This window comes from Nitrincola salilacus (assembly GCF_046271865.1).
GTDB lineage: Bacteria > Pseudomonadota > Gammaproteobacteria > Pseudomonadales > Balneatricaceae > Nitrincola > Nitrincola salilacus.
Genome location: NZ_CP176580.1, coordinates 4,601,735 through 4,717,077, shown reverse-complemented (window position 1 = coordinate 4,717,077; position 115,343 = coordinate 4,601,735). Strand labels below are relative to the sequence as shown.

102 protein-coding genes, 1 tRNA gene and 3 rRNA genes (2 of these 106 running past the window's edge) are annotated in these 115,343 nt (G+C 53.6%); 67 read left to right on the top strand and 39 right to left on the bottom strand.

The features are described from left to right. The 3 genes from pstA to ACK3CJ_RS21675 all read right to left on the bottom strand — a co-directional run. A protein-coding gene (gene pstA / locus ACK3CJ_RS21685) for a phosphate ABC transporter permease PstA (protein WP_409524277.1) crosses the window boundary here: on the bottom strand, positions 1-1,157 show its 5' portion. It extends 511 nt beyond the left edge of the window; only the first 1,157 of its 1,668 coding nucleotides appear in the window; it begins with the start codon at positions 1,155-1,157; its stop codon lies off the left edge, out of view. A 21-nt stretch (positions 1,158-1,178) separates the two neighbouring features. Continuing rightward, entirely contained in the window at positions 1,179-3,470 is a 2,292-nt protein-coding gene (locus tag ACK3CJ_RS21680; protein WP_409524276.1) for an ABC transporter permease subunit, read from the bottom strand. Positions 3,471-3,653: 183 nt separating this feature from the next. Continuing rightward, complete coding sequence (locus tag ACK3CJ_RS21675; protein WP_409524275.1) at positions 3,654-4,625, bottom strand: PstS family phosphate ABC transporter substrate-binding protein; 972 nt, start codon at positions 4,623-4,625, stop codon at positions 3,654-3,656. 237 nt (positions 4,626-4,862) lie between these two features. Between ACK3CJ_RS21675 and ACK3CJ_RS21670 the strand changes: the two genes are divergently transcribed. Together ACK3CJ_RS21670 and ACK3CJ_RS21665 are read left to right on the top strand one after the other, a co-directional pair. Continuing rightward, positions 4,863-5,255 carry an acyl-CoA thioesterase gene (locus ACK3CJ_RS21670; protein WP_409524274.1) on the top strand — a complete coding sequence of 131 codons (393 nt, stop codon included), beginning with the start codon at positions 4,863-4,865 and terminating at the stop codon, positions 5,253-5,255. Positions 5,256-5,602: 347 nt separating this feature from the next. Then, on the top strand, positions 5,603-7,396 hold the full coding sequence (locus ACK3CJ_RS21665; RefSeq protein WP_409524273.1) for a methyl-accepting chemotaxis protein: 1,794 nt from the start codon (positions 5,603-5,605) through the stop codon (positions 7,394-7,396). A gap of 127 nt (positions 7,397-7,523) precedes the next feature. On the opposite strand, the gene uvrD is transcribed toward ACK3CJ_RS21665, so the two are convergent. Genes uvrD through ACK3CJ_RS21650 form a run of 3 tightly spaced genes read right to left on the bottom strand, consistent with a single transcriptional unit; the run spans position 7,524 to position 11,049 of the window. Continuing rightward, entirely contained in the window at positions 7,524-9,734 is a 2,211-nt protein-coding gene (gene uvrD / locus ACK3CJ_RS21660; protein ID WP_409524271.1) for a DNA helicase II, read from the bottom strand. A 31-nt stretch (positions 9,735-9,765) separates the two neighbouring features. Then, entirely contained in the window at positions 9,766-10,740 is a 975-nt protein-coding gene (locus ACK3CJ_RS21655) for a homoserine kinase (protein ID WP_409524270.1), read from the bottom strand. 9 nt (positions 10,741-10,749) lie between these two features. After that, on the bottom strand, positions 10,750-11,049 hold the full coding sequence (locus tag ACK3CJ_RS21650) for a DUF2782 domain-containing protein (RefSeq protein WP_409524269.1): 300 nt from the start codon (positions 11,047-11,049) through the stop codon (positions 10,750-10,752). Between the two features lie 133 nt (positions 11,050-11,182). Between ACK3CJ_RS21650 and polA the strand changes: the two genes are divergently transcribed. Next, entirely contained in the window at positions 11,183-13,933 is a 2,751-nt protein-coding gene (polA, locus tag ACK3CJ_RS21645; protein WP_409524268.1) for a DNA polymerase I, read from the top strand. 228 nt (positions 13,934-14,161) lie between these two features. Here the strand turns inward: polA and yihA are convergent, their stop codons facing one another. Next, entirely contained in the window at positions 14,162-14,824 is a 663-nt protein-coding gene (gene yihA, locus ACK3CJ_RS21640) for a ribosome biogenesis GTP-binding protein YihA/YsxC (protein WP_409524267.1), read from the bottom strand. Positions 14,825-15,031: 207 nt separating this feature from the next. On the opposite strand from yihA, the gene ACK3CJ_RS21635 reads away from it, so the two are divergent. The 13 genes from ACK3CJ_RS21635 (at position 15,032) to ACK3CJ_RS21575 (ending at position 27,981) form a co-directional block, all read left to right on the top strand. Continuing rightward, complete coding sequence (locus tag ACK3CJ_RS21635; RefSeq protein ID WP_409524266.1) at positions 15,032-15,634, top strand: c-type cytochrome; 603 nt, start codon at positions 15,032-15,034, stop codon at positions 15,632-15,634. Between the two features lie 198 nt (positions 15,635-15,832). After that, positions 15,833-16,465, top strand: coding sequence for a thiol:disulfide interchange protein DsbA/DsbL (locus ACK3CJ_RS21630; RefSeq protein WP_409524265.1), 633 nt, complete (start codon positions 15,833-15,835; stop codon positions 16,463-16,465). Between the two features lie 137 nt (positions 16,466-16,602). Next, entirely contained in the window at positions 16,603-18,159 is a 1,557-nt protein-coding gene (locus ACK3CJ_RS21625; RefSeq protein ID WP_409524264.1) for a diguanylate cyclase, read from the top strand. 43 nt (positions 18,160-18,202) lie between these two features. Further along, positions 18,203-19,834, top strand: coding sequence for a ubiquinone biosynthesis regulatory protein kinase UbiB (ubiB, locus tag ACK3CJ_RS21620; protein ID WP_409524263.1), 1,632 nt, complete (start codon positions 18,203-18,205; stop codon positions 19,832-19,834). Positions 19,835-19,916: 82 nt separating this feature from the next. After that, positions 19,917-20,315, top strand: a complete 399-nt coding sequence (gene hisI, locus ACK3CJ_RS21615) for a phosphoribosyl-AMP cyclohydrolase (protein WP_409524262.1) — start codon at positions 19,917-19,919, stop codon at positions 20,313-20,315. 4 nt (positions 20,316-20,319) lie between these two features. Then, positions 20,320-20,655, top strand: a complete 336-nt coding sequence (locus ACK3CJ_RS21610) for a phosphoribosyl-ATP diphosphatase (RefSeq protein WP_409524261.1) — start codon at positions 20,320-20,322, stop codon at positions 20,653-20,655. Positions 20,656-20,728: 73 nt separating this feature from the next. Beyond that, the gene (tatA, locus tag ACK3CJ_RS21605) at positions 20,729-20,998 is read left to right on the top strand and encodes a Sec-independent protein translocase subunit TatA (protein ID WP_409524260.1); all 270 of its coding nucleotides are present in this window, start codon (positions 20,729-20,731) and stop codon (positions 20,996-20,998) included. A gap of 11 nt (positions 20,999-21,009) precedes the next feature. Then, positions 21,010-21,411, top strand: coding sequence for a Sec-independent protein translocase protein TatB (gene tatB, locus ACK3CJ_RS21600; RefSeq protein WP_409524259.1), 402 nt, complete (start codon positions 21,010-21,012; stop codon positions 21,409-21,411). Continuing rightward, complete coding sequence (gene tatC, locus ACK3CJ_RS21595) at positions 21,411-22,175, top strand: twin-arginine translocase subunit TatC (protein ID WP_409524258.1); 765 nt, start codon at positions 21,411-21,413, stop codon at positions 22,173-22,175. The genes tatB and tatC overlap by 1 nt, the downstream gene beginning before the upstream one ends. 305 nt (positions 22,176-22,480) lie before the next feature. Beyond that, positions 22,481-24,033 (top strand): 16S ribosomal RNA (locus tag ACK3CJ_RS21590). A 253-nt stretch (positions 24,034-24,286) separates the two neighbouring features. Beyond that, positions 24,287-27,180 (top strand): 23S ribosomal RNA (locus tag ACK3CJ_RS21585). A gap of 156 nt (positions 27,181-27,336) precedes the next feature. After that, positions 27,337-27,452, top strand: a 5S ribosomal RNA gene (gene rrf, locus ACK3CJ_RS21580). Together the 16S, 23S and 5S rRNA genes form the textbook arrangement of a ribosomal RNA operon. An 88-nt stretch (positions 27,453-27,540) precedes the next feature. Next, the gene (locus tag ACK3CJ_RS21575; RefSeq protein ID WP_409524257.1) at positions 27,541-27,981 is read left to right on the top strand and encodes a DTW domain-containing protein; all 441 of its coding nucleotides are present in this window, start codon (positions 27,541-27,543) and stop codon (positions 27,979-27,981) included. A gap of 291 nt (positions 27,982-28,272) precedes the next feature. Here the strand turns inward: ACK3CJ_RS21575 and secB are convergent, their stop codons facing one another. The 3 genes from secB to ACK3CJ_RS21560 are packed head-to-tail and all read right to left on the bottom strand — an operon-like array spanning position 28,273 to position 29,439. After that, the gene (gene secB, locus ACK3CJ_RS21570) at positions 28,273-28,737 is read right to left on the bottom strand and encodes a protein-export chaperone SecB (protein ID WP_409524256.1); all 465 of its coding nucleotides are present in this window, start codon (positions 28,735-28,737) and stop codon (positions 28,273-28,275) included. A gap of 22 nt (positions 28,738-28,759) precedes the next feature. Beyond that, a complete protein-coding gene (gene grxC / locus ACK3CJ_RS21565) occupies positions 28,760-29,020 on the bottom strand; it encodes a glutaredoxin 3 (RefSeq protein WP_409524255.1) in 261 nt (86 codons plus the stop codon). 2 nt (positions 29,021-29,022) lie between these two features. After that, positions 29,023-29,439 carry a rhodanese-like domain-containing protein gene (locus ACK3CJ_RS21560; protein WP_409524254.1) on the bottom strand — a complete coding sequence of 139 codons (417 nt, stop codon included), beginning with the start codon at positions 29,437-29,439 and terminating at the stop codon, positions 29,023-29,025. A 159-nt stretch (positions 29,440-29,598) separates the two neighbouring features. Here ACK3CJ_RS21560 and gpmI point away from each other — a divergent pair, with 159 nt between their 5' ends. Genes gpmI through ACK3CJ_RS21540 form a run of 4 tightly spaced genes read left to right on the top strand, consistent with a single transcriptional unit; the run spans position 29,599 to position 34,453 of the window. Then, on the top strand, positions 29,599-31,149 hold the full coding sequence (gene gpmI / locus ACK3CJ_RS21555) for a 2,3-bisphosphoglycerate-independent phosphoglycerate mutase (RefSeq protein ID WP_409524253.1): 1,551 nt from the start codon (positions 29,599-29,601) through the stop codon (positions 31,147-31,149). 15 nt (positions 31,150-31,164) lie between these two features. Continuing rightward, positions 31,165-32,301: a murein hydrolase activator EnvC family protein gene (locus ACK3CJ_RS21550; protein WP_409524252.1), complete on the top strand. Its 1,137-nt coding sequence runs from the start codon at positions 31,165-31,167 to the stop codon at positions 32,299-32,301. Between the two features lie 20 nt (positions 32,302-32,321). Then, a complete protein-coding gene (locus tag ACK3CJ_RS21545) occupies positions 32,322-33,620 on the top strand; it encodes a S41 family peptidase (RefSeq protein WP_409524251.1) in 1,299 nt (432 codons plus the stop codon). 2 nt (positions 33,621-33,622) lie between these two features. Continuing rightward, positions 33,623-34,453 carry a divergent polysaccharide deacetylase family protein gene (locus tag ACK3CJ_RS21540; RefSeq protein ID WP_409524250.1) on the top strand — a complete coding sequence of 277 codons (831 nt, stop codon included), beginning with the start codon at positions 33,623-33,625 and terminating at the stop codon, positions 34,451-34,453. Positions 34,454-34,472: 19 nt separating this feature from the next. On the opposite strand, the gene slmA is transcribed toward ACK3CJ_RS21540, so the two are convergent. From slmA to coaBC, 5 genes are read right to left on the bottom strand one after another with little or no spacing between them, the layout of a single operon-like run. Then, positions 34,473-35,084, bottom strand: coding sequence for a nucleoid occlusion factor SlmA (slmA, locus tag ACK3CJ_RS21535; RefSeq protein WP_409524249.1), 612 nt, complete (start codon positions 35,082-35,084; stop codon positions 34,473-34,475). A gap of 38 nt (positions 35,085-35,122) precedes the next feature. Beyond that, complete coding sequence (argB, locus tag ACK3CJ_RS21530) at positions 35,123-36,031, bottom strand: acetylglutamate kinase (RefSeq protein ID WP_409524248.1); 909 nt, start codon at positions 36,029-36,031, stop codon at positions 35,123-35,125. Between the two features lie 25 nt (positions 36,032-36,056). Next, on the bottom strand, positions 36,057-37,445 hold the full coding sequence (locus tag ACK3CJ_RS21525) for a phosphomannomutase/phosphoglucomutase (RefSeq protein ID WP_409524247.1): 1,389 nt from the start codon (positions 37,443-37,445) through the stop codon (positions 36,057-36,059). Between the two features lie 40 nt (positions 37,446-37,485). After that, entirely contained in the window at positions 37,486-37,944 is a 459-nt protein-coding gene (dut, locus tag ACK3CJ_RS21520) for a dUTP diphosphatase (protein WP_409524246.1), read from the bottom strand. Between the two features lie 2 nt (positions 37,945-37,946). Beyond that, a complete protein-coding gene (coaBC, locus tag ACK3CJ_RS21515; RefSeq protein WP_409524245.1) occupies positions 37,947-39,161 on the bottom strand; it encodes a bifunctional phosphopantothenoylcysteine decarboxylase/phosphopantothenate--cysteine ligase CoaBC in 1,215 nt (404 codons plus the stop codon). Between the two features lie 97 nt (positions 39,162-39,258). Between coaBC and radC the strand changes: the two genes are divergently transcribed. The 9 genes from radC (at position 39,259) to ppk1 (ending at position 48,342) form a co-directional block, all read left to right on the top strand. Continuing rightward, on the top strand, positions 39,259-39,933 hold the full coding sequence (gene radC, locus ACK3CJ_RS21510; RefSeq protein ID WP_409524244.1) for a RadC family protein: 675 nt from the start codon (positions 39,259-39,261) through the stop codon (positions 39,931-39,933). A gap of 191 nt (positions 39,934-40,124) precedes the next feature. Then, complete coding sequence (gene rpmB / locus ACK3CJ_RS21505; protein ID WP_409524243.1) at positions 40,125-40,361, top strand: 50S ribosomal protein L28; 237 nt, start codon at positions 40,125-40,127, stop codon at positions 40,359-40,361. Between the two features lie 11 nt (positions 40,362-40,372). Then, positions 40,373-40,543, top strand: coding sequence for a 50S ribosomal protein L33 (rpmG, locus tag ACK3CJ_RS21500; RefSeq protein WP_409524242.1), 171 nt, complete (start codon positions 40,373-40,375; stop codon positions 40,541-40,543). Positions 40,544-40,722: 179 nt separating this feature from the next. Beyond that, complete coding sequence (locus tag ACK3CJ_RS21495; protein ID WP_409524241.1) at positions 40,723-41,595, top strand: DMT family transporter; 873 nt, start codon at positions 40,723-40,725, stop codon at positions 41,593-41,595. Positions 41,596-41,616: 21 nt separating this feature from the next. Continuing rightward, positions 41,617-42,429 carry a bifunctional DNA-formamidopyrimidine glycosylase/DNA-(apurinic or apyrimidinic site) lyase gene (gene mutM / locus ACK3CJ_RS21490; RefSeq protein WP_409524240.1) on the top strand — a complete coding sequence of 271 codons (813 nt, stop codon included), beginning with the start codon at positions 41,617-41,619 and terminating at the stop codon, positions 42,427-42,429. A gap of 27 nt (positions 42,430-42,456) precedes the next feature. Beyond that, positions 42,457-43,377 (top strand): alpha/beta hydrolase, encoded by a 921-nt coding sequence (locus ACK3CJ_RS21485; RefSeq protein ID WP_409524239.1) that lies wholly within the window; start codon positions 42,457-42,459, stop codon positions 43,375-43,377. 105 nt (positions 43,378-43,482) lie between these two features. Beyond that, positions 43,483-44,493 carry an MJ1255/VC2487 family glycosyltransferase gene (locus tag ACK3CJ_RS21480; protein ID WP_409524238.1) on the top strand — a complete coding sequence of 337 codons (1,011 nt, stop codon included), beginning with the start codon at positions 43,483-43,485 and terminating at the stop codon, positions 44,491-44,493. 626 nt (positions 44,494-45,119) lie between these two features. Beyond that, positions 45,120-46,130, top strand: a complete 1,011-nt coding sequence (gene hemB, locus ACK3CJ_RS21475; RefSeq protein WP_409524237.1) for a porphobilinogen synthase — start codon at positions 45,120-45,122, stop codon at positions 46,128-46,130. Positions 46,131-46,158: 28 nt separating this feature from the next. Then, positions 46,159-48,342 (top strand): polyphosphate kinase 1, encoded by a 2,184-nt coding sequence (ppk1, locus tag ACK3CJ_RS21470; RefSeq protein ID WP_409524236.1) that lies wholly within the window; start codon positions 46,159-46,161, stop codon positions 48,340-48,342. 41 nt (positions 48,343-48,383) lie between these two features. Here the strand turns inward: ppk1 and ACK3CJ_RS21465 are convergent, their stop codons facing one another. Then, positions 48,384-49,223 (bottom strand): SDR family oxidoreductase, encoded by an 840-nt coding sequence (locus ACK3CJ_RS21465; protein WP_409524235.1) that lies wholly within the window; start codon positions 49,221-49,223, stop codon positions 48,384-48,386. A 47-nt stretch (positions 49,224-49,270) separates the two neighbouring features. Between ACK3CJ_RS21465 and ACK3CJ_RS21460 the strand changes: the two genes are divergently transcribed. The 3 genes from ACK3CJ_RS21460 to ACK3CJ_RS21450 are packed head-to-tail and all read left to right on the top strand — an operon-like array spanning position 49,271 to position 52,828. Then, positions 49,271-50,182 (top strand): hydrogen peroxide-inducible genes activator, encoded by a 912-nt coding sequence (locus ACK3CJ_RS21460; RefSeq protein ID WP_409524233.1) that lies wholly within the window; start codon positions 49,271-49,273, stop codon positions 50,180-50,182. Continuing rightward, entirely contained in the window at positions 50,182-52,260 is a 2,079-nt protein-coding gene (recG, locus tag ACK3CJ_RS21455) for an ATP-dependent DNA helicase RecG (protein WP_409524232.1), read from the top strand. Before ACK3CJ_RS21460 ends, recG begins: the two co-directional genes overlap by 1 nt. A 58-nt stretch (positions 52,261-52,318) precedes the next feature. Then, a complete protein-coding gene (locus ACK3CJ_RS21450) occupies positions 52,319-52,828 on the top strand; it encodes a DUF501 domain-containing protein (RefSeq protein ID WP_409524231.1) in 510 nt (169 codons plus the stop codon). Positions 52,829-52,919: 91 nt separating this feature from the next. Here ACK3CJ_RS21450 and ACK3CJ_RS21445 read toward each other — a convergent pair whose 3' ends face one another. Further along, positions 52,920-53,171 carry a YfhL family 4Fe-4S dicluster ferredoxin gene (locus ACK3CJ_RS21445; protein WP_409524230.1) on the bottom strand — a complete coding sequence of 84 codons (252 nt, stop codon included), beginning with the start codon at positions 53,169-53,171 and terminating at the stop codon, positions 52,920-52,922. Between the two features lie 27 nt (positions 53,172-53,198). Further along, the gene (gene coaD, locus ACK3CJ_RS21440) at positions 53,199-53,684 is read right to left on the bottom strand and encodes a pantetheine-phosphate adenylyltransferase (RefSeq protein WP_409524229.1); all 486 of its coding nucleotides are present in this window, start codon (positions 53,682-53,684) and stop codon (positions 53,199-53,201) included. A gap of 317 nt (positions 53,685-54,001) precedes the next feature. Here coaD and ACK3CJ_RS21435 point away from each other — a divergent pair, with 317 nt between their 5' ends. Beyond that, positions 54,002-54,628 (top strand): TetR family transcriptional regulator, encoded by a 627-nt coding sequence (locus ACK3CJ_RS21435; RefSeq protein ID WP_409524228.1) that lies wholly within the window; start codon positions 54,002-54,004, stop codon positions 54,626-54,628. 8 nt (positions 54,629-54,636) lie between these two features. Here the strand turns inward: ACK3CJ_RS21435 and rsmD are convergent, their stop codons facing one another. Both rsmD and ACK3CJ_RS21425 read right to left on the bottom strand, forming a co-directional pair. Continuing rightward, positions 54,637-55,278, bottom strand: a complete 642-nt coding sequence (gene rsmD, locus ACK3CJ_RS21430) for a 16S rRNA (guanine(966)-N(2))-methyltransferase RsmD (RefSeq protein WP_409524227.1) — start codon at positions 55,276-55,278, stop codon at positions 54,637-54,639. Positions 55,279-55,290: 12 nt separating this feature from the next. Beyond that, the gene (locus tag ACK3CJ_RS21425; RefSeq protein ID WP_409524226.1) at positions 55,291-56,508 is read right to left on the bottom strand and encodes a hypothetical protein; all 1,218 of its coding nucleotides are present in this window, start codon (positions 56,506-56,508) and stop codon (positions 55,291-55,293) included. A gap of 122 nt (positions 56,509-56,630) precedes the next feature. On the opposite strand from ACK3CJ_RS21425, the gene ftsY reads away from it, so the two are divergent. From ftsY to ftsX, 3 genes are read left to right on the top strand one after another with little or no spacing between them, the layout of a single operon-like run. After that, the gene (gene ftsY / locus ACK3CJ_RS21420) at positions 56,631-58,145 is read left to right on the top strand and encodes a signal recognition particle-docking protein FtsY (RefSeq protein ID WP_409524225.1); all 1,515 of its coding nucleotides are present in this window, start codon (positions 56,631-56,633) and stop codon (positions 58,143-58,145) included. Between the two features lie 27 nt (positions 58,146-58,172). Continuing rightward, entirely contained in the window at positions 58,173-58,838 is a 666-nt protein-coding gene (gene ftsE, locus ACK3CJ_RS21415; protein ID WP_409524224.1) for a cell division ATP-binding protein FtsE, read from the top strand. Then, entirely contained in the window at positions 58,831-59,820 is a 990-nt protein-coding gene (ftsX, locus tag ACK3CJ_RS21410) for a permease-like cell division protein FtsX (RefSeq protein WP_409524223.1), read from the top strand. Before ftsE ends, ftsX begins: the two co-directional genes overlap by 8 nt. A gap of 9 nt (positions 59,821-59,829) precedes the next feature. Here the strand turns inward: ftsX and ACK3CJ_RS21405 are convergent, their stop codons facing one another. Continuing rightward, positions 59,830-60,444 (bottom strand): methyltransferase family protein, encoded by a 615-nt coding sequence (locus ACK3CJ_RS21405; protein ID WP_409524222.1) that lies wholly within the window; start codon positions 60,442-60,444, stop codon positions 59,830-59,832. Between the two features lie 247 nt (positions 60,445-60,691). Between ACK3CJ_RS21405 and rpoH the strand changes: the two genes are divergently transcribed. From rpoH to trmB, 5 genes are all read left to right on the top strand, one after another. Next, complete coding sequence (gene rpoH / locus ACK3CJ_RS21400) at positions 60,692-61,552, top strand: RNA polymerase sigma factor RpoH (protein WP_409524221.1); 861 nt, start codon at positions 60,692-60,694, stop codon at positions 61,550-61,552. Positions 61,553-61,677: 125 nt separating this feature from the next. Next, positions 61,678-62,067 carry a DUF423 domain-containing protein gene (locus ACK3CJ_RS21395; protein WP_409524220.1) on the top strand — a complete coding sequence of 130 codons (390 nt, stop codon included), beginning with the start codon at positions 61,678-61,680 and terminating at the stop codon, positions 62,065-62,067. A 2-nt stretch (positions 62,068-62,069) separates the two neighbouring features. Beyond that, the gene (thiS, locus tag ACK3CJ_RS21390; protein ID WP_409524219.1) at positions 62,070-62,270 is read left to right on the top strand and encodes a sulfur carrier protein ThiS; all 201 of its coding nucleotides are present in this window, start codon (positions 62,070-62,072) and stop codon (positions 62,268-62,270) included. Positions 62,271-62,338: 68 nt separating this feature from the next. Further along, positions 62,339-63,142: a thiazole synthase gene (locus tag ACK3CJ_RS21385; protein WP_409524218.1), complete on the top strand. Its 804-nt coding sequence runs from the start codon at positions 62,339-62,341 to the stop codon at positions 63,140-63,142. Positions 63,143-63,159: 17 nt separating this feature from the next. Then, on the top strand, positions 63,160-63,858 hold the full coding sequence (trmB, locus tag ACK3CJ_RS21380; protein WP_409524217.1) for a tRNA (guanosine(46)-N7)-methyltransferase TrmB: 699 nt from the start codon (positions 63,160-63,162) through the stop codon (positions 63,856-63,858). An 86-nt stretch (positions 63,859-63,944) separates the two neighbouring features. Here trmB and ACK3CJ_RS21375 read toward each other — a convergent pair whose 3' ends face one another. After that, a complete protein-coding gene (locus ACK3CJ_RS21375; protein ID WP_409524216.1) occupies positions 63,945-64,310 on the bottom strand; it encodes a Spy/CpxP family protein refolding chaperone in 366 nt (121 codons plus the stop codon). Positions 64,311-64,452: 142 nt separating this feature from the next. Here ACK3CJ_RS21375 and ACK3CJ_RS21370 point away from each other — a divergent pair, with 142 nt between their 5' ends. Then, on the top strand, positions 64,453-65,157 hold the full coding sequence (locus ACK3CJ_RS21370) for a response regulator (protein ID WP_409524215.1): 705 nt from the start codon (positions 64,453-64,455) through the stop codon (positions 65,155-65,157). Further along, positions 65,154-66,443 carry a HAMP domain-containing sensor histidine kinase gene (locus tag ACK3CJ_RS21365; RefSeq protein WP_409524214.1) on the top strand — a complete coding sequence of 430 codons (1,290 nt, stop codon included), beginning with the start codon at positions 65,154-65,156 and terminating at the stop codon, positions 66,441-66,443. The genes ACK3CJ_RS21370 and ACK3CJ_RS21365 overlap by 4 nt, the downstream gene beginning before the upstream one ends. 103 nt (positions 66,444-66,546) lie before the next feature. Here ACK3CJ_RS21365 and glnK (ACK3CJ_RS21360) read toward each other — a convergent pair whose 3' ends face one another. The 3 genes from glnK (ACK3CJ_RS21360) to glnK (ACK3CJ_RS21350) form a co-directional block, all read right to left on the bottom strand. After that, positions 66,547-66,885 (bottom strand): P-II family nitrogen regulator, encoded by a 339-nt coding sequence (glnK, locus tag ACK3CJ_RS21360; RefSeq protein ID WP_151702217.1) that lies wholly within the window; start codon positions 66,883-66,885, stop codon positions 66,547-66,549. A gap of 193 nt (positions 66,886-67,078) precedes the next feature. Beyond that, positions 67,079-68,353: an ammonium transporter gene (locus ACK3CJ_RS21355; RefSeq protein WP_409524213.1), complete on the bottom strand. Its 1,275-nt coding sequence runs from the start codon at positions 68,351-68,353 to the stop codon at positions 67,079-67,081. A 41-nt stretch (positions 68,354-68,394) separates the two neighbouring features. Then, entirely contained in the window at positions 68,395-68,733 is a 339-nt protein-coding gene (gene glnK / locus ACK3CJ_RS21350) for a P-II family nitrogen regulator (RefSeq protein ID WP_409524212.1), read from the bottom strand. 676 nt (positions 68,734-69,409) lie between these two features. On the opposite strand from glnK (ACK3CJ_RS21350), the gene ACK3CJ_RS21345 reads away from it, so the two are divergent. The 3 genes from ACK3CJ_RS21345 to ACK3CJ_RS21335 all read left to right on the top strand — a co-directional run bounded on the left by ACK3CJ_RS21345 (position 69,410) and on the right by ACK3CJ_RS21335 (position 71,663). After that, positions 69,410-69,673, top strand: coding sequence for a hypothetical protein (locus ACK3CJ_RS21345; RefSeq protein WP_409524211.1), 264 nt, complete (start codon positions 69,410-69,412; stop codon positions 69,671-69,673). 108 nt (positions 69,674-69,781) lie between these two features. Further along, entirely contained in the window at positions 69,782-70,093 is a 312-nt protein-coding gene (locus tag ACK3CJ_RS21340; RefSeq protein WP_409524210.1) for an accessory factor UbiK family protein, read from the top strand. A gap of 61 nt (positions 70,094-70,154) precedes the next feature. Then, positions 70,155-71,663, top strand: a complete 1,509-nt coding sequence (locus tag ACK3CJ_RS21335; RefSeq protein WP_409524209.1) for a YifB family Mg chelatase-like AAA ATPase — start codon at positions 70,155-70,157, stop codon at positions 71,661-71,663. Positions 71,664-71,723: 60 nt separating this feature from the next. Here the strand turns inward: ACK3CJ_RS21335 and ACK3CJ_RS21330 are convergent, their stop codons facing one another. Then, the gene (locus ACK3CJ_RS21330) at positions 71,724-73,406 is read right to left on the bottom strand and encodes a putative bifunctional diguanylate cyclase/phosphodiesterase (RefSeq protein ID WP_409524208.1); all 1,683 of its coding nucleotides are present in this window, start codon (positions 73,404-73,406) and stop codon (positions 71,724-71,726) included. Between the two features lie 294 nt (positions 73,407-73,700). Here ACK3CJ_RS21330 and rep point away from each other — a divergent pair, with 294 nt between their 5' ends. Then, complete coding sequence (gene rep, locus ACK3CJ_RS21325; protein ID WP_409524207.1) at positions 73,701-75,716, top strand: DNA helicase Rep; 2,016 nt, start codon at positions 73,701-73,703, stop codon at positions 75,714-75,716. A gap of 96 nt (positions 75,717-75,812) precedes the next feature. Here the strand turns inward: rep and ACK3CJ_RS21320 are convergent, their stop codons facing one another. Further along, positions 75,813-76,271 carry a c-type cytochrome gene (locus tag ACK3CJ_RS21320; RefSeq protein WP_409524206.1) on the bottom strand — a complete coding sequence of 153 codons (459 nt, stop codon included), beginning with the start codon at positions 76,269-76,271 and terminating at the stop codon, positions 75,813-75,815. A gap of 202 nt (positions 76,272-76,473) precedes the next feature. Between ACK3CJ_RS21320 and ACK3CJ_RS21315 the strand changes: the two genes are divergently transcribed. The 4 genes from ACK3CJ_RS21315 to ACK3CJ_RS21300 all read left to right on the top strand — a co-directional run bounded on the left by ACK3CJ_RS21315 (position 76,474) and on the right by ACK3CJ_RS21300 (position 80,767). After that, positions 76,474-76,550 (top strand) — tRNA-Arg (locus tag ACK3CJ_RS21315). A 203-nt stretch (positions 76,551-76,753) separates the two neighbouring features. Continuing rightward, a complete protein-coding gene (locus tag ACK3CJ_RS21310; RefSeq protein ID WP_409524205.1) occupies positions 76,754-77,665 on the top strand; it encodes a nuclease-related domain-containing protein in 912 nt (303 codons plus the stop codon). Between the two features lie 595 nt (positions 77,666-78,260). Then, positions 78,261-78,581, top strand: a complete 321-nt coding sequence (locus tag ACK3CJ_RS21305; protein ID WP_409524204.1) for a nucleotide pyrophosphohydrolase — start codon at positions 78,261-78,263, stop codon at positions 78,579-78,581. An 11-nt stretch (positions 78,582-78,592) separates the two neighbouring features. After that, positions 78,593-80,767 (top strand): DNA/RNA helicase domain-containing protein, encoded by a 2,175-nt coding sequence (locus ACK3CJ_RS21300; RefSeq protein ID WP_409524203.1) that lies wholly within the window; start codon positions 78,593-78,595, stop codon positions 80,765-80,767. 119 nt (positions 80,768-80,886) lie between these two features. Here ACK3CJ_RS21300 and ACK3CJ_RS21295 read toward each other — a convergent pair whose 3' ends face one another. Continuing rightward, positions 80,887-81,858 (bottom strand): GlxA family transcriptional regulator, encoded by a 972-nt coding sequence (locus tag ACK3CJ_RS21295; RefSeq protein ID WP_409524202.1) that lies wholly within the window; start codon positions 81,856-81,858, stop codon positions 80,887-80,889. A gap of 102 nt (positions 81,859-81,960) precedes the next feature. Here ACK3CJ_RS21295 and ACK3CJ_RS21290 point away from each other — a divergent pair, with 102 nt between their 5' ends. Both ACK3CJ_RS21290 and ACK3CJ_RS21285 read left to right on the top strand, forming a co-directional pair. Beyond that, the gene (locus ACK3CJ_RS21290) at positions 81,961-82,572 is read left to right on the top strand and encodes a LysE family translocator (RefSeq protein ID WP_409524201.1); all 612 of its coding nucleotides are present in this window, start codon (positions 81,961-81,963) and stop codon (positions 82,570-82,572) included. 113 nt (positions 82,573-82,685) lie between these two features. After that, a complete protein-coding gene (locus tag ACK3CJ_RS21285) occupies positions 82,686-83,909 on the top strand; it encodes an MFS transporter (RefSeq protein ID WP_409524200.1) in 1,224 nt (407 codons plus the stop codon). 82 nt (positions 83,910-83,991) lie between these two features. Here ACK3CJ_RS21285 and ACK3CJ_RS21280 read toward each other — a convergent pair whose 3' ends face one another. Continuing rightward, on the bottom strand, positions 83,992-86,529 hold the full coding sequence (locus ACK3CJ_RS21280) for an EAL domain-containing protein (protein WP_409524199.1): 2,538 nt from the start codon (positions 86,527-86,529) through the stop codon (positions 83,992-83,994). 281 nt (positions 86,530-86,810) lie between these two features. On the opposite strand from ACK3CJ_RS21280, the gene ACK3CJ_RS21275 reads away from it, so the two are divergent. Beyond that, the gene (locus ACK3CJ_RS21275) at positions 86,811-88,436 is read left to right on the top strand and encodes a methyl-accepting chemotaxis protein (protein ID WP_409524198.1); all 1,626 of its coding nucleotides are present in this window, start codon (positions 86,811-86,813) and stop codon (positions 88,434-88,436) included. On the opposite strand, the gene ACK3CJ_RS21270 is transcribed toward ACK3CJ_RS21275, so the two are convergent. Next, positions 88,437-88,754, bottom strand: coding sequence for a hypothetical protein (locus ACK3CJ_RS21270; RefSeq protein WP_409524197.1), 318 nt, complete (start codon positions 88,752-88,754; stop codon positions 88,437-88,439). It lies immediately after the preceding gene. Positions 88,755-88,812: 58 nt separating this feature from the next. Continuing rightward, entirely contained in the window at positions 88,813-89,775 is a 963-nt protein-coding gene (locus ACK3CJ_RS21265) for an NADPH:quinone reductase (protein WP_409524196.1), read from the bottom strand. Between the two features lie 380 nt (positions 89,776-90,155). Here ACK3CJ_RS21265 and ACK3CJ_RS21260 point away from each other — a divergent pair, with 380 nt between their 5' ends. Continuing rightward, positions 90,156-90,659: a GGDEF domain-containing protein gene (locus ACK3CJ_RS21260; RefSeq protein ID WP_409524195.1), complete on the top strand. Its 504-nt coding sequence runs from the start codon at positions 90,156-90,158 to the stop codon at positions 90,657-90,659. A 224-nt stretch (positions 90,660-90,883) separates the two neighbouring features. On the opposite strand, the gene ACK3CJ_RS21255 is transcribed toward ACK3CJ_RS21260, so the two are convergent. Further along, positions 90,884-92,188 carry an IS1380 family transposase gene (locus tag ACK3CJ_RS21255; protein ID WP_409524194.1) on the bottom strand — a complete coding sequence of 435 codons (1,305 nt, stop codon included), beginning with the start codon at positions 92,186-92,188 and terminating at the stop codon, positions 90,884-90,886. A gap of 149 nt (positions 92,189-92,337) precedes the next feature. Between ACK3CJ_RS21255 and ACK3CJ_RS21250 the strand changes: the two genes are divergently transcribed. Further along, positions 92,338-92,670 (top strand): GGDEF domain-containing protein, encoded by a 333-nt coding sequence (locus tag ACK3CJ_RS21250; protein WP_409524193.1) that lies wholly within the window; start codon positions 92,338-92,340, stop codon positions 92,668-92,670. 57 nt (positions 92,671-92,727) lie between these two features. On the opposite strand, the gene ACK3CJ_RS21245 is transcribed toward ACK3CJ_RS21250, so the two are convergent. Continuing rightward, positions 92,728-93,213: an FKBP-type peptidyl-prolyl cis-trans isomerase gene (locus ACK3CJ_RS21245; protein WP_409524192.1), complete on the bottom strand. Its 486-nt coding sequence runs from the start codon at positions 93,211-93,213 to the stop codon at positions 92,728-92,730. Between the two features lie 69 nt (positions 93,214-93,282). After that, positions 93,283-94,740 carry a sigma-54 interaction domain-containing protein gene (locus ACK3CJ_RS21240; protein WP_409524191.1) on the bottom strand — a complete coding sequence of 486 codons (1,458 nt, stop codon included), beginning with the start codon at positions 94,738-94,740 and terminating at the stop codon, positions 93,283-93,285. Between the two features lie 295 nt (positions 94,741-95,035). On the opposite strand from ACK3CJ_RS21240, the gene ACK3CJ_RS21235 reads away from it, so the two are divergent. The 6 genes from ACK3CJ_RS21235 (at position 95,036) to ACK3CJ_RS21210 (ending at position 102,594) form a co-directional block, all read left to right on the top strand. Then, on the top strand, positions 95,036-95,815 hold the full coding sequence (locus ACK3CJ_RS21235; protein WP_409524190.1) for a 3-hydroxybutyrate dehydrogenase: 780 nt from the start codon (positions 95,036-95,038) through the stop codon (positions 95,813-95,815). A gap of 271 nt (positions 95,816-96,086) precedes the next feature. Beyond that, a complete protein-coding gene (locus ACK3CJ_RS21230) occupies positions 96,087-97,151 on the top strand; it encodes a TRAP transporter substrate-binding protein (RefSeq protein WP_409524189.1) in 1,065 nt (354 codons plus the stop codon). A gap of 40 nt (positions 97,152-97,191) precedes the next feature. Further along, complete coding sequence (locus ACK3CJ_RS21225; protein ID WP_409524188.1) at positions 97,192-97,785, top strand: TRAP transporter small permease subunit; 594 nt, start codon at positions 97,192-97,194, stop codon at positions 97,783-97,785. 33 nt (positions 97,786-97,818) lie between these two features. Then, on the top strand, positions 97,819-99,180 hold the full coding sequence (locus ACK3CJ_RS21220) for a TRAP transporter large permease (protein ID WP_409524187.1): 1,362 nt from the start codon (positions 97,819-97,821) through the stop codon (positions 99,178-99,180). Between the two features lie 162 nt (positions 99,181-99,342). Next, positions 99,343-101,232 (top strand): methyl-accepting chemotaxis protein, encoded by a 1,890-nt coding sequence (locus ACK3CJ_RS21215; protein WP_409524186.1) that lies wholly within the window; start codon positions 99,343-99,345, stop codon positions 101,230-101,232. Positions 101,233-101,337: 105 nt separating this feature from the next. After that, a complete protein-coding gene (locus ACK3CJ_RS21210) occupies positions 101,338-102,594 on the top strand; it encodes an EAL and HDOD domain-containing protein (protein WP_409524185.1) in 1,257 nt (418 codons plus the stop codon). Positions 102,595-102,680: 86 nt separating this feature from the next. On the opposite strand, the gene ilvD is transcribed toward ACK3CJ_RS21210, so the two are convergent. After that, positions 102,681-104,516, bottom strand: a complete 1,836-nt coding sequence (gene ilvD / locus ACK3CJ_RS21205) for a dihydroxy-acid dehydratase (RefSeq protein ID WP_409524184.1) — start codon at positions 104,514-104,516, stop codon at positions 102,681-102,683. A 163-nt stretch (positions 104,517-104,679) separates the two neighbouring features. Between ilvD and ald the strand changes: the two genes are divergently transcribed. The 4 genes from ald to ACK3CJ_RS21185 all read left to right on the top strand — a co-directional run bounded on the left by ald (position 104,680) and on the right by ACK3CJ_RS21185 (position 108,280). Beyond that, entirely contained in the window at positions 104,680-105,801 is a 1,122-nt protein-coding gene (gene ald, locus ACK3CJ_RS21200; RefSeq protein WP_409524183.1) for an alanine dehydrogenase, read from the top strand. Positions 105,802-105,915: 114 nt separating this feature from the next. Continuing rightward, positions 105,916-106,197, top strand: coding sequence for a PepSY domain-containing protein (locus tag ACK3CJ_RS21195; protein WP_409524182.1), 282 nt, complete (start codon positions 105,916-105,918; stop codon positions 106,195-106,197). 18 nt (positions 106,198-106,215) lie between these two features. Beyond that, positions 106,216-106,902: a response regulator transcription factor gene (locus ACK3CJ_RS21190; protein ID WP_409524181.1), complete on the top strand. Its 687-nt coding sequence runs from the start codon at positions 106,216-106,218 to the stop codon at positions 106,900-106,902. 1 nt (position 106,903) lies between these two features. Next, positions 106,904-108,280: an ATP-binding protein gene (locus ACK3CJ_RS21185; protein WP_409524180.1), complete on the top strand. Its 1,377-nt coding sequence runs from the start codon at positions 106,904-106,906 to the stop codon at positions 108,278-108,280. A gap of 80 nt (positions 108,281-108,360) precedes the next feature. Here ACK3CJ_RS21185 and argA read toward each other — a convergent pair whose 3' ends face one another. From argA to ACK3CJ_RS21165, 4 genes are all read right to left on the bottom strand, one after another. Beyond that, positions 108,361-109,698 (bottom strand): amino-acid N-acetyltransferase, encoded by a 1,338-nt coding sequence (gene argA, locus ACK3CJ_RS21180; RefSeq protein ID WP_409524179.1) that lies wholly within the window; start codon positions 109,696-109,698, stop codon positions 108,361-108,363. 19 nt (positions 109,699-109,717) lie between these two features. Then, positions 109,718-110,872, bottom strand: coding sequence for an acetylornithine deacetylase (gene argE, locus ACK3CJ_RS21175; protein WP_409524178.1), 1,155 nt, complete (start codon positions 110,870-110,872; stop codon positions 109,718-109,720). A 228-nt stretch (positions 110,873-111,100) separates the two neighbouring features. Next, complete coding sequence (locus tag ACK3CJ_RS21170; protein ID WP_409524177.1) at positions 111,101-112,366, bottom strand: inorganic phosphate transporter; 1,266 nt, start codon at positions 112,364-112,366, stop codon at positions 111,101-111,103. Positions 112,367-112,390: 24 nt separating this feature from the next. After that, positions 112,391-113,071, bottom strand: coding sequence for a TIGR00153 family protein (locus ACK3CJ_RS21165; protein ID WP_409524176.1), 681 nt, complete (start codon positions 113,069-113,071; stop codon positions 112,391-112,393). A gap of 185 nt (positions 113,072-113,256) precedes the next feature. Here ACK3CJ_RS21165 and glnE point away from each other — a divergent pair, with 185 nt between their 5' ends. Continuing rightward, positions 113,257-115,343, top strand: the 5' portion of a protein-coding gene (glnE, locus tag ACK3CJ_RS21160; protein ID WP_409524175.1) for a bifunctional [glutamate--ammonia ligase]-adenylyl-L-tyrosine phosphorylase/[glutamate--ammonia-ligase] adenylyltransferase. It continues 823 nt past the right edge of the window; the window shows 2,087 of its 2,910 coding nt (coding positions 1-2,087); it begins with the start codon at positions 113,257-113,259; its stop codon lies off the right edge, out of view.

The window sequence follows — 115,343 nt, the reverse complement described above, 5'->3', positions numbered from 1 at the left end:
GGCAGAGAGGCCTCATAGAAAAGACGATCGATGTTGCCGCCAAGGAAGTAGACGAAGAAGCCGAGGCCGAATACGCCGTATACGATCGATGGTACACCTGCCAGGTTGTAGACCGATATACGTATGATACGGGTCATCAGGTTCTGGCGCGCATATTCGCGCAGGTAGATCGCCGCCAGGATGCCGAAGGGGGTCACAATGATCGACATCACGAACACCATGGTCACGGTGCCGAAGATAGCCGGGAAGATACCACCTTCAGTATTCGCCTCACGCGGAGGTGTGCTCAGGAACTCCCACAGTCGCTCGACATATTGTCCCATCTTCTGTGGCACGGACATGGCGTTTGGCGCAGTGATGCGCACAATAGTTGCCAGGCTCAGATCCACTTCGCGGCCATCGCTCATGCGCATGCGCAGGACATCACGGCGGGTGCTCTCATACAGTGCATCCAACTCGACACGCAGAGTTGCATACTCCTGATCCAGCCGTGCTCTGTCAGCTGCAATGCGAGCTTCCTCTGCTGCGCGCTGCTCAGGGGTTGGATTGGATAGCTCCAGACGACGGCCATCCAGGCGCAGGCGCTCGATCTCATGGTTCATGCGACCAATTTCACCACGCTCTACCGCATGGATGTCGCGGTGGATCTGCAGGCTACGCTGAATTGATTCCTGAGTCAGGGCCCAGAAGTTCGCCTCACTGGCCATGGCAATCACTTCGCCATTGCGTGACAGGGAGACCGGCTGACCGTAGAAGTTACCCCACTCGCGGCGCTCAATCTGGTAGGCATCAGCCGGGTATTGGAACTCGCCCATGCCGGTTTCGAAATGCCAGGCGAAATCGTTACCGGTCTGATCACGGTTACCCTGCTTGAACAGGTAACGGGTGATCAGTTCGGCTCCCTCAGGTACCCGGTGACCACCATCTCGTGCAACGGCAGCGGTGATGGTCTGAGGGCGAACAATCTCGCCCATCACCACCTGGCGGTTGCCACCCTGATCGATAATCTCGACCTGGGCGATATCGGCTGGCCAGAAATGACCGAAACCACGCACTGCGATCAGGCCGATCAGGCCGACCACCATGATCATACAGAAGGCAACGGCACCCCCGTTTAACCAGATCCAGGGTGCACCACTTTTAAACCATGCTTTCATTTCAATTCCCCAATCCGGTCATTACAGGTTGCTGTAGCGCGTCCGAAGACGCTGGCGGATAATTTCGGCAATGGTGTTGACGACAAAGGTCAGCGCCAGCAGCACCAGTGCAGCCAGGAACAGAACCCTGAAGTGAGACGAGCCAACTGCTGTTTCAGGAAGCTCCACCGCGATATTGGCCGACAGTGTGCGCATCCCTTCGAAGATGTTGAAGTTGACCACCGGGCTGTTGCCGGTTGCCATCAGCACAATCATGGTTTCGCCAACAGCGCGGCCAAAGCCCATCATCACCGCCGAGAAAATGCCGGGGCTCGCGGTGGGTAGCACCACACCCATAACCGTCTGCCAGCGGGTTGCACCAAGGGCGAGTGAGCCCTGGGTCAGATGCCTTGGCACAGTGAATACCGCATCTTCGGCAATCGAGAAGATGGTCGGGATGACAGCAAAGCCCATCGCAATGCCGACGATCAGCGCATTACGCTGGTCATAGGTGATACCGATATCGGTGAACCACTGCCGCATGCTGCCGTTGAAGAACCAGATTTCGATCCAGGGACTGATGACAACGCAGAAATAACCAAACAGCAGGATCACTGGAGCGAGGAGCGCTGCTTCCCAGCCATCCGGAACCAGCTTGCGGATCGGTAGTCGGGTCCAGATGAAGGCAAACAGCAGCATCATCACCGGCATCAGAATGAAGAAGCCGAAGATCGCCGGTAGATTTTCCTCTGCAAAAGGTGCGAGCCAGAGCCCGGCAAGAAAGCCCAGTATAACTGTCGGCAATGCCTCCATGATTTCGATACTGGGCTTAACGATGCCGCGCAGCTTTGGTGTCATGAAGTAGGCGGTATAAATAGCACCTGCAATTGCCAGTGGCATCGCAAACAGCATCGCGTAGAAAGCGGCCTTCAACGTGCCGACCGTCAGTGGTACCAGGCTGAATTTGGACTCAAACTCATCCGAGGCTGAGGAGGACTGCCAGATATATTCCGGATCGTCTCGCCCCTCATACCAGACCTTGTTCCACATGGCAGCGAAAGAGAGCTGGGGGTGGCGGTTCCAGAGTCCGGAGACATGCACCTGATTCTGTGAGTCGAGCAGCATCAGGCGCTCATTGATCTGTGAAATCGCCAGGCTCTGAACTGCACTGTCGACTTTCTTTTCCAGAAAAAGGGTGCGTGCTGAAGTACCATAGTGGATGCCGAGCTGGCCGCTGGCATCGCCAGCCAGAAATCCCTTGCGAGTGTACTCCGGCGTAATTTTAGTGATTGCGGCGCCATGTTCTTTGAAGTCTCGGACACGCTCCAGCGAGTACTGGTTCTGCTCATCTCGCACCAGGAACCACTGACTCAGTTGCCCCGATTCAGTGCCGACGATAAGCGAGACGCTGCCGACAAGAAATTCGATAGCTGTGATTTCGCTGCCGTTACCAGCATCGTAGCGGTCGATCAAGCGCGCATTATTCAAGTCGGAGATATCATAGTAATAGATATATCCACTGCGATCGGCAATGAACAGGCTGCGCAGAGTCTTATCCAGCAACATCTTCACAGGTTCTTCCGGCACTGTCGCAAGGCTGGCATGGCTGGTAGTGACGCTGGTTTCCCCAGTCATCATGTTAGTGCGGGTAGACAGGCCTGTCAGCACAAGGCGATTGTCAGCGGTGATTGCCGCCATCATTGAGCCACCACTACCGCGGGTGACGGTTTCCAGCGCCAGCATTGTCAGTGGCATACCTTGCGGATCGACCGTGATTGGGCTTTCACCAAAAGGGTATTCGATCTTCGGAGTGATCACTCTTGTGTCTGTCGGGAAGCTCAGATCAAATGCATGACTGGCTATGATCGCCTCACCATTACTCAGGCCCTGCGCAATGACACCGCCGATCACTTCGGTATGGGCGAAGCTGGTAATGTCGACTCCATCCGCAATCGGCAGATCAAACTGACTGCGGATATTGCCATTATCGGCTTCGAAAAAAGTGACCTGACCATTATCCGTGTACTGAATACCCAGCTCCTGATAACGCTCAATAAGCAGGTGCTGCAGTCCGGCATCCTGCACTGGCAGAGGGTAGGTAGCCTGCTGTGTTACGGTGGCGCCTTTCAGAATCGGCATCACCTCATAAAACAGATAAACAAATATCATCGCCAGCGCAAATACCACGCCATAGCCCGCGATAGTAATCCCCCAACGGGAGGTAGAGTCACGACGGGCGCGTTTTCTGCGCAGTTTCTGGCGCGCCTCAGTATCGGGTAACAAGGACCGACTGCGGGTGGAGGTCGGAACCGCCGGGGTCACCGTATCATTCATGAGAAATCGCTCTTTTCGGATCGAATTTAATGATGCTGGCAAGAATAAGGGTGGAATATGACAATTATGTTACGGCGCAACGAGCTTTTTCTGCCGAACAGCTGCAAGTTCGTTAATCCCCTGTTCTGAAAGACGAAAAAAAAGAGGCCGCAAGGGCCTCTTCAGCAACTCAACTTGGTCTTGTTACAGGCCCAGCTCGTTAAGGATGCGGCCGGTCAGAGACTCAGGCAGTGGTACGTAACCATCGCGGTGCACGATTTCCTGACCCTGCTTGGAGTACAGCATCTTCACGAATTCGCGAGTCTGCGGGTCCAGGTCCTGGTTCGGGTTCTTGTTGATGTAGATATAGAGGTAACGTGCCAGTGGGTATTCACCTGAAGCTGCGTTCTCAGAGCTAGCTTCGACGAAAGCGCCACCCTCTTCCGCAGCCAGCGGTACAACGCGGACACCAGATGTACGGTAACCGATGCCGGAGTAACCGATACCATTGATAGACTCGCTCACACCCTGAACGACTGAGGATGAACCAGGCTGCTCATTGATGCTGGACTTGAAGTCACCACCGCACATTGCGTTGTCTTTGAAGTAACCGTAGGTACCGGAAACAGCGTTGCGGCTGTACAGGGCGAAATCACGGTTTTCCCAGGCACCCGTCAGGCCGACCTGACCCCAGCGAGTGATATCAGCGTCACCGCCACAGCGACGGGTAGCAGAGAAGATCGCATCAACCTGAGGGATGCTCAGACCTTCGATCGGGTTGTCTTTGTTGACATATACTGCCAGCATGTCAACCGCAACTGGCAGCTCATAAGGAGCATAGCCGTAACGCTCTTCGAACGCCTGAATTTCTGACTGACGCATGCCGCGGCTCATCGGAGCCAAGGTAGCTGTCCCTTCAGTCAGTGCTGGTGGAGCAGTGGAAGAGCCAGCGCCCTGAACCTGAATGTTGACGTTTGGATAGAAGCGGTTGAACTCTTCAGCCCAGAGTGACATCAGGTTGTTCAGTGTATCTGAACCGATACTGGACAGGTTGCCGGATACACCGGATACCGCATTGTATTCAGGCAGTTTCGGATCGACTTCGGCAACAACAACGTTGCTGACCATCACAGCACTGGCGAGAGCCGTGGCTGCAAAAATTTTGTTCAGGTTCATGACTTGCGTCTCCTCGTTAAAGACTCTGACGTTTGGTAACTCTCAGTGGGGTTCACTATAGGGTGGGATTATGACGGAGTTATGACAGTCATGAAGTCGACACAGATTTTTCATTTTTGGCATCCAGTCGCATGTCGTGATTATTTACTGTTTATTCTATATCCCGTGTATCATCGGTATAATGCACTGCAACAAAATGCCATGTCAGTGATAACTCACAACAGCGAGATCCGGATAATGACAATTAATGACGATCAGCTGCTGCCACCGGAAGGTGTGCTCAGTCTGCAACGCCCTGCTGGCCATGAAGCGATCAATATGTTTGGTGACGTCTATGGCGGCTGGGTTGCCTCGCAACTGGTTCTGGCCAGTGAAATCCGTGCCGGGCAGGAGGCAGACGGTCGTGTCGCAACTGTGTCTGTCGGTCGCATGTCATTCATGTCACCAGTCTTGCAGGGTACGATTCTGAGTTTCTACACTCAGGTACTTGAGCGTGGTACCAGCTCTCTGCGCATACAGGTTGAGGTCTGGGGACGCTGTCCGGACGGTCGGGAGTTGCGCAAAGTGACTCAGGCCGAGTGCGTGCAGGTCGCCATTGATGGCCATGGACATATCCGTACCTTACCCTGACGACTATGGCAGGTTTGCCAACCGGGCTGACCTGTCAGTACGACTGATCCTGCTATTCTTGGCTCCCTCCCCACTTTTGGCCTGATATTTTCAGCTGATTACCTTCAATTCGGGGTTCGGTTATTTTTGCTTACGCTCCTCGTCCATTGTTCATTGACCTGCCAGCGACAAAAAGCTACATTCCATTACAAAGCGATACATTTTTGTATCTGATTGTTTGATTTTTTGTGTTACTTTTGTCTGTTCGTTATGGCCATGCATCGGTGTAGTTGTGGCTCAGGCTGAACAGTAACGTCAATGTATGATCAGTAACCGTAAGATCTATAACCATAAAAATGAGCCCCACGATGAGTCTTTATACTTCGATTGAGAAGACCTTCTTCCATAGTTTGACCCGTAAAATTCTGGGTAACCTCCTTTTCATCACTCTGTTCATTCTGGGTATGGCGCTGGCCGTTGGGCACTATGTCAGCGACCTGAAACAGTTGGTGATATCAACCGAGATACCTGCAGAAGCGGTTCAGCAATTGACCCAACGCCTTGACTCGCTGCAACTGGTAACCGTTGTGATTCTGCTGGCAGGCTTGCTGGCAATGGTTTTCACGCTGTTCTTTATGCGCCATCTGATCGTGCGACCGATCACCGATATGATCAAAGTGCTGAGTGCAATCAAGGATAATCATGGTGACATATCCGCCACGCTGCCGCAGTACACCCACGATGAGATTTCGGAGATGGCGGCCAGCTATAACGAGTACTCCAGTAGTCTGAAGAAGATGATCTCCCAGGCCCGCCGCTGCAGTGTCGGTGTATCATTGAACGCGACCCGGTTGCAGAAAATTCTGACTCAGGCACATAGTGTGATGTCGCGACAGGAGGATGCCGCGCAACTGGTGTTCCAGTCCAGTAATGAGGCAACTGAAGCGATCAATAACGTGGCGAATAGTACACTGGCGATCAACGAACAGAACCAGAACAATCTGGGTGAGGTACGTAGTTCGCGGCAGGAGTTGCTCGGAGTACAGCAGCAGATTGCGGCCATTCGTGAGCAGGTCAGCCATTTTCAGGGGATCGTGCAGCGCCTGAGCGATAACTCGCAGAACATCACCCAGATCCTGTCGATGGTCAAGGGCTTTTCTGAACAGACCAACCTGCTGGCGCTGAATGCAGCGATCGAAGCGGCCCGCGCCGGGGAAGCGGGGCGTGGCTTTGCCGTGGTGGCGGATGAGGTGCGTACCCTGTCACAGAAAGTCAGCGGCGCCACGCTGGAGATAGATAAAAATATTGGTGAAATGGGAACGCTGGTGGGTGAAACCAGTGCCAGCGCACATACGATTCTGGAGTATGTGCAGAATACTGAGACTTTTATCGACTCAACCAATACGCAGTTCAGTAATCTGGTGCAGGATTTCGAACAGGTGAACAGCCAACTGACAGGCATCAGTGCGGCTATCGATGAGTTGGCCTATACAAACAAAGAGTCTCATAACAACGTGAATGAGATCACCAGTATCAGTGCCACAATCAAGCAGGAGATGGACGAGTCGCAGACGCATGCACTGGCACTGGAGAAGGCAACAGAGGATACGCAGGAGCTGTTGTCTCAGTTTATCATCGGCTATGGCGGCTTTGAGCATATACTGCAGACCGGCAAGCGCTGGGCGGCCGAGACACAGGCGCAACTTGAGACGTTGGCAGCGTCCGGGCACAATATCTTTGATGATCAATACAAACGCATCAATCCAGGACAACTGCCCGAGAAGCTGGATCTGACCTACACGGATGCCTACGACAAGACGCTGAGGCCTCTGTTCGACAGTTTCATTAACGAGCATCCAGAGTTCAGCTATGCGATCGGTATGGACCGCAACGGTTATGCACCGGCGCATCACACCAAGGTTTCAAAACCGATGACTGGTGATGTGGCTGTGGATAACTTTAACAGCCGTAACCGTCGTCGTATCTACGGCACACGTGCCGAACAGCGACGTGCCAGAAATACCTCCCCCTTCCTGCTGCAGACCTTTATCCGCGATACCGGCGAGGTACTGAATGATCTGTCGATTCCGATCTTCGTTAACGGCAAGCATTGGGGTGCGTTTATCATGGGCTTCAATCCTGAGCTATTGCTTAAGGATTAAGATCTGCGGATGATCCCGGAGACCTTGGGTGAGTGTATGCCGCAGGGATGCGGCATCCAAGCCTACAGGGAGTGTATTTACGGCGTCTCACCCAAGGTGTTCGGGAGCCCCCTGAAGTGCGAACCGATCAGCAGACTTCCAGACGGGCAAAGCCCACCACCAGCCACTTGCTGCCGACCTCATCGAAGTTGATCTGAATCCGTGCCTTGGGGCCTGAGCCTTCAAAGCTGATCACCATACCTTCACCGAATTTGGGGTGCATTACGCGCTGCCCCAGGTTGAAGCTGGGGGATTCGGGTTCGCTGTTGAACAGTCGGCTGCTGGTGGCTCCGCCGCCATAACTGCTGCGCTGGCTGCTCAGAGGGCGGCTGATGCTGTTGTTCAGACGCACCTCTTCGATCAGTGCTTCGGGTATCTCCCTGACGAAACGGGAGACGCGATTGGTGGTTTCCTGTCCGTGCAGGCGGCGTGATTCGGCGTAGGTCAGAAACAGTTTCTGCATCGCACGGGTGATACCGACATAGCACAGACGACGCTCCTCTTCGAGACGCCCCGGTTCCTCTGCCGACATCTTGTGAGGAAACAGCCCCTCCTCCATGCCTGCCAGAAACACCATCGGGAACTCCAGGCCTTTTGCGGAATGCAGCGTCATCAACTGCACGCTGTCGGTATGCGCGTCTGCCTGGGTATCGCCAGCATCCAGTGCCGCCTGATCCAGAAATGCAGAGAGCACCGATACCGCTTCATCTTCATCTGCTTGGCTCTGCCACTGGCCGGCAAACTGGCGCGTTGCCGTGACCAGCTCCTCAAGGTTCTCGATACGGGACTGGGCCTTTTCACCCTTCTCCTTCTCATGATGCTCGATCAGGCCCGAGTGCTGAATCACATGTTCGGTCTGCTCATGCAGCTCCAGCCCTTCAGTCTCGGTATTCATGCGGTTGACCAGATCCAGAAATCCCTGCAGAGCATTGGCCGCTCGTGCCGGTAGCTGCTGCAGTGAGATGATCTCGTTGGCTGCGCGCCACATGGAGATCCCTTCGTGGCGAGCCTGCTCGCGGATCAGTTCTATTGTGCGCGTGCCGATGCCGCGGGTCGGAACATTGATGACACGCTCGATCGCCGTGTCATCATCGCGATTGGCCAGCAGACGCAGGTAGGCCAGCGCATTTTTGATCTCAAGTCGGTCATAGAAGCGTTGGCCACCATAGATGCGGTACGGAACCCCGCTGCGGATCAGCGCTTCCTCCAGTACACGAGACTGAGCGTTGGAGCGATACAAAATGGCGGTTTCATCGCGGCGGTTGCCGTGGTCGATCCACTTCTCGATCTGATCAACGATAAAGCGTGCTTCATCCTGCTCATTGAAGGCGCTGTACAGGGAGATAGGTTCACCGTCGCCATCTTCGGTCCACAGCTCCTTGCCAAGACGCCCGAAATTGTTGGTGATCACCCCGTTAGCCGCTTTCAGGATGGTGTTGGTGGAGCGGTAATTCTGCTCCAGGCGGACCATCTCTGTACCAGGGAAATGCTCCGGCAGATTCTGGATGTTCTCGATGCGGGCACCGCGCCAGCCATAGATCGACTGATCGTCATCGCCGACCGCCATCAGCTTCTGCTCGCCCTCGCATAACAGACGCAACCAGGCGTACTGGATGGCGTTGGTATCCTGAAACTCATCCACCAGCACATAGCGGAAGCGTTCGCGGTAGTGCTTGAGCAGTGCCGGTGCCCGGTCACGCAGCAGTTCGAGTGCACGCAGCAGCAGCTCACCGAAGTCGATCATGCCGCCACGCTCACACGCCTGTTCATAGGCTTCATAAGCACGGATCATGGTCTGCTGGAAAGGATCGCCGCTGCGCTCCAGATGCTGGCTGCGCAGCCCTTCATCCTTTTGCGCATTGATGAACCACTGAATCTGACGGGGTGGCCAGCGGGTTTCATCCAGCTGCAGCTCGCGACACAGGCGCTTGATCAGGCGTAGCTGATCGTCGCTGTCCATGATCTGGAAGTTGTCCGGCAGTCCGGCATCGCGCCAGTGCGCGCGCAACAGTCGGTGAGCCAGGCCATGGAAGGTACCCACCCACATGCCCTGGGTATCGATACCCAGCAGCTGTTCGATACGTCCGCGCATCTCACGGGCTGCCTTGTTGGTGAAGGTGACCGCCATGATGGAGTAAGGTGAGAAGCCTTCTGCCTCGATCAGCCAGGCGATACGATGCACCAGCACCCGGGTCTTGCCGGAACCGGCTCCGGCCAGTACCAGCAGGTTGCTGACATCGGCCGAAACCGCCTGGCGCTGAGCATCATTCAGCGAGTCGATGATATGAGTAACGTCCATGGGCCTTGTTTTTCAGTTCTCTGTCGGTGGCTCAGCCGAGGCTGGCCGGGGAGTGGATCCGGTTCAACAATATCCGTTTGTATTGATCCGGGTCTTTCAGCTTCATGCTTTTGCCTTTGCGTGCCGCCTGTTCAACACCCAGCCAGGGGATCAGACGCGACAGCCAGAAGCGCATGGCGGCGGTGCGGGTCAGGATCGGCCAGACATGCTGTTCGTCAGTGGTAAACGGCCGTACAGCCGAATAGCCATCAAGCAGGGCACGCTCTCTGAGTGGGTCGATCGAGCCATCGGGATTGCAGCACCAGTCGTTGGCGACGATTGCCAGATCAAACAGATGAAAGGCAGTTGCTGCATTGTAGAGGTCGATGATCGCTTCCAGTTTGCCATCACGGAACAGTGCGTTGTCTGAAAACAGATCGCCGTGAATGATACCCGAAGGCAGATCGAGTTTTTGCTCACGCAGCTCATCAAACAGGCGAACTTCCTGTTTCAGCAGTTCGGCATCCTCGCTGCTCAGCAGGTGCGCCAGCGCCTGACTTTCACGCCGCCACCAGAACACGCCACGATGCGCCTGGCGCTTCATATAGAAGTCGGCTCCGGCAAGATGAAAGCGTGCCAGCGCATCGCCAATCTGGCGGCAATGCTCCTCACCTAGCTCGGATTGAGGGAGGTCCTGGCCATAGAAGCGGGGCTGGAAAAAGGCCGGTTTACCCTGCAGTTGCTTCAGCGCTATGCCGTTTCTGTCCTCTATGGCATAGGGTACCGGGGTGTCACGCTGCGACAGCCAGTGGCCCAGCTCAACAAAAAAGGCCATCTCCTCTTCCGGTAGCTCTTCAAAAATGGTCAGTACCAGGTCAAGCGTGGTGCCTGACTGGTCGAGGGTAACGAAATAGTTGGTGTTTTCGATGCCTGCTTCTATGCCCTGCCAGCTTTTCAGCTCGCCCAGGTCATAGTCAGACAGCAGCTTGACCAGCTCTGCACGGGTGATCTCTGTATATACTGCCACGTTTGATGCCTACCAGCGGAAAATAACCCATTGTGGAATCAACACCGAGGGTTCCCCGGCTCTGATCATCTCACCTGACTCACCTTTCGGGACCAGGTAGTAGGGCTCGCCGACGGCGGGCACGACCTTGATCTCCTTCAGAACACCATTGACGCGATACTCGTAATAGGTGCTGTCACCGTCATGAGTAATGGTGATCTGTGGCTCCTCGCCCAGCAACTCTTCCTCTGACTGGGCGAAGCTCGGTGGCACAAAGGCCAGCAGCATCGCCAGCATTACATATCTGAACATCATCTTGCTTCTCTTCATGAGTAGAATCCATCTGCAAATAAGCACCTGAGTCATGCTATCGCATGTCGGGGGGTTATGGGCAGCTTCCTTATTGTCTATGATTGTGAACCCTGACACGATCCCCGGCAACCACTGTTAATCGGAAATTGCGATGAGTAACCACAAAGCACCCGTTATTTTAGTCGACGGCTCCTCTTATTTATACCGTGCCTTCTTCGCCTCTCAGCAGGCGGACCTGCGCACCAGCGAAGGCGTTCCGACGGGGGCTATAAGAGTTGTGACCTCGATGTTGCGTAGTTTACTCAAACAATATCCCGAAAGCCCGGTTGCCGTGGTGTTTGATGCCAAGGGTAAAACCTTCCGTGATGAGCTGTTTGCCGAGTACAAGGCTCACAGACCCTCAATGCCGGATGACCTGCGCCTGCAGGTGGAGCCGATCCACGAGATCGTGCGCGCCATGGGCATGACGCTACTGATCGAAGACGGGGTTGAGGCAGATGATGTGATCGGAACGCTTGCGCATGAGGCGATGGCGCAGCAGTGTCCGGTGGTGATCTCCACCGGCGACAAGGACATGGCGCAACTGGTAAATGAGCAGGTCACACTGATCAATACCATGACCAATACGGTCATGGATGTGCAGGGGGTGGTCGATAAGTTCGGCATTCCGCCTGAGCTGGTGATCGACCTGTTGGCGCTGCAGGGGGACAAGGTCGACAACATTCCCGGTGTACCGGGTGTCGGTGAGAAGACTGCGCTGGCGATGCTGCAGGGAATAGGTGGTATCCAGGCACTGTACGAGAATCTGGATAAAATTGCCGACCTGGGCTTTCGTGGTTCGAAAACCATGGCGAAAAAGATGGAGGAGCATCGAGAATCTGCCGAACTCTCCTATCTGTTGGCCACGATCAAGACCGATGTGCCGCTGCATGTGTCACTGGCTGAAATAGCCCACCCATCGCCCGATAATCAGGCTTTGTGTGAGCTGTTCAAACGCTATGAGTTTCGCAGTTGGGTCAATGAGCTGGAATATGGCGTTGCGCCGACTCAGGTTGCCGATAGTGCTACCTCTTCGGTAGCTGCAGCACCGGCTGAAGTGGAATATGAGGTGATTCTGGAGTGGGAGGCCTTCGAGCAGTGGCTTGAGCGCCTGAAGGCAGCGGGTCAGTTCGCCTTTGATACCGAAACCACCAGTCTGAACTATATGGAAGCCGAGATTGTCGGCGTCTCCTTTGCCGTCGAAGCCGGCGTGGCTGCCTATGTGCCGGTGGCGCATGACTATATCGGTGCACCAGCTCAGTTGGAGCGCGACAGGGTACTGGCCGCCTTGAAACCGCTGTTGGAAGATGAGTCCATCGGAATCATCGGTCAGAACCTGAAATACGATATGAGCGTACTGGCTCGCTACGATATCGGCATCAAGGGGGTCGCCGCAGATACGATGATGGAATCCTATATTCTGAACTCCACTGCCGGCCGCCATGATATGGACAGTCTGGCCGAGCGATATCTGGGCGTGAAAACCGTGACGTTTGAAGAGATTGCCGGTAAGGGCAAGCAGCAACTGACCTTTAACCATATCGAGCTGGATAAGGCCGGACACTATGCCGCTGAGGATGCGGATATCACGCTGCGCCTGCATCAATGTCTGGCGCCGCGGATCGCCGCCGAAGGCAAGCTGCAGTCAGTACTGGATGAGATAGAAACACCGCTGATTCCGGTGCTGTCGCGGATCGAGCGGCAGGGTGCGCGCGTGGATGCGAAGATGCTCGGTGAGCAGAGTCAGGAGCTGGAGAAGCGTCTGCATGAGTTGGAGCAGCAGGCCTATGAGCTGGCGGGTGAACCGTTCAATCTGGGCTCTCCGAAGCAGTTGCAGGTGATTCTGTATGAGAAACAGGGTATCCCGGTCACCAAGAAGACTCCCAAGGGCGCGCCCTCAACCGCAGAGGAGGTGTTGCAGGAGCTGGCGCTGGACTATCCGCTGCCCAAGGTGATTATAGAGCACCGGGGCCTGAGCAAGCTCAAATCCACCTATACCGATAAACTGCCGCTGATGATCAATCCGCGCACTGGCCGTATTCACACCTCTTACCATCAGGCCGTGACAGCAACAGGGCGTCTCTCTTCGTCCGATCCCAATCTGCAGAATATTCCGGTACGTACCACCGAGGGGCGTCGTATTCGCCAGGCATTCGTGGCGCCGGAGGGCTACTCGATTGTGGCTGCCGACTATTCTCAGATAGAGCTGCGCATCATGGCCCATCTTTCGGGAGATGCGGGGTTGTTGAGTGCGTTCGGTAAGGGCGAGGACATTCACCGTGCAACTGCTGCGGAGGTGTTTGGTGTTGCGCTGGATCAGGTCAGTACCGAGCAGCGCCGTAGTGCCAAGGCGATCAACTTCGGTCTGATCTACGGTATGTCGGCGTTTGGGCTCGGGCGTCAGTTGGGTGTCGGCAGGAATGAGGCTCAGCGCTATATCGACCACTACTTTGCCACCTACCCCGGTGTGTTGCGCTACATGGATGAAACCCGCGCACAGGCACATGATCTGGGATATGTCGAAACCATCTTCGGCCGCAGACTCTATCTTCCCGAGATCAATGCCAGCAATGGCATGCGCCGGCAGGCGGCTGAGCGTACCGCCATCAACGCCCCGATGCAGGGAACGGCGGCTGATATTATCAAACGTGCGATGATTACCGTTGATCGCTGGCTGAGCGAAACGGACCTTGATGCCTGCATGATCATGCAGGTTCACGATGAGCTGGTATTCGAGGTCAGGACTGATCAGGTGGAGGCATTTATCAAACAGGTGAAGGGGTTGATGGAGTCGGCTGGCAGTTTGTCAGTGCCCTTGCTGGTGGAAGCCGATAGCGGGGTGAGTTGGGAAGTGGCGCATTGATCGTTTTTTGATCGGTTGTTGAACTTTTCATTAACCGGAAGCTCATACTTTTGAGAGCTGTATTTTATGTATTGTCTTGTGCCAGATGATACGGCGGCTCTCGGGAGTCTGAGTGTTTGAACAAGCTGCGTTAACTAGGTGCGCAGAATCAGGCTTCCTTACACATGGATGCGTTCGCTCCCGAGGCTTAAGTTCCCCTTCCCCGTCTCGGGAGCGTCTTTTTTTCAGTTATTCAGTGCTGTGCTCATCAGTAGCGTAACCATCAGAGCCATACCAGGGAATCATCAGTTCACTTATCAACTGCTGCAGTTCCTGTACTCCGGTATGCTTGAGGGCTGAGAAAGCCTGCACGCTGACACTGTCTCCGAGACGCTCTTTCAAGGCTTTTCTGACCTGTAGCAGCGTACTTTGAACGGGGCCACGTTTGAGTTTGTCTGCTTTTGTGAGCAGAACATGCAGACGCATGCCTGTGTTCTGGCACCACTGCACCATCATTTCGTCAAATTCTTTCATCGGGTGGCGAATATCCATCACCAGAACGACACAGCGCAGCACTTCACGTTTCTGCAGGTACTCATCCAGATGTTTCTGCCAGTGTTCTTTCATCGCAACCGGTACCTTGGCATAACCGTAACCGGGCAGATCCACAATGCGCAGACCCTGGAGATTCAGGTCAAAGAAGTTCAACAGTTGCGTTCGGCCAGGTGTCTTGGATGTACGCGCCAACTTGGTTTGCTGAGTCAATACATTGATTGCGCTTGATTTACCGGCATTCGAACGACCGGCAAAGGCGATCTCTGCAGTGCTGTCAGATGGGCACTGAGACAGCTTGGCTGCGCTGATACAGAAGCGCGTCTGGTTGAAATGGATAGCCGGTGGATTTGTGGTCATTGTCATCTCACTAAGGTAGGATCGCCACAAAGAACAAATGCGTTCCAGTTTGTGAGGATATTAGTTTATAATATCCAGCAATTTTACCTGTGAACTGAGCAATGCTCCAGTCAAGGTAAGCAAAGAATTGAGTTGTCTGCGTCGCTGTTTTCACTGGTCGGCGAAGGCTTATCGACAGTTTTTCAAGCAAAAGTCTGGGTCTAGTCAATGAACAAATTACTGATCAGCTTACTCGTAAGTGTAGGTATCACGGGCGTTGCACATGCATCTGGTGATGCAGCGGCCGGGCAGTCCAAAGTCGCTGTCTGTGCAGCCTGCCATGGTGCAAACGGCAATAGTGCTGTTGGCAACTTTCCTAATCTTGCCGGACAGAATGAACAATATCTGCTCAAACAGATGGAGGATCACGTCAGTGGTCGTCGCACCATCGTTGAAATGACCGGTATGCTGGATGGGTACAGTGAACAGGATCTTAAGGATATTGCTGCCTATTTTTCCAGCCAGCCAGTTGTTATCGGCCAGGCAGATGCAGAGCAGGTAGAGCAGGGCGAGGCGATTTATCGCGCGGGTCTGGCTGATAAAGGTGTTGCTGCCTGCAGTGCCTGCCACATGCCAAGTGGTCAGGGTAATGATCCTGCCAAATTCCCTGCCTTGAGTGGCCAGCATCCGGAATACACGCTGTCTCAGCTGCAGAAATTTGCTGAAGGCTCGCGTGATAATGATCCGAATGGCATGATGCGGGATGTGGCTGGGAAGATGAGCGAAGCTGAAATGCGCGCTGTTGCTCAGTACATCCGTGGGTTAAACTGAACCGAAATTAAGTTCAGATTCAGCAGGGGCAGCTTAGGCTGCCCTTTGTGTTTGGTGGCCCAATGTAGCTCAATGTAGTGTTTGCAGCAGAACTATTTCTGCTCACCTGAGTCTACAGGTTTCAACTTAATGATTTGTAATGACCGTGCCTGACACAAGCAGGTGGTGTTGTCATTGCAGCGATGAAGAGAGGTTAGGATGCTTAGGAAAATATTGCTGGGCGTGGCTATGATGGTGCTGGCTGCTGGCGTGGTAGCCGAAGAAAAGCCGGTATTCGAGGCGGGCGTGCACTATGCGGAGATCAGTAAGGCTGTACCGACACGCAGTGCCGATAAGGTTGAAGTGGTTGCAGTATTTGGCTATCTCTGCCCGCACTGTAATAACTTCGAGCCCATGCTGCAGTCCTGGGAAAAAAATCTGACTGACGATATCGATTACCACCATATCCCCGTCGTGTTCAGTAAGGCTTGGGCGCCTCTGGCTCGTGGTTACTATGTTGCAGATATGAAAGGCGTGGTGAAGGAAACTCATCAGGCGATGTTTGATGCCGTACACATGCAGAACCGCCGTTTCAACAACGAAAAGGATCTGGCTGAGTTCTATGCAGGCTATGGTATCGATCCTGAAGAGTTCGATAAGCTGTACAACTCCTTTGCTGTGGACACTAAACTGAATCAGGGCATGGCCAAGGTTCAGAGTTATGAGGTAACTGGTGTGCCCTCAATGGTTGTAAACGGCAAGTACCGTGTGACAGCCTCCATGGCGGGCGGTTCTGCTGAGATGCTGAAGGTTGTGAATTATCTGATAGAGAAAGAACTCAATAGCAACTGATTCTTCTGTTCTGTTGATCAAAACCGCATCCGGAGTGATTTATTGACTGTAATCACTCCTCAGATGCGGTTTTTGTGTTTATAGTAGAAGAAAAAGCGGTGCGTGAACTCCGGCAGTTGCGCAATTGAGGCTAAGAAGTGGCAACAGAAACCGAAGACTGGAAGCGCAAATACAAAGACCTTTCTCATGAGTTCGAGCAGTCCGAGCGCTATGCTGAGCGGATGATCGAACAGTTGCGCCAGCTCATCAATTCCATGATTACAGGGCTGCAGGGCCAGGATAAACTGCTTGATGAGAATCTGCAGATACTGGCCAAATACCTGGGTGATGGCGAAGTGCGGGAGCTGCGTTCAGTCGGGCGCGAAGTGGAAAAACGCGTCCGTGAACTGGATCAGAAAAAAAACGCAGTCTCTCGAGAGGTGGCAGATGCTCTGTCACTCTGGTTGAGTCAGATTCAGCGTCAGAGCGGTGATAAAATTTCTGAAGAAAAACTGGGCGATGCTCGCGAGCAGATACCCGAAGCGTCTGAAAAATTTTATGCCCTCTCCAAACTCATTCGTCAGATGCTGGCGCTGCAGAGCGGCCTGCATGACAACCCGCCTTCAGCAGATGCTGACACGCACGATTTGGATAATGAGAAGGATGAACGGCAGGCGCTGCTGATTCCGGTGATCTCCGATAAGATCCTGGAGTTGATCGAATGCCTCAGAATCCCGCGCGAAAGGATGGAGAGTGCCCAGGAGCTGATCAGGCGACTTGAAAATCGCCCTGATATGTCTGAATTACCGGATCTGTTGAATGAGGTGGTTGGCCTCATCCGGATTGCCGGACTGAATGTCCATGACGATTTTGAAGACTATCTGCTCAGTCTGAATAAGCAACTTTCTCATGTTCAGGCCTTTCTGGCGCAAAGCAGGGAGGAGGAGAGTAAGGCGGGCGCACTGCATCTTGAGCTGGATAGAACAGTTCGGCATAACATTTCTAAAATCCGTTCCACGGTCAAGGAGTCTACCGACCTGACTGATCTCAAGCAGGCCGTGACGCGTCAGCTCGCAACTGTTGTCAAAAACATGAACAGCTACCGAGTGCATGAGGAGCACCGTGATCAGCGTCTTCAAAAGCGGTATGACGAGCTGCTGGAAAAAGTCGAGGCGATGGAGCGTGAAGCGGAGGACGTCAAGGCGCGAATAGAGGAGGAGCAGCTCAAGGCTCGCACTGATCCACTGACCGGGTTGCCTAATCGAGTATCCTATAACGATCATATTGCCAGCGAGCTGGAACGCTGGCGGCGCTATAACACGACCTTTTCCATGTGTGTTGCAGATCTCGATCATTTCAAGAATATCAACGACCAATATGGGCATCTTGCAGGTGACAAAGTGCTCAGACTGGTCGCCAAAATGATGCGTCACAATCTGCGCGGAAGTGATTTCATCTCACGTTTCGGTGGAGAGGAGTTTGTCGTCATCTTCCCATCGACTGGCCTGCAGGAAGCGCGTCAGGCAACGGAAAAACTCAGGCAGGCGATTGAAAAAAGTCCGTTTAATTTCCAAGGCAAACCGGTTCATGTCACAATGTCGTTCGGCCTCACCGAAGTCGCACAAGGCGATGACCAGGATAATGTTTTTGGTCGTGCTGATGCCATGCTGTATAAAGCCAAAGGCGGTGGGCGTAACGCCATCTGCTTTGAGTGACCTCTATAGCCATCCATCCAACAGCTGAACAGGACTATCAAGAGTGCAACCTGTTGTCCGCTCTTTAAAGATTCTCTGGGTTATCGCACGCTATCGTCTCGACACCTTCTTTCACCATGCGGCGATGCCCTGGTATGTGCGTGTCTGTTTCCGGCTGCTTCCCTGGCGCTATCTGATTCCGGCCAAAGCGCCTCGAGGTTTAAGGCTTCGTCTGGCACTTGAAGCACTGGGGCCGGTCTTCATCAAGTTTGGGCAGATGCTGTCCACGCGCCGTGATCTGCTGCCGGACGATGTCGCCATCGAGCTGGCCAGGCTGCAGGACCAGGTACCACCTTTCCCGGCAACCAAAGCGCGAGCCATCATTGAATCAGAGCTGGGCAAATCGGTAGATGAGCTTTTTAAGTCCTTTGATCTTGCTCCCATGGCTTCAGCGTCGGTTGCTCAGGTACACAGTGCTGTGCTGCATGATGGGCGAGCTGTGGTGATCAAGGTGATTCGGCCCGGCATTGAACGAGTGATTCGTCAGGATGTAGACCTTCTCTATACACTGGCCTGGCTATTATGTCAGCTCTGGGTGGATGGGCGTAGATTGCGCCCTGTTGAAGTGGTATCCGAGTATGAGCAGACCATTTTTGATGAGCTGGACCTGCGTAAGGAAGCGGCCAACGGCTCTCAGCTGAGACGTAATTTCGAGGGCTCATCGATTCTCTATGTCCCGGAGATTTATTGGGATTACACCCGCCGAAATGTATTGGCGATGGAACGGATCTATGGTGTGCCGGTGGCTGATATGGAGCAGCTGCGTGCGCAGAACACCAACCTGAAGATGCTGGCAGAGCAGGGTGTGGAAATCTTCTTCACACAGGTGTTCCGTGACAGCTTCTTCCATGCGGATATGCACCCAGGCAATATCTTCGTATCACGAGACAACCCTGAGCAGCCTCAATATATTGCCGTTGACTTCGGTATTGTCGGTTCGTTGAGTGCAGAAGATCAAAGCTATCTGGCGCGCAACCTGCTGGCCTTTTTCCGGCGTGACTACAGACAGGTGGCGCAGTTACATCTCGATTCAGGCTGGGTACCCGAGTCAACCAACGTTCATGCTTTTGAAACTGCAATCCGAAGCGTCTGTGAACCGATCTTTGAAAAACCGCTGAAGGAGATCTCCTTCGGCCTGGTACTGCTGGGCCTGTTTCAGACTGCGAGACGCTTCAACATGGAAGTGCAGCCGCAACTGGTACTGTTGCAGAAAACGCTGCTGAATATTGAGGGACTTGGCCGGCAGTTGTACCCGGATCTCGATCTGTGGAAAACAGCCAAACCCTATCTTGAAAACTGGATGAAAGATCGCATCGGACCCAAAGCCACCTATCGCGCGCTGAAGCTACAGGCGCCAGAACTGCTCGAGAAGCTACCCCAGCTCCCGCAACTTATTTTTGATACGTTGCAGCATACGCGCAAAGGCTCTGATGACAGTGCAGGATTACTGCGAGAAATCGAGCATGAAAGAAAGCGCAGCCGCAAGCGCTGGCAAAGGCGGCTATTGATTGGAGCCTCCTTTCTGGTAGCGGCAGTCGTCGTGGCAGAGCCTGAAGTGAAGGCAGCGCTGGATGCCTGGCCTTGGCAGGCATGGTTGCTTGCAGCTCTCGGATGGATCATGATCTGGCGTGCCTGACGGGTGCCTGTATCAGTGTCTGGCTGTTACGAAGATGATCGGTTATGCTTGGACGCCTGAATAATTTACGATGGATAGGGTGATGTCGATAAGCTGGCTGGATGAAGTCAAATGGGATGAAGACGGGCTGGTGCCTGCCATTGCTCAGGACGTTAATAGCGGGCGTATCATGATGGTTGCCTGGATGAATCGTGAGGCACTTGAGCTGACAGCAACGGAAGGTCGAGCCGTATACTGGACCCGTTCACGTCAGAAGCTCTGGCGTAAGGGGGAGGAGTCCGGCCATGTGCAGAAACTGCATGAGTTACGACTGGATTGCGATGGTGATGTCGTGCTGCTGACAATTGAACAGCTGGGTGGTATCGCCTGCCACACAGGGCGTGAAAGCTGCTTTTTTCGCCGCCTGACACCTGCGGGTGAATGGGAAGTGGTGGATGAGGTGCTGAAGGACCCTGCAGCCATCTATACAGACAAGGCGTAATGATATGACTGACGTACTGGCGCAGCTGGATCACATACTGCAGCAGCGGAAAACAGCCGATGCTGACAGCTCCTATGTGGCATCTCTGTATGCCAAGGGGCTGAATAAAATACTGGAAAAGGTCGGTGAAGAGGCAGTCGAAACCGTGATTGCAGCAAAAGACGCTGCGGCCAGTGGCGACAATGCCGACCTGATATACGAAACAGCAGATCTGTGGTTTCATACCCTTGTCATGTTGTCTCAATTGGGGGAGAGCTCTCAAGCGGTTATTGATGAGCTGGCAAGACGTTTTGATATATCCGGACTTGAAGAAAAGGCATCACGCCAGCAAGATAAGTAAATCGTTGTTTTTTCCCTGTTGCACACCGTGTCGCGGCAGGGCATAACCTTCTTGATCTTAGCGGAGAATAATAATGGGCTTTGGTGGAATCAGTATCTGGCAACTGTTGATCGTTCTGGGGATTATTATCCTGATTTTCGGAACCAAGAAATTGCGCAGCCTTGGCGGTGACCTGGGTGGTGCGGTCAAGGGCTTCAAAAAGGCCATGAGCGAAGAGGAAGCCGAGAAGGAAAAGGAATCGGCTGATATCGCGGCCAAGAAGCAGCTGAATGCAGATGATGCTGAGTTCAAGGAAGGACAGAGCGCTGCTCAGAAGAAAGAAGAAAGCAACGTTGATAAATAAGACATTCGCAGATGTTTGATATCGGGTTTGCTGAAATTCTCATTGTCAGTGTTGTTGCGCTGCTGGTACTTGGTCCGGAAAAACTGCCTGTGGCGGTGCGGACCTGTGGTCTATGGTTCGGCAAGATAAAGCGCTCAGTCAACAGCATTCAGCGTGAGATCAATGAAGAGCTGCGCATCGATGAGTTGCGCAGAACGGCCGCAATCACCAAAGACGAGCTCGATAAAGAGCTGCGCTCAATGACCAAGCCCTTCAAGGAAGCTGGTGATCAGGTGCGTGATGTGGTTGATGAGTCCAGCCATGAACAGCCCGTGGCTGACCCTTCATCAGATACATCACCAGGCACAGCGCCCGCTACTCCAGCAAGCACACCACAACAAAACACCTCAACTGACAGTGAAAGCAAACCCTGATGAGTGAAACACCCCAGGAACAGGAGCAGCCCCTGATCTCTCACCTTGTGGAGTTGCGTCAGCGCCTGATGTACAGTGTGCTGGCAGTGCTGGTGATATTTCTGTGTCTGTTTTACTTTGCCAATGATCTTTATACTTGGCTGTCGGCTCCGCTGACAGCGCTGTTGCCGGAAGGCACCAGCATGATTGCGACAGACGTCACCTCTCCCTTCTTTGCCCCTTTCAAGTTGACGCTGGTGGCAGCTATCTGCTTGTCGATGCCCTATATACTTCATCAGATCTGGGCATTTATTGCCCCGGGACTGTATCTGAACGAAAAGCGCTTGGCTATCCCGTTGCTGTTATCCAGTATTGTGCTTTTTTATACTGGTATTGCCTTCGCCTATTTTGTTGTCTTTCCGTTGTTGTTTGGCTTCTTTACCAGTGTTGGCCCGGAAAACGTGGCGATCATGACAGATATCAGCAGCTATCTGAATTTCGTGCTCAAGCTGTTCTTCGCTTTCGGGATAGTGTTCGAGATTCCGATTGCCACAATGTTGCTGATCCGTTCAGGTGCCGTTTCGGCGGAAAGTCTTGCCAGTAAGCGGGCTTATGTCGTTGTGGTCTGCTTTATCGTCGGAATGTTGCTGACACCACCGGACATCATTTCGCAGAGTCTTCTTGCGTTACCCATGTGGCTGTTGTTCGAACTGGGCCTTTTTTTGTCTAAAGTCGCTTTCCGTAAACCTGTTGCCAAAGAAAGTGAGCAGGAATCTGAAAGCTGATCTATAATTGAATTCCGCGCATTCGTGGCTGTTCTATCCCGCAACAAACATATTGTAGTTTTATTACAAAAGTCTGTTGACAGGTGATCTGAGTCATGTAGAATACGCACCTCGCTTGAGACAATAAACACCGCTACGGCGGGTGCTCAAGCCGCTCTTTAACAAGTTGATCAGGTAATACAAGTGGGCGCTTGTCGAGGTTAAGCACACAAGCTTAATCAGACAAGTAACCTAAATTCATTTAGTGTTGTTTTTGTCTGAGCATGCATTAAGTATCGGCAGCTTGCTGTTGATACGCTGATTTAAAACTGAAGAGTTTGATCATGGCTCAGATTGAACGCTGGCGGCAGGCCTAACACATGCAAGTCGAGCGGTAGAGAGTAGCTTGCTATTCTTGAGAGCGGCGGACGGGTGAGTAACGCGTAGGAATCTACCTGGTAGAGGGGGATAGCCCGGGGAAACTCGGATTAATACCGCATACGCCCTTAGGGGGAAAGGAGGGGATCTTTCGAGACCTTTCGCTATCAGATGAGCCTGCGTAGGATTAGCTAGTTGGTGTGGTAAAGGCGCACCAAGGCGACGATCCTTAGCTGGTCTGAGAGGATGATCAGCCACACTGGGACTGAGACACGGCCCAGACTCCTACGGGAGGCAGCAGTGGGGAATATTGGACAATGGGGGCAACCCTGATCCAGCCATGCCGCGTGTGTGAAGAAGGCCTTCGGGTTGTAAAGCACTTTCAGTGGTGAGGAAGGCTGTACGGTTAATACCCGTACAGATTGACGTTAGCCACAGAAGAAGCACCGGCTAACTCCGTGCCAGCAGCCGCGGTAATACGGAGGGTGCAAGCGTTAATCGGAATTACTGGGCGTAAAGCGCGCGTAGGTGGTTCAGTCAGTCAGATGTGAAAGCCCCGGGCTCAACCTGGGAATTGCACCTGATACTGCTGAGCTAGAGTACGGTAGAGGGTAGTGGAATTTCCTGTGTAGCGGTGAAATGCGTAGATATAGGAAGGAACACCAGTGGCGAAGGCGACTACCTGGACTGATACTGACACTGAGGTGCGAAAGCGTGGGGAGCAAACAGGATTAGATACCCTGGTAGTCCACGCTGTAAACGATGTCAACTAGCCGTTGGGACACTTGATGTCTTAGTGGCGCAGCTAACGCGATAAGTTGACCGCCTGGGGAGTACGGTCGCAAGATTAAAACTCAAATGAATTGACGGGGGCCCGCACAAGCGGTGGAGCATGTGGTTTAATTCGACGCAACGCGAAGAACCTTACCTACTCTTGACATCCAGAGAACTCGCTAGAGATAGCTTGGTGCCTTCGGGAGCTCTGAGACAGGTGCTGCATGGCTGTCGTCAGCTCGTGTTGTGAAATGTTGGGTTAAGTCCCGTAACGAGCGCAACCCTTGTCCTTATTTGCCAGCACGTAAAGGTGGGAACTCTAAGGAGACTGCCGGTGACAAACCGGAGGAAGGTGGGGACGACGTCAAGTCATCATGGCCCTTACGAGTAGGGCTACACACGTGCTACAATGGCCGGTACAGAGGGCTGCAACCCTGCGAAGGTGAGCGAATCTCAGAAAACCGGTCGTAGTCCGGATCGCAGTCTGCAACTCGACTGCGTGAAGTCGGAATCGCTAGTAATCGCGAATCAGCATGTCGCGGTGAATACGTTCCCGGGCCTTGTACACACCGCCCGTCACACCATGGGAGTGGGTTGCACCAGAAGTAGCTAGTCTAACCCTGACTTTTCGGAGAAAGGGGGGACGGTTACCACGGTGTGATTCATGACTGGGGTGAAGTCGTAACAAGGTAGCCCTAGGGGAACCTGGGGCTGGATCACCTCCTTAAACGATAGCGAGACCTTGGCAAGCGTTCACTTGTATTACCTGATCGGAAAGTAGAGTTCTAAACCGTGTATTCACACGCGCAGTTTGATGCGTGCTGAGTCCAGGGTTTAAAGCTCATGCTTTAAACGCTCTTTAACAATCTGGATCTGAAGAAAGTAACAAACTTGATTGCGTTTTGTCGACGCAATACAAGCGCCAATTGGCGAATCAATCGTAATAAGCATTCAATTGAACAGACGCCTTCGGGTTATATGGTCAAGTGAATAAGCGTGCACGGTGGATGCCTTGGCAGTCAGAGGCGATGAAGGACGTGGTAGCCTGCGAAAAGCTTCGGGGAGCTGGCAAACAAGCTTTGATCCGAAGATGTCCGAATGGGGAAACCCACCTGATTTATCAGGTATCTCTTAACTGAATACATAGGTTTTGAGAGGCGAACCCGGGGAACTGAAACATCTAAGTACCCGGAGGAAAAGAAATCAACCGAGATTCCCTAAGTAGTGGCGAGCGAACGGGGAACAGCCCTTAAGCTGAATTCGGGTTAGTGGAAGACACTGGAAAGTGTCGCCGTAGAGGGTGATAGCCCCGTACACGAAAACCTGTTTATAGTGAAAACGAGTAGGGCGGGACACGTGATATCCTGTCTGAACATGGGGGGACCATCCTCCAAGGCTAAATACTCCTGACTGACCGATAGTGAACCAGTACCGTGAGGGAAAGGCGAAAAGAACCCCTGTGAGGGGAGTGAAATAGACCCTGAAACCGTGTACGTACAAGCAGTGGGAGCGGACTTAGTTCCGTGACTGCGTACCTTTTGTATAATGGGTCAGCGACTTACTTTCAGTGGCAAGCTTAACCGAGTAGGGGAGGCGTAGGGAAACCGAGTCTTAATAGGGCGAATGAGTCGCTGGGAGTAGACCCGAAACCGGGCGATCTATCCATGGGCAGGTTGAAGGTTGAGTAACATCAACTGGAGGACCGAACCGACTACCGTTGAAAAGTTAGCGGATGACCTGTGGATCGGAGTGAAAGGCTAATCAAGCTCGGAGATAGCTGGTTCTCCTCGAAAGCTATTTAGGTAGCGCCTCATGTCTCACCTTGGGGGGTAGAGCACTGTTTCGGCTAGGGGGTCATCCCGACTTACCAACCCGATGCAAACTCCGAATACCCAAGAGTGCAATCATGGGAGACACACGGCGGGTGCTAACGTCCGTCGTGAAAAGGGAAACAACCCAGACCGCCAGCTAAGGTCCCAAAATTCTGGTTAAGTGGGAAACGATGTGGGAAGGCTCAGACAGCTAGGATGTTGGCTTAGAAGCAGCCATCATTTAAAGAAAGCGTAATAGCTCACTAGTCGAGTCGGCCTGCGCGGAAGATTTAACGGGGCTCAAACCAGATACCGAAGCTGCGGATGCTTAGATTTATCTAGGCATGGTAGAGGAGCGTTGTGTAAGCCGTTGAAGCGGAAGCCGGGAGGCACCGTGGAGGTATCACAAGTGCGAATGCTGACATAAGTAACGACAAGGGGCGTGAAAAACGCCCCCGCCGGAAGACCAAGGTTTCCTATCCAATGTTAATCAGGGTAGGGTGAGTCGGCTCCTAAGACGAGGCTGAAGAGCGTAGTCGATGGGAAACAGGTTAATATTCCTGTACCGGCTATTACTGCGATGGGGGGACGGAGAAGGCTAGGCCAGCGCGGCGATGGTAGTCCGCGTTTAAGGGTGTAGGCTGAGAGAGCAGGCAAATCCGCTCTCTTAAGGCTGAGACCTGATGACGAGACTCTTTAGAGTCGAAGTGGTTGATGCCCAGCTTCCAGGAAAAGCCTCTAAGCTTCAGGTAATAGACGACCGTACCCCAAACCGACACAGGTGGTCAGGTTGAGAATACCCAGGCGCTTGAGAGAACTCGGGTGAAGGAACTAGGCAAAATGGTACCGTAACTTCGGGAGAAGGTACGCCGCTTTTGGTGAAGGACTTGCTCCGTAAGCTGAAGGCGGTCGAAGATACCAGGTGGCTGCGACTGTTTATTAAAAACACAGCACTCTGCAAACTCGAAAGAGGACGTATAGGGTGTGACGCCTGCCCGGTGCTTGAAGGTTAATTGATGGGGTTAGCGCAAGCGAAGCTCTTGATCGAAGCCCAAGTAAACGGCGGCCGTAACTATAACGGTCCTAAGGTAGCGAAATTCCTTGTCGGGTAAGTTCCGACCTGCACGAATGGCGTAACGATGGCCACACTGTCTCCACCCGAGACTCAGTGAAATTGAACTCGCTGTGAAGATGCAGCGTACCCGCGGCTAGACGGAAAGACCCCGTGAACCTTTACTATAGCTTCACAGTGGACTTTGACATTACTTGTGTAGGATAGCTGGGAGGCTTAGAAGCGTGGACGCCAGTTCATGTGGAGCCAATCTTGAAATACCAGCCTGGTACTGTTGAGGTTCTAACTCAGGTCCTTTATCGGGATCGAGGACATTGTGTGGTGGGTAGTTTGACTGGGGCGGTCTCCTCCCAAAGAGTAACGGAGGAGCACGAAGGTACCCTCAGGCTGGTCGGAAATCAGCCAATGAGCGCAAGAGTAGAAGGGTGCTTGACTGCGAGACAGACACGTCGAGCAGGTGCGAAAGCAGGTTCTAGTGATCCGGTGGTTCTGTATGGAAGGGCCATCGCTCAACGGATAAAAGGTACTCCGGGGATAACAGGCTGATACCGCCCAAGAGTTCACATCGACGGCGGTGTTTGGCACCTCGATGTCGGCTCATCACATCCTGGGGCTGAAGCCGGTCCCAAGGGTATGGCTGTTCGCCATTTAAAGTGGTACGCGAGCTGGGTTTAGAACGTCGTGAGACAGTTCGGTCCCTATCTGCCGTGGGCGTTTGAGATTTGAGAAGAGTTGCTCCTAGTACGAGAGGACCGGAGTGAACGAACCTCTGGTGTTCCGGTTGTCACGCCAGTGGCATTGCCGGGTAGCTACGTTCGGACAGGATAACCGCTGAAAGCATCTAAGCGGGAAGCCCCCTTCAAGATGAGATCTCACTGGACCTTTAAGGTCCCTGAAGAGCCGTCCGAGACCAGGACGTTGATAGGCAGGGTGTGTAAGCGTTGTAAGGCGTTGAGCTAACCTGTACTAATGGCTCGTGAGGCTTGACCATATAACGCCGAAGGCGTTTGGTTGAATGCTGAAAGATTGATTGTAAAGACAGCTGATTGAGCTTGTGTTGTAGACATGTCGTAAGTAACAGTTGCGACAGGTAATAACCAAAAGACGCATCAAGTACAGACTTCAGATCCCGGTTGTTCCAGTTTTGTCTGGCGACCATAGAGACGTGGCACCACCTGATCCCATACCGAACTCAGAAGTGAAACGCGTCATCGCCGATGGTAGTGTGGGGTCTCCCCATGCGAGAGTAGGTCATCGCCAGGCACTTAATACCGCAGCCCCCGGTCTCTTCGAGATCGGGGGTTTTTGCGTTTTATAATCAGCTTTTGAGCTTGCTGCAGGTCTAGCCGCTATGTATTTAATCGATTCACCGCGTAAACCTTTTATTGCCAGAGGCTCTAAAACCCAACGCTGTGAGCGTTGTCGACTGCGTGTGGATCTGTGTATCTGTGCCGAATGCCAGCCGATCGCATCACGTGCTACTTTCTGGTTGCTGACACATCATAATGAGTTCTATAAGCCCAGTAATACAGGACGCCTGATACTTAGTTCGGTTGCTGGTTCAGCATCATCAGAGTGGTCACGGCAGGTGCCTGGATCAGCTTTTCAGGCGCTTCTGGATGATTCGAGTCTGGCCCCCTGTATTGTGTTCCCTGGCGGCGCAGACTATCAACATCGTATGATAAGTAATCCTCTACCCAGTGATGGGCGCAGGCCAGTATTTATTATTCTGGATGGCACCTGGCGTCAGGCAAGGCGGATGTTCAGACACAGTCGATCTACCTGTTATTGAACCTGAAGCAAGCTTCGAGAGCAGCTATAAGCTCAGGCAGGCGATTGAACCAGGCCAGCTATGTACGGCAGAGGTTGCAGTGGCTTTGTTGCAGCAGATTGGCGATCAGAAGGTTGCAAAGCATCTGGCAGGAGTGTTTGAGCTGTTTAATATCCGGGGGCATATTTCCCGACGCAGTAAAATGCCGGAAGGGATGGCGCTATAGAGGAGAAGGATGAATCAAGCCGCACAGCGTCTGCATTCATCAGATGCTGTACGGTCTTGTATCGCTGAAGAAGAGCTACTGAGTGATCAGTGTGCTGCTTCTGTAGGCTGTGCTTCTGCCTGCTGACGCTGCTTCTGCTGTGCATACAGGGCATCGAAGTTGACCGGTGCCAGCATGAGAGGAGGGAAGCTTGCGCGGGTAATGAAGTTATCAACAGCTTCGCGAGCATATGGGAACAGAATGTTCGGGCAAAACGCACCCAGAGTGTGTTCCAGATCATCCTGGCTCAGACCACTGATCATGAAGATACCTGCCTGGTGAATTTCGACCAGCAGTGATGGAACCTCTTCATTGTTAACAGTGGCAGTGACTGTCAGAACCACTTCATAGTGAGTTTCGTCCAGTGCCAGTGTCTTGGTGTTCAGGTCCAGCTTTACTTCAGGCTTCCAGGCTTTGGTGAATACCTGCGGGCCAGCGGGAGTTTCCAGAGAGGCATCTTTCAGGTAAACACGCTGCATGGCGAACTGTGGTTTGTTTTCATTCTCGGACATGAGTAATTCCTTTGCTTGATTGTCAGTCGTGCTCGGCGAGCAGCGGGTCGAGCTTGCCTTGATATTCAAGTGCAAACAGGTCATCACAGCCACCAACATGGTGACTGTTGATAAAAATCTGAGGGACGCTTCTGCGTCCACTGCGCTCCATCATCTCCTTGCGAAGCTCAGGAGAGCTGTTGATGTCCAGCTCGGTATAAGAGGCTTTTTTCTGATCCAGCAGGCTTTTTGCACGGACACAGAAGGGACACCAGCGTGTTGTGTAGAGTGTAATTTCAGCCATAATTACTTTTTAACCACAGGCATGTTCTGAGCTTTCCACTCCGTAATACCACCGGACAGGCGCATCACATTGGTGAATCCAGCCGTCTTCAGCTTCTTGCCGGCACTGCCTGCTGTCTGGCCGAGATTACAGACGATGATGATGGGCTTCTCTTTGAGCTTATCCAACTCAGACAGGCGTCTGTCCATATCCGCAAAGGGGATATGTTTGGCACCGGTTATATGCCCGGTATCCCACTCTTTTTTGGTGCGGATATCGACGACCACAGCTGATTCTTTATTGATCATCCGGGTTGCCTCAGCGGGAGTGACAGACTTGCCGGCTTTCCTCTGCTCTGTCCACAGAAGGACAGCCAGGGTGGCAAACCAGGCGAGTACGAGATAGTAGTGTGTTATCGCAAATTCGATCAGTCTTTCCATTATGAGTTCCGCTTGGCAATCTGACTTTTCAACAGGCGCATAAGTATACAATGTACGGGCCTGCGGTATAAGTGCCAGGTGGTAACCGTTAGCTATAATCCGGTGATGTCAGTAAAATAAACAACATAATTAAATTATAAACAGCAATATGGCAGATAAATGAAAACAGCAAGAGCAACCAAGGCACTGTTGATCCTGGATGGCTATGGCATCGAGTCCACAGCCTCTTCCGCGATTGAAGCAGCCCAGACGCCAGTCTGGGATAGTTTATTGGCAAATAACCCCAACTCACGGATTGCCACCTCCGGTTTGGCTGTCGGCCTGCCTGAGGGTCAGATGGGTAATTCAGAGGTCGGACACATGAACATCGGTGCCGGCAGAGTGGTTTATCAGAACTTCACACGCATATCGAAATCGATCAATGACGGCGACTTTTTCGAAAATCCAGCTCTGACAGGAGCCATGGACAAGGCACAGGAGAGCAAGGGCGCCGTGCACATCTTCGGGCTGCTATCTCCCGGCGGTGTCCACAGCCATGAAGAGCACCTCTTTGCGCTGGTTGAGATGGCGGTTAAGCGCGGTCACACAAAGGTGTTCCTGCACGCGATTCTGGATGGTCGGGATATGCCTCCACGCTCCGCAGAGCCGTCAATCGCAGCAGCAGAAGCCGTGTTTAAACGCCTTGGCACAGGCGCTGTCGCTACGATTGTCGGGCGCTATTTTGCTATGGACCGGGATAATCGCTGGGATCGTGTTACCAAGGCCTATGATGCGATGACGCTGGGTGAAGCGCCTTTCCGTGCACAGTCACCGCAGCAGGCGCTTGCCGAGGCCTATGCACGTGATGAGAATGATGAGTTTGTTCAGGCAACCGTGATTACCGATATGGCTGGTCACCCGAAGGGTGTGATACAGGATGGTGATGCCATTATCTGCGCCAATTTCCGTCCTGATCGTTCGCGCGAAATAACACGTGCGTTTGTAGAGGGTGGTGAGTTTGATGGCTTCGAACGTCGTGCCAGACCCGCACTGGCAGACTTCGTGATGCTGACCGAGTATGCCGCCAGTATCAAGGCATCCTGTGCCTTCCCGCCCACACCACTGAAGAATGATCTGGGTGAGTTTCTGTCTGCTCAGGGCAGGACACAGCTGCGCATCTCTGAAACCGAGAAATACGCGCACGTCACCTTCTTTTTCAATGGCGGACAGGAGGCGGTCTATCCAGGTGAACAGCGCATTCTGGTGCCCTCACCCCAGGTGGCCACCTACGATCTGCAGCCTGAAATGAGCGCACCAGAGGTAACAGACAAGCTGGTCGAGGCGATTTTGAGTCGTGACTATGATCTGATTGTGTGTAACTTTGCCAATGGTGACATGGTTGGGCATACCGGCAAGTTTGATGCTGCCGTGAAAGCCGTGGAGTGTATTGATAAGTGTCTTGAGCGTGTGCTGGCAGCGATGGCCGAAGTGGACGGAGAAACACTCATCACTGCCGATCACGGTAATGTCGAGTTGATGCTGGATCCGGTTACCGGACAGCCGCATACGGCACACACCAACTGGCCGGTTGCGTTGATCTATGATGGGCCGAAAAAGAGCAGTATCACGCTCAGGGATGGTTCCCTCTGTGATCTCGCACCGACACTGCTCGATCTGATGGACCTGACGCCTCCAGCCGAGATGACGGGGCATTCGTTAGTTGAACATTGAGCGAGTCTGTCACGCGTGAAGTTATTTGCAGCGATATCTCTGCTTGTCTTACTGGTGATGCAGCCCGTTCTGGCTGCTGATCCTGAGGCTACTGCCGCTCAGATTCAGCAACTGAAAAAGGACATAACCCGCCTGCAGGCATCAATTGGTCAGCAAACGGGTCAGCAGCGTAAAGAGGAAGAGGCTCTGCGTGATGCTGAACGCGAAGTGGGGCGGGTCACGGCAGAGGTCCGAGCAATGGATACAGAGCTTGCGACCCTGGAGCAACGTCTGAGCGGTTTGCAGCAGCAAAGAGGCGAGCTGGAGTCCCTGCTCGATCAACGGCGTGAGTTGATCGCTGATCTTTTACGGGATCAGTATCGTCAGGGACGGCAGCCACGTCTACAACTCCTGTTGATGCAGCAGGACCCGGAGCAGCTGGATAGAGTCCTGCGCTATTATGATCATGTGAACAGTGCGCTGGTACAGCAGCTTCAGGACTATCAGGAGCAACTGCGCATGTTGGAGAAAACTCGCCAGGAGATCACTGCAGCTGAACAGGACCGGATCAATCGGCGAGAGTCACTGCAAGCGCGAGAGGTTGCGTTAAATCAGGCCAGAGTTCAGCGCAGCACCGCACTGAAGGAGCTGCAGGCCGCATTGGCTCAGAATCAGCAGCAGCTTGTCACGCTGCAGAGTGATCAGGAGCGTCTGGAACAGGTGCTGGCTGAGATTCAGCGCAACCTTGAGCGTTCGCGCCTGATGAACACAGACAACCAGACATTTACCGAGCGCAAGGGAAAACTTTCCTGGCCGCTGCAGGGCAGAGTGCTCCGCAGTTATGGTAGTGTACGTAATGAGTTGAGTTACGAAGGGGTGCTGATTTCAGCCGCCGATAATACTGAAGTCAGATCGGTGCATCATGGTCGAGTCGTGTTTGCCGACTGGCTCAGAGGGTACGGGTTGTTACTGATCCTTGATCACGGCGGCGGCTACATGAGTCTCTATGGACATAATCAGAGCCTGTTTCGTGAGCCTGGCGATTGGGTAGGCGGTGGAGAAGCCGTTGCTGTGGCCGGAAATAGTGGTGGCCATGAGGAACCTGCGCTGTATTTTGCGATCCGTAATAATGGAAAGTCTGTTAATCCGGGCCAGTGGCTGGAGAGCCGCTAGCATAACCAAGGACCATTGATATGAAACTGCAGCCTGTTTTGAACACCTGGCGACAGGTCATGACCGTGTTGTTGCTTGTCATGCTTGTACCAGTTCCAGCGGTGTCTGAGGAACGGACACTCCCGCTGGATGAGTTGCGCCTGTTTGCCGAGGTGTTTGAGCGGATCAAATCAGCATATGTCGAGCCGGTTGAAGACCGCAAGCTGTTGGAGGATGCAATCAAGGGGATGGTGTCGGGCCTTGACCCTCATTCAGCGTATCTTGACCCCAAGGCATATGAGAGTCTGCAGGTTAATACCAGTGGTCAGTTCGGTGGGCTGGGTCTTGAGGTGGGCACAGATGAGGGCTTCATCCGCGTCATCGCGCCTATTGATGATACGCCGGCACAGCGCGCCGGTATCAAAGCCGGGGATCGCATCATTAAAATAGACGATACCTCTGTTCAGGGGCTCGGCTTGAGCCTGGCGGTTGAGTTGATGCGTGGCGAGGTAGGTACTGATGTTGTGCTGACGCTTATGCGACAAGGCATCGAAATGCCCTTTGACGTGACGTTGACACGTGACATTATCAGGGTAGTGAGTGTTCGCTCTCGTATTATCGAAGAAGGTTATGGCCTGATTCGTATCAGTCAGTTTCAGAATAATACTGCAGCACAGCTTCGTCGGGCTTTGACAGAGTTGAATCGCGAGAGACCGTTACAGGGGTTGATTCTGGATCTGCGCAACAACCCGGGCGGTGTGCTGCAATCGGCGGTTGAAGTGACTGACGCTTTTATCAGTGAAGGGCTGATTGTTTATACCGAAGGGCGCATTCCTAATTCAGAGCTGCGTTTCAATGCCCGACCTGAAACGGCAGGCGGAGAAGTCCCGTTGGTCGTGTTGATTAATGGTGGTTCGGCCTCAGCTTCTGAGATAGTGGCGGGAGCCTTGCAGGATCACCGTCGTGCAGTGATCATGGGCACTGACAGCTTCGGTAAGGGCTCCGTTCAGACCATATTGCCGATCAGTAATGATCGTGCTGTGAAGCTCACGACTGCCCGCTATTTCACCCCTCTGGGCCGCTCTATACAGGCGGAAGGGGTGCAGCCAGACCTGGTTGTGGAAGAGGGGCAGTTGACCGCTTCGGATACCGGCACGCAGACCAAGGAGCGTGATCTCAGTGGCCACCTTGAGCGCAGCGGTGATGAGGAGAGGAGCAACAAGCAGCGTGATGACGTATCTTTATTGGCACAGACGGACTTCCAGATGTATGAAGCGCTGAATCTGTTGAAGGCGCTGAATATAGTGGCAGGGCCCAAACCTGTGATCAGTACAGAATAACGATGTCAGGACGCTTCGCAGCTCTATGCCTTTTGCTCCTTCTACCGGGCGCTGTCGCTTGGTCGGAGGAGCTCTCTCCCCGCTTTGTGCTGATAATAGACGATATCGGCGATAATCTTGAGCTGGGCATGGCTGCAGTCAACCTTCCTGGTCCGCTTACCTATGCGGTGTTACCTCATTCTCCTTTTGGTAAGCGTCTGGCTGAACTGGCCAATGAGCAGGGAAAAGCGGTCATGCTGCATGCACCGATGGCCAATACTCAGGATTTTCCTCTTGGCCCCGGGGGCCTTTATCTGACGCAGTCACGGGATGAGCTGAAGGATACGCTTAGATCCGGCCTGGATAGTGTTCCCCATGCGCGCGGTATGAATAATCATATGGGGAGCTTGATGACACAAAATCGACGGCCCATGACCTGGGTGATGGAAGTTGTTCAGGAGCGGGATCTGTTCTTTGTCGATAGCAAGACAACCGCTTTGTCTGTTGCCGGGCGAGTCGCAGATGAACATCAGGTACCTTTTCTGATAAGGGATGTCTTTCTGGATCACGAAGTAACTGAAGCCTTTATCCACCAGCAGTTTGAGCTGGCCATTCAGGTTGCACAAGAGCAAGGCAGTGTCGTGGTGATCGGCCACCCCTATCGGGAAACCGTCGATTATCTGAGATCCAACCTGTCGCGACTGGATGAGCTGGGTATTCAGCAACTCACGGTAGCGGCGATGTTGCATCAGGAAAAGGTGTTTGAACAGTTAAGTGTTCTGGAAGAGCTGGCAGCCTTGCCTTGCCGGTCAGCACCCGAAACAGGATGCGCGAACCGGCAGGCGAAGCCTTAGAGGAGCTGACAGAAGCTTGTCAGGCCGCCTGTTGGCGCCTGAACAGGCCTTCGGCGAGGCGTGGCCACTGCTCCGGCCAGTTCTCAGTTGGACGACGCTTGAACTCGCTACGCACAAACTGATGAATTCGCCCCTCTGCTGTTGCCAGCAGCAGGTTGGCGCAGGAGCTTACCGGGATCTGTGTGCGCAGCCCTTCGCGCAACTCCGCTTCACGCATGATCTGCTTCAGTTGCGTTTCCAGACGCTCAAACAACTGGTTCACTCTGATACGCAGCCGCTCTGTTTCACCGGCCAGCGCATCTCCGGTCAGAATGCGGGCCATGCCCGGGTTCTTTTCCACAAATGCGAGCAGTAGCGTCAGTATCTGCTCGCACTGACGAACCCCGCTGGCATCCGAACCGATGATCAGGTTGATGCGAGAGAACAGAGTATCCTCGATAAAGCCGATCAACCCTTCAAACATGCGCGCCTTGCTCGGGAAATGTCGGTAAAGTGCTGCTTCCGATACACCGACTTCACGCGCCAGCCCGGCGGTTGTAATGCGCTGGCCCGGATTGCATTCCAGCATCTGAGCCAGCGCCTGGAGTATCTGCTCGCGTCGAGAGATTTTTTCCTGCTGTTTTTCAGTCATTGTTCTTCTCTTTTTTATAATCGTCCCGCGTGATGCGTTTACAGCTGGTTCTGATCGTTAGTGATCAGTGTGCCGACACCCTCATCGGTGAAGATCTCCAGCATGCAGGCGTGAGCAACACGGCCATCTATGATGTGCACTGTGTTCACACCGGCATTGACAGCGCTCAGTGCACAGCCGATCTTCGGCAGCATGCCGCCATGGATAGTGCCATCTTCGATCAATGCATCAACCTGTGCCGTGCTCAGTCCGGTCAGAACCTTGCCATCTTTGTCCATCAGACCAGCGATATTGGTCAGCAGGATCAGCTTCTCTGCCTTCAGTACCTCGGCCATCTTGCCAGCCACAAGGTCGGCATTGATGTTATAGGCATGACCGTCCTTACCCACACCGATCGGTGCGATCACCGGGATGAAGTCAGAGTTGGTCAGCATGTTCAGGACATCGACATTGACTGATTCCACCTCACCGACATGGCCGATATCGATGATCTCTGGGGCCTCCATTTCGGGAGTCTTGTGTTTGACCTTTAGCTTGCGGGCACGCAGCAGTTCGCCATCCTTGCCGGTCAGGCCGATCGCCTTGCCACCTGCACTGTTGATCAGGCCCACGATCTCCTTGTTGACCATGCCGCCGAGCACCATCTCAACCACATCCATGGTCTTGGTGTCTGTGACCCGCATGCCGTTGACGAAGTGGGATTCGATATTGAGCTGCTCCAGCAGCTTACCGATCTGTGGGCCACCGCCATGCACGACGATAGGGTTGATGCCGATCAATTTCATCATCACGATATCGCGGGCGAAGCTGGCCTTGAGCTTCTCATCCGTCATCGCATTGCCGCCGTATTTGATGACGATGGTTTTTCCGACGAAGCGCTGAATATAAGGAATAGCCTCACTCAGCACCATGGTGGTGGTAATGGCCTGTTGACGTGTCAGTGGCATGATTGCTCCTCGGGTTGAATCTCTGCTAATCCAATGGAATATCGAGCGTGGCATCTATCTGATGCAGGCAGCTCTGGAACTGTCGGCGAATGCGGTTCAGGGCTTCGCTGCTTTCCGCTTCAAAGCGCAATACCAGTACTGGCGTGGTGTTGGATGCTCTGACCAATCCCCAGCCATCCGGATAATCGACTCTGACGCCATCGATATGGCTGACATTGCCGTCAGGGAAGGCGACCTGCTGCAGCTCGTTTATCAGCATGAACTTGTTGTCATCCCGCACCGTGATATTGAGCTCCGGTGTGCTGATATCTTCTGGATAGCGGCGGAACAGCGTATCGGCACACTCGCTTTCGCGGGCCAGAATCTCCAGCAGACGTGCAGCACTGTAGAGGCCATCGTCGAAGCCGTACCAGCGCTCCTTGAAGAATATATGCCCACTCATCTCGCCAGCCAGCAGCGCACCGCTCTCTTTCATCTTGCGTTTGATCAATGAGTGTCCGGTTTTCCACATAGTGGCCTTGCCGCCCGCCTGGACGATCACTTGTGGCAGCAGGCGTGAGCATTTGACATCAAAGAGGATCTCGGCACCCGGATTGCGGGACAGCACATCTTCGGCAAACATCATCATCACCCGATCAGGATAGACGACATGTCCCTTGTTGGTAACCACGCCGACACGGTCGCCATCGCCATCGAAGGCCAGGCCGATATCGGCACCATGCTCGGCAACAGCGGCGATCACGTCCTGCAGATTCTTCAGCTTACCCGGGTCCGGGTGGTGGTTGGGGAAGGTGCCATCAACATCACAGAACAGTGGAATGATTTCGCAGCCCAGCCGAGTCAGCAGTTCCGGTGCCAGTTCACCGGGAATACCGTTGCCGCAGTCCACAACGACCTTCAGGGGGCGTGTCAGGGTGATGTCTGAGCAGATCCGCTGCAGGTAGTCCTCTGAAACAGATTGCTCTGAGGTGGTACCGTTGCCTTCTGTGTAGTTCTGTTGCTCAATCCTGTGGCGCAGTGCCTGAATCTCATCGCCTGAAAGGGTCTGGCCACCCAGCATCATCTTGAAGCCATTGTAATCAGCTGGGTTATGGCTGCCGGTGATCATGATGCCTGTCATATCAGCATGCTGATGTGCAGCGTAATAGAGCACCGGTGTCGGTACATAGCCGATATCGATCACATCACAGCCACCTGCCTGCAAACCGGTGGTCAGTATGCGCTTCAGGCCCGGGCCAGAGAGGCGACCATCTGCGGCAACCAATACGGTGTTGATGTTCTGCGCCTGTGCCTCAGCAGCAAAAGCGCGCCCGAGATGCCATACCAGAGCGTCGCTCAGATCCACTCCGACAATGCCACGAATATCGTAGGCGCGAAAGACATCACGGTTGAAGTCGTGCAGTGTACTGGTCAAATCCATGTTCCTTTGTCACTGTAATTAGAGTGGAGTGATATCAATGACGGCCCGAAGAGCCAAAGCCGCCGGCACCACGGTCGCTGTCGCTGAACTCATCAACGATCTCAAAATCTGCCTGCACCACCGGGACCAGCACTAACTGCGCGATACGCTCTCCCGGCTCCATCGTGAAGTTGGTATGGCCGCGGTTCCAGCAGGATACAAACAGTTGTCCCTGATAATCGGAGTCGATCAGCCCAACCAGGTTGCCGAGTACGATGCCATGCTTATGGCCAAGGCCTGAGCGAGGCAGAATCATCGCACACAGAGCGGGGTCTTCTATATGGATAGCCATACCGGTCGGTATCAGCTCGGTCTGACCCGGTTCCAGAATCAGTGTCTTGTCCAGGCAGGCGCGCAGGTCCAGACCTGCCGAGCCGGGTGTGGCGTAGCTGGGCAGCGGGAACTGGTCGCCAATGCGTGAGTCGAGAATTTTTACCTGGAGCTGCTGTTTCATATTCAAACCTTATCCTGAGCGGTGTTCATGGTGGATGCGATCTTCTCGATCAGTTGCCGAGCCAGTTGCTGCTTGCTACTCTGCGGCAGTGTTTCCTGGGTATCGGTCGTGACAAGAGTGACGAGATTTTCATCGCTGTTAAAGCCGATCCCTGGCTGTGATACATCGTTGGCGATGATCATATTGAGTTGCTTGCGGGTCAGTTTACTACGTGCGTAGTTGAGCAGATCACGCGTTTCTGCGGCAAAGCCGACCGTAAAGGGTGGTGCGGGCTGTGCTGCAATGGTGGCAATAATGTCCGGATTCTTGACCAGCCGCAGCTCCATGATCTCTTCATTGCCCTTCTTGATCTTATGTTCGGCGACGGCGACGGGTTTGTAGTCTGCGACGGCGGCTGCGCCGATAAACAGATCGCACGTCTCTATGTCAGCCAGTGAGGCGGCCAGCATCTGCTCGGCGGTTTCCACCTTGACCAGCTCTACCCGCGGCGGGACGCTGATATTCACAGGACCGCTGATCAGTTTGACGCGCGCACCGGCATCTACGGCAGCCTGGGCCAAGGCAAAGCCCATCTTGCCGGAGCTGTGGTTAGAGATGAAGCGCACCGGATCGATCGGTTCACGGGTGGGGCCTGCTGTGATGAAAACGGTTTTGCCGCTGAGACTGTGGCTTTCAAACTGCTCGGCAACTAACTGCGCCAATTGCTCAGGCTCCAGCATCCGACCCGGTCCGGTATCGCCACAGGCCTGTTCGCCTTCTGCTGGACCAAACAGCTTGATACCACGCTGTACAACGGTTGCGAGATTTGTCTGGGTGGCAATATCTCTCCACATCGCCTGATTCATGGCTGGTGCCAGACAGATGGGGGCATCAGTGGCCAGGCACAGCGTTGTCAGCAGGTCGTTGCCCATGCCAGCAGTCATGCGAGCGATAAAATCAGCGCTGGCCGGTGCAATCAGCACCAGGTCGGCCCACTTTGCCAGCTCTATATGGCCCATGCCAGCTTCTGCTGCGGGATCAAGCAGTTCCAGATGCACCGGATGACCCGACAGGGCCTGCAGTGTCAGTGGGGTGATGAACTCGGCGGCTGCCGGTGTCATGACCACGCGCACGTCAGCACTGGCCTTTTTCAGCAGGCGCGTCAGTTCGGCACTTTTATAGGCGGCAATGCCACCGGTAATGCCCAGCAGTATCTGGCGGTTGGTAAGTCTATGCATACCCTGAGAGTCCAGTTATTCCTTGTTTTTGCAGAAGGCGCTAAGATACCACCTGAGCAATGTTTTGCCCAGATTGAGCAATCACAAGGAGGTGATTATGGCCATCACAGACTGGCCGGCTGCAGAGCGGCCAAGAGAAAAGCTATTGGCGCAGGGTGCGGCGGCGTTATCGGATGCGGAACTGTTGGCGATCTTTCTGCGCACAGGGGTCAAGGGTAAGAGTGCGGTCGATCTGGCACGTGAACTGCTGCATCATTTCGGTGGGTTGAGGCGCCTGCTGGAGTGCTCTGAGCCGGAGTTTTGTCAGGCACATGGACTGGGCAGTGCCAAGTATGTGCAGTTGCAGGCGGTGTTGGAGATGGCACGCAGGCATCTCGAGGCGAGTCTGAGTCGAGGTTCGGCACTGGACAGCCCACAGACCGTCAAGCGCTATCTGACGGCACAGCTTCGACATGAGCCGCGGGAGGTGTTCTCCTGTCTGCTGCTGGATAACCACCATCGTGTGATCCATTACGAGGCTCTGTTTCAGGGCACGATCAATGCGGCATCCGTCTACCCGCGGGAGGTGGTCAAGCTGGCACTGGCGCATAATGCTGCTGCGATGATCCTCGCGCACAACCATCCCTCAGGTATTGCCGAGCCCTCGATGGCTGATCGTCAGATCACCGACCGCCTCAAAAGCGCCCTTGAACTGGTCGATATCCGCGTGCTGGATCATATGGTGGTCGGCGACAGCGAGGTGATTTCGTTTGCTGAACGGGGCTGGATCTGAGGAGGTGGATAAAAAATCAACAATCAGCTGGCTTAATGGCGATAGTTCGGATAGTATATGCGCCCTCCTATCCCTTAATGGTACGGGATTCTGTTCGGATCATTGAACGCTCCGCCTGAGAGAGCATTGGTATTCGCTCTCAATAAACATCGGATAGGGTAAACGTAACTAACAATTTCAGGGTTAATGCAATGTCTCGAGTTTGCATGGTAACGGGCAAAGGCCCGATGACCGGGAACAATGTTTCCCACTCCAACCGTAAAACGCGTCGTCGTTTTCTGCCGAACCTGCACTGGCACCGTTTCTGGGTAGAGAATGAAAACCGTTTTATCCGTCTGCGTGTTTCTTCAAAAGGCATGCGTATCATTGATAAGAAAGGCATTGAAGTTGTTCTGAACGAACTGCGTGCCCGTGGCGAGAAGGTTTGAGGAGCTAGACGATGGCTAAGAAAGGCGCTCGTGAAAAGATTCGACTGGTTTCCTCTGCAGGAACAGGTCACTTTTACACTACCGACAAGAACAAGCGTAACACTCCGGACAAGTTCGAATTCAAGAAATACGATCCTGTTGTCCGTCAGCACGTGATCTACAAGGAAGCCAAGATCAAGTAATATTGATCTCAGCTGACAAGACTGGCAACTGCTCCTGCGTTGCCAGCATACTGCACATCTCTGTGCATAAAAAAGCCCGGACTCAGTGCCGGGTTTTTTTCGTTTTGTGCTCTGCAATCTGCTACTGTCAGGATGCGTTTTAGTTGTGACTTTGTCATTCCCATGTGGAGCTGAATAAGATGGTGCGACTGATCCCTTTTGTGTTTGTGCTGCTCTGGAGTACCGGCTTTATCGGCGCCAGATATGCGTTGCCGTGGATTGAGCCTTTCAACCTTCTGTTTATCCGCATGCTGATGACCCTGGCGGTTTTTCTGCTGCTGATTGTTATTTTCCGGGCAAGTTGGCCCTCGCGGCGCAATGCCGGGCACCAGATGGTAGTTGGGTTGCTGGTGCATGCTGCTTATCTCGGGGGCGTCTTTGCGGCGATCCGTTGGCAGCTGCCAGCCGGGGTGACGGCCTTGATTGTGGGTCTGCAACCGCTGCTGACCGCAGTGATGTCCTGGTATTGGCTGCATCAGCGCCTGCACTGGCAGCAATGGCTGGGACTGGTGGCCGGTCTGGCCGGTGTCTGTATAGTCCTGCTCAGCGGGCTGCAGGGGCAGCAGTTTGAGGTGAAGTTTGTTGCCTTGATTGCTGTGCTGCTGGCGCTATTGGGTATATCGGTCGGTACCCTGTATCAGAAACGCTTCGGTGCGGGTGTGGATCTGTTGACCGGTTCTTTCTTTCAGTACCTGTCGACCGTGATCAGCATGGGCATTCTCACCTGGTTGTTTGAGACGGGCGAGATCGTCTGGCATCCTGAACTGATCGGTGCACTGCTGTGGTTGGTGTTCGGCCTGTCGGTGGGAGCGATTCTGCTGCTGATGCTGATGATTCGCCGTGGCGAAGTCTCGCGAGTGGCCAGCTACTTCTACCTGGTACCCCCGCTGACGGTGCTGGAGGCCTGGTGGCTGTTTGATGAGCAGTTGTCATGGCTGGCACTGTTGGGTATTGCGGTGACCGTAGTCGGTGTATATAAGGTACTGCGCGCGCCTGCCGTTGCCAAATCCTGATGTCGGGGAAGAGAGAAAGTCATGCCTGAGTTACCTGAAGTTGAAACGACCTGCCGAGGGATCGAGCCTCATGTTACAGGGCGTCATGTCAGTCGACTGGTGGTGCGCCAGCCGCGGCTGCGCTGGCCGGTTCCTGCAGAGTTGACGGAGCTGCTGCCTCAGAGAAGGGTTCTGCAGGTGTCACGCCGTGGCAAGTACCTGTTGATCGGTTTTGATCAGGGGGATCTGCTGGTGCATCTGGGGATGTCGGGCAGTCTGCGGATATTGCCGCAGGGGGCGCCGGCAGGTAAGCATGACCATGTTGATCTGGAGCTGGATAATGGCCAGTTGTTGCGCCTCACGGATCCGCGTCGCTTTGGTTCTGTGCTATGGCAGCCCAGAGGCACGGAGCATCCGTTGCTGGCCAGGCTGGGGCCTGAGCCACTTGGTGATATGTTTGATGCCGAATACCTGTATGCTTGTTGTAAGGGACGACGCTGCGCGATCAAACAGTTGATCATGGATAGCCACGTTGTAGTGGGTGTCGGCAATATCTACGCCAGCGAGGCGCTGTTTGCCGCAGGAATAGATCCCAGAAGAGCTGCGGGGCGTATATCAGCTGAGAGGCTGGCGCGTCTGGTGATCGAGATCAAGCGTATACTCGGTTATGCGATCCAGCGTGGCGGTACAACACTGCGTGATTTTGTCGGAGGCGATGGCAAGCCCGGTTATTTTCAGCAGGAATTATACGTCTATGGCAGAGCAGGTGAGCCCTGTAAAACCTGCGCAGCACCTCTGAAAGAGATCAAACTCGGGCAGAGAAGCAGTGTATTTTGTAGTTATTGTCAGAAGTAGCGCTTTGGCACCAAGCGAGTAATTGTTATGAATAGTGCATTTGGCTGGATCAATACCAGTACCGACGAAGTGAAAGAGAGTAACGAACAGCGCGAGCGTCTGCGCGATAAGCTGGCCTTGCATCAGTGGCTGGCCCGGCGCGAGGTGTTTCAGGTCGGTGATGGTGCTGTGCATTGTGAGCTTTACGAACATGCACCGGATTCGCCGATTCTGCTGTTTTTACCCGGACTGGGCACCTATTGTGAGCTCTATGCCGAGCTGCTGGGGCGTGTATCCGAAGCAGGCTTCAATGTTGTGGGCGTTGATATGCGTGGCCATGGCTACTCGAAAGGGGAGCGGGGCGACTATCGTGTCGAGCAGGTTGTCGAAGACCTGCAGCAGGTGCTTGATTATCTTCAGCAGCGCTTCTCGGGTCCTGTCGGGGTTTATGGTTACTCGATAGGTGGTTTGCTGGCGGCGGCCCTGGCCGAGCGTGATGAAAGAGTGAAGTCGGTACTTTGCGGAACGCTGCTACTGACCGAAGAGGCGCCCGATTTTCTGCATCAGTTAGGTTGGAGCTGGACCTGGGGGAGCGCGATGCTGTTCCCTTCCTGGAAGCTGCCGCTGAAGTCAGTACTGGATTATGATCGATTGCTGGCGTCTCATCCTGCCAGGGAGGAGATTAAAAACGATCCGAGACTGATCTACGACTATCCTCTGGGAACCCTTGCCAGTCTGTTCACTTATCGTAGTGGTGTGATGCAGCAAGCCTATGATTTCAAAGCAGCAATTATTCATGGGACTCGCGATGATGTGCTTTCGATCGCCTATTCGCAGCGTATCATCAAAGCGATGAAGCATCCTTTCACCCTGCTTCCTGTTGAGGATGGTGGTCACATGTTGCCCTGGGATGACCCTGTGCTTCTGGCCGGGATGACGGCTGAGTGGTTCAGAAAGACGCTGGTCTGAATCGAGCTGAGCAGGATCTGTGTCATCAAGACGTCATTGCGATGTCACTGTAGTGTCATCCTGCGCTCTTCATAATCTTCTGATCTATCCGGATCAGGAGACAGTATGCGAATCCTCTATGCGGTACAGGGTACGGGCAACGGGCACATCACACGGGCTCGCGTGATGGCGCCCGCTTTGCAGCAAGCTGGTATACAGGCAGATTATCTGTTCAGTGGGAGAGATCCTGATGCCTACTTTGATATGGAGTGTTTTGGCCAGTATCAGACGCGTACCGGCCTGACTCTGGCCACTCATGGCAGCAAAGTGTCAAAGTGGCAGACTCTGAGGAAGAGTCGAGTCGGTGAGTTTTACCGTGATGTGCGTAATCTGGACCTGAGCGCTTATGAGCTGGTACTGACCGACTTCGAGCCAGTTGCGGCTTGGGCGGCTTGGCGACAGAAGCGACGTTGTATAGGGCTGGCGCATCAATACGCCTTGTGTTTTCCTTTACCCGGCACTGAAAAAGCACCCTTGCTCAAGCAGGCCGTTTCTCTCTTTGCGCCGACAGATATCCGGCTGGGCATACACTGGCAGGCATTTGATGCTCCGATTCTGCCTCCGCTGATACTGCCTCAAACCTATCCCCTGCATCATGATGCGTCAACGATACTGGTCTACCTTCCGTTTGAGGACGGTGCAGAGGTCCGGCACTGGTTGCTGCAGTTTCCCGAATATCAGTTCAGAATTTACCTGAAAACCGAAACGCCAGGTTGTGAAGGGAATCTCACCTTTTTACCCTTGTCGCGTGAAGGGTTTCAGCAGGATCTTGCACGTTGCGGTGGTGTGATCTGTAATGCGGGGTTCGGGCTGTGCAGTGAGGCGATGCAAAGTGGCAAGAAGCTGTTAGTGAAACCGCTGAAGGGCCAGGTAGAGCAGTATTCGAATGCGGTGATCCTTGAGCAGATGCAGCGTGCGAGTATTCTTCAGGATTTCGATAAAACGTTGATGAGAACCTGGTTGAGCCGGGCTGGCGCTGATGAGATGAGACTTCCGGATGTTGCCGGAAGAGTTGCGCGCTGGCTTAAAGAGGGTGCTGTTGAGTCGCCACAGGAGCTGGCGAATCAGCTCTGGTAAAGCGGCTAAGATAAAAGCAGGTGTGACAGAAGTGGTTGGACAGAAATAGCTGTGACAAAAACAGGTGTGGCGGTTGGCTGAATAAGCAGAATTAAAAGTGTTCAGGCCTGAAAAGGCAAAAGGGGTGTATTATCCATAATACACCCCTTTCATTTGGCGATCCTATCCTTGCGCTCCAAAGCCATAAGGCTTCTGCCATCCAAGCATCCATGGCCGCATGCTCTGCCGTCCTTTAGTATCGTCCGTGAACAGGAGATCCATGTGACCTATTATGGACTATGAGAAAAATCTTGATATAGGAGTTTTTCCTAATTATACATTCCGTTTTAAATGTATAATTAAGTATTATATTTCAACATGTTATGATTGTCGTGCAACCAGCTTAAATGATATGAATCAGATGACTACCCATCGATAATATAGGTGGGTCTGACTGTTATAAGTGGTATTCATAACTGATCCCCGCTTTATGACCTCAGAGGCTGACCTGCATCATCTGTCAACGCCCCGTGATTGGAGTAGAATAGTGTTAAATATCATGAGGCGGCGCACTGGTGCCATCAGTCAGCGTCATACATCTGTCATCTTTGTGTCGTCCAATTAAGCTCTTGAATAGGAACTGTGCCGTGGGATTTACAAACAGCCAGCGTTTTTTTCCGGAAACCCGTATGCGCCGGATGCGAGCGGATGATTTCAGCCGTCGACTGATGCGCGAAAACATCCTGACACCGGATGATCTGATCTATCCGATGTTTGTTATTGAAGGTAAGGGGCAGCGTGAAGCCGTGTCTTCGATGCCCGGAATAGAGCGCATGTCGATTGATCTGCTGGTGGAGGAAGCCAGGCTGCTGGTGAGTCTGGGTATTCCGGCGATGGCGCTTTTTCCGGTTGTCGCAGCCGGTGCCAAATCCGAGTTTGCCGAAGCGGCCTATGACCCCGATGGTCTGGCGCAGCGTGCAATCAAAGCGGTTAAGGATGCCTGTCCGGAGCTGGGTGTGATCACCGATATTGCGCTGGACCCTTACACCACACATGGTCAGGATGGCATTATTGATGATAAAGGCTATGTGCTGAATGATCGTACTGTCGAAACTCTGATGCAGCAGGCGTTGTCACACGCCGAAGCAGGGGCAGATGTGGTGGCGCCGAGCGATATGATGGATGGCCGTATCGGGGCGATTCGTGAAACTCTGGAAGCCGAGGGGTTCGTCAATACCCGCATCATGGCCTATTCTGCCAAGTATGCCAGTGCCTATTATGGCCCCTTCCGTGATGCGGTGGGGTCAGCGGCGAATCTGGGCAAGAGCAACAAGTTCAGCTACCAGATGGACCCGGCCAACTCGGATGAGGCGTTGCATGAGGTGGCGCTGGATCTGGCCGAGGGCGCCGATATGGTGATGGTCAAACCGGGCATGCCCTATCTGGATGTCGTGCGTCGCGTTAAAACCGAGCTGAAGGTGCCGACTTTCGTGTATCAGGTCAGTGGCGAATATGCGATGCATATGGCGGCATTTCAGAATGGCTGGCTGGATGAACGCAGTGTGATGCTGGAATCGCTGCTGGCGTTTAAACGGGCAGGAGCCGATGGCATCCTGACCTATTTTGCTGTCAGAGCCGTAAAAGCCCTGCAGCAGTAGACAATTTTGTAAACAGGAACCCATGTCGATGAGTGAAGAAGCGCTGTTGCTGAACGAGCAGGTTGAGGAGCAGGTGACGGCCGAGGCGGCTGCTGCTCTGCTGGAGAGCCGGGAGATTCTGCCGACCATAGACCCGATAGAGGAGGTGCCGGTTGATCTGAAGGCTTCGGAGCTCTATATCAACCGTGAACTCAGCCATCTTCAGTTCAACGTGCGAGTCCTCGAGCAGGCACTGGATGAGAGTTATCCACTGCTGGAGCGACTGATGTTCCTGTTGATCTTTTCCAGCAATCTGGATGAGTTTTTTGAGATACGTGTTGCTGAGCAGATGCGTCAGCTCAAGTATGGGCGCGAGGATGTCGGTCCGGATGCACTGCATCCGCAGAAGGTGCTGGAGAAGATTCGCGAAATCAGCGAAATCAATGTTGAGCGCCAGTACAAGATCCTGAATGAGATCATGTTTCCGGCACTCGAGGCGCAGGGGATCCATTTCAAGCGCCGTGGCCTGTGGAATGATACTCAACGTGTCTGGATCAAGAACTTCTTCGAGGAGAAGGTGCTACCGGTGATCAGCCCGATCGGTCTGGATCCTTCACACCCTTTTCCGCGTCTGGTCAACAAGAGCCTTAACTTCATTGTGCAGTTGGAGGGTAAGGATGCCTTCGGTCGTGAGACAGGGCTGGCCATCATTCCTGCCCCACGCTCTCTGCCTCGTCTGATTCGTCTGCCGGATGAGTTGTGTGAGGGAGGAGAGAATCTGATCTTCCTGTCGTCTATCATCCATGAGTTCGCGGCCGAGCTCTTCCCGGGCATGAAGGTGCGTGGCTGCTATCAGTTCCGTATCACACGAAATGCCGATCTGAGCTTTGATCTTGAAGAGATCGAAGATCTGGCGCATACCCTCAGAGGTGAGCTGCATTCACGGAAGTTCGGGGATGCGGTCAGGTTGGAGGTGGATAACCGCTCGCCTCAGGATCTGATCACCTTTTTGCAGGAAGAGTTTCGCCTCGCCGACAGTAACGTTTACCGCGTGGACGGACCGGTTAACCTGACCCGCCTCAGTGCATTGAGTGAGTTGGTCGATCGCCCCGCACTGCACTGGCGACCTTTCACCCCTGGTATGCCCGGTAAACTGAGGACAGATAAGGATATTTTCACTATTCTGCGCAAAGGCGATATTCTGCTGCATCATCCTTTCCAATCATTTTCTCCGGTGCTGGATCTACTGCGTCAGGCGGCCAAGGACCCTGATGTGATCGCGATCAAGCAGACGCTCTATCGTACAGGGGTCAAGTCCGACATCGTCAACTCGTTGGTGGATGCTGCCCGTAACGGCAAGGAGGTGACGGTTGTCATAGAACTGCGTGCGCGCTTCGATGAAGAGAGTAACCTCAACCTGGCGAGTCGTTTGCAGGAGGCTGGTTGTCTGGTGGTTTATGGTGTGGTCGGTTACAAGACCCATGCCAAGATGGTATTGATCGTGCGTCGCGAGGGAAGCAACCTGGTGCGCTACTGCCATCTGGGTACCGGCAACTATCACTCCGGTACGGCGCGTCTGTACACAGATTACAGCTATCTGACCGCTGATGCCGATGTCGGCGAAGATGTACACAAGGTGTTCCAGCAACTGACTGGCATGGGCAAGATTCAGAAACTGAAGAAGCTGTATAACGCCCCCTTCACACTGCATGCCCGTATGCTGGAGCTGATCTACAACGAGATACGCCAGTATCAGGCTGGGCAGAATGGACATATCATCATCAAGGTGAATGGCTTGACCGAGCCGAAGCTGATCCGCGCGCTTTATGAGGCATCCCAGGCCGGTGTACAGGTCGATCTGATTATCCGTGGCATGTGCCGACTGCGTCCGGGACTCGAAGGCATTTCCGAAAATATTCGGGTGCACTCGATAGTCGGGCGTTTTCTTGAGCATACCCGCGTGTACTACTTTGCCAACAGTGGTGATCCGCTGGTGTACTGCAGCAGTGCCGACTGGATGGAGCGTAACATGCTGCACCGTGTTGAAACCGGCTTCCAGTTGACCGGCAAGAACGCAGAGCGCATCAAGAACGAACTGGATTATTACCTGCAGGATAATACCCAGAGCTGGGAGCTGCATTCAGATGGCAGCTATGCGCTGCAGAAGCCGGCAGAGGGTGAAGAACGCTTCTGTGCACAGCAAAAACTGCTGGAAGAGTTTGCTGTGCTCTGATCCCGAGAGGCTTCACGCCTGGTTTCAGCGCCCAGTCCTGTTTATCTGATCGCTGAAACCTGATCGTCGAAACCAGTCCGATAATCGGGATGGATAAAGCAGTAACCGGTAGCCTTGAGCTTCTGGTTACTGCAGCGTTTGCTGCCACCACGACGAATGATCCGGTGCTCGGTGATCTCGCTGCCAGTCTGCTCTGCCAGCCACTGCATCACCTCGGACAGGGGCACCGGCAGGTCGTCACTTGCCAGATAGCAGTCGGCCAGTTGCTCGCCAGCCATGTGTAGCTTGATCAGGTGGGCTAACACGCCAGCGCAGTCATCACGATGAATCCGATTGCTGAAATGTACCGGTTGATCCGGCGCAGCGATTCCGGCAATTACCTGATTAATCAGGTGGTTACGGCCCGGTCCGTAGATGCCTGAAAAGCGCACTATGCTGCACGGAATGCCGCATTCAAGCGCGAGCCTCTCCCCCTCCAACAGAGCCTTGCCGCTGAAGCCTTCTGGCTCGGTGGGGCTATCCTCATCGACCCATTCGCCATTCGCCTGATGATAAACACCACTGCTGCTGGCCAGGAAAAGATGTCTGGGTGATGCCGGAAGCGCTGCCAGCAAGTGCTTCAGATTCTCGATATAGGCTTGCCGGTATCCCTCCTCGGTGTGATCCGTGGCACTGGCCAGCCAGACCAGATATTCACACTCCGGCAGTGCGCTCAGCGTGGCGGGGTCACTCATATCCGCGGCAATTCCCTTTATGCCTGCAGGCAGCTGGTTTATATTACGGCGAATGCCATGGACGCTGGCGCCCTCAGCGATTAACTGAAGGCCGAGTGCCGATCCGACATCTCCGCATCCTGCAATCAGAATGCTGGTCTGGTTCATATGGGTCTCCTTGCGGTATAAGTCGTTATCTTAACAGAGGAAAGCGCATGACGCTGACAGAGCTACGTTACATTGTCACCCTGGCCCAGGAGCAGCACTTTGGCCATGCCGCTGAGCGGTGCTATGTGTCACAGCCGACGCTCTCCATCGCAGTCAAAAAGCTGGAAGAGGAGCTGGGTGTTGCCCTGTTCGAGCGCAGCAAGAGCGCAGTCAGAGTCACGCCGATCGGTGCCAAGGTGATCCGTCAGGCGCAGATCGTGCTGGAACAGGCAGATATCGTGCGCGATCTGGCCAAGCACGGACGCGATCAGCTCGCCAGTCCGCTGCGTGTGGGGGCCATCTACACGATCGGCCCCTATCTGTTTCCGCAGTTAATCCCTGAAGTACAGCAACTGGCCCCACAGATGCCACTTTATATTGAAGAGAATTTCACAGAAAAGCTGCGCATCAAGATACGTAACGGCGAGCTGGATGCGATCATCATCGCCCTGCCTTTCAACGAGGCGGATGTATTGACGCGCGCGATCTTCGATGAACCTTTTGTCATGGTGATGCCGAAAGATCATCCTCTGACCCAGCAAAAGGAGGTTGATCCTGCCGTGATGGGCGAGGAGAGGATGCTGCTGCTGGGCGAGGGGCACTGTTTCCGCGATCAGGTGCTGGAGGCCTGCCCGACACTCAATAACACCCTGCATGGCCAGCATCTGTTGAATGAGGGTAGCTCACTGGAAACGATCCGCATGATGGTGGCTTCAGGACTGGGCAGCAGTGTGTTGCCGTTGTCAGCGGTGGAGGGCCATCCATCCACACCTCTTGTTGCTGTTCGCCCTTTCCGTTCTCCTCCACCAATGCGCACCGTGGCTCTGGCCTGGCGCGCCAGTTTTCCACGTCCACAGGCGATAGAAGTGCTGGTGCAAGCGATCAATCGCTGTCAGGTGAAGCCTGTGGATAACAGCTGATGCCACTGTTACACCCGGCATCCGAAGTCACCCAGCTCAAGGGCGTGGGCGCCGCGCTGGCGCTCAAGCTCTCGCGTCTGGGCATACACACGCTGCAGGATCTGCTGCTGCATCTGCCGTTGCGCTATCAGGATCGTACCCGTATCAGCCCGCTTGGCGCCTTGCGCCCGGGTGATGAAGTGGTGGTACAGGGAGAGATCCGTGTCAGCGATGTGGTGATGGGGCGGCGCAGAAGTCTGCTGTGTCGAATACAGGATGGCACCGGTACACTGAGCTTGCGTTTTTTTCATTTCTCGGCTGCACAGAAGCTGGCGCTGGCACCGGGTAAAACAATCCGCTGCTTTGGCGAAGTCAGGCCTGGCGCGGGTGGGTTGGAAATTGTTCACCCAGAATACCGTGCCGTCAGCAGTGATATACCGGTGCCGGTAGAAGAGACCCTGACTCCGGTTTATCCACTGACGGAAGGACTGCAGCAGGCGCGTATTCGCAGCTTGATACGCCAGGTGCTGACGTTGCTGGGTCAGGACCTGCTTGAAGACCTGTTGCCTGAACATCTGCGCAAGCAGTGGAAGCTGCCGTTGCTGGCTGAGGCGATTCGTTATCTGCATCAGCCACCGGTGGATGCTAATCAGCACCTGCTGCTGGAGGGGATGCATCCGGCCCAGCGCCGTCTCGCTTATGAGGAACTGCTGGCGCATCATCTGTCGCTGTTGAAAATCCGACAGCAGATTCGCAATCAGCCTGCTCCTGTTCTCAAGGCAACAGGTGTGTTCAGCGAACCCTTTCTACAACAACTACCCTTTTCTCCGACTGGAGCGCAGCGGCGTGTAGTGAGTGAAATCGCTGAGGATCTGCTCAAAGGCGTGCCTATGCTGCGTTTGATTCAGGGGGATGTCGGGTCGGGCAAAACACTGGTGGCCGCTCTGGCGGCGTTGCAGGCGGTCGAGAGCGGTTATCAGGCTGCCATCATGGCGCCTACTGAAATACTGGCCGAGCAGCATCTGCTGAATTTTACCCAATGGTTTCAGCCACTGGGTCTGCGTGTGGGCTGGCTGGCTGGCAAGGTGAAGGGTAAGCAGCGTCAGGCCCAGCTTGAGGCGATGGCGAACGGTGAATCTCAGGTGATCGTCGGCACTCATGCTCTGTTTCAGGAGGATGTGGTATTTAAGCGCCTGGCGCTGGTGGTGATTGATGAGCAACACCGTTTCGGTGTGCATCAACGTCTGAGCCTGCGGGAGAAGGGCTGCCAGGGTGGTATGGCACCGCATCAACTGATCATGACCGCGACACCGATTCCACGCACGCTGACGATGAGCGCCTACGCCGATCTCGATTGCTCCATCATCGATGAACTACCTCCCGGCCGTACACCGGTAAATACCGTGGTGATCGCCGACAGCCGGCGCGATCAGGTTATCGACAGGGTGCGTCAGGCTTGCAATGAGGGCAGGCAGGCTTACTGGGTCTGTACGCTGATTGAGGAGTCGGAAGTGTTGCAGTGTCAGGCGGCAGAAGTGACGGCTGAGATGCTCCAGGAGCAGTTACCGGAGTTGCGAATCGGACTGGTACACGGGCGGATGAAATCCACCGAGAAGGCTGATGTGATGGCCCGCTTCAAGTCGGCTGAACTGCAGCTGCTGGTGGCTACAACAGTGATTGAAGTGGGTGTGGATGTACCCAATGCCAGCCTGATGATCATTGAAAATCCGGAGCGACTTGGACTGGCACAGCTGCATCAGCTGCGCGGGCGAGTCGGACGTGGCTCGGTGGAGAGTTTTTGTGTGCTGATGTATCAGGCGCCGCTGTCGCGTCAGGGGCGCGAGCGACTGGGGGTGATGCGTGAAACCAATGATGGTTTTCGTATTGCCGAGAAAGACCTTGAGTTGCGAGGGCCGGGTGAGGTTCTTGGTACGCGTCAGACCGGCATGATGCAGTTCAGAATTGCCGACCTGCAACGCGACAGTGATCTCCTTTTGCGTGTCCGCGAGACGGCGCCACAACTGAATGGTACCCCTGCGCTTGGGGAGGCGCTGATCAGGCGCTGGTTGGGTCGTAGCGAGGCCTATGCTCAGGTATAATCAGCCCCTTACGCCTCTGATTCGGGAGGCGAAGAATCCATGACAGGCTACGAGAAAGATGCAACCCACTGAACAGCAACTTGAGATGATTAAACAGCAGTTAGGCAGAGCTCCGCGGGGCATTGTCAGTGTCGCCTGGGCGACTGAAGCCGGTGTGCCGGTGGTGCTGCAGATGCGTTCACTGGTGGGTGGTAAACCTTTTCCGACGCTCTTCTGGCTCAGCTCAAAGGATCTGGATCGTGAGCTGGCGCGCATCGAGAGCACCGGCTGGATCAAGCAGATGGAGCAGGAGTTGCAGACGGATGCAGAACTGCGTGAAATCTATCGACAGCAACAGCAGGCTTATGTTGATCTGCGTTGGCAGCTGATGGATCCTGAAGACAGGGCTTCCATAGAGGAGCAGGGCTTCACGGATCTTTTTAATCAGTTGGCGATCGGTGGAATTGCGCAGTGGGACCGAGTGCGTTGTTTGCACATGCAGTATGCCCATCATCTGGTGGCGGATAATCTGATCGGGCAGCGGCTGGACAAGGAGTTCGGGTTGAATGAACTGCAGATCCGGCTCTGAGAGAGATCTCGCAGCAGAAAGCAAAAAAGGCGATCACTGATCGCCTTTTTTGATGGGACTGACCCGTCCTGAATAAGGTTTATTCCGTTGATCAGGCCTGGCCTGTCAGAACCTTGTACTTGTCCATCAGCATATCCGTGGTTTCGACATGCTCAGGGTCTTTCGGGATACAGTCGACAGGGCAAACTTCGACGCACTGCGGTGTGTCATAGTGGCCGACGCATTCGGTACATTTATTCGGGTCGATCACATAGATCTCTTCACCGGGAGAAATCGCCTCATTAGGGCACTCCGGCTCGCAAACATCACAGTTGATGCATTCATCGGTGATTAACAATGCCATGACGGCTACCTCATTGACTCAAATGACTTATTTTGCCTGACTCAGGTGCTGTTTCAGTGCGGCTGATACCGCTGGCGGCACGAACTGGTCAACATTTCCACCCAGCAGGGCGATCTCTCTTATCAGGGTCGATGAGATGAAAGAGAGATGTTCTGCGGGTGTTAAAAACATGCTTTCAACATGGGGTGTCAGCTTACGATTCATATTGGCCAGCTGAAACTCATACTCAAAGTCCGACACCGCCCGCAATCCTCGCAGGATGATGTTCGCGTCTACCTGATGAACCAGATCAGCCAGCAGACAGTCAAATCCAACAACTTCAACATTTGGCAGATGTATGAAGGTATCTTCCGCCAGCTTGACCCGCAGGTCCAGCGGCAGGAGTGGATTCTTCTTGGTGCTGGCAGCCACTGCCAGAACAACCTTGTCAAACAGCTTGGCTGCACGCTCGACCAGATCGGCATGGCCGTTGGTAATTGGATCAAAAGTGCCAGGATAGACAGCTGTATTCATTTTGTCCCCGCAGCGCATCAGCTAGATATTTTCCGCGGATGTTAGCCGAATTACGTTGGGCATACAAATACAAAAATGGATGATACATTAACCAAATGGCATAAAACAAATAATTTTATAGTTCATTCTGTTATATGAAAATAAATCTATCACTCCCAGACTCCTGTTGTTTATGACACTTTTGTGAAAGTGTGACACCGATGGTTGAGTGCAGCTATTCATGTGGTAGATTAAATCCAGTTAATATAAAAACTTACCGAGTATCCCGCAGGTACTTTGATAAACCGTTGATTGCAGGCCGGGGATCAGGAGGTGTTGTGGTCAGGAAAACCAAAGCTGAAGCAGAGCAGACACGTCAGCAGCTGCTGGAAGTGTCGATGCGTATTTTTTCTGAAAAAGGGTTGGCCAATACCTCGTTGAAAGAGATTGCTGCTGAGGCGGGAGTCACGCATGGTGCGCTCTATTGGCATTTTAAAAACCGTGATGAGCTGCTGAGGCAGCTCTATTTCCAGGTGGAGTCGCCATTCGAGGCTCAATATATCGAGCAGCAGCAGGCCGCCAGGCAGAATGCGCTGGACGCACTGACACTCTATCTCAAGGGGATTGTCAGTGTGATGGCATCCGAACCGCTACAGCAGCAGGGCTATCGGCTGTTCCGCTTGCAGACGGCAAATCGGCCTGAGTTATTGCTACTGGAGGAGCAGCTCAGCGCTGATGCTGAAGAGTGGCGTGGTTATATCCGCTCTTTTCTGAAAGTGGCGCAGAAGAAGAAAGAGCTGAAGAAGAAGGCGAATATCGATCATCTTGCGGATAACCTGTATATCGCCATCTTTGGATTACTGGACCAGGCGTTGCTGGCACCGGACCGATTCAATCTGGCGAAAACAGGGCCCGCTCTGGTGGATATGATGATGCTGGGGTTGCGGGCTCAGGCTGCGAAGTAATCAGCTATTCACGGTGATGGTGTTTCGGGCAGTTGAGGTGGGTTATAACGATACAGGCGTGAGACCACCTGCCCGGCGGTCTTTTCCCGTAACAGTTCCCAATGCTGCAAGATACCCTGAGGCACCCACTCTGCCTCGGTCTCAAGGTAGATGAGTGAGCCATCACGCAGCAGATTACGTGATTCCAGCAATATCGCTACCTTCTCGATCAACTGCTTGCGAAAGGGCGGGTCGAGAAATACCAGATCATAGCGTGCCTCTTCGTCAGTCACTCGCTGTTCAAGCCAACTCATGGCTGAGGCTGCTATCACTTCAGCATTCTGAGCTTTGAGCAGTTGCAGATTGCTCTTCAGTTGGTTCACCACCTCGGGTGCCTGATCCACAAACGTGACATGCTGCGCCCCTCTGGATAGTGCTTCCAGCCCCAGGGCACCGCTGCCACAGAAAAGATCAAGACAGTTTGAGCCGGCTGTATAGGCCTGCAGCCAGTTAAAAAGTGTTTCTCTGACGCGGTCGGGCGTGGGGCGCAGCCCTTCTATCGCCGGGAAAGGGATCTTGCGACTACGCCATTCACCCCCAATGATCCGCAACACGGACTCCTCTACGGGTAGCTTCGGTCTCGGGCGGGCGGCACTGTTGCGACGGCTCATGATAGATAACTCTCAATAGGGTTGCAGCATGATACGGATGGTGGTCGCTGGCGGCAGCAGGTTACTGATGACCTCGTGCATTTGCGCCAGTGTGACCGTCTCCAGAGTGTTCAGGAACGCCTGATGGCTATCCGCAGGCAATTGATAACGGGCCAGTAGATTCAGCCAGCGACGTTGTCCGTCCGGGTCATCCAGAATCTGCCGGGTCTGTTGCATCAGAGCACGGCTGGACTGTTGCAGCAGCTCATCAGTCAGGTGTTGTTGCAGATGATCCAGCAGCATCTGCTCTGTCGGCAAGTGCTCAGGCGACGGATGCGACAGCAGTATGGCGACATATCCCATCGGGCTCATCGGACTCCAGACCAGGCGATACTCCGGCTGCCCCGGCAGGGGTTGCAGCAGCAACTGTGTCAGCAGATCGGCACTCAGACGCTGGCGTGCCAGGGCTTCGGGTGTATCGGGCCTTTTCAGTGGCCAGGCATGCAATTGGTGATGTTCACTCTGGTAGCCCTGCAGCAGTAGCGGTTCTGGCTGCTGACTTAAGGGCTGTTCGCTCGACTGTGGATCCATTTCTCTTTGCGGCGCGGCTGATGCATCAAGATTCAGTGATGGACCGCTTAAGGTGATGAGCCACGGCAGTTGCAGCACCGCAGTGGCATAATCCCCAGTTTCCGCAGTATTCGCATTCGACATAGCCGCCAATTGGCTCATGGCTACTTGCAACAACCTCGGCTGAGGGCTCTGGGTCTGGATATAGCGCTCTGCCTGGATGCGCTGGCGCAGGGCGTCGCTGTCAATCGTCGCCGGCTGTTGCAGCAGACCGGTAAGGGACTCAAGCTGAGATGGTTGAGGCATGCCCGGGCTGATGATCTCCAACAGCAGATGGTCAGCGGCATCCGTCAGGCTGATCTGCCAGCCCCATGCCGAAACCTGCTCCTGCAGTGCCGGTGATGCCAGATGCTGATTGATCCCCTCGCTGATCAGTCGTTGCCTGTGCATATCCTGCTCACTGAGCGCCGGTCCGGTCATGATAAGCAGTTGAGTGTGCACTTGCTCCTGTTTCGGTTGTTCCAGCCAGTAGGCCTGGCGTTCGCTGGAGTAGCCTGTCTCCAGAAGCAATACATCTTCGCGCGTCAGGGTCTGCAGCAGCACGATGGCGATGGCGACTGCCCACATCAGCCAATACAGGTAACGGCGGTTGAAAAGTGGCTTATGTTCGGTGTTGTTCATATTTGCATCTGGCCGGTTAATGAATTCAGGCACTGTGGTAACATACGGAGCTCTTTATCGACTAATCCAAATTTTGCCTGGCGCAGATGTGCCGGCTTTAACTTTGCGGACAAGACAGATTTATGGAAGCGCTGAAAACCTGGATGCTCAACACTGGCCTGAACCCGGATATTCTGCCCTATATTCTGGGTGCTATCATCCTGATTGTGATTTTACTGGTGTATGTTTCTGCCAGAAAGAGATCATCGGATACCGATACGGGGACAGCAACTCAAGCAAAAGTTGATGTGGAGCAGGCGCCACCCGCTGAGTCTGAGCCGGCATCTGAGCCTATACCGGAGACGACAGCCGAACCAACGCCGGAACAGGCATCAGAACCTGCACCAGAGCCTGCACCTGCACCAGAGCCCGCGCCGCAGATAGTCGTAGAGGCCGCCTCTGTGGAGGAGGTTGAGGAAAAGGCTTCGTCACCACTGATCGAAGTGGAAGTGATCAAGCCGGAAGAGGCCGTGATCGCTGAGTCTGAAGAGGTAGCTGAATCTGAAGAGCTAGCTGAATCTGAAGAGCTAGCTGAATCTGAAGAGGACGCAGATGAACCTGTTGCAGCGCCAGCCGTTGAGGCAAAGGAAGTGCCGGTTGTAGAGCCTGCATCAGAGTCGGTAGAAGAATCAGAAAAGCCGGCAACTGCACCAGAGGTTGTGGCAGAAGCACCTGAGGTACGCAAACAACGCCTGTTTGAGCGAATAAAGAGTGGCTTGAGCCGAACCAAAGCCAACCTTACCGCGCAGCTCAGTGACCTGTTCAGCGGCAGCACCGAGATAGATGATGATCTGCTGGAAGAGATCGAAACATTGCTGCTGATGTCTGATGTCGGGGTGGATGCCACCACCGAGATCATCGGCAAGCTTACGGATCGTGTCGAGCGTAAACAGCTGAAAGATCCTCAGGCTCTGCGGGACGCTCTGAAGCAGGAGCTCAAGGCGTTACTCGGTGGTGCACAGCAGGGATTGCCGGCTGTGGATAGCAAGCCGATGGTAATTCTGATGGTCGGTGTGAATGGTGTCGGTAAAACCACCACCATTGGCAAACTGACCAAGCGCTTTCAGACTGAAGGAAAATCCGTGATGCTGGCTGCGGGTGATACTTTCCGTGCCGCTGCGGTCGAGCAGTTGCAGGTCTGGGGTGAGCGCAACAAGGTCCCGGTGATTGCGCAGCATACCGGTGCGGATTCCGCGTCGGTGATATTTGATGCGCTGCAATCTGCCAAAGCCAAAGGCATTGATGTGCTGATCGCTGACACGGCAGGGCGTTTGCAGAACAAGGATAACCTGATGCAGGAACTGGCCAAGGTGGTGCGCGTGATGCAGAAGCTGGATCCTACCGCTCCGCATGAAGTGATGCTGGTGCTGGATGCCGGCACCGGGCAGAACGCCATCAGCCAGGCCCGAGAGTTCAAGGAGGCTGTGGGTGTGACCGGTATTACCATGACCAAGCTGGATGGGACGGCGAAGGGCGGTATCATCTTTGCGGTTGCGAAGCAGTTTGATCTGCCGATCCGCTTTATCGGGGTGGGTGAGCAGTTGGATGATCTGCGCCCGTTTGACGCCGATGAGTTTGTTGACGCGCTGTTTGACTGAGTGCAGGTTTAAGGAGTTCGGCTGATCATGGCAGCAATCAGTTTTACCAATGTCAGTAAACGCTACGAAGGTGGCCACGATGCGCTGGTCGGTGTGGACTTCTCGCTTCAGTCAGGCGAGATGGCTTTTCTTACCGGGCATTCCGGAGCGGGAAAGAGCACGCTGTTGAAGCTGATCATGCTGATGGAGCGACCTTCGCGAGGCCAGGTGATGGTTGGCGATCAGGATCTGGCTCAGCTCCAGCGCAACATGATCCCCTGGCACCGCCGGAGGATCGGGGTGGTGTTTCAAAACCATCAACTGCTGTTTGATCGCAGTGTTTTCGATAACGTTGCCCTGCCGCTGCAGATCTCCGGTTATGATCCTGTTGATGCGGCCAGACGTGTGCGTGCGGCGCTGAGTAAGGTCGGTTTGCTGGAAAAAGAGCAGCAGAACCCGATCAGTCTTTCCAGCGGTGAGCAGCAGCGCATCGGTATTGCGCGCGCCATCGTGCACAAGCCGCAACTGCTGCTGGCAGATGAGCCGACCGGTAACCTCGACCCGGCACTGTCGGAAGATGTCATGCACCTGTTCGAACAGTTCAACCGCGTAGGCACCACCGTGTTGATTGCCAGCCATGACCTGTCGCTGATCAATCGCATGGGGCATCGTACCATCACCCTCAGCGGTGGAAGGCTGGTGTCCGGTGGATAAGTCGAATCGGCCCGATCAGGGGCAGAATACGCCACGCGGTGCCGTGGCCCATCGAGTGGATTTTCGTGACAAGCTGCGCAGTTGGTCGAACCACCATCTTGAGGTATCCGTGCAATCCCTGCGGCGGATGGTACTGACACCTGTCGCCACTCTGATGACACTGGCTGTGCTGGCAATAGCGCTGGCGCTGCCTGGCTTCATGCTGACGGCGCTGCAGAATATCCAGCAGCTGGGAGCCGGATGGGATACCGATCCGCGCATCGCGCTGTATATCGATGAAGCCGTCTCAGATGAGCGGGTTGAGCAGTTCAGTCTGGAGCTGATGCTGCATGATGGTTTGCGCAGCGTCGAGCTGATTGAGCGTGCGCGGGCTCTTCAGGACTTCAGTGAGTATTCCGGTTTTGGCGATATCCTGAGCTTTTTTGATGAGAACCCCTTGCCTGCGGTGGTGCTGGTGCTGCCGGTAGATCAGACGGAGCAGGGCCTGCTGACGTTACAGGCCGACCTGGATGCACTGCCTGAAGTGGAGGAGGCTGTAGTGGATATGCTCTGGATCCAGCGCTTACAGGCTTATATCAGTCTGGCGGAGCGCTTCAGCTGGGTATTGGCGGGGCTGCTGGGGCTGACGGTGTTGCTGGTAGTGGGTAACACCATCCGCATGACGCTGGAAAGCCGCCGCGATGAGATCATTGTGGCCAAACTGGTCGGTGCGACTGATGCCTGGGTAAGACGCCCTTTTCTCTACTCCGGATTCTGGTACGGGCTATTGGGTGCGATTCTGGCCTGGCTGTTGATTCAGGTAGCATTGTTGCTGATGACCGATACCGTCAACCAACTGGCACAGCTCTATATGAGCGGCTTCAGTGTGCAGGGGTTGGGTGTGAAAGGCAGTCTGATGCTGCTGCTGACAGGCCTTCTGCTGGGAGTAAGCGGTGGCTGGTTGGTCACAGGTCGACATTTGCGGGATATTGAACCCACCTGATCGTGCTGTTTATAACCGCGCCAACCAGCGCGGCACCTTTTCGCAATAGGCCCGGTACGCCGGGCCGTGCAAACGTGTCAGTTCCCGCTCTTCAGATAGTGCCTGACGCATCAGTACTGCGACACCCACTACCAGACACGCAAGTGAAAACAGGCTTGGCAAAGCCAGAAAAAATCCCAGTTGCGCCGTCATCACTGCCAGGTAGGTTGGATTGCGGCTGTAACGGAAAGGGCCCTCAGTAATCAGCGGCGGCGGATGTGAAGTATCTATCCCCGAGCGCCAGTCACTGCCAAGAAACCCCTGTATAAAACTTACCAGACCGAAAGCTATCAGCAGCAGCAATACACCTACAAACAATACAACCGGCTGATACAGCCAGGGCAGGATGCCAAGCCATCCATCCACCTCTGGCCAGATCACGCGTACCACGCAGATACCGAGAATTGCCGCTCGGAAAAAATTGAACAGCTGGCGATGCCACCAAGTGCCGGACCTGCTTGCCCCATAATGGATCACTGCATAACCGACGCGCTGCTGTTGGCCCAGCACACGACAGGAAAAAAGCACACCTATCATCAGAAAGAAGGCCGCCAGAAAGTATCGGGTAAAGAGATCGAAGTCCATTTGTTGTCTGTTTTCCAGTGGTTGCTAATATGAGATTCCATGTGACCATGAACTGATATTGAACTCAAGATATTGTCGTATGTGCAGCATCTCTTCGCTGTGCTTGCATTTTGCCTTCTGTAACGGTATTTTTTCCTGTCCCTTATTCGGCTCTGGCTGGCAAAGGGAGCGGCGGGAACTTTTTCATACCGCCAGGTATCATAAGCACGACGAGAAAACTGTTGAACTTTAATGAGGTTATTTCTGAATGGGCAAGAGCTTGCAAGTCATTGAACACCTGTCACCGGGTAGCAATGTAAATGCCTATGTACAGACCGTAGGTTCGATTCCGATTCTGACTGCTGACGAAGAGCGCGAACTGGCAGAACGCCTGTTTTACCAGAACGATCTGGAGGCAGCCCGTCAGTTGGTTCTGTCGCACCTGCGCTTTGTTGTCCATATTGCAAAATCCTACTCCGGTTACGGGCTGCCGCTGGCTGACCTGATCCAGGAAGGTAACGTTGGCCTGATGAAGGCAGTAAAACGTTTTGATCCATCAGTTGGTGTGCGCCTGGTATCGTTTGCAGTGCACTGGATCAAGGCCGAGATGCACGAATTTATTTTACGCAACTGGCGTATCGTCAAAGTGGCAACAACCAAGGCACAGCGTAAGCTGTTCTTCAATCTGCGCTCGCAGAAGAAGGGCCTGGGCTGGATGACCAATGATGAGGTGTCTGCCGTTGCTGAAGATCTGGGTGTTGATTCTGCTGTCGTGCGTCAGATGGAAGGCCGTATGGCCTCGTTTGATACCGCATTTGATGGTGCTCCGGATACCGATGATGACATAGTCGCCTGGTCGCCCTCCATGTATCTGGAAGATGTCGATGCTGATCCTGCCATGCAGTTCGAAGAGTCTAACTGGGAGGAGCGTTCACAACAGCATCTGTTGGCCGCGATGAACGAACTGGATGAGCGCAGCCGCGATATTCTGATGCAGCGCTGGCTGAGTGAAGAGAAAGCCACCCTGCATGATCTGGCCGCCAAATATGAAGTGTCGGCAGAGCGTATTCGCCAGTTGGAGAAGAACGCAATGAAGAAGATTCGTGGAGCCATGACTCTGGAGGCCTGACAGGCCAATCTCAACTCTTACCGATAAAGCCGCCCAGTGCGGCTTTATCTTTGTCGGTCTGGCGGGCTCTGGCCGATCTTCCAATTGTTATCAAAGGCTGACATTGTCAGTGTCCGGAGGCAAATGTGGCGTCACGTCAGACCCTGCTGTGTGCGGCCTTACTGGGTATGATGGCAGTGATGCTGGGCGCCTTTGGAGCGCATGCATTGAGCAACGTGCTCGAGCTTCGTATGCAACAGGTGTATCAGACTGCTGTACAATATCAGTTCTGGCATGCGCTGGCGCTGCTGGCAACAGGTATACTGCAACGCGTTTGCGATGTATCGCTGCTGAAGGTGGCAGCGTTGCTGTTTCTGGCCGGAGTGTTGCTATTCTGCGGCAGTCTGTATCTGATGGCGCTGACCGGTATCAGGCAACTGGGCATGATCACGCCACTCGGTGGCATCCTATTCATTCTGGGTTGGGCTTTCCTCGCCTGGAGTGTTATCAGACTGGAAAAACAACAGGATAGATAACCATGCAGATTCTGGTGAACGGTGAAGCGTTTGAGGCCGATGACGCCATAACCCTCTCACAGCTGACGGAGCGGCTTGGCCTGGCGGGGAAGCGTATCGCCATAGAGCTGAACCTGGATATTATTCCACGCAGCGAACATACAGCGACTCTCCTCAAGGCGGGCGACCGCGTCGAGATAGTGCATGCGATCGGCGGTGGCTGAGCATCAGTGTTCTGGTGTCAGCCATTTGTCAGAGTAAGACATTCAGTAATCAAAACCAGGAAAATAACATGTCAGCCATCGATCTTCAGCAAGACTCGCTTGTCATTGCCGGTAAAACCTATCAGTCACGTTTGCTGGTGGGTACAGGTAAATATCGTGACATGGATGAGACTCGTGAAGCGATTGAAGCCAGTGGTGCCGAAATCGTCACCGTTGCGGTACGTCGCACTAACATTGGCCAGAACCCGAATGAGCCCAACCTACTGGATGTGATCTCACCGGATCGCTATACGATTCTGCCTAATACGGCTGGCTGCTATACGGCACAGGATGCGGTGCGTACCTGTAAGCTGGCGCGAGAGCTGATGGATGGGCATGATCTGGTCAAGCTGGAGGTGCTGGGTGATGAGAAAACCCTGTATCCGAATATTGTTGAAACCCTGAAAGCCGCCGAAACTCTGATCAAGGATGGATTCAAGGTGATGGTGTACACCAGTGATGATCCCATTGTTGCAAAAGAGCTCGAAGCGATGGGCTGTGTCGCGGTGATGCCCCTGGGCTCCCTGATTGGCTCTGGGCTGGGCATCCTGAACCCGCATAACCTACGTATCATCATGGAAGAAGCAAAAGTGCCGATCATTGTTGATGCTGGCGTCGGCACCGCCTCTGATGCTGCTATTGCAATGGAGATGGGTTGTGCCGGTGTACTGATGAATACGGCCATTGCCGCCGCCGGTAAGCCGGTGCTGATGGCTTCTGCGATGCGTCTGGCGGTGGAAGCGGGCCGTGCGGCCTATATTGCCGGCCGCATGCCGCGTAAGGCCTATGCCAGTGCATCCTCGCCTCTGGATGCAACCCTGATTAACCGTTAAGGCTGATATTGTCTGATATGAGTGAAGAGATAGAGCAGAAGAGCCTGCGTTCGGTACGCAGTTTTGTTATCCGTGCGGGCCGCATGACCGAAGGGCAAGAGCGCGCGATGCAGGAGAACTGGCCAGTGTTCGGGCTGGAACTGAGCGCCGGGATGCAGGACTTCAGCCAGGTGTTCGGGCGCGATGCGGATATCGTGTTGGAGATAGGCTTTGGTATGGGGGCTTCACTGGCCGAAATGGCTCGCCTCATGCCGCAGAAGAACTTTATCGGTATCGAAGTGCATCCACCGGGTGTCGGCCGCCTGCTGTCGCATGTGCGCGATGAAGAGATCGGCAACATCCGCGTCTATCGCGAGGATGCGCTGGAGGTGCTGGAGAAATGTGTCCCGGATGCCTCACTGGAAACGGTTCAGCTGTTCTTTCCTGATCCCTGGCCGAAGAAACGCCATAACAAGCGTCGTATCGTGCAGCCAGCGTTTGCCGATCTGATCAGGCGCAAGCTCAAACTGGGCGGTCAGTTCCATATGGCAACCGACTGGGGGCCCTACGCCGAGCACATGATGGAAGTGATGAGTGCTGCCGAGGGCTATGAGAATCAGGCCGGAGAAGGGCAGTACTCACCACAGCCGGAATGGCGCCCGGTGACCAAGTTCCAGAAGCGTGGTGAAGATCTTGGCCATGGCGTCTGGGATCTGATTTTTGTGCGGACTGCCTGATCTTGCAGCAGCGACACATGAGCTTCTGAAACTAAAAGCGGAACCCCAGGGTTCCGCTTTTTGCTTATTAAGAGCCTGTAAAACTGTTAACCCTTGTTACGATCACCGCAATCGCCCTTCATGCCTCTTTTACCATCACGATCACCGCCTTTGTGCCATTGGCTGCGCTGTTCATCCATCTTTTCCAGCTGCTCTGGTGTCAGAATATCGGCCAGCTGCGCGCGCATCTCACTACGCATCTCTTCGCGCTTCTCCATGCGTGACTCATGCTGCTGTTTCCAGTTTTCCCGCAGTTGTTCAACCTGCTCATCGCTCAGCTCAAGACGTTCCTGCATCTTCTGCAGGTGACGCTCGCTGCGATCACCGTGTTTCCCCTCATTTGCAAGTGCGATGCCAGAGACCATCATACCTGCGATCAGTAGTGCGATACCTGCTTTGAATGGCTTTTTCATGTTGATGTTCCTTATGTGTTGCTGTTGATGTGATCAGTATCGCGCAGTGCAATGCAAAGTAGGGTTATCAACAGGTAAAGTTAGGTAAAGTCGCCTCAACAGGGTCGAAATGGCGGTATTATGCAGCGTAACGGAGGATGCGATGAATCAAGAGCGCTTACTGCTGGTGGATGATGACCGGCAACTGTCTGCAATGCTGGCAGATTATCTGATACACGAGGGCTATCAGGTGGCAACTGCCGCGGATGCGGATGAAGCCACTGCACTGCTGAGTCAGCCGGATCAGTTTGATCTGCTGGTGCTGGATATCATGATGCCGGGGCGCAGTGGCCTTGAACTGCTGCAGAGCCTGCGTCCGGCGCTTCAAGTGCCGGTGATCATGCTGACTGGCCGAGGTGATGAGATAGACAGAATTCTCGGGCTGGAGATGGGGGCAGATGACTATCTCGCCAAACCCTGCAACCCCAGAGAACTACTGGCACGGATAAGGGCCGTATTGAGACGTGCGCAGTATAGCGAACAAACAAACAAACCCCAGATATTGGAGATGCAGGGTATCCGATTGGATCCGGGCAGACGCGAAGTCAGGGTAAACGATGAATTGGTGGAACTGACCAGTGTCGAGTTTAATGTCCTGGCTGAGTTGATGCGTAAAGCCGGTGAAGTGCTGAGCAAGGAGCAACTGACCGAGCGGGTACTGCATCGTAAGCTGACCGCCTATGACCGGGCGCTGGATGTGCATGTCAGCCGTTTGCGGCAGAAACTGGCGCGACAGCATGAGGACGCCCCGGAGTTGATCAAAACGGTGCGCGGCCAAGGGTACCAGTTTATCCGGGGTGAATCATGAGATGGTACCAGCATCTGTTCTGGAAAATATTCATCTCGACCTGGCTGTTCAGCTCAATCACCATGGGGTTGCTGATATATGGTCTGATGACAGTCAACGAGCGCAGACATGGTCGGGATCTTTACGAAGAGAGGTTGTTGAGCCAGGCTCAAACGCTGATTGAGCGATATGAATCGGGTGACTCTTCCAGTCGATCCTCGCGGAATGAGGGGCACAGGCGGCAGCGCTTTCCACTGCAGATTCTGGATGTCGAAACCGGGCAGCGTCTGATCGAGTTGAGGCGACCTTTACCAGAGGGTCCAAAGGTACGCCTGGTATACGAGTCTGACGCCGGTCGGCAGTATCAGATACTGGCTCCTATGCCGGATGATCAGTTCCACTTGCAGCGCCTGCTGCAGTTCGGCGCATCGCTGCAGATGATCATGGTGGCGGTTGTAGCCGCGCTGGTGGCGTTGTTGACCAGCTTTCTGGTTGTGCGCCCTGTCAATCAATTACGACAACATGCGCGTGCCCTGCATGATCAGCAGAACCTCAGCACACGAGCAGAGGGGCACCTCAGCTCACGCAGGGATGAGATAGGCGAACTGGCGCGTGAATTCAATCTGATGGCTGCCTTTGTGGAAAAAACGCTGACAGGGCAGCAGAGGCTGCTCCAGGATGTGTCACATGAGCTTCGGGCACCGCTGGCGCGTTTGCAAGTGGCGGCCGGACTGGTCGAGCAGCAACTCGGAGGAAGTCATCGCAGCATTGATCAGATCAATCGAGAGTGTGAACAGCTTAACCATCTGATTGAGGAACTGCTGTCCTTGTCTCGGCTGGAGCAAGAGTCCGGTCAAGTGGAGCCTTGCCATCTGATGCCAATACTGGAGTCTCTGGTCGCTGATGCGCAGTTGACCCACCCTGAGCATGAGGTGTTGTTCAGTATTGATCCACCTGGCCTGAGTTGCTCTCTTAACGAGGCGCTGTTGCGTCGAGCGCTGGGCAATGCACTGGGGAATGCGCTGAAGCACACACCAGTCGGATCTCTTGTCGAGATTTTGGCACGCCACGATGGTAACCATCTACTGCTTAGTGTTGTGGATAACGGGCCGGGTGTGGATAAGTCTCTGCTGAAAACCCTGTTCAATCCGTTTGTCCGTGGTCAGCATAACCCGAGCGATGGTTATGGATTGGGTCTGAGTATTCTGCAACGCGCCGTTCAGCATATGGGAGGTAGCGTCAATGCGACGAATCGGAGCGAAGGAGGATTTGAGCTGGCGATGAAAATACCGGCCAGACTTGCCTGATAACAGTTGGCCGGTGATGGCGAGGCTCTGATGATTCGAGCCTCGCTGTGAATATTTAAAGCTGTGAATGCTCAGGTCTGTGAAGGCTTAGATCTGAAAATGCTTAGAGCGCGTCTGGACCCGTTTCGCCGGTACGGATACGGATAACCTGCTCCAGCGGCGTTACAAATATCTTGCCGTCGCCGATCTTCGAGGTGTTGGCTGTCTTGCTGATCGCCTCAATCACGGCATCGAGCATATCATCATCGACTGCCACTTCGATTTTGACCTTGGGCAGGAAGTCGACGACATACTCTGCTCCACGATACAGTTCAGTATGGCCTTTTTGCCGTCCGAAGCCTTTGACCTCGGTAACGGTGACACCCTGGATGCCGATATCAGACAAGGCTTCACGGACATCATCTAGCTTGAATGGTTTGATAATCGCAGTGATCAACTTCATGGTTTTCTCCTCAAAACCTGCAGTCATGGATAATGCCACGTCTGAATAAAAAATGCCCGAACTCAGTACCGAACTCAGTCCCGAACTCTGCGGGGGATGAATTCAAGTATACCTGTAACCTGTAGACAACGCATAGCACAGCGACAACGCAAAAAAGGAGCCCGAAGGCTCCTTTTAATTCAAGATCAGTAACTTACTTTTTAGCTGTAGCGAATTCAGGATAAGCTTCCATACCGCACTCAGCCAGATCCACACCGTCGTACTCTTCCTCTTCAGTGACACGGATACCCATTATGGCTTTCAGCACGATCCAGACGATCAGGCTGGCAATGAATACCCAGGCGAAGATGGCAACGATACCCAGAATCTGTGCACCGAAGGTGGCATCAGAGTTGGTCAGCGGTACTGCCAGCAGACCCCAGATACCGACCACGCCGTGAACGGAGATGGCGCCGACAGGATCGTCGATTTTCAGTTTATCCAGTGTCACGATGGCACCGACCACAATTAGACCACCAATAGCACCGATGACGGCTGCGCCTAGCGCTGTAGGAGCCAGAGGTCCAGCCGTAATGGCTACCAGGCCAGCCAGTGCACCGTTAAGTGCCATTGTCAGGTCCGCTTTTTTGAACCAGATGCGAGCAAAGATCAGAGCTGCAATGACACCGGCGGCGGCTGCAGCATTGGTGTTGACGAACACCTGAGCAACGTTGTTGGCAGAGTCGATATCAGACATCTTCAGCTCGGACCCGCCGTTGAAGCCGAACCAGCCCAGCCACAGGATTAAGGTACCCAGAGTTGCCAGTGGCATGTTGGCACCGGGGATCGCATTGATCTGGCCATCTTTACCGTACTTGCCTTTACGAGCACCCAGCACGATGACACCGGCCAGCGCTGCAGCAGCACCTGCCATGTGGACGATACCGGAGCCTGCATAGTCAGAGAAGCCTGCTTCGCTCAGGAAACCGCCGCCCCAGGTCCAGTAGCCGCTGACTGGATAGATAAAGCCGGTCATGACGACAGCGAAAGCCAGGAATGCCCAGAGCTTCATGCGCTCGGCAACGGCACCGGATACGATCGACATGCAGGTGGCAACGAATACAACCTGGAAGAAGAAGTCAGAACGCATGGAGTAGTAAGGGCCATCTTCGTCGCCGGCCAGAACCGCATCGACACTGTTCTCATCACCGATCAGTCCGCCCAGGCTTGGCAGAATGCCACCGGCGTCGGAGCTGTACATGATGTAGTAACCGCAGATCAGATACATGGTGCAGGCAATCGCATAAAGTGCGACGTTTTTGGTCAGGATCTCAGTGGTGTTCTTGGCGCGGACCAGACCGGCTTCGAGCATCGCAAAGCCTGCCGCCATCCACATGACCAGTGCACCGCAGATCAGGAAATAAAAGGTATCGATTGCGTAGGCGAGATGTGCAACATCTGCTGCCGTTGCATAGATGAGTTCTTCCATTGTTCAGCCCTCCAGCAGGCGAAAAATCGTCATAAGGGTTATTAAAGTGCGTCGTGTCCGGATTCACCGGTACGGATGCGGATAACCTGTTCAAGTGGGGTGACAAAAATTTTGCCATCACCGATCTTGCCGGTCTGAGCGGCTTTGCTGACCGCTTCAACGACCTGGTCGACCACGTCGTCTTTCACGGCGGCATCGATGCGAACCTTTGGAAGGAAATCAACGACATATTCCGCACCACGGTAGAGTTCTGTATGGCCTTTCTGACGACCGAAGCCTTTGACTTCTGTGACAGTGATACCTTGGATACCTATCTCGGAGAGCGCTTCGCGCACATCATCGAGCTTGAATGGCTTTATGATTGCTGAAACCAGTTTCATCGTTCAGTCCCTCTTTAAAGTAAAAGACCGAAACCAGTCGGACAGGTGAGTACCAGCTGATTTCGCTTGCTTGGTCTAAGCGAAAGCCGTGCCAGAAAAATAAAATATATATAAAACAATAAGATAACTATTTCATATCAAAGTGAATGATAGATATTGGTGCAGACAGGTGGCAGGTGTGGTTAAAAACTGTGCACTCGCTTCTATTGTGCTCTATTTTGGTGCGCTGTTGTTCGGCAACCTAATGGGCGCACTTTTGATGTGTGGTCGCAAAGTCACGTCCAGTCTCCCGTTTGGGAGTTCTCCTTTGTAATATCACCTTATGCACGCCGCAGCATAAGCTGAATCCATCTGTTGTCCCTCTCTCTCCACCTTATCCAGTATCAATCTATCAAAAATATATATTGATTATTCTTTATCTTATTAACGCAAATCAAAAATATAAAAAGATAATCTGTTATAAGCAATTGATCTAGTGGGGTATGCATTTTTTATTCTTATAAAACAATGTGTTACGCAACCAAGGTGGCATTGCTGAAGTGGTCTGAAATTATTTATTTTTATCATATATTTCAATGAGTTATGAGTCGTAAATTGTTGTATTTTTATTGTGATTTATCATAATTTATTTTATACTATTCATAGTAGTTAAATGATAATTCAAATAAGGATTAAGATGATGCAAGAGCGAGAAATAAGGCTGCTTTTTAAAGCAGGCGTGTTCGAATCGTGCCAGGCGATCCCTATTTCGATGTCACGGGGCTGGACGTTGAAATTCATCACAAGAGATCAGGAAGTGGTGATCCTGAATCTTCAGCGCTCTAACAGTGAGCGTGAGTTCAAGAGTCTGGATGGTGCAGCAGCGGTGGCGCGGCGAGTCGGATTTGACTGGTTGAATGTGCAGATAGGTGACCTGAAATGGCGCGAGAAGGTCTCTTGAGCGGGGGAACCTGAACAGAGGGGGCTGATCAGAAAACTCTGGTCAGAAAGTGTTGCCTGTCATGGAAGTGGTTTATAGTAATCAGTTCATACAGGCAGGAGGACAAAGATGATTCAGAACAAGCTCGTCGAAGGGCTGTCGGAGCAGATGACGCAATTGCTCAAAGGTGTGCGTGGATTACCTGGGCAGGAGCAGGTTGAACAGCAGATGCAGTTCCTGCTGCAAGGTGCGTTCAGCCGCCTGGATCTGGTCACGCGAGAAGAGTTTGATGCCCAGAGTGCGGTGCTGGCCAGAACGCGTGCGCGCCTGGAGGCATTGGAAGATAAAGTCGCTCAACTGGAGCAGTTGCTGGTACCCGGTAGTGCGAATACGCATCCGTCAGAGCCGGTCCAGACAGATCAAGAGAGCCGTGCGGAATAATTCAGTACGCACCCAATAAAGTGGGTTGCTCTATTCAGTTTGGATCACCAAGGAAGGTGTCATGTCATTATCGGTTATTCATACCCGCGCTCAGTTGGGTATTCAGTCTCCATCTGTGGCGGTGGAGGTACATCTGTCCGGCGGCTTGCCGTCACTGGCTATCGTCGGTTTACCCGAAACGGCTGTGAAAGAGAGTCGGGAACGGGTGCGCAGCGCCCTGATTACCGCGGGGTTCGATTTCCCTCAACGCCGTATCACCATCAATCTTGCACCTGCTGATCTGCCCAAAGAGGGTGGTCGTTATGATCTGGCGATTGCGCTCGGTATTTTGCAGGCGTCTGGCCAGTTGAAGAACGACAAGTTACATCAGTTTGAGGTGCTGGGGGAGTTGGCCCTGTCTGGCGAGATACGTTCGGTGCGTGGTGCACTGCCAGCGTCTATTGCCTGTGGGCAGGCACGGCGGGCGCTGATACTGCCAGCCTGTAATGCAGATGAAGCGACGCTTATGGGTGATACCCCAGTGCTCGGCGTCAGTCATCTGTTACAACTGCATCAGTATCTCAGTGGCAAGTTAAAGCTTGAGTTTGCCTGTCGAGTCGAAGCTGAAGAACCCTTGATTCATACCTGCCCGGATATGTCGGACGTGAAGGGGCAGCTTCAGGCCAGAAGAGCGTTGGAGGTAGCGGCGGCCGGGCAGCATAATCTGCTTTTTACCGGCCCGCCTGGCAGTGGTAAAAGCATGCTGGCTTCCCGGCTTCCCGGACTGTTGCCCGAACTGACACCTGAGCAGTGCCTTGAGGTGGCTGCGATTCACTCTGTTGCCGGTATGTCGGTGTTGGATGCCTGTCAGGGTGTGCGCCCTTTTCGTGCACCGCATCATACGGCCTCGGCTGCGGCCCTGGTTGGCGGTGGTTCGCACCCCCGGCCGGGTGAGATCTCTCTGGCGCATCAGGGGGTGTTGTTTCTGGATGAGTTACCTGAGTTTCCACGTCGCGTGCTGGATGTTTTGCGTGAACCAATGGAAACAGGAGAGATTCTGATCTCGCGTGCGGCCCGACAGACTCTGTATCCAGCTTGCTTCCAACTGGTAGCTGCGATGAATCCATGCGCATGCGGTTACTACGGTGATGGTACTGATCGCTGTATCTGTACGCCAGATCAGATTCGGCGCTATCAGGGCCGGGTGTCAGGTCCCTTACTGGATCGAATCGATATTCAGCTTTGGGTGGCGGCCTTGCCTGCCGATGCATTGCTGCGCCCCGGGGAGCAGGCAGAGAGTAGTGCCGACATACGGGCAAGGGTGTTGAGGGCGCGCGAGATTCAGCTTCAGCGTCAGGGTTCAAGCAACCGACTGCTCAGCGGGCGCTTCCTTGAGGAGCATTGTCATCTCGACAGCGATTCGCGCCGATTGCTGACACAGGCGATGGATAATCTGGGTATCTCGGCGCGCGCCTGTCATCGCTTGCTGCGTGTGGCTCGAACGCTTGCAGATCTGGAGGGACATGACCGGGTGGAACAGTCTCACCTGCTGGAGGCGTTGGCATTTCGGGGTAATGGATTGAGGCGTTAATGTGGCTGTTTATTGCAGGCTGGCATGGGCTTGGCTTTATCCGGTGGATGTCTAAGCAAGTTATTGCTCCAGCATAGCGTCCTGCTCAGGTCTTGCGGTGTCGAGCATGGCGAGGAATTTGTCGAGACTGACGGGGCGGCTGAACAGGTAGCCCTGAGCAAGATCGCAACCATGCAGGAGCAGGAACTCCAGTTGCCCCTGGGTTTCCACACCCTCGGCAATCACCTTGCGTTGCATGTTCTTGGCCAGGTTGATGATCGTTCGGACTATCTCTTCATCGTCCTTGTTGCCGGGGATGCCAGAGATAAAAGACTTATCGATTTTAAGTGTCGAGATGGGCAGCTTCTGCAGCAGTGAGAAGGAGGAGTAACCGGTGCCGAAATCATCAAGAGAGAACTCGACGCCAAGCGCACTGAGTGATTCCATGCACTGGCGCACATGGACCTCGTCGCTGAACAGCGCAGTTTCGGTCAGCTCAAACTCCAGCATGGTGGTATCGATATTGTATTTGTGAATCAGACGCTCAATGGTGTTGGCCAGATAGCCATCCTGAAACTGGCGGAAGGAGAGGTTGACACCTACATAGCCTCGCAGGCCAACATCACGCATCAGCTTCATATCCTTACCGGCCTGCTGTATCACCCAATAGCCGATCGGCACAATCAGGCCGGACTGTTCGCAGACCGGGATGAACGTATCGGGTGTAATCAGGCCGCGAGTGGGATGATGCCAGCGAATCAACGCTTCGGCGCCGACGATATCACCTGTGTTGAGATTGATACGGGGCTGGTAGTAAAGACTGAACTCTCCCTGCTGTAAGGCTCGCCATAGCTCGGGTTCCAGCGCAATACTGGAGCCACCTTCCTTGTCCTGCTTCGGATCATAGATGGCATAGCTATGACCGCGGAGCTTCTTGGCACGCAATCGTGCGAGACCGGAAAAACGGATCAGCGCATCAAATTCATGATGATGCAGCGGGGCCTGAGCGATGCCGATACTACAACTGATAGTCGCTTCGCTATCATCGATCTGATAGCCGGGGATCATCGCTTCGATCAGATGCTCTGTCATCTGCTGCGTGGCTTCCTGCAGCGAGTCCTCAGGCCGAACAATCAGTATGATCGTAAATTCGTCATTCCCGATACGTGCCAGGTGTGAGCTTCCCTGACAGCGCCGCAGACGCCGGCTCAGCTCCAGCACAACGCGGTCACCCGCATCATGGCCCATATTGTTATTGAAGGCGCTGAAGTTATCGATATCGATGGCAAACAGGGCGACTTTGAATCCCTGATCGAGTCGCTTCAAAGCGCTTTGTAACTGACTGTAAAAGTATTGTCGATTACCGGTGCCTGTCAGCGGATCAGTGGTCTGAATCTCAAACAGCGCCTTGTGATTGCGCAGGTTTGCCGAGGCATAGCGCAGAACACGAAACAACGTGGAGGTGTCCAGCTGATCCAGATTGATATAATCATTCAGAGGATGTTGCAGCAGATACTCCAGCCGTTCCGGCGTATCCTGTTCCAGTAAAACTATCAGCGGAATTCCGTTATACTGCTCGCTGTGATTCAGCGGTGTCTGGTCGACGTTGTCTATCGCATTTTCATGCAGCAGCAGAATGGTTGGCTCTGGCTCTCTCAGGGTTTCAGCGGCGAGATCAAGGGATGGAAACAGCAACAGATTACACGCAGGAGGGAGCAAGCTGGTCAGGCGCTGTATCGCCATAGCATCCGGATCTATCAGCACAAGTCTGCAACCAGGATGTATAAGGGCCTGCTCTACTGCTAGCATCTTGCCGGTTACCTCTGTAGGTTTGTCTGACCCGCTGTCGGATGGCGACCGGCAGGCTACAAGCTTAACGATAACTGAGTTTTAATGTCAGTGTATATTACCCTAGCCTAACATGTCACATACCTAATTCAAACAACCGTTTGAAAAGCTGTTTGTTGATCAATATGATGACCAATTTTGTTTGAGTGAAGCATGATCTTTCCAAGCATATCGGCTGATATCCAAAATTATTTAGGCCTGTAATAATTTATGAGTAAACTGAATCCGCGGCAGAAAGATGCGGTGCATTATATCGGTGGCCCACTGCTGGTGCTGGCGGGTGCCGGTTCGGGTAAAACCAGCGTGATTACCCGCAAGATAGCCTACCTTGTTAAAGAGTGCGAGATCAGTGCACGGCATATTGCGGCTGTTACCTTTACCAATAAAGCAGCTCGTGAAATGAAGGAGCGTGTCATGCAACTATTGCAGGGATGTGACAGCCGTGGCTTGACCGTGTCCACATTTCACAACCTTGGCCTGAACATCATTCGTCGCGAACACAAAACACTGGGTCTTAAACCCGGCTTCTCAATCTTTGACGATCAGGACAGTAAGGCGCTGTTGCGCGACCTGCTGCTGCACCATGATGAAGATGCCGAGCAGGTTGGCATGGTGCAACACCAGATCTCCAGTTGGAAAAACGACATGCTGGAACCGCACCAGGCGCTGGCTAAAGCCGCGCTGCCGGATGAGATACTGGCGGCTCGTGCCTATGAGGCCTATGCAAAATCCCTGCGCGCCTATAATGCCGTAGATTTTGATGACCTGATTCTGGTGCCGGTACGACTCTTTTCACAACAACCGGATGTGCTGACGCGCTGGCAGGGGCGGATACGTTACCTGCTGGTGGATGAGTATCAGGATACCAACCTGTCGCAGTATCGATTGGTCAGGCAACTGGTCGGGCATCGCAATGCACTCACAGTAGTGGGTGATGACGATCAGTCTATCTATGCCTGGCGTGGCGCGCGGCCCGAGAATCTGGGCCAGTTGCAGGAAGATTTCCCCAGCCTCAAGGTGATCAAGCTGGAGCAGAACTACCGTTCTACAGGCTGCATCCTCAAGGCAGCCAACACCCTGATCGATAACAACCCGCATGTGTTCGACAAAAAACTCTGGAGCGACAAGGGCTTTGGTGAACCGATCCGCATCATTTACACCCGCAATGATGAAACGGAATCAGAGCGTATTGCCACCGAGATCATGGATCGTCATCTGCGTGAAAGAATTCCTTTCCGTGACTTTGCCGTGCTCTATCGGGGTAACCATCAGGCGCGTCTGCTGGAGATGAAACTGCAGCACTTTCAGGTGCCTTACAAAATCAGCGGTGGCACCTCCTTCTTTGCCCGTGCCGAGATCAAGGATCTGATGGCCTATCTGCGTTTGCTGGTCAATCAGTCAGATGACAACGCATTTCTGCGTATTGTGAATTTGCCGCGCAGGGAAATAGGGCCCACCACACTGCAGCATCTGGGTGAATATGCGAGCTCTCGTTTGATCAGTCTGTTTGAAGCCTGTGACGAGATGGGGCTGGAGCAGGTGCTGCCTGCTCAGGCGATCACCCGCCTGCAACGCTTCTGTCGTTGGATGCAGCATCTGCTGAGGCTGTGCCATGAGGGTGACCCGATCGCGGCGGTGCGTGAGATGATTCTGGATATGGACTACGAGGGCTGGATCCGTCAGGGCAGTTCCAGTGATGTGGTGGCTGAGAAACGGATGCAGAATGTCTGGTTTCTGGTTGAGTCCCTCAAGGCGACACTGGAGCGATTGCAGGAGGAGGACTCTGATGCCGGTATTCAGGAGGCGATTGCCCGTCTGCTGTTGCTGGATCTGCTGGATCGCCAGGAGGAAGAGGATGATTCCGATCGGGTGCAACTGATGACGCTGCACGCCTCCAAGGGGCTGGAGTTTCCGCATGTGTTCCTGATGGGCATGGAGGAGGAGTTGCTGCCACATCGTAACAGCATCGAAGGCGATACCATCGAAGAGGAGCGGCGGCTGGCCTATGTAGGTATTACCAGAGCCAGAGAAACACTGACCATGACGCTGGCTAAGAAGCGCAAGCAGTTCGGTGAGTGGATAGATTGCGCGCCGAGTCGTTTTCTGCAGGAGCTGCCGCAAGAGGATCTGGTCACAGAGGGGTTGGGAGAGAGCTCTCCGGAGGTCAACAAGGCACGGGGCCGGGCAACCATCAGCAGCCTTAAAGGGCTGTTGGACGATTTCTGACTCTGTAGTTTTGAAATTCTGTAACTTTTAAATTCTGTAATAGAAAAAGGTCAGGCGATCGTGCGACCGTCTGACCTTCACAGTCACTGAAAAGGATCAGTCGTTAGCCAGCATGTACTCAATGGTGGCTTCGATCTCTTCATCGGAGCAGTCAGCACAGGTACCGCGTGCAGGCATGGCGTTGATGCCGTTGATGGCATTAGCCAGCAGCGTATCCATGCCTTTTTCATTCAGACGTGCAGACATCTGGCCTTCACCGAATTTTGGTGCATCCAGTACACCAGTACCGTGGCAGGCAGCACAACTGCGAGTATAGATGGACTCACCAGTACGACCTGCAGTTGCAGCGGCTGGTGCAGCTGCGGCAGCAGCAGTGCCGCAGGTTTCATCACCCTGCACACAGATATTGCCATGAGGCTTGATGCGTTCAATGATCGCATCACGATCAGTAGCAGCATGAATCGAGCCGGCCAACACCAGACCCAGTCCCAGTGTGCACAGTGCGGATGCAGCTTTTGCAGCAAATTTGTTCACAGTCACGACCTCATCACTCATAAGAAAACCGGTAGCAGAAATACCTGACCTGCCACCTGCGTCAGCCCAAGGCTTCAGGTGCAGACAAGGCTGCTCATATTTTGACTGGCGATTATACCGATTTAATAGCCATACGGAAATGCGGCATTTCAGATCTTATTCGTCAGGACTTGGCAAAATGATCATACCTGCGTAAGATTGGCGCCCTGTAACACCAGCCTACGCGCCCGTAGCTCAGCTGGATAGAGTAGCAGGTTCCGATCCTGTTGGTCGGGGGTTCGAATCCCTCCGGGCGCGCCATCTTGCTTATCCCCTCTTTTGTCTTTTTACTTCAGCATTTTAGCTTTCGGAAATCGCTATTCTATCCAACTGAGCCACGGGCACGCAGGCGGATGTTAACTGCGCAATTCCGGAGTTGGTCACAATCTGGTCACAGTGGGTGGTTTAACACCGGAGGAATGTTTATTATCGGGTGATATTGCTGAATAGGACTCTTCGTGGTCATGGACTGGCTTTCTCCGTTATTTACCTCTCTTTTGGTCGTTGCTCTCTATCTTTCCCCTTTGTTTTTACTGACAGGGATTGCGATCTATACCAAGCGGTTGCTGTCGAAAAATCGGACAAGCCCTCTCGGGGCTGATCTGCTGAGACCTGCTGGATACAGTCTACAAAAAACGATTGATGATCTTCAGTCGGACCTCATGGGGGTTTTCATCGCTATACCCATGATGAGTAGCTCTGTTCCTCTTATTTTTTTGGCTCAAGAAAAATTATCTGACAAGCAGTTGGGCTGGGGAACGTGGCTCTTCGCGGTCTGTACTGTGGTTGCTGTTGTTGGATACCAAATCTACAAATCAGTAGGCATTGTGAAGAGGTTGGCAATACTGCGTTTGGGACTGGCGTGTGAAATGGCAGTTGGGCAGGAGCTTGAGCAGATTATACGGCCTGAAAATCACCCTTACCGAATCTTTCATGATCTACAGTTTGACGGCTTCAATGTTGATCATCTTGTAGTGAGTCCTAATGGCGTGTTTGTGATTGAGACGAAAGGGCGCTCGAAGCAAGTTGTGGATGGTAAGAAACAAGCCCGGGTTCGGCTCGAAAACGATACCCTGCACTTTCCGGGCCACTTTGAGAAAAAGCCACTTGAGCAGGTTCGTATGAATGTAAGAACTGTGAAAAGATGGCTGGCTGATGCTACTGGGTTTGATGTGCCGGTGGCTGGGGTGCTTGTATTGCCGGGTTGGTATGTAGAGCGAAAGCAGAGAGCAATGGATCCATATGTGCTGAGCGCTAAAGAACTCCCAACTCAGCTACCTCGGCTAAGTGCCGGTGCGCTGGAGCTGGGGCAGGTGAAGGCGGTGTCTTATCAGGTTGAGCAGCGTGTTCGAAATGTTGATAGAGAAAGGGTTTAGTGGCAATGAACCCTGCCTGCACTGTTATCCATATGGCAGCACTGTCCAGGAGGAGAGCTCTTACGGCAACCGCCACCATGTGCAAATGCCAGACTGCTGGTGAAAAGGAGAACCAAAGCCAAAGCCAGTAACTTTTTCATTCGTCATTCTCTCTGTGATTACTTCTGTGTGCTCATAATCCTTAGGCAACATTTGATCGGCGATGTTTATGGTGACAACAACATTGTTGAGCCTCTTCCACAACATCCCTGAGGGAAGACATCATTAGCTTATAGATCAAATACTGTATTGTGGCTAATTATTCTGTTTACTGGCATGTTCTTTTTATGAAGGGGTGCCAGGAGATGTCCCGGTGACCAATGACTGTAAGAGCGTTGAACAGGTCTAGGTCTGTCTTAACTATCATTGAGCCTTTGCTTTGGGATGGCTCAATGAGCACAGGCTGTTATAACATGAAGGCACTGGAGATAAGCGGATTTCTGTATCCTTTATAAGTCTGCTAATGTTCTGACCAAGACTGCCTTAGGGTTACCATTTTGGGGATCTCTTACTGAAAAAGTGGCGGTCTCGTGCATCAGGTAAATGGAGTGTTTTGATGAATGAGGTGATGGCTCGGTTGCGTCAGTTCCGGGATGATAGAGACTGGAAACAGTTCCACAACCCCAAGGATTTATCGATGGCTCTGAGTATTGAGGCAGCGGAGCTACTGGAGCTGTTCCTTTGGAAATCGCCGGAACAGGCCGACGTAAACAAGATTAAGGAAGAGTTGGCCGATGTTATTGCCTACGCGTTGCTGTTGGCTGACAACTATGACCTGGATGTCGAAAAAATTGTTCTCGACAAGATCGCGCTGAACGAAAAGAAATACCCAGTCAGCAAGGCAAAAGGCAAAGCAACAAAGTACACCGAACTATGAGTCATTCGTCGATGGTTGAAGTACAGCGTTTCCCTTTCAGCCGGGAAGCCCTTGACGATTTGCGCGACAATGCCTTCGCTACTGGTAGCTGGCCTCTGGTGTACATCCTCAGTGACGAAAAACAACTGCAGGCCTATATCGGCGAAACCACAGATGCGCTCACCCGAATGAGTACGCACCTCAAACATGACGAGAAGCAACTGTTGACAGCTGTTCACTTGATTACCAGTGGGTATTTCAACAAATCCGCTACTTTGGATGTTGAGTCGATGCTGATTAAATACATAGCGGCTGATGGTAAATACAACCTGCTGAACGGCAATCTCGGACTGGTTGATCACAACTATTACCAGCGCGGTTCCCTGTACGATGATGTATTCCGGGAAGTCTGGAACCGTCTGATTGCCTGTGGTGTGGTTTCTCGAACCCTCGACTACCTCGATAACTCAGACGTATTCAAATACTCTCCTTACAAATCCCTGTCTTTTGACCAACGGCAGGGGTTGCTAACTATCATGCATGAACTACTTAATCCTGATGTGCGGAACATCGTGGTTGAAGGGGGAGCTGGAACCGGTAAGTCAGTTTTAGCGATCTTTCTGTTCAAGTTGCTCCATGCAGAAGATCACCGAGTTGAGCTGAGGGAGTTCACCGATGAGGAGGCCGAGATTCGCTCTCTGCTGGCAGCGCTCAGACAAAAAATGCCCAAGCCAAAGATGGCGCTTGTGGTACCGATGACCTCGTTCCGGACAACCCTTAAAAAAGCCTTTAAGCACGTTTCAGGACTTAGCCCGAAGATGGTTATCAGCCCGTCTGAGCTTTCCAATCAGCACTATGACATCGTGCTGGTGGACGAGTCCCATCGCTTACGCAAACGTAAGAACCTTGGCGCTTATTTCGGCAGCTTCGACAAGGCCTGTGATGCGCTGGGTATGGACAAATATAGTTGCAGTGAAGTGGACTGGGTGTGCCAGCAATCGGATAAAGCCATTTTCTTTTATGATCAGGGCCAATCCATCAAGCCTTCTGATGCGGATGTAGAAGATTTCCAGCGCCTGAAGTCGTCCAGAGGTTCGGTGACGCATCAGTTGCTGTCTCAGTTTCGGGTGAAGGCAGGGCAACCCTATGTTGAGTTTATCGACAAGCTGCTTAATTGCCGTGTTGATGATGGAGCCGTTTTTACCACCAAGAACTATGAGTTTGAGGTGTTTGACTCACTAGGGGATATGGTCAATACCCTTAATGAAAAGGAGCGACAAGTAGGGTTGTCTCGCATGATTGCCGGTTATTCCTGGCCATGGGTATCCAAGAGGGATGTCGATGCCTATGACATTGTGATCGGCGGCGTTCATTTGCGCTGGAATAGCACAAACACCGACTGGATCAACAAGGAAAATTCACACAAGGAAGTAGGGTGCATTCATACTACTCAGGGTTATGACCTGAACTATGCTGGCATCATATTTGGTGAAGAGATCCGGTACGACCCTCAAAGTCAGTCTATAGTGATCGTCAAAGGTAACTACCATGACCGCACCGGCAGACAAGGCATTGAGGATCCGGCAGAGCTGAAGCAGTACATCATCAACATTTATCGGACCATTATGATGCGAGGCATTCGCGGAACCTTTGTCTATGCCTGTGACGATGCTCTGCGGGATTACTTCAAACAACATATTCCAGTTCATGCCGACGAGATGCAGGCGGAAGCCTCCAGTGTGGTAGAACTTGAGCCCTATGTGAATGCCGTGCCGCTGTTTGACTTACAGGTTGCTGCCGGCAATTTCAGTGATATTCATTTCGCTGAGCACCGGGATTGGGTTGCCGTACCCGAGGGCACCCGAGTGAGTGAAGGCATGTTCGCCTGTAGGGTCATTGGTGAATCCATGAACCGGGTTATTCCAAATAACGCCTTATGCTTATTCAGTGTGGATAGTGGCGGCACCCGAAATGGAAAGACGGTCTTGGTGGAATGCATTGATGCTATTGATGCAGAATCAGGCTCACGATACACAGTTAAGGTTTACGAAAGCTTTAAATCTGAGGACGAAAGTGGTTGGTGCCACGCCCGTATTCAGCTGAAACCTAACTCTTACGATGACAGCTTCCAGCCCATTGAGCTAATGGATGATGAAGACTTGCAATACTGTGTTGTAGGAGAGTTTGTACGCGTTCTAGACCAATAGCGCCTTCTTCAGAATGCTAGTCTTATTGAAGGATGGCGATAGACACCGTTGCTGATATTGAGCGAATGAAAGAGCTTTTCAAAAGCCGGGAATGAATGGAATGGGTGCCGACTATCAGATCACCCCCTCCGCCGATACACCCCTGGCGTCACCCCAAACCGCCGCTTAAAACACTTGCTCAGATACCCCACATCCGGCATACCCACCTCCTCGGCGAGTTGTGCCAGATGATGATGGGTATGCTGCAGGCGCCAGGCCAGGTGCTTCAGGCGCATCTCCTGCCAGTAGGCGCGAGCCGGGCAGTTGAACCGGGCGACAAACAGACGATCCAGCTGGCGCCTGCCCACACTGACCTGAGCGGCCAGTGCGTCGATAGTCATCGGGGTGCCCAGATATTGGCGCATCAAGGCCAGTGCCCGAGTCAGGTGGCGGTTGGCATCCGGTTCGGGTTGCAGGGATTTGAGTCGGTGCCCGGTTTCCCGGGTTTCGTCCACCAGCATATCGGCCAGCCCCTTGAGTGCACGCTCTCTGCCGCAGTGGCGGCTGATCAGCTCGGTGCCCAGGTCGATCGCAGCACTACCGCCGGCGCAACTGATACGTGAGCCATCCAGTAGGTAGAGCTGGTCGGTGGTCATCTCGATATGCGGGAATTGGGTGGCAAACTCGCGGGCGTGGCGCCAGTGCACGGCTACGCGATGCCTGTTCAGAAGCCCTGCTGTGGCCAGCAGAAAGCAGGCGTTATCGATACTGACCAGATTGAGTCCGTGTGAGTTGGCCTGACGCAGCAGGGCACGGTACTGGGGTGCCAGACGCTGAGTCTGTTCTGCTTCGCGTGCGCCGAAGATAACCAGATATTGGTAGTCGGACCAATCAAGCTCACCCGGTGTGGCCTGCACCCTGACCTCCACACCACAGCTGGCCGTGATGGTTTCATCTGCCTCCAGGCCGAGTATCTGCCAGCGACAGTAGCGCTGACGGCTGAGGTCCTCATCGTCGGCCGAGAAGCGCAGCTTGTCGAGAAAGCCGCCGAACGGGAGTAGTGCAAATCCTGGCAAAGGAAGCAGCAGAAAGCCAACATCCGGTGTCTGCATGTTACCTCCATATGTCTAAAAATGACCTTATGATGTCTTGATAATACAGGGCTGTATCCGTCTGTGGCGAGCATAATGCACCGATTATTCACAGGAGTTGTTATGACGCTGGATACTTGGTTGATCTATATGGTGGCCACGCTTGGCCTTTCACTGACACCCGGCCCAAATGGTCTGTTGGCGCTGACACACGGTGCACTGCATGGGCCGACGCGAACGCTGGCAACGATAGCCGGTGGGGCATTGGGTTTCGCTGCGGTGATCGGTCTGTCCATGTTTGGCATTGCGTCGTTGCTGAGTCTGGCAGGGGAGTTGTTGCTGGTGATGAAGATTGTCGGTGGGCTGTATCTGGTCTGGCTGGGTATTCAGGTGTGGCGCTCGCCCTCTCCGGGTGGTGGAGTGGGTAATCTGAAGGGCAGGGTCAGCCGCTGGCATATGGCGCGGCAAGGGTTTTTGGCGGCGCTTGCCAACCCCAAGGCGATCCTGTTTTTTGCGGCGTTTCTGCCTCAGTTTATCAACCCTGAGGTAGATCTCTGGCTGCAGTTTGTCATTATGGCGGCCACGTTTGTGCTGATAGAGTGCCTTACGGAGCTGTTCATCGCAGGGTTTGCCGGTCGTGTATCCGGTTGGCTGGGGCGTTGTGGCAAGGGGTTCAATCGAGTCTGTGGCAGCCTGTTCATACTGATCGGTGCCTGGCTTCCTCTCAGCAGTTAAAGGCGAGCATCAGGTTGTGCCAGAATTGTATGGGTGACGAAATACCGGTTGTTGAAAAACGAGGATTTGGTGATCATGACGCTTTATCAGAAAAGACTGATTAACGGCTGAAGATGATGACAACAAAGCTCAACCCCTGGTGGATCGTAATGGCCGCGGCCGTCGTGCTGGCCTACAGTATGGGCGTCCGGCTGGCGCTGGGTCTGTTGGTGCCGGATATCAGTCAGGGGCTGGGTGTCACTGTTTCTGAGTTATCGCTCGGTTTTGCGATCCAGAATCTGATCTGGGGGGCGGTGTCGCCCGTGGCCGGCGCTCTGGCTGAGCGTTACGGGACGGCAAAGGTGTTGCTGTTCGGGGCGTTTCTCTATTTTGCCGGGCTGGTCGCTGCGGCGGTTGCGCAAAGTGGGGCGCTGTTCTTTATCGGTAATGCGCTGCTGATCGGCGTGGGTGTAGGGGCTACCACTTTCCCGATTGTGCTGGCGGCGGTGGGTAAGCGCTTTCCTGCCAATAAGCGCACGCTGGCGCTGGGTGTAGCCAGTGCCGGTGGCTCACTGGGGCAGTTTCTGTATGCCTTGGTGCTCGGCTACTATGCTCCGTCTCAGGGTTGGGCCAATACCTTCATGCTGTTTGCCTCCACCACGGTGCTGATCCTTGCGATGATCTGGTTGTTACGGGATCAGGCAAAACCAGCGCCGGATAAGGATGCGCCGCCGCTGCGAATCTTTGACTGGCAGGCGATTGGCCAGGCGATGAAGCTCAGAGAATACCAACTGCTGAATATCGGCTTTTTTGTCTGCGGCTTTCATATCGCGTTTATTTCGGTGCATATGGCAGGGCTGGTCGCCTACTGCGGATTGCTGCCCGGCGTGGCAGCGGATTCGCTGGCGCTGATCGGACTGATGAATATTATCGGGGTGATTGTGGTCGGCTGGGCGGGTGATCGCTGGCATAAGCCCTGGCTGCTGGTTTGGATTTACGGGCTGCGTGGGTGTTTGATTCTGATGCTGCTGATGGTACCGATCACCGATCAGGTCCTGTACCTCTTCTCGGGCATCATGGGGATGCTGTGGTTATCCACCGTGCCACTGACCAGCGGTGCCATTGCGCAACTCTTCGGCACGAAAAATCTGGCCTCTCTGTTCGGGATCGTGATGTTCAGCCATCAGATCGGTGCCTTCTTCGGCAGCTGGTGGGCTGGGCTGACGTTTGAGTGGTATGGCTCTTATGATGTAGCGCTGATCGCCAGTGCACTGCTGGCTATGTTGGCGGCAGTTGTGCATCTGCCGATGACACCACGACGCATGGAGAAGCTGGCCTATCGGGAGCAGGCTGCCTGAGCAGAAGTGCTGGTCAGAGTGCTGATCAGAAGTGAAGGTCAGGGCCTCGCGCTTCATTCTGAAGGTGGGGGATACCGCAGTGTCAGTTGTCCGCAGCCGTGAGCGGAGTGAACCCGTCTGTCAGACGGTTTTCCAGTTCGACCAGTGGCAAGGGGTGGCTGAACAGATAGCCCTGGAACTTACGGCAGCCGAGCGTGAGTAGCATCAAGTGCTGTGCGTCAGTCTCGACCCCTTCTGCAATCACCGACAGATCCAGGCTTTGTCCGAGTGCCACCACGGTACGCACAATGGCTTCATCATTGGGGTCTGTAAGTAGATCGCGCACAAAACCCTGGTCAATCTTGAGCTGGTCCAGTGGCAGACGCTTCAGCGCACTCAGGGAGGAGTAGCCTGTGCCAAAGTCATCCAGCGAAAAACGTACTCCGCGCTCCTTGAGCCGGTTCATCTTCGCAATCGCCTGCTCCACATCCTGTAGCAGCAGGCTTTCGGTCAGTTCCAGTTCCAGTCGACTGGGGTTTGCTCCAGTCTGATCCAGTATTTTCAATACATCCTCGACAAAGTCGTCGTCATGCATCTGGCGTGCGCTGACATTTACTGCCAGACACAAGCCTGCCGTATCGGGCCGTGCCGACCAGCGTACCAGTTGCTCACAGGCGCTGCGCAGTATCCAGCGGCCGAGTGGGATGATCAGCCCGGTTGCTTCGGCTGTGGGAATGAAGTGGGCGGGTGATACCAAGCCCTGCTGAGGATGTTGCCAGCGCACCAGTACTTCCAGTCCTATCAACGTACCGAGTTGGTCGAACTGTGGCTGGTAGTGCAGCACGAACTGCTTATCACTCAGTGCTTGCCGCAGACCGCTTTCGATCTCGGAGCGCATCCTGACCTGGTCGCGCATGACCGGATCAAAAAAACACAGTTGGTTACGACCAGCGCTCTTGGCTTCATACATTGCCAGTTCGGCACATTTGAGTACTTCATTGCTGTTGTTCCAGGCATCCGAAAACAGGGCAATGCCGATACTGGCGGTGCCGGTGTAAAGCTTTTGGCCAAACAGGAAGGGTTCCTGCAGTGTCTGCAGAATCCGGTGGGCGGTTTTATCTATCAGATAGTGGGATCGTTCCTTGCGCTCATCCAATCCTTCAAGCAGCAGGGCGAACTTATCACCACCGATTCGGGCCAGGATGTCGCTTTCGTGCAGGTGTTGAGACAAGCGTTCGGCTACGCTCGACAGGAAGCGATCACCTGCCTGATGGCCGTGGGAATCATTCAGATTGCGGAAGTTGTCGAGATCAATAAACAGCACGGCCCCATCCTGTTTGCGGTGGATAGATCTCGCCATCGATTGCAGAAGGCGCTCCTGCAGCAGACGGCGGTTGGGCAGACCTGTCAGGACATCGAAATAGACGAGTTGGTGGATCTCCTGCTCCTGCTGCTTTTTCTCGGTGATATCGGTTGAAACACCGCATAACGCATAGATGGTTCCATCTGGCTTGCGTAATGGCAATTTGACCGATAGGAAGAAGCGTGGGGTGTGCTCGCCAGGAATCTGGTTGCGCTCTTCCTCCACGACACGTTGGCCCTCCTCCAACACCAGACGATCGGTTTCCAGTAATTGGCGGGTAGTATCGGCATCGAAAAAGTCGCTGTCATGCTTGCCGATCACATCCTGTTCGCGTTTGCCGAAGAGTTCACAGACTTTTGGGCTTGCGTAGAGGTAGCGGTAATCCGGTCCCTTGATATAGATGTAGGCTTCCACATTGTTCAGGATCGTACTCAATCGCTGCTCGCTGGCCTGCAGGGCATGTGTTTTCTGCCGTACCTTATAGCGCAGCAGCAGAACAAAACCCATTGCCAGTAAAAGCAGTAGTGTCAGCGCGGCGATACCAAACCTGACCGACTGTGGCAGGATCGCGTTAGGCAGGCTGCCATCCCAGCGTTTGATAACCTGAAAATAGGGCGATTCAGTATCGCGTCGCCACTGCTCGATATAGCTGTCGATCTGCGCCAACAGTTCATCATGTCGGCCAGGTGGTGCGACATAGAAAAGGCGTGCGGGCTGGAACATGATGGTGGTGGGCAGCAGGTTATAGCGGGGTGCATGGTAATCGCCAAACTGGTGATTGGCCACCATTACATCTGCCTGACCCCGATTGAGGGTGTCCAGAACCTCTTCCATGTTGGATACCGTGACAAAACTCAGATCGATATCAAATCCGCTGACCAGTGAGTGCAGGTAATTGAGCTGAATGGAGCCATCGAGCAGCGCAATCCGTTTGCCATCAAGATCCAGCAGGGATTCTATCTCTACATCCGCCCGACGATAGATCTGTGACCAGCTATGCAGGGATGGGATGGTGTGAAAGTTCATCTCACTGCGGCGCTGTGGATTCTCGGCTACATCAGGCAACAGATCCAGCTCACCTGTTCGGATCCCCTCAAGGCAAGCTTCCCATTCGCAGGGTACAGCGGTCAGTTGCCAGTTTTCCCGGTTGGCTATCTCGACCAGCAGATCACCGAGAATACCTGAGGGTTGGCCGGACTGGCTCATCAGGATCTTGGGCTCGTTTTCGTACACACCGATTTTAAGCTCAAGTACTTCTGAGTGAACTGAATGAGCCATCAGTAGCGTAGAAACCAGCAGCATTTTACGGAGAGACCGGTTGATGCGCATATTGTTCCTTCGATCTGAGCTTCGTTGTTCAAATTAATATCACACCCTTGTCAGGGCTGCATATAACTTTTAGCGGTTGATGCAAGAGAACTTCTGGGGGAGATGTATATGGAGGGAAATGTTAACCAAACTATAAACATAAGGCTGTTCTAATTAAATGATTGCTAATAATAAAATAAACTTACAGAATAAACCATAACATCCTTTAACCAAGCCAATGGGTAAGCCTCATGCTTTCAAATCTGTCTGTTTTTGCCCGCCTGCTGCTGTTGTGCACACTACCTTTGTTGGCACTTATATTGAGTATTGTTATTGCACTGAGTGATATGAAAGTTCTCAGTGACAACACTGATGCATTGTTTGTGGACAGGGTTGTTCCATTACGGGATCTCAAGGTGACGTCCGATTCTTATTCGATCATAGCTGTGGATGCTTTTCAGAAGTATCGCGCGGGTACGATAGATCTGGCTGCATTGAATACCGAGCTCAGGCGCGCTGGTGAACGGGGCGATCCTGCCTGGCAACGATTTTTGACGACGCAGATGGATCAGCGCGAGCGGCAATTGGCAGATGAAGCGGAACGGATTCGCGTTTCTGTTCTGCGTTTTCAGGAGAGCCTGCAGCGCCGCGCATCCAGTGGGGAATTGCAGCAGATGGACCTCTCAACTTTTAATACTGAGCTTTTTGCTGCTTATGAGCCCTTGGCAGATGCGCTGAATGAGCTGATAGAACTGCAGTTGGATGAAGCGGAAGTGCTCAGGAGTTTTGCTGAGCGGCAGTATCAGAAGGATCGGTTGCTGTTCATCACTGTCGGTGTGCTGGTAACGCTGGGGATTGCCTTTCTGGCACTGTTGATTTTGCGCTCCATTCAGCAGCCTATCACCCTGCTTGCAACATCCATGCAGCGGATAGCAACACACTCTGATCTCACCGAGCGTGTGCCGGTGAAGGGCAAGGATGAAATTGCTCAACTCAGTCAGCAGTTCAACGGCATGATGGATCACTTTCAGTCACTGATCAAAAACCTGACTGGCGTGACTCATCAACTGGCTGCCGCTGCTGAGGAGATGAGTGCAATCAGTCATCAGGTCAGTGGCACGGCTCAGGAGCAGGAGCAGCAGACGACGATGATCGCGACGGCCATAAATGAAATGACGGCAGCTATCTCGGAAGTAGCATCTAATGCTCAGAGCGCCTCCTTCAGTGCTGATCAGGCCAATGAGCAGAGTCGACAGGGGCTTGAGCGTTCGCGTCTGTCAGTCAAGTCGATAGAGGCATTGGCAACCAGCATCGATGAATCTGCTGGCCATATTCAGGATCTGGGAAATCAGATTCAAAACATCACCGAAGTGCTGGAGGTGATCGAGAAGATTGCCGGACAGACCAACCTGCTGGCGCTGAATGCAGCGATTGAGGCTGCCAGAGCAGGTGATGCCGGACGTGGATTCAGTGTGGTGGCGGATGAAGTGAGACAACTCGCGGCCAACACTCAGCAGGCAACCGAGCGTATTCAGCATACTATTGTGACGCTGCAGGCGCTGGCGCATAAAGTGATTGCAGAGATGCAGCAGTCTATCCAACGTGCTCAGGCGGGCGTAACTGCAGCAAGAGAAAATGGCGAGGCGTTCGAAGTTGTGAGGGCTTCTGTGGGTGCCATTGCAGATATGAACGTTCAGATCTCAAGTGCAACTGAAGAGCAGACTGCGGTAGCCAACGAAATAAATGAGAATGTCACGTTTGTATCAAGCAGTGTCAGTGAGGTTGTCAGTGGGGCGGATCAGACCTCTCAGGCGAGTCAGCAGCTTGCCGAACTGGCTCAGCAGCTGCAGCGTGAGGTCGAGCGCTTCAAAACCTGATCAGTCGCTTTCCCAGACTTCACGCAGGGGTTCACCGAAATCATCGTAGAGGATCTTCTTGCGAGGCTTCTTCATCGGTGGTTTCGCTTTTCTGGCGGCAGTCTGACGACGCGCATCCAGTGCTGCCATCACCTCAGGGATAGGAGTACGTGGTTGAGGCGGCTGTGGGCTGAAAACCGGTGCAGGGAGTGGCGCGCCATCAGCCAGTCCGGTACAGCCTGATTGTACGGACAGAACCCGGCCGCCCTCCGACAGGTAACGCTTCATGTCACGCTCGAGCTCGCGTCGCGTTTCGGCTTTTGTGGGACGTTTTGCCATGGTATTCAATTAGTATCAAAGCCCGGCATCAGTTGTCTGAGGCCGGGTTGTGGTTGCATTAGTCTGCAATGTGGATAACCAGATTGCCCAAAGCACCGGGCTTAAGTACATCCTGATGCGCCGAAGGTAGTTCAGCCAGGGTGTAAATGGTGCGTATGACAGGCTCCAGCATCCGGCTGGCCAGCAGCGGGTAGAGTGCCTGGCCTATCTGACGCAATTCCGGCGCGCTGACATTGAACAGCGCCATACCCAAGACTGCGGCATCGCGTGCCATCAGATCACGAGGGTTGATCTCAATTGTACCACGGTTACCGATCACAACGACGCGACCTTTTGGGGCCAGCGCTTTCAGGTCTCTGTCGAGGTTGACGTTTGCCAGCATTTCGATGATCAGGTTGATGCCATTACCTGGCTGCTGCCAGTTGGCCAGGTGCTCGGCGTCATTGTGGTTGATCACCTGCGCAACGCCCTGCTGTTTCAACAGCGCTTCACCCTCAACGGTCCCGGCACTGGCGATCACTTTCAAACCAGCTGCCGCTGCCAGTTGGATGCAGGCGATGCCGACTGCACCGGTGGCGCCATGAATCAGCACGGTTTCCCCTGCCTGCGCCTGACCACGTCCGAAGAGTGCGCGATGAGCCGTTGTGTAGGGAACACCCAGGCACGCGCCTTCGTCGTAGCTGATCGCATCCGGCAGGGCAAAGGTGGTGGCAGGGTCGAGCAGTGCGTATTCTGCAGATGACCCCGTCAGGGTGCGACTGAAGTAGACGCGATCGCCAGCTTTGAAGTCGCTGACCAGTTTCCCGACTGCTACGACCTCTCCTGCACCATCCATGCCGGGAGTATGAGGAAAGCTTGCAGTATAGTTATTGGTGCCTGCACGAATATAAGTGTCTACCGGATTAACACCAGCGGCTTTGACAGCCACCAGTATCTGCCCGTCCGCAGCTACTGGCTGGTCGACCTCTTCCAGATTCAATACATCAACATCACCATGCTGGTGGCTTCGCATCGCTTTCATGTTTTAAAGTTCTCGTCTGTCAGGGTTAAACCCTACAGGGTAGTCTTCCGGCGGGCAGCTGGCAATATCCGGGTATTGGCAAGAAATATTTTGAATAGCGCCTGTCTGTCGATCTAGGTATGCTATAAGGCCAAGTGGAGAGTAAGGTATACCTTGTTCGGTGAAAGAATAATCGAATAGCGTGCAGTTACCGAAAGCCTTGGGCAGAAAGACAAACTGATTGTTATGAATCGTGAAGGTAGCGTTTGACTTCCATACATTCGGAAAACTTTCCGCGTAGAGTTTCGATACTGTTTCATATAGTGGCAATGCTGCCGCTGGCTGGTTTTTCAGCTGGACATCTCTTCAGGGGAGATCCTTGGCTGGGTCTCATTCTTCTGATGGCACTTGTCACTGTGACGTTATCGCTACGTCAGGAACTACGCTTTCGTGACAGTCTGCTGTATCGTCAATTATTTGTGCTGGTGGTATCGCTGGCGATCGTTTATGCCTGTTACTCGGTGGGGCTGCGTGGATTGATCTACACCTTCCCGATGGCTTCTGTCTTCTTTTTCACTTTCAGGCTCTCTCATGGTGTGTTCACCGGTGTTATCTTCTCCGTCAGCTGTCTGCTGGCCGCACTGAATGTCGAAGAGCCGCTGCTGGTGATCCGTTTTTCCGTCGGCATTACCATCTGCATGGTGTTTGCGAGTATTTTTGCCTTAATCGTCGGGCGACAGAAAGCCGATCTGGAGCGTCAGGCTGGCATAGATGAGCTGACCGGCGCGCTCAACCGTCGTCGGCTTCAGGAAACGCTGGATACTGCATTGCAGCTCAAGCATCGACATGAGACGCCAGCCAGTCTGATTCTGGTTGACCTGGATCATTTCAAAACAATAACCTGAATCAGTGACTCCACCCACCCCAACCTGAACGGATAGTCGTCACTGCTAAAATTGCTCTTTAACAACAGATCTTACCCTGACAGATCGTCTGTCCGTACTCATACGATGACCGTCACCAGCAGTGGTGAGTCATTCACTGTGTGTTTTTTGATCGACTCTGATGACCTGGACACAACCTGTTCTGGTCGAAGACCCTGTGATTAGTTTCCGCTGTATCAGATCAGTCAAATGGCAGTATACACCCGGTGGAAGGCCTGGTACCCCGGACAGTGCTGACCAAACCGAAGTATGAGTTGTCGTCCGCTGCGAAGCAGTCGGCAAGCCATGTACATCAGTTCCTGCATCACGGTTTTCAGACGGCGGCGTTTGGCCTTATGGCGCACAGGCGAGTCCTGCTGCATCAGGCCCCGCAACCCTATCCAGCGCAGGATGTTGTAACCCAATACGGCAAAGGCCATCACCAGGTCATTGGTATCGAACTTGCCGGATGGCAGACGCTCCAGGTCCAGATCGGTTTTGAACTCACTATGGTACTGCTCACTGGTGGCATGATCCTGATACAGCCTGATAATGGTGGCATCGTCAGCCTGATCCGAAGACAACGAGGTAAGCCAGCCTTCAATACTAATCTGAGGCTCCAGAAACATCTGCCCTTTGGCATCACACTGACGGACGGTGACCTTGATGACACGACGGGTTTTGTCAGCATCATCCAGTAATTGAGAGAACACGGCGTCCATCTTGCCCGCCCGACGATGTTGCCACTGGGCCTTTGCATTGGCCTCATCGTACCACTGCCAGAGATCCTGCTGACGGGGGTTCCATTTGATCAGGAAGTCAATGTTGTGTTGCTTGAACCACGTGCGATTCTCAGCGGCATCATGAGCACTGTCGAGCCGTACCAACAGAGGCTGATCGGTCAATTGCCGGGCTCGGGGAATGATGCGCTCCAGAACCTGAATAAACTCATGATTGGCATGTTGACTGCCTGTGCGGAGCTCGCATCCCAGACACCAGCCTTCCTGACCAAGATAGGCGGCTATCGGCGCATAGCCGTCATAACCCTTATAGGTATAGGACACGCCTTCCTTCTGGGTTTGACTGTTATCCATGGGAAAAACATCCATATCCAGCGGGATGTGGCCTGTCGATAGTCCGGTCAGAGGTACGGTGGCGTTCTGCATGAACTCGACACTGGCAGCATCCAGCAGGGGGATCAGGGCTGGAGCGTCTTCATCGAATCGCTGACGCAATCGTGCTGAAGAGGGTGATTGTTTGACCCCCATCGCCGCCGTGAAATAGGGGTCATGGCGTGTCTGCTCAACGGCCTCAAAGTCACTTTTACCCAGGCAGATGAGGCCAAGGTAGGTCCGGATAAGATCCATGTTGGCAATACCATGACGTTTGACGATGCTGCGAGATGTCTTGTGCAGTGTCGTCAGATGGTTCAGGCAATGCCCTACTAATGCCAGGCCTCCATGTGGGGTGATCACGTCTGTTTTGGACTGTTCAATCTTGAATTTGCGCATGGGCTGACACCACTGACTGGGTGAATGGAAATCAGTGGCTATTTTAACGCTGGAAGCCTTGTGATTGCAGGGGGTGAGGCATTATATGTGACTGCGAAGTCACGGAATCAGGAATAAATGATACACATGGACACCTCACAGGTGATCAGGTGTTGATCGACTTTGCCCGGCTGGTCTCGGGGCGCATCCGCAGTTGTGACAAGCTGTTTCGTTTCGGTGGTGAGGAGTTCATGATTTTGCTGCCGGAGACGACAGAGCAACAGGCGTTCCAGCTAGCGGAATCACTGCGTGTACGGATAGAACAGAGTACCTTTGGCGGCAATATCCATCTCACCTGCAGCTTCGGCGTTGCCGAGCTGCAGGCGGAGGATACGCTGGAGGGTTGGTTGCAAGCCTGTGATGTGGCGTTGTATGAGGCCAAGCACAAGGGGCGTAATCTCACTGTCCGGCGCCTTCAGGTCGTTTCTGAGGCCCTGGCCTGAGTTATATCAGCCTCTGAGGCTGTTCGCTCCGGCTGATACAACGGACTGAGCAACTTCTTAATGGTGGTGATGGCCGCCGGGGCCATGTGCATGGCCGTGTGCGATCTCATCCTGTGAGGCTTCGCGTACATCGACAATACTGATATTGAAGGTCAGACTTTTTCCGGCCAGTGGATGGTTGGTATCAACCTGAGCCTGGGAGTGTCCGACCTTGACGATGGTAACATCGCGGTAATCGTTTTCACCCACTTCAAGCAGCGCTGGCATACCGGGGCTCCACTTCTTTGCACCGTGCAGACGTTTCAGTTGAACCTTTTCGATGGCACCTTCCTGGCGCAGACCATAGGCCTTTTCCGGCGGCAGCGTCACGTCGAATTCATCACCTGCACTGTGGCCTTCGAGTGCCTCGACCAGTCCAGGAAGCAGGCCGGGGCTGCCCTGCAGATAAAGGACCGGTTCCTGTCCGTGAGAGCTGCCCAGCTCTTCGCTTTCATCCGACAGGGTGTAGTGAAACTGAACAACGGTGTTTTTTGTGATCTGCATTGTATGCCTCATGGTTCTGTTTAAGTTGCCATTATCCTTGTTGGTGAGATAAAGGTCGAGAAGCGGTGCTTAATTGTCTGCTTCAACACCATCATGCACTCGGTGATGTTTGAGCTTTTCATATAACGCAGCACGCGAAATGCCCAGTAATCGTGCTGCTTCAGAGCGGTTGCCTCGGGTATGGCGCAGTGCTTCGTCAATGGCTGCGGCCTCGGCCTCCTGAATCTGTGCTTTGAGCGGGCGTGGAGGTTGCGAAGGGGTCGGCACAGTCGATTTAGCGGGAGCCGCCTCGGCCGGCAGGCGGGGCTTGTTCAGACGGGGGTCCAGCAGATCCTGTATTTTTGTGATATCGATGAGGTTGTCGTTTTCACTGAGGATGCAGGCGCGCTCCAGCACGTTATAGAGCTCGCGGACATTGCCGGGCCAGTCATGATGACACAACAGGTCGAGCGCACCGCTGGTCAGCTCCTTGGGCAGTAGTCCCAGACGTCCGGCACACTCATCCAGAATACGTTCACTCAGCATCTCGATATCGGATAAACGCTCGCGCAGCGGTGGCAGATGGATCGGCATGCCATTGAGTCGATAATAAAGATCGGCACGAAACTCGCCTTCATCCACCATTTCGCCAAGATCACGGCTGGTAGCTGCGACGATCCGGACATCGGCTTTCTGTACATTATTCGAGCCTATCCGTTCAAACTCGCGTTCTTGCAGCGCACGCAGCAGTTTGGCCTGCAGTGCCAACGGCATATCACCTATCTCATCCAGAAACAGGGTGCCGCCTTCGGCGATTTCGAACTTGCCAGGCCGTCCCTCTTTCTGCGCGCCAGTATAGGCGCCGGGTGCAACACCAAAAAACTCGGCTTCGATCAGGCTCTCTGGAATGGCGGCGACGTTGATTGATATAAAAGGTTTACCTGAGCGCTCCGACAGGTCGTGCAAGGCATGGGCAAACAGCTCCTTACCGGTTCCGGTTTCACCGGTTATCAGTACAGAGATGTCATAGCGTGCTGCCTGACGGATCTGATGCTTGATGGTGCGCAAGGCTTCACTGCGTCCGGCTATCTGCGATAACTGGTAGCGTACGTTGCGTGTCGGAACCTGACGACTGACATCGCGGATCTGGCTCTGCAATACATTGTACTTGGCCAGCAGCGGTTTCATATGAGAGGCGCTTTCGATAGCAACAAACGCAAAGCCGCCGACGATATGGCCTCTCTCATCCTGCAGAGGAATCGCACTCACCACTACCCACTGGCTGCGAATGTAGAGCAGATCCAGAAAAACCGGATTTCCGCTGGTGACGACATGTGGCAGATAACTGTTGGGAATGATGTCGGTGATGTGGTGCCCGACCGGCGACGCTTCCAGACCAAGAAAATCCATATAGCCGTCACTGATCCAGGAGATGACCCCCTGTTGATCCACAGCGATGGCATATTCATAAAAGGCTTCGAAGGACTCGGCCAGAAAGGTGAGTGCCTTTTTTCTGACCTCATGCAACGTATTTTTTGTTATTGGCATGATCACTATCCAGACTGAGGGTGTCTGAATATATAGACAACTTCTGTCTGGAATGCCAGACAATAGTGTCTTGAAAAAAAGACGGTGTGAGAGCGCTACGATGATCGATTTTAATTAGTTATTTGATATTAAATGATTTTTTAGTTGTGGCACGGCATCTGCAGTATATAAGGAAATAATAAATAAAATACAGGAACACCCTCATGATACGCGTCAATCCGCTTTACGCCTGCTGTTCTCTCGTTTCGATCAACACTGCATCGTGAAATCAACGTAAGAACACGGGAACTCTGGCATGAAAAATTCCAAAAGAGCACTTGTCACCGGATCCACCAGCGGTATTGGGCTGGCTACTGCCCGCGTGCTGGCCAGCCATGGTATCGATATTGTCCTGAACGGTCTGGAGCCACAACAGGAAGGTGATGAGCTGGCACGTGAGCTGGCAGGTCAGTATGCCGTCAACGCCTACTATTGCCCGGCAGACCTCAGTCGTCCTGAGAAAATCCGACAGATGATGACAGATATCGGCCAGGCGGGTGGCATCAATATTCTGGTTAACAACGCTGGTATTCAGTTTACTTCACCCATTCTGGATTTTCCCGCCGAAAAGTGGGATCAGATCATGGCGATCAATCTCAGCGCAGCGTTTCATACTACGCAACAGGCTTTGCCCATGATGCTGGATGATGGCTGGGGGCGCATTATCAATATCGCATCTGTGCATGGTCTGGTGGCCTCGGTACATAAGTCAGCATACTGCGCAGCCAAGCACGGGTTGATTGGTCTGACCAAAGTGGTTGCGCTGGAGCAGGCTGCAAACAACATTACAGCCAACGCTATCTGCCCCGGCTGGACGGATACACCATTGCTGAATGATCAGTTCAAAGCCTACAGCAAGCAACATGGCGTGACCTTTGATGAGGCCAAGTTGGGTCTGATACAAAGTAAGGCCCCATATCCGAGGCTGGTTGCGCCCAGTGAAATAGGCGAGTTGGTCTACTTTTTGTGCACGGATGCCGCCCGGGCTATCACCGGAACATCCATGCCGATTGATGGTGCCTGGACGGCACACTGATGGTTGAAAGGGATGTAAATGAAAACGCTGGAAATGGAGAAAGCTGATTTTTTGTTCTTCCTCATTGGACAAAGTATCAGACTATTTCTACCTTGACATTCGATACATAAGAAAATACTGTTGGGGAGCTTTTTCTGGCTAATTGGTAATACCAATTTGGTTGAGGTTTAAAAAACGTAACCTGATCCATTTTAACTAAGCAGAATGTAACCACGCTGATGCTTATCGCTCAGTTGGTTGCAGGTAAAACAAAAATAAGAGGAAGAACTTGATGAAACATGCTCTGAAAGCGGTGGCACTGTCCACCACGCTGGTAGCGTCTACAGCAGCCATGGCCGATTTTGACCGTGTACGTTGGCAGGTCCCGATGTCCTTCTCCTCCACCTTGACAGCCCTTGGCGACACCATGCCAGAGGTATCCAGAATGTTGGATCAGATGAGCGGTGGTCAAGTCACGCTGCAGGTTTTCGAACCGGGCGCGCTGGTACCAGCACTCAGCATTTTCGAAAACGTCAGCGCAGGTAATATTCCTGCAGGTTACTCCTGGATGGGTTATGAGTGGGGTCAGCTTCCCGTAGCTGCACTATTCGGCGCCACACCCTTTGGTCTTGAATCTCAGGAATTCCTTGCATGGATGTACTTCCATGGCGGTGATGAGTTGCTCAAAGAAGCTTTCGCCCCCTCAAATGTATATCCGATTCTCTGTGGCACCATCAGTCCTGAAGCCGCCGGTTGGTTCCGCGAAGAGATCAACTCTGTTGATCAGTTAAGTGGTTTGAAATTCCGTGCAGCCGGTGTTGGTGGTGAAATCATGGCTGAGTTCGGCATGTCTGTAACCATGCTGCCGGGTGGTGAGCTGTATCAGGCGCTGGAAACCGGCGTGCTGGATGGAACCGAGTTCTCTCTGCCAACCGTTGATGAGCAGTTGGGCTTCTATCAGGTTGCCAAATACTACTACCTGCCTGGCTGGCATCAGCCGTCCACTAACCAGTTCCTCTATGTGAACATGGATGAGTGGAACAAGCTGAATGATCAGACTAAAGCTTTGATCGAAAACACCTGTATGGCCGGTAACGCTTATGCCCTTTCTCGTGCAGAGGCTCTGCAAGGTGCGGTGTTGAAGAGCTTTGCTGAAAAAGGCGTCAACATGCGTCAGTACAATGACGAAATTCTGGAGGCCTTCCAGGAAGCGACTGACCGTGTAATGGCGCGCCGTTCAGAGACTGATCCTATGTTTGCGAAAGTCTACAGCTCAATGAAAGAGTTCCAGGCTGAGCATAGCGCATGGAAGCACCTGGGATATCTGCCACGTGATTGGGGTCAGGATAAAGAATAAGACTTTATCGACTTCCCTGTAAGCGAGGTGGAATTTTTCCATGGCTGAATACAAACTTGATTTGCAAAAAATCGAGGAGGCGGTCGCTCATAAAGCGGCCGCCGTTGATTACCCTCGTACTCTTATTTCAGACGTGCTGGAGGGGATTGTTGATCTCTTCGGCAAGGTCTTTTCCTGGTTCTGGATAGCGCTGATGTTACTGGTAGTCGGTAACGTCATCATGCGCTATGTACTGGGTACCAACTTCATCGCCCTTGAGGAACTGCAGTGGCATCTCTATGCCGCTGGCTTCATGATCGGCTTATCCTACTGCTTTGTGCATGATGGACATGTACGGGTTGATGTTCTGGCCGAACATCTGACGCTGCGTAAGCGTGCGGTGATTGAAATACTGGGCATCCTTATTTTCTTCCTGCCTTTCTGTTATGTGATCATGTTCTATGCCTTCCCCTTTGTGGAGCGTTCGTATCGAATCAATGAGGTGTCAGCGGCGCCGGGTGGATTACCCATGCGATGGGTTATCAAGTCCGTGATTCCGATCGCGTTCGGATTGCTGGCGATGGCGGCTGTGGCACGTCTGTTGCGGGCTCTGTCCCTGTTGACCGGGTTTCCCCGGGCACGGCGATTGCCTTGATGTCAGTGCACAAGAGTGTAGAAGGGGAAGCCTGTGTTTGAAGTGAACGAGATTATAGTTATTGCCATGCTCAGCAGCTTTATTCTGTTGATCTTCACCGGCTATCCGGTGGCGTGGATTCTGGCCGGTATATCCGTGCTGTTCAGTGTTGGCTCGATACTGGCCTATCAGTATTTTGATGTGGATACCTACTTCCTGACCGACTGGCGCATCTTTGGTGTCATGGTGCAACGCATCTTCTCGCAGATGAGTAACTGGGTACTGGTGGCCTTGCCCATGTTCATCTTCATGGGGCTGATGCTGGAGCGCTCGGGTGTGGCGGAGCGGTTGATGAACAACTTCGTCAATCTGTTTGGTCGTTTCCGTGGCGGTCTGGGTGTTGCGGTCATCACCATCGGTATTCTGCTGGCTGCGTCTACCGGTATTGTTGGTGCCTCTGTCGTGCTGCTGGCAATGCTGTCGATTCCGGCAATGCTGGAGCAGAAGTATTCACCGGCATTTGCCAGCGGGATTGTGGCTTCGGCCGGTACCCTGGGAATTCTGATCCCACCCAGCATCATGCTGATCATCATGGCCGATCAGCTGTCCCTTGCTGTGGGTGATCTGTTCATGGGTGCGCTGATTCCAGGTGTCATGCTGGGTTTGATGTATATCGCGTATGTGATTCTCGTGTCGATCTTTGTTCCCGGCATGTCCAAGCCACGGGATGATCTACCGCCTATTACCTGGCCCATGGTGCGTGCGACGCTCTGGGCGGTTGTTCCACCACTGGGGCTGATTCTGGCTGTACTGGGAACGATTTTCCTCGGGATTGCTACGCCGACTGAAGCGGCGGGTGTTGGTGCGCTGGGTGCGACGCTGCTGGCCTGGATGAATGGCAAGCTCAATTATGAGGTACTGAAGGATGTCAGCCGTAAAACAACGCTGACAACTGCATTCGTATTCGGGATTTTCCTCGGCGCGACTGCTTTTGCTGTAGTCATGCGTTCGCTCGGCGGCGATGAATTCATTGGCAGCCTGCTGAAGGGGATTCCATTCTCACCTGAAGGGATTGTTGTGGTGATTCTGCTGATCACCTTCGTAGCAGGATTTTTCCTCGACTGGCTGGAGATCAGTCTGATACTGCTGCCTCTGGTCGGGCCTGTCGTGTCAGCACTGGGATTTGATCTGACCTGGTTCGTTGTACTCTTTGCTCTGGCTTTGCAGACGTCATTCCTGACGCCGCCGGTAGGCTTCTCACTCTTTTACCTGAAGGGTGTTGTGCCACCACAGATCAAGACAACGGATATCTATAAGGGTGTTATTCCGTTCATTCTTATCCAGTTGCTGGCAGTGACCATGGTGTTTTTCTGGAAGGACCTTGTGCTCTGGTTGCCTGGAGTGCGTTACGGTTGATCACAATCACATCGGTTTAATGGATAACCGCAGCGGCAGGGATGCATTGCTGCGGTGACTGGATGTTCCCAGCTGCCCTCCCTCGGCAGTACGATGTTTGCTGTCTGCAATGACTGCACGGCAATCATGCAATCTCAAATATAAAAAATAAGAAGAGTTGCGATGATTACGAATTTGAGCTTTCGTGCCAAGCTGATTATTCTGCTGGCATCGGTAATCACTGGTTTTCTGCTGTTGGCTGGTGTGGCCTTTAATGGGCTGCAAACTCAGGCAACAGCCAACCACCAACTGCAACAGCTTTCCAGGATCAAATCCAACATCGATGCGTTGGCACTTGCGATGCTTGAAACATCCGATCATCTAAGACAGGTGTCGGACGATACCTTCCCCGAGTTTACCCGTACCTTGCAGCAGAATCGCAGTGCGTTCAGTGCGCAACTCAAGGTGGATGCGGAGCTGGCGACTGATGTTAATGCAGCACAGGCGCTTGAGGCTTCCGCACAATTACTGACACGCTATTTTGACGCTCTGGAGCAAGTGGCGGCAGTGCAGGCGCAGGTTGGTTTTGATGCTGGCTCCGGCCAGAAAGGGGTGGTGGCTGCCTCAGGAGAGACGGTACTGGAGAGTGTATCTTTTCTGTCTGTGATTCAGCAGGCGTTTCTCAGCGTCAGGGACGCTGAGCGTCAATACATATTCGAGGCCAGTGCCGACAATCTGGCGTTGTTTCAGCAACAGTATGATGACTTCATGGAGCGTGTGGCCGCATTGGGAGGGCTTCAGGAGCGCTTTGGCAGTGTTATAGAGGACTACCATGGTGAGGTGGCACAGTTCACCCAGATGCATGCGGCTCTGGAGCAGGCGCAAGAAACCTTGAGAACGGTGAGATCAGCTTTTAACAGTAATCGTCAGCAGACCTCGGCCATGCTGTCCAGTCTGGTGTCTCAGGCCCAGGAGAATGCACAACGCAGCTCCAGTCAGGCGATTTTTGCGCTGGTTCTGGTCAGTGTCATCGTGGCCGCCGGTGTGATATTGATGCTGCTGATGATCGGTTACAGCGTCAAAACAACGCTGTCACAAACGATAAAGGATCTGGGGCGTGTCCGTGATGGTGATCTGACCGTGCGACTGGCGGTCAACAGCAAACGAAATGATGAGTTTGATGCGCTGTGCCATTCCGTCAATGAGATGTCGGATGGGCTGGGTGCCGTGATCGGGGATGTTGTCACTATCAGTTCCGATGTTGATCAACGCGTGTCTGAGTTGAACAGTGAATTGGATAATATTGCCGCCAGCAATCGCTCTCTCAGTCAGCAGACCAACTCACTGGCGGCCTCCACCGAGGAGATTTCGGCCACCATTTCCACTATTTCGGACACGACCGCTGAGTTGAGTGAACAGTCCAGAAACACATTTGAATCGGCAAAGTCCGGTATGGATATTCTCAAGAGCCTGTTAGCCAATCTGAATGAATCGAATCGGATGGTGAACCAGACCGGAGAACAACTCAATGCTCTGGGCCAGCTGTCACAGGATATCGATAATGTGATTGGTATGATCAACGATCTGGCAAATCAGACCAATCTGCTGGCGCTGAATGCCGCCATTGAAGCGGCACGGGCAGGAGATGCCGGTCGTGGATTTTCGGTGGTGGCGGATGAAGTGCGCTCATTGGCTGAGCGTACCGTTGATGCCACATCACGCATTACAGGTATCGTCAATTCCATACAGAGCTCGACCAGCAGTACCATCACGCTGATGAACTCCAGTCAGGAGAAGCTCGGCGCGATAGAGCAACTGGGTAGCCAGGCGGAGCACGCAATGAGCGAGATAGAGTCGAATGCGAGTACGGGGTCCGCGTCGTCAGCTGAGATGGCCCATGCGGTTCAGGAGGTGGCCAAGACCGCTTTGCATATGAGTCAGGAGATGGATTTCATCGCCCAGCAACTGCGCAGTGATACAGGCTCAATCGATACCATTACCGGCAATACCCGCAGAATTCATGAGATGGCTGCCGATCTGAGCCGCAAGACATCTGGCTTCCGGGTTGCCTGAAACTTAATCCTCTCCTGTCGAAGAATCCCTTGCACAAGGATGTGAATATTTGGGTATACTAATTGCCTGATTGTTACTAGCCTGTAACCCGATAACGGAGTGGCAATGGTTACCAAGGAAACGCAGCCGGGCTCAATGAGTCAAGGTTTACCGGTGTTGATGGCGCGTCAGCCTATTTTCACCAAAAGTCAGGATGTCGCGGCTTTCGAACTGCTGTTTCGCGATGAGCAGGGCAACTTTGTACAGGGCCTCAAAGACGATGAAGTCACCCTTGAGGTGCTGTTGAGCAGCTATGCGGGGATTTCCGTAGAGGGTGAGATTCAGAATCTGCCTTTTTTCCTGAAGGTAACTGACAAGATCCTGCTGGGTGACCAGCTGCCGGATCTGCCACGCCAGAGCTTTGTGCTGGAGCTGCTCGGACATTCCGAGATTACCCCCGCCTTGGTTGAGAAGCTCAAAGAGCTCGCCAAGAAGGGGTTTCGCCTTGCTCTGGCGGATTATGACCCCTCCGACGCACGTTTCGAACCCTTGCTTAATATCATCCATGTGCTGAAACTGGATATTCAGTTACTGGGTCTGGACAGGCTGCCAGCGCTTCTGCAGAAGCTGCGACCTTATCAACTGGAGTTGCTGGCGGATAAGGTGGAGACTCAGGATGAGTTCCGTCAGTGTCTGGAGATGGGTTTTGCGCTCTACATGGGCTATTTTCTCAGTCGTCCAAAGCTGATTCGTGGCAAGAAGCTGTCTGGCAACAAGGTGGTGTTGATCCAACTGCTGGCTGAGCTGCAAAAAACCAGTGCAACGGCTGCGTCGGTTGAAGAGATCGCCCTGAAAGATCCCGCCCTGACCTACAAAATTCTGCGCGTCGTCAATTCCGCGGCGTTTAACCTACGCCGTGAGATCAGTTCATTGTCGCATGCCATCGCGATGCTCGGTATGGAGCAGATCAAGCGCTGGGTGATGTTGTTTCTGGCCAAGAGCGATGACGGCAAGCCGGATGAGTTGACGCGTAACATGCTGGTCAGGGGGCGTATGTGCGAGTTGCTGGCCGAGATGACCGGCAGAGCGGAACCGATGAACTACTTCATTACAGGCCTGCTGTCACAACTGGATGTGATGATGGATATGCCGATGGATGATCTGATGCAGCAGGTGCCATTGCAGGCAGATATCAAGGAGGCGTTGCTGAGTCGCGGCGGTTTACTCGGTGAGGTTCTGACTGAGGTCGAGACCTATGAGCGCGGTGATTTCGGTTCGCTGAAAAAGATGCTGGAGCTGCCCTACTATGAAGTGGCTTACCGTCACAGCCTGAACTGGTCACAGTCGATCATGCAGGCGTTGCAGGACACCAGTAAGCGTTGAGTATACCTGTCTCACACCATCAGCTATAAAAAAGGGGCTCGGTGATAACCAGCCCCTTTTTTGTATCGTCTATTCACTCAAAGTGATCAGTCCAGCTGACTCAGATCCCTGACGGCACCCGTATCAGCAGATGTCACAAGCTTGGCGTAGGCCTTCAGTGCTGAGGATACCTTGCGTGGACGCTCAGCGGCGGGTTTCCAGCCCAGCGCGTCACGCTCAGCACGACGTTTCGCCAATTCTTCATCAGACAGCAACACATTGATGCTGCGATTGGGAATGTCGATCCGGATCATGTCACCATTCTCAATCAGGCCGATCGCACCACCTGCCGCAGCTTCCGGAGAGGCATGACCGATCGACAGGCCAGATGTGCCACCAGAGAAACGACCATCGGTGAGGAGTGCACAGTGCTTACCCATCCCTTTGGACTTGAGGTAAGAGGTCGGGTAAAGCATCTCCTGCATACCGGGGCCACCTTTGGGGCCTTCGTAACGCACGATCACGACATCACCGGGCTTCACCTTGTCTTCCAGAATGTGATGTACCGCTTCATCCTGAGATTCTGTGACATGTGCCGGCCCTTCAAAGACATGGATCGATTCATCCACGCCCGCCGTTTTCAGTACGCAGCCGTTCTCTGCAATGTTACCGTAGAGCACAGCCAGACCGCCTTCCTGAGAGAAGGCGTTTTCATAGTTGCGGATGCAGCCGGCGGCGCGATCACCATCCAGCGATGTCCAGCGTGTGGACTGGCTGAAGGCGGTCTGTGTCGGAATGCCGGCAGGGCCCGCTTTGTAGAACTCCTTCACCTCGGGTGTCGGGTTGCGCATGATGTCCCAGGTTTCCAGCGCTTCGGCCAGACTGCTGCTGTGGACGGTCGGCAGATCACTGTGCAGCTTGCCGGCACGATCCAGCTCACCCAGGATGCCGAAAATACCGCCGGCACGATGTACATCTTCGATATGATACTTCTGCGTGTTGGGCGCTACTTTACACAACTGGGGTACATTGCGTGACAGGCGATCAATGTCGCGTAGCGTGAAATCAACTTCACCTTCCTGAGCCATGGCCAGCAAGTGCAGAATGGTATTGGTTGATCCACCCATGGCGATATCCAGGGTGATGGCGTTTTCGAAAGCTTTTACATTCGCGATGGAACGTGGCAGCACAGACGCATCATCCTGCTCATAATAACGCTTGGCCAGATCGACGATACGATGGCCAGCCTCTTCAAACAGGCGACGACGGTCGCTGTGTGTGGCCAGCGTAGTGCCGTTGCCCGGCAACGACAGACCCAGTGCCTCGGTCAGGCAGTTCATCGAGTTGGCAGTGAACATGCCGGAGCAGGAACCGCAGGTCGGGCAGGCGGAGCGTTCATATTCAGCAACGGTTTCGTCAGAGACCGAGTCATCCGCCGCGATCACCATCGCATCAACCAGATCCAGTTTGTGTTCCGACAGCTTGGTTTTGCCTGCCTCCATCGGGCCGCCGGAGACAAAGATCACGGGAATATTCAGGCGCAGTGCCGCCATCAGCATTCCCGGTGTGATCTTGTCACAGTTGGAGATGCAGATCAGTGCATCGGCACAATGAGCGTTGACCATATACTCGACTGAATCAGCAATAATGTCGCGTGAAGGCAGAGAGTAGAGCATGCCGTCATGGCCCATGGCGATACCATCATCCACGGCAATGGTGTTGAACTCTTTCGCGACGCCGCCGGCTTTCTCAATTTCGCGTGCGACAAGCTGTCCCATATCTTTCAGGTGGACATGACCCGGTACAAACTGCGTGAAGGAGTTGGCAACCGCGACGATCGGTTTATGAAAGTCATCATCTTTCATACCAGTGGCGCGCCAGAGTGCGCGGGCACCGGCCATATTGCGACCGGCGGTGGAGGTGCGGGAACGATATTCAGGCATTGAATCTGTCCTTCGGTTACATATTCATCAATGTTTCGAGTATATCAGCTCATGCCCATTGCCGAGTACCCTTCACACTGTGTTTAATCGTCTACACTTATTCAACTGAATAATATGAAAGCAGAATAACAATAATGATCGAATGCCCCGTTGAGGAGGTTGTATGAAGTTAGGAGTACCTGCCGAGATCAAGACGCATGAATATCGGGTCGGCATGACCCCGGTCGGCGTCAGAGAATTGTGTATGCAGGGTCATGAGGTGATGATTCAGCAGGGCGCAGGCCTGGGTGCCGGGTTTTCCGACGAAGATTATGTGGCATCGGGTGCCACACTGGAGGAAAGTGCTGAGGCGCTGTACAAAAGTGTTGATATGGTGGTCAAGGTCAAGGAGCCGCAGCTGCATGAGTGCGGTTGGCTGAGCAAGGGGCAAACCCTGTTTACCTATCTGCATCTGGCGGCAGACAGACCGCAGACAGATGCGCTGCTTGCAAGTGGCTGTACTGCGATCGCCTATGAAACCATCACCGATGCTCAGGGACTGCTGCCACTGCTGGCGCCAATGAGCGAGGTGGCCGGTCGAATGTCTGTGCAGGCTGGCGCGCATTGCCTTGAGAAAGCGCAACAGGGGCGAGGCGTATTGCTGTCGGGCGTTCCAGGGGTAGAGTCTGGACAGGTGCTGATCATTGGCGGTGGTGTGGTGGGGCAAAGTGCAGCTAAAATTGCATTGGGAATGGGCGCGCGCGTAGCGATCATGGATCGCTCAATTGCCAGATTGCGTCAGCTGGATGATGTTTTCGGTGGTCAGGTAGAGACGCTTTTTTCATCCCGACAATTGATTGAATCCAGAATCAGCACGGCAGATATGGTGATCGGAGCCGTGCTGTTGCCGGGTGCGGCAGCTCCCAAGCTGATTACTCGTGAGATGCTGGGTCTGATGCAGCCGGGAGCGGTGCTGGTGGATGTCGCGATTGATCAGGGTGGGTGCTTTGAGACCAGTCGCCCGACTACCCATGCGGATCCGACCTTTATCGTTGATGGTATCGTGCACTACTGCGTAGCGAATATGCCGGGAGCCGTAGCGCGCACCTCTACGCAGGCGCTGACCAACGCGACACTTCCCTATGTGCTGCAACTGGCTGCACAAGGCTGGCAGGGTGCGTTGCGCAGCAACAAGGGCTTCGCCCCCGGCCTTAATGTGCATGAAGGTGAGCTGTACTGTCAGGGGGTGGCAGAGGCTTTTGACCTGCCACTGGGGGATCTGCCGGCGCTGCTGCAAGGGCATTGATCTTCTTGTTAAGAGCCGGTTAATCTGGTGCGCGTTAGACTCAGGGCATATGTTCATCAATTTATCTTTGATCGACTTCCGTCAGCCTGATGCTACGGAAGTGGAGGAGTCCTGATGTTGGTTAAACGTTTTGCGTTGTGCTGGCGAAAAATAACCATCACCTGCATGGCTTTGATAGGTCTGTCATTGTCAATTCCGGCCCTCACTCAGGATGCGGGTGAGATAGATCTCAAACGCGCTGCAGAGATCGCCCTTGAGGCTTATGGTGGCCAGGTTCTCAAGGCCGAGGAGGTTGAAGAGGATGGCCAGCAACTTTTTCATATTCGTTTAGTGAACGAAGGACGTGTCAGGGATGTCAAGATAGAAGCAGATAGCGGGCGTGTTGTAGCGCCCTGAAGCTCAAAGGAGTAAGTGATGAAGCTGCTGGTTGTTGAGGACGATCCGGATCTGCGCAGGCAACTGTCGGTTATCCTGGCGCAAAAGGGGTACACGGTTGAAGAGTGTGCTGATGGCAAGGAGGCTGTTTATCTGGGCTGTGAGTATGAGTTTGATATAGCCATTGTCGATCTGGGTTTACCGGAGATGTCGGGGCTGGATGTGATCAAACAGTGGCGCGCGGATCAGCGGCGCTTTCCTATCCTGATCCTGACGGCGCGAGGTAACTGGCAGGATAAGGTTGAGGGACTTGAGGCCGGAGCAGATGATTATCTGGTGAAACCCTTTCAGCCGGAAGAGTTGATTGCGCGTTTGAATGCACTGATTCGTCGCTCAGCCGGACATGCACAGCCGCAGCTTCAATTTGGTCCTCTGACGCTCGACACCACTGCTCGACTGCTTTACATGTCGGATGAAGAGGTGAGGCTGACCAGCTACGAGTACCGTACTCTTGAATATCTGATGATGAATGCCGGTAAAACCATCTCCAAAACGGAGCTGACCGAGCACCTCTATCATCAGGATTTTGATCGTGACAGTAACGTACTGGAGGTATTTATTCGCCGTCTGCGCCAGAAGCTGGATCCGGATCAGACACTGCATCCCATCCTGACCGTCAGGGGGCTGGGTTATCGTATTAATCCGGAACTGGGTACCGGAGACTGATTTGCTGCAGCGACTGGTGCCCCGTTCGTTAAAGGCCCGTCTGCTCTGGGGCTCATTCATACTGCTGCCACTGGTGGTGGTTTTTGCGGTGATTGCACTGCAGCGAGCCTTTTACGAGAGTCTGTTGGCATCCGAAGAGTCTCAGGCGCAGCTGCAGGTATACCTGCTGTTGGGCTCTGCTGAGTTGATGGATGGTCAGTTGCGTTTGCCTGACCTTCCCTCCGAATCGCGTTTCCGACAGACTGACTCCGGTGTCTATGGATTTATCCACAGCCAGAATTCCCTGCTCTGGCGCTCCCCCTCAAGTTACCTTCTAGCCGACTCTCTGGTAGCACATCTGCCTGATTCGCAACTGGAACCGGGTGATATCTGGTTCGAGCATCTCTGGACGGATGGCTTCTTCCTGCTGCAATACCCGGTTGTCTGGGAGTATGACGGTCAGGATCGTCACTTCATGGTGTCGGTGCTGCGTTCAGATGTTGCAGTGAAAAAACAGATGAATGCTTTCAAGACACAGCTCTGGGGCTGGCTCAGTGTCGTATTCATTCTGGCCTTGCTGGTGCAGTATCTGATCATGCGCTGGGGGTTGCAGCCGTTGGATCGTCTGGCCAGGGATCTGCAGAGCATTGAACAGGGCAATGCTGAATATCTGCAGGGTGAGTATCCGCATGAGGTACAGACGGTGACCGATAATCTTAACCGTCTGATTCAAAGTGAACGGCAGCAGCGCGAGCGTTACCGCAATACACTGGGTGATCTGGCGCACAGCCTGAAAACGCCGCTGGCCGTTATCATGGGAGCTCGCAACGAGGAGCTGAATGAAGACGAGTACCAGCATCTGATCGATGATCAGGTGCAGCGTATGGATCAGATAGTCCAATATCAGCTGACGCGTGCGGTGAAATCTGCGCATCAGGTACTGGCCAGACCTGTACCGCTTGAGCCTGTTGCACATCGAATGGCAGCCGCGCTACAGAAAGTCTATGCCGAAAAAAGGATACAGCACGAGCTGCTGATAGATCCGGAGGCTCACTTTCATGGCGATGAGCGGGATCTGATGGAACTTCTGGGAACACTGATGGAGAACGCGTTCAAGTATGGCCGCAGTCAAGTCAGAGTCAGCGCTTTGACGCGTGATGCCGAGTTACAGATCGATATTGAAGATGATGGCCCGGGCGTTTCACCGGAACAACGACAGATGATTCTGAAGCGGGGGGCACGGCTGGACTCATCCGCGCCCGGGCAGGGCATAGGCCTGTCAATTGCGGTGGATATTCTCAGCAGCTATGACGGTTCACTGGAGGTATCTCACTCAGAACTGGGCGGGGCGGCCTTCCGGGCCTCTCTGCCCGGCGGTGCTCATCCCAGAGAGCACTGATGCGCCCAGATAGCGGTGGCCCCTCTCCATCAATCCGTTCTTGACGGTTTGTCGAGGTGCCCTGTTATCCAGCTTTCAAACTAGAGCGGCTTGAAAAAGACTTTCGAGTTGCGCTGGAAGTTATACAGCGCTTTCTTTTCCTGCGGCAGCTCATCCAGTGATGTCTCCCGGAACCCTCGCTCGACAAACCAGTGTGCGGTGCGTGTGGTCAGCACGAACAGTGATTTGAGCCCCATATCACGTGCCTGCTCCTCCAGAGTGTTCAGCAGCATATCGCCACGCTGCCCGCCCTGGTAGTTGCTGTCGATCGCCACGCAGGCCAGTTCGCCGACCTGTTCATCCAGAAAGGGATAGAGTGCCGCACAACCAATAATGGCTCCGTCGCGTTCAACAATGGTAAAGCGCTCAATTTCTGCCTCGAGGCGTTCACGCGAGCGTCTGACCAGCACACCTTTGGCCTCCAGAGGCGCGATCAGCTCCAGAATGCCACCGACATCCTCTATGCCCGCCACCCTGACCTGCTCATAGGACTCACGAATTACCATGGTGCCTGAGCCGTCACGGGTGAATAACTCTTCAATCAGAGCACCATCCTGCTGGAAATTGATCAGATGACAGCGTGGAACTCCGCTCTGACAAGCGTCCGCCGCAGCTTGCAGCAGGCGTGATGTTTCCGTATGAGGTGCAGTAGGGTCATCCAGTTTCGCCAGATACTGGCTGACCATACGCATCGCAGTGGCCACGAGCAGCTCACTGCGCAGATCGCCACGGCTGTCGTGTATGCCATTTTCACTGCCAAACAGTATCAACTTGTCGGCTTTCAGTGCTGTGGCTGTGCGTGTGGCAACCTCCTCTACCGAGAGGTTGAACAGCTCTCCTGTCGGGGAGTAACCAAGATTGGACAGCAAAACGATATGGTTAAGATTCAGTAACTGACGAATCGCCTCATGATCCACCCGGCGCAGCTCACCGGTATGCTTGAGATCAACACCATCCACCACACCGGCTGGCCGTGCGGTGATGAAATTACCACTGCTGACACGGATACGTGCGCCATGCATCGGAGTGTTCGACAACCCCATCGAGAAACGGGCTTCCAGCTCACAACGCAGACTGCCAACAGCCTCAACAACACACTGCAGCGTCTGCGCATCGGTGACGCGCTGATGGTGGTGCAGGCGAGTTTTGATGCCCTGTTTTTCCAGTCGCGCTTCTATCTGTGGTCGCGAACCGAAAACCAGCACCAATCGCACACCCAGACTGTTCAGCAGGGCGATGTCATGCACGATATTATCGAAATTGGGCTCAGCCAGCGCCTCTCCACCGAGCATCAGAACAAAGGTTTTGCCCCTGTGTGCATTGATGTAGGGTGATGAGTGGCGAAACCAGCTGACATGTTGTTGAGTGTTGTCGGTCACAGCAGTCTTTTAGCTCCGGTTACAGGCAGTAACGCCCGATTAATGTTTTCAGCAGTTCGATAGTGGGTTGGATCTGATCCAGAGCCAGAAACTCATCAGGCTGATGGGCTTGCTCGATGGATCCTGGACCCATGACTATTGTATCCATACCCAGCGCTTGCAGGAATGGGGCTTCGGTAGCGAATGCCACCGCCTGCGCCGAATGGCCGGTGAGTTTTTCCACCATCTGAACCAGCTCGGAATCTTTGGCTGTTTCAAAAGGTGGGACGCCCAGAAACAATGGATAAGATTTCAGCTCCACGCCATATTTGGCTCCAAGAGGATGTAAGCGTTCACTGATCATATTACGCAACCCATCCAGTGACATACCTGGCAGCGGGCGAAGATCAAACTCCAGTTCACAGCGGCCACAAATACGGTTGGGGTTATCTCCGCCGTGGATACAGCCCAGGTTCAGGGTTGGGATACTGACGCTGAAATCACTGTTATGGTACTGCTGAGCCAACTCTTTGCGCAGTCCGATCAGCTCACTGAGCACACCATGCATGGCATCCAGCGCATTATGCCCGAGTGCAGGATCGGAGGAGTGGCCTGAACGACCTTCAATTCTGACCGCTTCCATCATTATGCCCTTGTGCATACGGATCGGGCGCAGGCTGGTCGGCTCACCAATAACTGCTGCACGAGCCAGCGGGCGCCCAGCTTCCACCAATGCTCTGGCACCGCTCATGGAGCTTTCTTCATCGGCCGTTGCCAGAATGATCAGAGGCTGCTTGAACTGCGTAGCATCGAAACTGCGGGCGGCCTCGATCGCGAGTGCAAAAAATCCTTTCATATCGCAGGTACCCAGCCCGTAAAAACGGTTATCCCTCTCGGTCAGAGTAAAGGGGTCGCTTTGCCATAACTCGGGATTACAGGGAACGGTATCCGTGTGGCCAGAGAGCACCAGTCCGCCAGGTCCTTGTCCGAGTGTAGCGATCAGATTGGCCTTGCGGCCCTCCTCACCGGGCAGCATCATTACCTCACACTCAAACCCCAGATCACTCAGCCAGCCATGCAGGCGGTTGATCACTTCAAGATTGCTTTGATCCAGGACCTCCGCAGTCGAGCTGACCGATGGGCTGGCAATCAGCTCTTGCAGCATTGTCAGAGTAGCAGGTGTTTGGCGAGTCATGGTTTTCTCCGGCACAGTGATGCAGGTAACCTGTCGGATATCTGCTTATTGGTCCGAGGCAGGGTCGATGAGTTCCTGATCTATAATGCTATCTTTGCTGTCGCGGGTCTATTTATTGAGGATCTATTTATTGCAGGACGATTTTTGAGAGGTCGTTGTTGCAGGTCGAGTGATAAGGCGAGATATCAGCAGTAGTGCCCATCCCTGGACACTCTGCCGGCTTCATACTTACAGGAAGATAGCTGTCAGGATGAAGAAGAAAATGATCGACAGCAGTGCACCGGCTGGCAGCGTCACGATCCAGGAGATGAAAATCGTACCGATGATGCGCAGGTTAAGTGCTGCCATACCACGCGCCAGTCCAACGCCCAGAACGGCCCCCACAAGCGTATGCGTGGTTGATATCGGCAGACCTGTACCAGATGCGACAACAACTGTAGCTGCAGCAGCCAGTGTGGCGGCAAAACCACGGCTGGGTGTCAGTTCAGTGATATTCTGACCCACAGTGGCGATTACTTTATGCCCATACATGATCAGGCCAGCAACAATACCCGCGCCACCAAGCAGCAGAATCCAGGGTTGAACAACCGAGCGTGCAGAAACCTCGCCACCGGAGTTGACCACGCTGACAACAGCCGCCAGAGGGCCGACCGCGTTGGCGACATCGTTGGAACCGTGTGCAAAAGCCATGGCGCAGGCTGTGAACAGCATCAGGATGGCAAAGATCTTCTCGACGTTAGTGAAGTGAAAATCGCGATCATCAGCCGGGTTATGCTTGACCCGTTTGATCATGAAGATGCCGATTACCATGGTGATGCCACCAGCCACAGCGGATCCCAATGCACTTTGGGTGAAGGTCAGATCCAGCCCGATATGTTTCAGACCTTTGGTCATCGTCACCATGGAGATGATGAATCCCACCAGAAAAATGTAGTAGGGGACATAGCGCTTGGCATTGTCGTAGGGGTCTTTGGTATCCAGTATCAGATACTGCACGCTGCGAAATAGCCAGAAAGCGATAAAGCCAGCGGTAACGGGTGATATCACCCAGCTCATGACGATAGTGCCGATCTTGCTCCAGTGCACGGCGTCAACCGATATACCGATGGCAGCAAAGCCGACGATGGCACCTATGATGGAGTGCGTGGTGGAGACAGGCCAGCCGTAGTGGCTGGCTATCAAGAGCCACACACCTGCGGCGAGCAGGGCGGACATCATGCCGAATACCAGCAGGTCGGGCCTGTCGGCCATCAACGAGGCATCAGTGATGCCGCTACGGATGGTTGAGGTGACGGCGCCCCCGGCGAGATACGCACCGGCAAACTCGAACACCATGGCAATAACTATTGCCTGTTTGAGGGTGATGGCTTTGGAGCCGACGGAGGTGCCCATGGCGTTGGCAACGTCGTTGGCGCCAACACCCCAGGCCATGAAAAAGCCAAAGACACAGGCCATGATGATGATCAGCGTGCCATGTTCTACAAGGACTTCCATAATTCCGGTCTCTGTCTGGTGAGTTTATCTTGCCAGCAGCATCTGCAGGCGGCCGCCTACTTGCTGAGCACGGTTAGCCAGATCACCGATCCAGTCGATGATGCGGTATAGAAAAATCACGTCGATCGGATAAAGCTCGCGCTCTATGGCAAACAGCGAATTACGCAGTTTTCTTTCCTGCTCATCGTTGTCTTGCTCGAGCTGATCCAGCTTGGAGATCAGGCGCTCAACCAGATCCACTTCATAGCCTCTGAATCCAGTGGCTATCAGTTCATCCAGTTCGTTAAGCGCGACAACAGCCTGCTCGGTGGTCTGGATGGCCGTCGTGAGAAAGGCGAGCACTTCTTTCTGGATCTGAGAAGGAATCAGCATCTTGCGACCCAGCATCAGGCCTGCAATATCCTTGGCTCTGTTGGCAACCTTGTCCTGCATGCGCAGCAGTTCCAGTAGATCGTTGCGAGGCACGGGAAGAAACAGATTTCCCGGCAGGTGCTGTCGGATATCACGCTTCATATCATCGGCCTGGTTTTCGAGGCGAACGATGTTCTGCTGTATCTCGGCAGCCTTATCCCAGTCTTCGGCCATAGCCGCTTCCATGAACGGGGTCAGTTGGGCGGCGGCTTCCTGTGCCTTGGCGATGTGCTCCTGCATCGGTTTGAACGGCGAGCGGGCAAACATCTGCGTAATCAGATTCGTGGTCACCATGGACTTGTCCTGTATCTGGTAAAACGGTCGCAATTATATAGGGAGTTGTCATGCGGATGTAACCAAAGCGACACAAAAACGTCATGAAAAATGTGCAATTGCTATTAAAGCTTGAACTTGGCAGCTTCATTTTTACTTTGATCTGGTAATCTAGAGTGATTGTTCTGTCGGATCGGAGAGTAACGGTGTTGATACAGCCTCCCCTGGAAAAAATACCCGAAATACTGCATACGCATCTGCTGGAAAGCTGGGAGAAGATCTCTGCGGCGCTTATGTTGCTTGAGCAGGCGCCACAATGGCTGGCATCCGAGCTGAGCACCGTGCTGATCGGCAGTGACTTTGTGCGCGACCAGTTGATACGTCATCCTGAATGGCTGCAACAACTGCTGCAATCAGGAGATCTGGAGCAGGCCTGCAGTGAGCAGCGGTATCGTGATCTGCTGCATGCTCTGGTTCAGCCAGAGCAGGAGGAGGCGGATCTGCATCGGGTGTTGCGTCAGTTCCGGCAGTACCAAATGGTCCGTTTGATCTGGCGTGATCTGACCCGGCGCAGTGACATGATCGGCACTACGCATGAGCTGTCCTGGCTGGCCGATGTGTGCATCGATGAAACGCTCAACTGGCTGTATGACAAGGCCTGTGAGCGCTGGGGGACTCCCTGGTCACGACCGGACGCACAGGGGCGGCGGCAACAGCAGCGGATGGTGGTGCTCGGCATGGGCAAGCTGGGCGCGCATGAGCTGAACCTGTCCTCCGATATCGACCTGATGTTTACCTACCCATCCAATGGCGAAACAGACCATGAGCGCAAAAATCTGGAGAATCAGGACTTCTTTATTCGCCTGGGGCAGAAGCTGATTCAGGCGCTGGATAACCTGACGATGGATGGTTTTGTATTCCGTGTCGATATGCGCCTGCGCCCTTTCGGTACCTCCGGCACGCTGGCCTGCAGCTTTGATGCAATGGAGGGATATTACCAGGATCAGGGCCGCGACTGGGAACGCTATGCGATGATCAAGTCGCGGGTGGTGGCCGGCGACAAAGCTCAGGGTGAGCGTTTGCAATCTTTGCTGCGTCCCTTTGTGTATCGCAAATATATCGACTTCAGTGCCTTTGAATCACTGCGCGATATGAAGCTGATGATCAGTCGTGAGGTCAGGCGCAAAGGGTTGGAGGACAATGTAAAGCTGGGCTCAGGCGGTATCCGCGAAGTGGAGTTTATCGCTCAGGCATTTCAGCTGATTCGTGGCGGGCGAGATCTGGAATTGCGCCAGCGAGAGCTGATGAATATTCTGCCCTTGCTGCCAGAAAGAGTCGGTATGCCGCAGCAGGCGGTTGATGAGCTGATTGCATCCTATACCTTTTTACGCAACACCGAACACGCCATTCAGGCACTGGCGGACCAGCAGACACAGGAGCTTCCGGCAGATGACTTGGGGCGTGCACGTATAGCCCACAGCATGGGCTTTGCCGGCTGGCAGAGTTTCCATGAGCAGTTGATGAGTTACCGTGCAACGGTCTCGCGCCATTTTGCCGATGTGATTGCGCCTGAAGAGTCAGAGGACGATCTGGCCGATTCTACAACTGAAACTGACTGGCAAGCCTTGTGGCATGGTGAGATGGATGACGCTGAAGCGCATGGGCTGCTGGCAGAACGCGGCTTTAAGGATGCCGACAAGGCGTTCAGACTGATACAGGATCTGCGCAACCTGAAAGCGGTGCAGGTGTTGCAGCAGGTGGCTCAGCAACGATTACTGAATGTGTTGCCGAATCTGCTGCAGGCGATCGCCCAATGCAATAACCCAGAGGTTACGCTGGAGCGCGTGTTGCTGTTGATTCAGGCGATTCTGCGCCGCTCCGCTTATCTGGTGCTGTTGGCCGAAAACCCGGCCGCCCTGCAGCAACTGGTGCGCCTGTGCTCTGCCAGTGCCTGGTTCGCCAATCTGCTGGCCAAGCAGCCGGTACTGATGGATGAGCTGATTGATCCACGCACCCTGTATGATCCACCGGATAAGGCGCGTCTGCAGGCTGAGCTGCGCCAGCAGTTGCTGCGCATCCCGCAGGAGGATACGGAACAACTGATGGAGGCATTGCGATACTTCAAGCATGCTCATGTGCTGCGGGTGGCGGCTTCAGAAGTGACGGGTGTGTTGCCCTTGATGAAAGTCAGTGACTATCTGACCTGGCTGGCCGAGGCGGTGCTGGAGGTGGTGCTGGATATCGCCTGGCATGATCTGATCAGCAAGTATGGACGGCCACTGCGCGAGCCCGG

Bases quoted from the DNA above. Each gene is read 5' to 3' on its own strand.
- ACK3CJ_RS21355 (WP_409524213.1), bottom strand. From the start codon at position 68,353: ATGGAAGAACTCATCTATGCAACGGCAGCAGATGTTGCACATCTCGCC.
- ilvD (WP_409524184.1), bottom strand. From the start codon at position 104,516: ATGCCTGAATATCGTTCCCGCACCTCCACCGCCGGTCGCAATATGGCC.
- hisI (WP_409524262.1), top strand. From the start codon at position 19,917: ATGTCGATAAGCTGGCTGGATGAAGTCAAATGGGATGAAGACGGGCTG.
- ACK3CJ_RS21260 (WP_409524195.1), top strand. From the start codon at position 90,156: ATGGCACTTGTCACTGTGACGTTATCGCTACGTCAGGAACTACGCTTT.
- recG (WP_409524232.1), top strand. From the start codon at position 50,182: ATGCCACTGTTACACCCGGCATCCGAAGTCACCCAGCTCAAGGGCGTG.
- ACK3CJ_RS21190 (WP_409524181.1), top strand. From the start codon at position 106,216: ATGAAGCTGCTGGTTGTTGAGGACGATCCGGATCTGCGCAGGCAACTG.
- ACK3CJ_RS21670 (WP_409524274.1), top strand. From the start codon at position 4,863: ATGACAATTAATGACGATCAGCTGCTGCCACCGGAAGGTGTGCTCAGT.
- ACK3CJ_RS21295 (WP_409524202.1), bottom strand. From the start codon at position 81,858: ATGCAGACACCGGATGTTGGCTTTCTGCTGCTTCCTTTGCCAGGATTT.
- glnK (WP_409524212.1), bottom strand. From the start codon at position 68,733: ATGAAACTGGTTTCAGCAATCATAAAGCCATTCAAGCTCGATGATGTG.
- ACK3CJ_RS21285 (WP_409524200.1), top strand. From the start codon at position 82,686: ATGATGACAACAAAGCTCAACCCCTGGTGGATCGTAATGGCCGCGGCC.
- polA (WP_409524268.1), top strand. From the start codon at position 11,183: ATGAGTAACCACAAAGCACCCGTTATTTTAGTCGACGGCTCCTCTTAT.
- ACK3CJ_RS21340 (WP_409524210.1), top strand. From the start codon at position 69,782: ATGATTCAGAACAAGCTCGTCGAAGGGCTGTCGGAGCAGATGACGCAA.
- grxC (WP_409524255.1), bottom strand. From the start codon at position 29,020: ATGGCTGAAATTACACTCTACACAACACGCTGGTGTCCCTTCTGTGTC.
- ftsE (WP_409524224.1), top strand. From the start codon at position 58,173: ATGGCAGCAATCAGTTTTACCAATGTCAGTAAACGCTACGAAGGTGGC.
- gpmI (WP_409524253.1), top strand. From the start codon at position 29,599: ATGAAAACAGCAAGAGCAACCAAGGCACTGTTGATCCTGGATGGCTAT.
- ACK3CJ_RS21265 (WP_409524196.1), bottom strand. From the start codon at position 89,775: ATGAAAGCGATGCGAAGCCACCAGCATGGTGATGTTGATGTATTGAAT.
- ACK3CJ_RS21545 (WP_409524251.1), top strand. From the start codon at position 32,322: ATGAAACTGCAGCCTGTTTTGAACACCTGGCGACAGGTCATGACCGTG.
- rpoH (WP_409524221.1), top strand. From the start codon at position 60,692: ATGGGCAAGAGCTTGCAAGTCATTGAACACCTGTCACCGGGTAGCAAT.
- ACK3CJ_RS21225 (WP_409524188.1), top strand. From the start codon at position 97,192: ATGGCTGAATACAAACTTGATTTGCAAAAAATCGAGGAGGCGGTCGCT.
- ACK3CJ_RS21165 (WP_409524176.1), bottom strand. From the start codon at position 113,071: ATGGTGACCACGAATCTGATTACGCAGATGTTTGCCCGCTCGCCGTTC.
- ACK3CJ_RS21270 (WP_409524197.1), bottom strand. From the start codon at position 88,754: ATGGCAAAACGTCCCACAAAAGCCGAAACGCGACGCGAGCTCGAGCGT.
- ACK3CJ_RS21230 (WP_409524189.1), top strand. From the start codon at position 96,087: ATGAAACATGCTCTGAAAGCGGTGGCACTGTCCACCACGCTGGTAGCG.
- coaBC (WP_409524245.1), bottom strand. From the start codon at position 39,161: ATGCATAGACTTACCAACCGCCAGATACTGCTGGGCATTACCGGTGGC.
- ACK3CJ_RS21480 (WP_409524238.1), top strand. From the start codon at position 43,483: ATGCGAATCCTCTATGCGGTACAGGGTACGGGCAACGGGCACATCACA.
- ACK3CJ_RS21245 (WP_409524192.1), bottom strand. From the start codon at position 93,213: ATGCAGATCACAAAAAACACCGTTGTTCAGTTTCACTACACCCTGTCG.
- thiS (WP_409524219.1), top strand. From the start codon at position 62,070: ATGCAGATTCTGGTGAACGGTGAAGCGTTTGAGGCCGATGACGCCATA.
- ACK3CJ_RS21280 (WP_409524199.1), bottom strand. From the start codon at position 86,529: ATGGCTCATTCAGTTCACTCAGAAGTACTTGAGCTTAAAATCGGTGTG.
- ACK3CJ_RS21650 (WP_409524269.1), bottom strand. From the start codon at position 11,049: ATGAAGAGAAGCAAGATGATGTTCAGATATGTAATGCTGGCGATGCTG.
- rpmB (WP_409524243.1), top strand. From the start codon at position 40,125: ATGTCTCGAGTTTGCATGGTAACGGGCAAAGGCCCGATGACCGGGAAC.
- ACK3CJ_RS21370 (WP_409524215.1), top strand. From the start codon at position 64,453: ATGAATCAAGAGCGCTTACTGCTGGTGGATGATGACCGGCAACTGTCT.
- ACK3CJ_RS21195 (WP_409524182.1), top strand. From the start codon at position 105,916: ATGTTGGTTAAACGTTTTGCGTTGTGCTGGCGAAAAATAACCATCACC.
- ACK3CJ_RS21335 (WP_409524209.1), top strand. From the start codon at position 70,155: ATGTCATTATCGGTTATTCATACCCGCGCTCAGTTGGGTATTCAGTCT.
- ACK3CJ_RS21675 (WP_409524275.1), bottom strand. From the start codon at position 4,625: ATGAACCTGAACAAAATTTTTGCAGCCACGGCTCTCGCCAGTGCTGTG.
- ACK3CJ_RS21345 (WP_409524211.1), top strand. From the start codon at position 69,410: ATGATGCAAGAGCGAGAAATAAGGCTGCTTTTTAAAGCAGGCGTGTTC.
- ACK3CJ_RS21310 (WP_409524205.1), top strand. From the start codon at position 76,754: ATGGACTGGCTTTCTCCGTTATTTACCTCTCTTTTGGTCGTTGCTCTC.
- ACK3CJ_RS21385 (WP_409524218.1), top strand. From the start codon at position 62,339: ATGTCAGCCATCGATCTTCAGCAAGACTCGCTTGTCATTGCCGGTAAA.
- ACK3CJ_RS21275 (WP_409524198.1), top strand. From the start codon at position 86,811: ATGCTTTCAAATCTGTCTGTTTTTGCCCGCCTGCTGCTGTTGTGCACA.
- ACK3CJ_RS21485 (WP_409524239.1), top strand. From the start codon at position 42,457: ATGAATAGTGCATTTGGCTGGATCAATACCAGTACCGACGAAGTGAAA.
- ACK3CJ_RS21365 (WP_409524214.1), top strand. From the start codon at position 65,154: ATGAGATGGTACCAGCATCTGTTCTGGAAAATATTCATCTCGACCTGG.
- ACK3CJ_RS21215 (WP_409524186.1), top strand. From the start codon at position 99,343: ATGATTACGAATTTGAGCTTTCGTGCCAAGCTGATTATTCTGCTGGCA.
- ACK3CJ_RS21495 (WP_409524241.1), top strand. From the start codon at position 40,723: ATGGTGCGACTGATCCCTTTTGTGTTTGTGCTGCTCTGGAGTACCGGC.
- ald (WP_409524183.1), top strand. From the start codon at position 104,680: ATGAAGTTAGGAGTACCTGCCGAGATCAAGACGCATGAATATCGGGTC.
- ACK3CJ_RS21630 (WP_409524265.1), top strand. From the start codon at position 15,833: ATGCTTAGGAAAATATTGCTGGGCGTGGCTATGATGGTGCTGGCTGCT.
- ACK3CJ_RS21445 (WP_409524230.1), bottom strand. From the start codon at position 53,171: ATGGCATTGTTAATCACCGATGAATGCATCAACTGTGATGTTTGCGAG.
- ACK3CJ_RS21425 (WP_409524226.1), bottom strand. From the start codon at position 56,508: ATGAACAACACCGAACATAAGCCACTTTTCAACCGCCGTTACCTGTAT.
- tatA (WP_409524260.1), top strand. From the start codon at position 20,729: ATGGGCTTTGGTGGAATCAGTATCTGGCAACTGTTGATCGTTCTGGGG.
- argB (WP_409524248.1), bottom strand. From the start codon at position 36,031: ATGCCACTGACACGTCAACAGGCCATTACCACCACCATGGTGCTGAGT.
- dut (WP_409524246.1), bottom strand. From the start codon at position 37,944: ATGAAACAGCAGCTCCAGGTAAAAATTCTCGACTCACGCATTGGCGAC.
- tatC (WP_409524258.1), top strand. From the start codon at position 21,411: ATGAGTGAAACACCCCAGGAACAGGAGCAGCCCCTGATCTCTCACCTT.
- ACK3CJ_RS21665 (WP_409524273.1), top strand. From the start codon at position 5,603: ATGAGTCTTTATACTTCGATTGAGAAGACCTTCTTCCATAGTTTGACC.
- mutM (WP_409524240.1), top strand. From the start codon at position 41,617: ATGCCTGAGTTACCTGAAGTTGAAACGACCTGCCGAGGGATCGAGCCT.
- ACK3CJ_RS21465 (WP_409524235.1), bottom strand. From the start codon at position 49,223: ATGAACCAGACCAGCATTCTGATTGCAGGATGCGGAGATGTCGGATCG.
- ACK3CJ_RS21575 (WP_409524257.1), top strand. From the start codon at position 27,541: ATGTATTTAATCGATTCACCGCGTAAACCTTTTATTGCCAGAGGCTCT.
- rep (WP_409524207.1), top strand. From the start codon at position 73,701: ATGAGTAAACTGAATCCGCGGCAGAAAGATGCGGTGCATTATATCGGT.
- rsmD (WP_409524227.1), bottom strand. From the start codon at position 55,278: ATGAGCCGTCGCAACAGTGCCGCCCGCCCGAGACCGAAGCTACCCGTA.
- ACK3CJ_RS21300 (WP_409524203.1), top strand. From the start codon at position 78,593: ATGGTTGAAGTACAGCGTTTCCCTTTCAGCCGGGAAGCCCTTGACGAT.
- ACK3CJ_RS21235 (WP_409524190.1), top strand. From the start codon at position 95,036: ATGAAAAATTCCAAAAGAGCACTTGTCACCGGATCCACCAGCGGTATT.
- ACK3CJ_RS21405 (WP_409524222.1), bottom strand. From the start codon at position 60,444: ATGGACTTCGATCTCTTTACCCGATACTTTCTGGCGGCCTTCTTTCTG.
- ACK3CJ_RS21240 (WP_409524191.1), bottom strand. From the start codon at position 94,740: ATGCCAATAACAAAAAATACGTTGCATGAGGTCAGAAAAAAGGCACTC.
- ACK3CJ_RS21460 (WP_409524233.1), top strand. From the start codon at position 49,271: ATGACGCTGACAGAGCTACGTTACATTGTCACCCTGGCCCAGGAGCAG.
- radC (WP_409524244.1), top strand. From the start codon at position 39,259: ATGGCCATCACAGACTGGCCGGCTGCAGAGCGGCCAAGAGAAAAGCTA.
- trmB (WP_409524217.1), top strand. From the start codon at position 63,160: ATGAGTGAAGAGATAGAGCAGAAGAGCCTGCGTTCGGTACGCAGTTTT.
- ACK3CJ_RS21255 (WP_409524194.1), bottom strand. From the start codon at position 92,188: ATGCGCAAATTCAAGATTGAACAGTCCAAAACAGACGTGATCACCCCA.
- ACK3CJ_RS21450 (WP_409524231.1), top strand. From the start codon at position 52,319: ATGCAACCCACTGAACAGCAACTTGAGATGATTAAACAGCAGTTAGGC.
- slmA (WP_409524249.1), bottom strand. From the start codon at position 35,084: ATGACTGAAAAACAGCAGGAAAAAATCTCTCGACGCGAGCAGATACTC.
- ACK3CJ_RS21680 (WP_409524276.1), bottom strand. From the start codon at position 3,470: ATGAATGATACGGTGACCCCGGCGGTTCCGACCTCCACCCGCAGTCGG.
- ACK3CJ_RS21375 (WP_409524216.1), bottom strand. From the start codon at position 64,310: ATGAAAAAGCCATTCAAAGCAGGTATCGCACTACTGATCGCAGGTATG.
- ACK3CJ_RS21635 (WP_409524266.1), top strand. From the start codon at position 15,032: ATGAACAAATTACTGATCAGCTTACTCGTAAGTGTAGGTATCACGGGC.
- ACK3CJ_RS21210 (WP_409524185.1), top strand. From the start codon at position 101,338: ATGGTTACCAAGGAAACGCAGCCGGGCTCAATGAGTCAAGGTTTACCG.
- ftsY (WP_409524225.1), top strand. From the start codon at position 56,631: ATGGAAGCGCTGAAAACCTGGATGCTCAACACTGGCCTGAACCCGGAT.
- yihA (WP_409524267.1), bottom strand. From the start codon at position 14,824: ATGACCACAAATCCACCGGCTATCCATTTCAACCAGACGCGCTTCTGT.
- ACK3CJ_RS21290 (WP_409524201.1), top strand. From the start codon at position 81,961: ATGACGCTGGATACTTGGTTGATCTATATGGTGGCCACGCTTGGCCTT.
- ACK3CJ_RS21560 (WP_409524254.1), bottom strand. From the start codon at position 29,439: ATGGAAAGACTGATCGAATTTGCGATAACACACTACTATCTCGTACTC.
- ACK3CJ_RS21305 (WP_409524204.1), top strand. From the start codon at position 78,261: ATGAATGAGGTGATGGCTCGGTTGCGTCAGTTCCGGGATGATAGAGAC.
- coaD (WP_409524229.1), bottom strand. From the start codon at position 53,684: ATGAATACAGCTGTCTATCCTGGCACTTTTGATCCAATTACCAACGGC.
- rpmG (WP_409524242.1), top strand. From the start codon at position 40,373: ATGGCTAAGAAAGGCGCTCGTGAAAAGATTCGACTGGTTTCCTCTGCA.
- secB (WP_409524256.1), bottom strand. From the start codon at position 28,737: ATGTCCGAGAATGAAAACAAACCACAGTTCGCCATGCAGCGTGTTTAC.
- ACK3CJ_RS21320 (WP_409524206.1), bottom strand. From the start codon at position 76,271: ATGAGTGATGAGGTCGTGACTGTGAACAAATTTGCTGCAAAAGCTGCA.
- ppk1 (WP_409524236.1), top strand. From the start codon at position 46,159: ATGAGTGAAGAAGCGCTGTTGCTGAACGAGCAGGTTGAGGAGCAGGTG.
- ACK3CJ_RS21540 (WP_409524250.1), top strand. From the start codon at position 33,623: ATGTCAGGACGCTTCGCAGCTCTATGCCTTTTGCTCCTTCTACCGGGC.
- argE (WP_409524178.1), bottom strand. From the start codon at position 110,872: ATGACTCGCCAAACACCTGCTACTCTGACAATGCTGCAAGAGCTGATT.
- uvrD (WP_409524271.1), bottom strand. From the start codon at position 9,734: ATGGACGTTACTCATATCATCGACTCGCTGAATGATGCTCAGCGCCAG.
- ACK3CJ_RS21610 (WP_409524261.1), top strand. From the start codon at position 20,320: ATGACTGACGTACTGGCGCAGCTGGATCACATACTGCAGCAGCGGAAA.
- glnK (WP_151702217.1), bottom strand. From the start codon at position 66,885: ATGAAGTTGATCACTGCGATTATCAAACCATTCAAGCTAGATGATGTC.
- ACK3CJ_RS21170 (WP_409524177.1), bottom strand. From the start codon at position 112,366: ATGGAAGTCCTTGTAGAACATGGCACGCTGATCATCATCATGGCCTGT.
- tatB (WP_409524259.1), top strand. From the start codon at position 21,010: ATGTTTGATATCGGGTTTGCTGAAATTCTCATTGTCAGTGTTGTTGCG.